We start from the raw sequence: 110,521 nt of genomic DNA on the forward strand, positions 1-110,521 counted from the left end.
GGGTTGAGCCGAAGGCGATACCCATCGCGTGCAGGGACCGACAACAGCGAGTTGTGACGGCGACAGAAGCAGCGCAACGCAAACTTCAATCTCTGCCATGCTGTCGTATCGATGGGTATCGCCTTCGGCTCAACCCATCCTACGGTTGCCGCTCATCTGTTCTTCAGGCCGGCAACGACTTCCCGCACGCTCAGTCCCAGTTCGAGCTGCAGGCGCACGTATTCGCGCTCTTTGCGCGACAGGTTGCGCCCCATCTCGATGCGTACGTCCTCGGCCTCCAGGATGCGCAGGATCCTCGGCATCGCCGAGCCGATGGCGTCCTGCCCGTAACCCGCCTCGCGCAGAGCGGCACTCAGAAGGGCTTCGATATCCATGATGCGTCCAGATCAAATAAAGGTGCCGCATTGTGCACCAGCAGCCCGCGACAGGTCGGGGTGAACGAAGTGAAGCCCGACACCGCTGGCTTTCCGATATTCCGATGTCGGCGTTCGCGAGCTCACCCACAATCGACACACTCCCTCAACATCCCATCGGCGGCAAGAACGCCACCGTCGTCACCTCGACCCATTTCCCCTTCCGCAGCACTTCCACCCTCACGCGCACCGCACTGATCGCCACGAACGGCACCACCGTGCCCAGCGCGTCTCCTTCCCCGATGCGGGGAATCCAGTCATCGGCCATCGCCGGATCGCCCTGCGCCACCGCGTACGCACGCACCGCCTGCTCAAGTTCCCCACGCGTGTACTTCGGGAAGCACGCGTGCTGTTCCGCTGACGGCGTCGGCAACACGAACGACACCGCATCGAGCGCGTCCGCCGCCTCCCAGTCCGATACACAGTGCTTCCAGTCCGTGAGATCCAGGTGCGGGCCTTCCGCACTCAGGCCCAGGCTGGTTTCGTACTGCACTCGCACCCGGTACGTTTCGCCCGCCTTCGCCGGCTGCACCTGCAATGTCGCGCCGTACACCTCGTCGCCCAGGTCCAGCGGCACCGTCAACGCCGCCGGCACCGCACCTTCGCTCTGCCACCCGGAGAACGAAGAGTCCGGACCTTCATGCGGCAATACCCGCAGGCCCGACAACGTCTGCGCCTGCGCCAGCAATGGCACGCACACCACCAACATCAACAACAGCACAGTCCATGAGCGCGACGGCTGGCTTGCGCGTGATTCCTTCATTCCCTGCTCCCTGCGGGACTCCGACAGCCCCGGGGCGGATGGTAGCGCGGCGTGAAGACGTTGCGGTGGGGGGCTGCGCTCGCCCCTCATCCGGCCTTCGGCCACCTTCTCCCCGCCGCACGGGGAAAAGGAAAGCGTGGTCCATCTGCAGTCATCGTGTAGCGGGCATGAGACCTGCCATGGCCCTGTCGCGAGAAGGACGTGCTGAACGCCACTCCACCGATACCCGGATGAACTTCACGAAGGCGTGACCGGAGCCGCCCTATGGTCGGGGGAACCACGAATGCGCATGGCGCAGAGGAACCCCATGACCATGATCAGACTGCGGGCCACCGGTCCGCGCACCGGCTTCGATGCGCTGGTGACGGCGTTGCACGGACTGGACGGCGTGGAACGCGCGGAGGAACTGGCGGACCTGATGCCGCACATGGACGACGACGACTCCAGTTCCGCCGGCCTCACCGACGACATCGGCGGCAGCGACGTGCATGCGCTGGAGGTCGAAGCAGGTTCTTCGCACGCCGATGCCGTGCGCGACGCTGCCGACGATGTCGCCGCGCAGTACGGCCTGGTGCTCGAGTACGTCGACGACTTCTGAGGCGCGATGGGCGGCCTGCACTACACCACGGATGCGATGCCCGGCCTGCGCAGGCGCCGCCGCGGACGTGGCTTCACGTACCTGGATGCGCGCGGCCGCGCGGTTCGCGATCCCGCCACGCTTGCGCGTATCCACCAGTTGGCCATTCCCCCCGCCTATACCGATGTATGGATCTGCGCCGATGCACGCGGCCACCTGCAGGCCACCGGGCGCGACGCGCGCGGGCGCAAGCAGTACCGCTACCACCGCGCGTGGCAGGCCGAGCGCGGGGCACGCAAGTACGACCGCTTGATCGCATTCGCCGAAGCCCTCCCACGCCTGCGCCGGCAGGTGCGCGCCGATCTCGCCCTGCCGGGCTTCCCGCGCGAAAAAGTGGTGGCGCTGGTCGTCGCCCTGCTCGGCCATACCCTGCTGCGGGTGGGCAACGCGAGCTACGCGAAGGAGAACGGTTCGTACGGCCTTACCACCCTGCGCAACGTGCACGCGCACTTCATCGCCGGGGGCGAAGTGCGCTTCGCCTTCCGCGGCAAGGGCGGCAAGGCGCTGGCATCCCGCGTCAGCGATGCGCGCCTGGTGCGGCTGGTGCGCCAGTGCCGGCAACTGCCGGGACAGGCGCTGTTCCAGTATCGCGAGCATGGCCGCGTGCAGCGCATCACCTCGGGCGACGTCAACGACTATCTGCAGACGCACCTGCATGGCCCGTACACCGCGAAGGATTTCCGCACGCTGGGCGCCACGTTGTTCGCCTTCCGCGCCCTGGCGGCACTGCCAGCGCCGGCGAAGGAGGATGCATCGGCCCGCGCGCAGGTGCGGCTGGCCGTGCTGCGTGGGGCCGCCGACCTGCTGGGCAATACGCCGCGCATCTGCGAGAAGAACTACGTGGACCCGCGTGTATTCAGCGGGTGGGAAGACGGCCGCCTGCAGCGCGCCGCCGTGGGTGCGAGTGGTGCGCGGCAGTGGGAGACCGCCACGATCCGCTATCTCCGCCGCGTGCAGCGCGGCGCTTCCTGAGGGGATCGGGGCATGGCGCCCTGCACCCGGGGAACCCCTGGGGGTGTTCGAGCTGCCACTGCGATCCGGCTTACATCGTGTGGGTCGGCTTCTCGCCGCCGAGGCTGCCCGCCAGCATCGTTTCGATGCGGTTCTTGATGGCTTCGCCTTCACTGTTCTCGGCGAACTGCACGCCGATGCCGGCAGCACGGTTGCCCTGCGCGCCGATGGGCGTCACCCATACCACCTTGCCGGCCACCGGCAGGCGGTCGCTGGATTCGGGCAGGGTAAGCAGCAGGAAGACCTCGTCGCCGAGGAAGTAGCGTTTCGGCGTGGGCACGAAGATGCCGCCGCCTTTCACGAACGGCATGTAGGCGTTGTACAGCGCGGCCTTGTCTTTCACTGCCAGCGACAGGATGCCCTGCCGTCCACCTGCTGCATTCATTCCCCGTCTCCGTGCGTGTCGGTCATCCGCGCCGCGCACCGACAGCGCGACCGCGGTCGCTGCCGGCCCAGGCCAGCAGCAGTTCCACCATGGCCAGATCGCCACGTACCGTGGTCCGCAACAGATCGCGGGTGCGGTTGGCGGCATCGAACCAGGTGGCCAGCTTGTTCAATCGGGCCGGATCGGTCAAGCCGACAGTGCCGGCCTGTTCCAGCGCGAGGTCGGCCGCGTGCCGCAGCCGCGCATCGGCCAGTTCGTCGTTGGCCCAGCGCTGCGCGGTTTCCACCACGCCGATCTCGCCTTTCTCCAGCCGCTGCAGGTCGCGGGCCACCGCCTCGCGCAAGGCCAGCCCGTCGTGGCGCAACCAGTCGTCCGCCAGACCGGGGTGGCCACGCGCGGCATCCAGCGCACGCGCGGCCTCGGCCGCCGCGTGGCCCTGCGCCTGCAGCCAGACCAGGGCTTCTTCACGCGGTGGCAGGCGGAACTCGATGCGCTGGCAACGGCTGCGGATGGTCGCCGGCAAACGCGCGGGCTGCGCACTGACCAGCCACAGGTAGCGTCCCGGCGCGGGCTCTTCCAGCGTCTTCAACAAGGCGTTGCAGGCTGAACGGTTGATCGCGTCGGCCGGGTCGATCAGGGCCACCTGCGCGCCGCCGTACTGCGGCGTCAGCGCCAGCTTCTGCGACACCTCGCGGATCTGGTCGATCACGATCTCGGTGCGCAGCTTGCTGCCATCCTTGGTGGCGACGAACGAGATGACCTGCAGGTCGGGGTGCGTGCCTGCGTCGATCAGGCGCGTGCTGCGGTCGCCGGGGGCGGGTTCGCCGTGCGCGTCGCGCTGCTGCGCCAGCACGCGGCGGGCCAGCCGATCCAGCACCGCCCGCTTGCCCAGCCCGGCGGGGCCGCAGACCAGCAGCCCGTGGCCGAGACGACCGGCGTCCAGCGCCGCGACGGCGTGGTCATAGGCGCGCTGCTGCCAAGGCGAGAACACGGTGCTCATGCTCATGCCAGGTCGCTGTCCGTCAGGGTGCGCAGGTAGGCGCCGATGGCGTCATCGACGGCGGCACCCACGCCGGCCGGCGGCTGCGCGGCATCGATCACCCGGAAGCGTTGCGGCTCGGCAGCCGCACGCGCGCGGAAGCCTGCACGTACACGCTCGAAGAAATCGTCCTGCTCGCTCTCGATGCGGTCCGGCCACAGGTCGCGCCCCGCCGTGCGTGCGCGGCCTTCGCGCACGTCCAGGTCCAGCAGCAGCGTCAGGCCGGGCTTCAGGCCCACCGCACGACGCTCCAGCGCGGCGATCCACTCGGGGTCCAATCCGCGTCCCGCGCCCTGGTAGGCATAACTGGAATCGGTGAAGCGATCGCTGACGACGAATGCGCCACGCCGCAACGCCGGACGCACGACGTCGCGCACATGCTGCGCGCGCGCGGCGAACATCAGGAGCAATTCGGTTTCCGCCGCCAGTGCTTCGTCCTGCGGATTGAGCAGCAACTCGCGGATGCGCTCGGCCAGCGGTGTACCGCCGGGTTCGCGCGTCTGCACGACGTCGTGGCCGGCGGCCTGCAGACGGTCGCGGATGGCCGCGATCGCACTGGTCTTGCCGGCACCCTCGCCGCCCTCGAGCGTGATCAGGCGTGGCTGCGACAGCACGGCTTCGCTCACGGGGCTTCCGCCTTGCGCAGCGTCTCGCGGCGCGTCACCAGGTAGCGCGCCACGGCGGCGTTGTGTTCGGCCAGGGTGGCGGAGAAGATGTGCCGTCCGCTGCCGTCGCCGACTGCGACGAAGTACAGCGCGTCGCCATCGGCGGGATTTACCGCCGCCTTCAACGCGTCCATGCCCGGCATGGCGATCGGGGTGGGCGTCAGGCCCTTGCGGGTATACGTGTTGTACGGCGTGTCGGTGGTCAGGTCGCGGCGCCGGATGTTGCCGTCGTAACTGCTGCCGATGCCGTAGATGACGGTGGGATCGGTCTGCAGCGGCATGCCGATCTTCAGGCGGCGCGCGAACACGCCGGCGATGGCCGGGCGTTCTTCGGCGATGCCGGTTTCCTTCTCGATGATGGAGGCGAGGATCAACGCTTCCTCGGCCGACTGCAGCGGGATGCCGTTGGCACGGCCTTCCCACGCGGCAACCACGGCTTTCTCCATCGCGGCATGGGCACGCTTGAGCACGTCGAGGTCGGATTCGCTGCGCGTGTAGACGTAGGTTTCGGGCAGGAAGCGGCCTTCGGGGTGCTGCCCGGGATGGCCCAGCGCGGCCATCAGTTCGGCATCGCTCATCTGCGCGGTCTTCTGCTGCAGGGGCGTGGCGTTGCGCAGCGCGGCGCGCACCTGGCGGATGTTCCAGCCCTCGACGAGGGTGAAGCGGTACTGCAGCGTGCGGCCCTCGCGCATGCGCTGCAGCAGCTCGCGCGGGGTGAGTTCCGGGGACAGCGCGTACTCGCCGACCTTCAGCTGGCTGGCGGTATTGGTCTCGCGGGCCAGCAGCCGCCATTGCAGGTCGCTGCCATGCGACACACCCTGCGCGCGCAGCTTGCGCAGCACGGTGGGAAAGGCATCGCCACTGGCGACCTCCACGGTGGCCTCCGCGCTGACGCCACCGATGGCGGTATCGGCGAACCCGCGGTGGCCCTGCCACAGCCAGAACGCCGCGCCGGCCGCCAGGGCCAGCAACAGGAGGAAGGTGATGACGATGAAGCGGCAACCGCGCTTGAGAGCTGACGCCACGTAGTCCTCGGTGCTTGAAGCAGGCCGTGCAGGATACCCGGTCGCCGTCTCAGGCTGTAGGCGCGGCCTGATCAGCCGCAGCGGCGCCCCCCTCCTCCCCATATATGGGGAGAAGGCAACAGCAATCAGCCTTCCAGCGCCTTCAGTACGCCTCGGGCCTTGGCGCGGGTTTCATCCAGTTCCCTGTCCGGAATCGAGTCGGCGACGATGCCGGCCCCGGTACGGAAGCGGGCCACGCTGCCCTGTCCGTCGGCCACGATCTCGGCGCTGCGGATCAGGATGTTCAGGTCGAGATCGCCATCGCGGTTCAGCCAGCCGAACGCGCCGGTGTAGGCGCCACGCGGCGTCTGCTCGAGTTCGGCGATGATCTGCATGCAGCGCACCTTGGGGCAGCCGGTGATGGTGCCGCCGGGAAAGGTGGCGCGGATGACATCACCGGGCGTGGCATCGTCACGCAGGTGACCGCGCACGTTGCTGACGATGTGGTGCACGTGGGCATAGCTTTCCACCGTCATCAGCTCGTCCACCTGCACGCTGCCGGGCGTGCACACGCGGCCCAGGTCGTTGCGTTCCAGGTCGATGAGCATGACGTGCTCGGCGCGCTCCTTCGGGTGGCCCACCAGTTCGCGGATGCGCGCGGCATCGTCATCGCCTTCGAAGCGCGGACGCGTGCCGGCGATGGGCCGGGTTTCGACCACGTCGCCACGCACCGACACCAAGCGTTCGGGGGATGAGCTCACCACGGTCCATTCCGACGTGCTGAACAGGCCGGCGAACGGCGCGGGATTGGCGGTGCGCAGCCGCGCGTACAGCGTGGCGGGATCGAGCGGTGTATCGAAATGCGCGCGCCAGGCCCGCGACAGGTTGACCTGGAAGATGTCGCCCGCACGCAGGTAGTCGAGGATGCGGTCCACGCCGTCGGTGAAGCGGCGCGGCGCATCTTCGTCGATGCGTGCGGGAGGTACCCAAGCAGGTAGCGCGGGCTGTCGCGCCGCAATGGCGGCATCGTCCACCGTGCGGGCGATCAGTCCGCCCTGTCCTGCTTCGGCCACCACCACGCAATCACCGGTACTGCGGTCGCGCAGCACGGCGGCAGGACAGCGCAGGGCGAGCGCGACCGGCTGCGTCGCCGGCGCGTGGGGCAGATGCAGGACAGGCTCCACCTGCTGGGCCAGCTCGTACGCCAGCAGCAGCGCCCAGCCACCACGGAACGGCCAGCGTGGTTCTTCACGGGGAACGCGCTGCGCCTGCCAGTGGCGATCGAGCACGGCGAGGAAATCGCCGGCTTCCGCGTTGCCTCGAAGGTCGCGGGTCACGCCATCGGCCCCCAGGCGAAGCCCCGTGCCATCGGCCACCAGCAGGAAATCCCAGCGTCCCTGCGCGGTGCCGGACGCGACGGATTCCAGCAGCACGGGATAGCGCTGCGGATCCTGGCGATGCAGGGCCAGCAGGTCGGTGTCTGAAGGAAGCGCGCGGGTCTCGATCATGTCGTTCCTGGCCCCTCTCCCGCCGGGAGAAGGGTTGGGGAGAGGGTGCGGAGAAGATGCAATGATTCAGGGGTCGATGATTCCGCCGCACCCTCATCCGGCGCTGCGCGCCACCTTCTCCCGGAGGGAGAAGGACGGAACAGGATCAGATCCGCTTGAACACCAGCGTGCCGTTGGTGCCGCCGAAGCCGAAGCCATTCGACACCGCCACATCGATCTTCTTCTCGCGCGCCGTGTGCGGCACGTAGTCGAGATCGCAGCCTTCGCCCGGCTCGTCCAGGTTGATGGTCGGCGGGATGATGCCGTGGTGGATGGCCAGCACGGAGAAGATGGCTTCCGCGCCGCCGGCCGCGCCCAGCAGGTGGCCGGTCATCGACTTGGTGGAACTGACCATGATCTTGTACGCGTGGTCGCCCAGCGCGCGCTTCATCGCCAGCGTTTCGGCCAGGTCGCCCAGCGGCGTGGAGGTGCCGTGCGCGTTGAGGTATTCCACCTGCTCCGGATTCAGGCCGGCGTCCTTCAGTGCGGACCGCATGCAGCGTGATGGGCCCTCGCCGTTCTCGCTGGGCGCGGTCATGTGGTAGGCGTCCTGCGAGGCGCCGAAACCGGCCAGCTCGCAGTAGATGCGTGCGCCACGCGCCTTCGCGTGTTCGTACTCCTCCAACACGAGGATGCCGGCACCGTCGCCCAGCACGAAGCCATCGCGATCCTTGTCCCACGGACGCGAGGCGCGGGCAGGATCGTCGTTGCGGGTGGACATGGCCTTCATCGCGCAGAACCCGCCCACCGACGTCGGCGACGAGCCGCGTTCGGCGCCGCCGGCGATCATCACGTCGGCGTCGCCGTACTGGATGCTGCGCATGGCGATGCCGATCGAGTGGTTCGAGGTGGCGCAGGCGGATACCGCCGAATAGCCGGGCCCTTTCAGCCCCTTCATGATGCTCAGGTGGCCCGGCAGCATGTTGATGATGGTGCTTGGGATGTAGAACGGGGAAATCTTGCGCGGGCCGCCTTCGTGCAGCTTCACCGCGGTCTCCTCGATGCCGAGGATGCCGCCGATGCCTGCACCGATGATGGCGCCGATGCGCTCGGCATTGGCTTCGGTCACTTCCAGTCCGGAGTCGTCCATCGCCATCAGCGACGCGGCCAGTCCGTAGTGGATGAACGAGTCCATCTTCTTCACGTCCTTCGGCGGCACGAAGGCGGTGGGGTCGAAACCGCGGATCTCGCCCGCGATCTTGGTGCTGTAGCCCTCGGTGTCGAAGGTGGTGATCGGACCCAGGCCCGACCGCCCGTTGACGATGCCGTCCCAGCTGCTGGCCATGTCATTGCCCAGGGGGGACACCAGGCCCATGCCGGTGATGACGACGCGACGACGCTGGCTCATATCGGATTCCTCATGGATCTTGGCGGCCGCGCCCTACGCGGGCGCATGGGGGCCGGATACGCGCGGGGCCGCATGCGCGGCCCCGACACGGTTTGCTGCAGGTGCGGGACTTACGCCTTGACGTGCGCCTTGACGTAATCGATGGCCTGCTGCACCGAAGTGATCTTCTCGGCTTCCTCGTCCGGAATTTCGCATTCGAACTCTTCTTCCAGCGCCATCACCAGTTCAACGGTGTCCAGCGAGTCGGCGCCCAGGTCATCGACGAACGATGCACTGGTGGTGACTTCCTCTTCCTTCACGCCGAGTTGTTCGACGACGATTTTCTTGACGCGTTCTTCGATGCTGCTCATGGATTCGCTCCAGACGGAGATGGGTGACGTGTTGGATTCTGCCGACGCGGGGCGAGGGCAAACCGGGGATAGTGTAGTGGAAACCGGCGACGGCGGGCAGGTATCGCCAATCGCCACCGAATCAACCACTTACAGCTAATTCTTTACGGCATGTACATGCCGCCGTTGACGTGCAGGGTCTCGCCGGTGATGTAGCCGGCCGCTGGACCCGCGAGGAAGGCGACCGCATTCGCGATGTCGGCCGGCTCGCCCAGGCGACCGAGTGCGATCTGCTCACCGAGCGCCTTCTTGGTCTCTTCGGGCAGGTCCTTGGTCATGTCGGTGGCGATGAAACCGGGAGCGACCACGTTGACGGTGACACCGCGGCTGCCGATTTCCTTCGCCAGCGACTTGGAGAACGCGATGATGCCGGCCTTGGCGGCGGCATAGTTCGCCTGCCCTGCATTGCCGGTGACGCCGATCACCGAGGCGATGTTGATGATGCGGCCCTTGCGTGCCTTCATCATGCCGCGCATGACTGCCTTGGACGTGCGATAGACACTGGTGAGGTTGGTGTCGAGGATGGCCTGCCAGTCCTCGTCTTTCATCCGCATCAGCAGGTTGTCTCGGGTGATGCCGGCGTTGTTGACCAGGATGGACACCGGACCGAACTCCTTGGCGACGGCATCGATCAGGGCTTCGACTGCCGCGCCATCGGTGACGTTGAGTTCGCGGCCGTGACCACCGGATGCGGCCATCCGCTCGCCGATGGCCTGCGCCCCGGCGGCGGTGGTCGCGGTGCCGATGACGGTGGCGCCCTGGGCAGCCAAAGCGTCGGCGATCGCGGCGCCGATGCCGCGGCTGGCGCCGGTGACCAGCGCGATTTCACCCTGCAGGGGCTTGCTCATGATGATGATGTCCTCGGAACGGTTCCGCGCGAGCGCGGGAGGTCAGGATAAGGGAAGGGAGCCGCGCGGGCGTCACGCCTGCCAATCGGCAAGCGCACCCTGGAAGTCGCCCACACCACCGATGGCGCGCGCGTCCAGGCCCTTGTCGATGCGCTTCACCAGCCCCGCGAGCACCTTGCCGGGACCACACTCCGCAATGCGCGTGGCGCCATTCGACGCCAGCGCCTGGACGCACTCGGTCCAGCGCACGGGCAGGTACAACTGGCGAACCAGTGCATCGCGGATGGCGTCCGCCCCGGCGTGCACGTGTGCATCCACGTTCTGCACCACCGGCAACGACGGCGTGTGCCAGTCGAGCCCTGCCATCACCTCCGCGAGGCGATTGGCCGCTTCGCGCATCAGTGGCGTGTGCGAAGGCACGCTGACCGCGAGCTTCACCACCTTGCGGATGCCACGCTCGGTGAGCAACGCGATTGCACGATCGACCGCCTCGGCGTCGCCGCCGATCACGATCTGGCCGGGCGAGTTGTAATTGGCGGGCACGACGACCTTGCTGTCGGACGCCTGCGTGCAGACCTCGGCCACCAGGGCATCCTCGGCGCCCAGCACGGCGGCCATCGCGCCGACGCCCTGCGGAGCCGCTTCCTGCATCAGTTGGCCGCGCAGGCGCACGAGGTGGGCGCCATCCTTCAACGACAACGCGCCTGCCGCGACGAGCGCGGTGTATTCGCCCAGACTGTGCCCGGCGAGCTGGGACGGCTGCACGCCACCCTGTTGCTGCCAGGCACGCCATACCGCGATGCCCGCTGCAAGCAATGCCGGCTGCGTGTACTCGGTGCGGTTGAGCATCTCTTCAGGGCCGCCTTGCGACAGCGCCCACAGGTCGACACCCGCACCATCGGACGCTTCGGCGAACGTCTCGCGCACTACCGGATGCAATTCGGACAACTCGGCCAGCATGCCGACCGACTGCGAGCCCTGGCCCGGGAAGACGAAAGCGAGTTGCGTGGAAGTCACCAGGACACCCTGAGTGAAAACAGGCGGCGATGATACGGGTGAAGACGCCGGATTGTCTGTACCGGGGCGTATGCGTGGCACGCACACCCTTCGCGCATGCACGCCGGAAATGGAAAAGGCGACGCTTAACGGCGTCGCCTTTTCGTGCGTCCTGTTGCCGCAGGCGTCAGTAGCGCAGCAGCACGGAACCCCAGGTGAAGCCTCCACCGAACGCTTCCAGCAGCAGCAGCTGCCCGCGTTCCACGCGACCCGAACGCACGGCAGTATCCAGCGCCAGCGGCACAGAGCCCGACGACGTGTTGCCATGCTTGTCGACGGTCACGATGACCTGATCCATCGACATGTCCAGCCGCTTGGCGGTGGCTTCGATGATGCGCAGGTTCGCCTGGTGCGGGATCAGCCAGTCCAGGTCGTGCTTGTCCAGTCCGTTGGCTTCAAGCGTTTCATCCACCACGCCATCCAGCGCCTTGACGGCGTACTTGAAGACGTCATTGCCCTTCATGTGGATGCGGATGCCGTTGTTCGGCTCATCCGGCTTGAAACCGGCCGACACGCCGACCGGATTCCAGAGCAGTTCCTTCTTGCTGCCATCGGCATGCAGATGGGTGCTGAGGATGCCGGTCTCGCCATCGGCCTTCAGCACCGCCGCGCCGGCACCGTCGCCGAACAGCACGCAGGTGGTGCGCTCGGTCCAGTCGACGATGCGACTGAGGGTCTCGGTACCGATGACCAGTGCCGTCTTGGCATCACCGCAGCGGATGAACTTGTCGGCCACGCTGAGCGCGTAGATGAACCCCGAGCAGGCCGCATTGACGTCCAGCGCCGCGCAGCCTGCGATACCCAGCCGGGCCTGGATCAGGCAGGCGGTCGAGGGAAAGATCAGGTCGGGCGTGGTGGTGCCCACCACGATCAGGTCGATCTCGGAGACATCGACGCCGGCCGCCTCGAGGGCGCGGAGCGCCGCCTGGTAGCCCAGGTCGCCCGCGGTCTCGCCTTCGGCGGCGATATGGCGCTCACGGATGCCGGTGCGGGACTGGATCCATTCGTCGCTGGTATCCACCAGCTTCGACAGGTCTTCGTTGGTCAGCACCTTCTCGGGCAGATAGCTGCCCGTACCGGCGATGCGCGCATAAATGCGCCCCTTGTTACCCGGCTCGCTCATGCACACTCCCGTTGCCAGCCCCACGAAGGGCCCTGATTGTCATTGATCATGCGGAAAGCGCGCCCCGCGAAGGGCGCGCCACGCGGATCAATCTTCCTCGACCATCGTGGTCTTGGTGGCGATGACCTTCTTGCCACGGTAGTAACCGTCGGCGGTCACGTGGTGACGCAGGTGGATCTCGCCCGTGGTCGGGTCGGTGGACAGCTGCTTGGCGGTCAGCGCGTCGTGCGAACGACGCTGGCCACGGCGGGACGGGGTAACGCGGGATTTCTGCACAGCCATGGGATTGCTCCAGCTCTTGTATCTGTTGGTGAACCTTGCGGTTCGTGTTGCCAGACCGCGGTAGCGGCTAGTTCTTCTTCAGCGAGGCCAGCGCCGCGAACGGACTGGTCTTCGCCACCTCTTCTTCATCTGCGGCCCACTCGCGCTCCACGGCCTCGGACGTTGGATCCACCGGCACCACCGGCACGGCGAGGACCAGTTCGTCCTCGACCAGTTCGCTGGGGCGCAGCATGCCGTCTTCCGGCACCAGCAGGGCCTCGTAGCCGGGCGGAAGCGCGGATTCCTCATCCTCGCTCCGGACCAGCCCGAGCCGCTGCTCGACCGTCACCGACAACACGAAACGCCGCAGGCTGCGCTGGCACACCAGCGGCAACCCCACTTCGATCCGCAAGCCTATGTAAGGCACCTGCAGCGCGTCACGGTCGAACTCGATCGTGTAGCGCACATCGCCTTCGGTATCGACCAGAAGACCCTGCAGACGCGTCATCGCGGACAACGGCAGGCGGCCTTCAAAGCTGCGCCGGGCCGCGACCATGCGCCAAGCATCCAACATCTCGGGCGTATTCACGGACATAAGCCGCTGAATGTTAAGGATGAAGGACCGAACTGTCAAACCACCCCGCCCGAGGAGGATGGCTTGCCGGGCGCCCCGCCGCCCGTCAGACTCCCCCGCCCGCCCCTGCCGGTCACCCGACGCCATGCCGCTGATGCTTGCCTCGACTTCCCGCTACCGCCGAGAGCTGCTCGAGCGGCTGCGCGTGCCGTTCCACATCGCGCGCCCGGAAGTGGACGAGGTGCTGCTGGACGGCGAATCCGTGCCGGCCATGGCCAGCCGCCTGGCGCGGGCCAAGGCCGATGCCATCGCCCACCAGCACCCGGGCAGCTGGATCATCGGCGCGGACCAGGCTGCCGAGCTCGACGGGCAGCCCCTGGGGAAGCCCGGCCAGCGCGAGGCCGCCATCGCCCAGCTGAACGCCATGTCGGGCCGGGAGGTCCGCTTCCACACGGCCGTGTGCCTGGTACGTGATGAGCAGGTCCTGCAGGCGCAGGACGTCACCACGGTACGCTTCCGCCGCCTGGATTCCGCCGAGATCGAGCGGTACGTGGACGCGGAGCAGCCCTTCGATTGCGCCGGAAGCTTCAAATCGGAAGGGTTCGGCATCGCCTTGTTCGATGCCATCGAATCGTCGGACCCCACTGCCCTGGTCGGCCTGCCCCTGATCGCGGTGGCGCGGATGCTGCGCGAGGCCGGCTTCGAACTTCCCTGAAGCGTCACCGCACCACGACAGGCTGTTCCGCCCAGGTCTCCACACTGCCGTCGCCACCGGTCAGACGCAGCCCCAGCCAATGCCGGCCAGCCGGCAACGCGCCGGCGTCCACCTCGACATTGAACTGCACGCGGGGCATGCGCGGATCGCGCGAAGCGCCCTTCAGGAAAACGGTCAACCATTCATTGGCGCTGGCGTCCGTGGCTTCGGCGACGACTCGGCCATCCATCAGCACTTCCACCTTCGTCACGCCCACCACGTCCTTCACCGCCCAGCCACCCACGCTGAAGCGGCGGCCGACAGTGGCGCCGGCCGCCGGCACGTCGATGTTAGCCACGACAGGCGTCATGCATTCACCTCCGGCGGGTTCCTTCGGCAGAGCGAACAGCAGGAAACGCCGCGCGCCATGATCGATGTTCACCACCTCCGCTGGCGGCAAGGGCCCCACCACGGCACACAACTGCTGGTAGTGCGCGAGCAATGCGCTGAACTTCACGTCGGTGGCGGCGACCACCAGCAAGGTGGGTGCGCTGCGCTTGCCATCGTGCTCGAGGCCCCATAGCCGGAGCTGGGGAGCCCGCCCGTGCTTGCGATTCAACGGGTGATCCAGGGTCGGGATTTCCGCATCCCCCAGCGCGAAGCCGAGTTCCGCGCCGGTCTTGAAGCTGTCCGCGAGCAGCACCGTCCCCTCGGGCAACCCGGCCTGGGCCTTGCGCACTTCCGCCGCCAGCGTGTCCCAGCCCGCGAAGTTCTCGGGGTAGTACTTGCTGCCAGCCATCTGCGTGCGCAGCCCCGGCAACGACACCACCACGTAGTAGCCCAGCATCAGCGCCGCGCCGATGCCGGCGATGCCCCAGGTCGCCTTGCGCCGCGCGGGAGACCACGTGCGCAACAGCAACGGCACCACCATCAGAAGGGCGAGGTAGCCCGGCAACGGCCAATGGAAGCTGACGCGTTCGTTGTCGGCGAAGAAGCCGATGAGGAAGAAACCGAGTGTGGAGATTGCGCCAAGCAACGCGAAGTAACGCCATGCGGTGCCGGCATCCTCGCTGCCACGCAAGCCGCGCAGGCACACCACGAGCATGGCCCAGAACAGCAACGGCGTGACCAGGGCCGCCTGCACCAGCAGGAAGCGCGCACCGTCTCCGTGGAAGGCCCAGGGATGGCGATCGAGCAACTGGAAACGCAGGCCGGCGTCGGCGTACTCGAGGTTCCACGCGAGCAGTGGCGCCCAGGCGAGCAGGCCCACCGCAAGCGCGACCCAGACCCGCGCATCACGGAGTACTTTCCGGCCCTCGGGCAACCACAGCAGGGCGATGAGGCCCACGCCGATCACACCCACGAAGCGGTAATGGCTCAGCGCGCCCAGCATCAGCCCGAGGGCCAGTTCGGTCGCCGACATCGCATCGACGTCACGCAACAGGCGCGCACCGGCATCAGCGCAGAGCACCGTCGCGACCGCCATCGGCACATCCGGCAACGCCAGCAGGCCGAGCGTGCCCGACAGCGGCATCAGCACGGTCAGCAAGGCCGCCTGCCATCCCGCTGCAGCACCAAACCAGTGTGTGGCGCTCCGGGCCACCAGCCACGGCAGCACCGCCGCGAGCAACAGGAAGGGCGCGCGCACCGCCAACACATGATGTCCGCCCAGTTCGGTTCCGAGGCGCGTCAACCAGGCGGTCAATCCCGGCAGGTCGGAATACGCCGCCGCCAGATGCTGGCCTTCCTGCCAGTAGAACGCTTCGTCCACGAACAACGGCAAGCGTGCGGCGATCGCGATCTTGACGACCGTCACGATTGTCCACACTGCAAGGAACCACTGGCGCGCGCGTTGTTCTTCTTCCATCTCGCTACACTTCCCTGAACCCACGATCGGAAACCGAGAGCGCGATGTCCGCCATTCCCAGCACCCGCCCTATGCTATCCGAAGGCTTGGCCGACGCCCTCAAGCGCGCCCAGGCGCAGGTCAACTCCCTGGTGCTGGGCAAGGCCCATGAAGTACGCCTCGCCTTCGTGGCGCTGCTCTCCGATGGCCATCTGCTGATCGAGGACCTGCCGGGGCTCGGCAAGACCACGCTCGCGCACGCACTGGCGGCCACGCTGGGCCTGACGTTCCAGCGCGTGCAGTTCACCTCGGACCTGTTGCCGGCCGATGTCCTGGGCGTGTCGGTCTACGATGCCCAGGCGCGCGCCTTCAGCTTCCATCCGGGACCGGTCTTCACCAACGTGCTGCTGGCGGACGAGATCAACCGCGCGCCTCCGCGCACGCAAAGCGCATTGCTGGAAGCCATGGCCGAGCACCAGGTCACGCTGGATGGCGTGACCCACGCGTTGCCGGAGCCCTTCTTCGTGATCGCCACACAGAACCCCGTGGATCTCTCCGGCACGTATCCGTTGCCGGACTCGCAACTGGATCGCTTCCTGCTGCGGTTGGCGCTCGGCTATCCGAATGCGGAATCCGAGCGCGCACTGCTGGCCGGCACGGACCGGCGGATGATGATCGCGCAGGCGATGCCATTGCTGTCGTCCGAAGAAGTGGTGGCGCTGCGGCAAGCCGTTGGCGAAGTGCATGCCAGCGATGCCCTGATCGACTACGTGCAGGCACTGCTGGCCCGCAGCCGGCAACACCCCGGCGTGCGTGTCGGCCTGTCCCCGCGCGCGGGCATCGCGTTGCTGCGCGCCGCACGCGCCTATGCATTGCTGGTGGGCCGCAACCATGTGCTGCCCGAGGACGTGCAGACACTGTTCCTCGCCGTGGCCTCCCATCGCATCGTCGCCGAGGCCGAGACCGATCAGGCGATCGCGTTGACCAAGGCCATCCTGCACGCGGTGCCCGTGGACTGAGCATGGCAAGCACGCCGCGCGCCCGCCTCGCCCGCCGTTTCGCCAGGCTGGCCAGACCCCGCCAACCCGAATCCCTGCCCGTGCAGCTGGACCGCCGGCGCATCTATGTGCTGCCCACGCGATTCGGTCTTTTCTTCGCGGCGCTGGTGTTCACGATGGCGCTGGGCGCGTTGAACTACAACAACAATCCGGGTTTGCTGCTGGCGCTGTTGCTGGGTGCCACGGCGATGGCCAGCCTGATCTTCGCGCACCTGCAACTGGCGGACCTGCGGATCGATGCAATCGCCGCCGACCCCGTCCCGGCAGGCACCCCGTTGCGCCTGCAGGTGGCATTGTCTTCACGCGATGCGCGCGCGCGCCATGGCCTGCGCGTGGATGCCTGCGACAGGCACGTCTTCGCCACGCTGGCGCCATCTGACGGCGTCGTGGCGGAATTGTCACTTCCGACTCAGCAGCGCGGATGGTACGACCTCGACCGTATCCGCCTGTCCACCACGCAACCGCTGGGACTCGCGCGCGCCTGGGCCTGGGTATGGCCCTCCTCCCATCTTCTGGTCTACCCGGCTCCCGAGCCGCAAGGTCCACCGCTGCCCGACATCTCGGGGGCCGGAAGCCGCACGCGATTGCACGCCGGTGGCGAGGACGTGCATCAGTTGCGCAACTACCGCGCGGGCGATGCACGGCGCTCCATCGCATGGAAACCCTCGGCTCGGCACGATCAGCTGCTGGTACGCGAATACGAGCAGCCGCTGGGGCAGGAGGTGGAACTCGCATGGACAGCGCTGCCCGCGCTGCTCCACGAGCACCGCATCCAGCGCCTGGCGCACTGGATCGACCTGGCCGAACGCGAGGGCCGTCGTTATCGCCTGCTGCTGCCTGGCCAACCTCCGCTCGGTCCCGGCGCAGGCACCGCCCATCGACACCTCTGCCTGCGCGCGCTGGCGCTGATGCCGCATGCCCTCGCCTAAGCCCACGACGCTGGATCCGGGCAGCCGCCGATGGACGCTGGCGACGGCGGGCGTTTGCCTGCTCGCCCTGCTGGTCCACCTGCCCCCCACCTTGGCGATGGGGTTGGGCGCAACGGGCGTCGCGCTCGCCTTCGCATCATGGAAGCGTCCGCTGCCCGCGCTTCTGCGTGTACTGCTGGCCATCACGATGGTGGTCGCTGTCATGGCCTTCACCGGCATGCAGTTCGGGCGCGATACGGGCTGTGCTCTGCTGGCCGCGATGCTGGCCATCAAGCCCACCGAAACCCGCAGCCTGCGTGACAACCGCAGCCTGCTGGGCTTCGCACTGTTCGCACCCTTCGCTGCTTTCCTTCTCGACCAGGGACCACTGAGCATGGCCCTGGGGCTGGTCGGCGTATTGAGCAGCCTGGTCGCGCTGCATCGCCTTGCCGACGCCGAGGTCACCTTGTCCGCTGTCCCGGCCCGGCCGCTGCAGCAACTCCGCCAGGTCGGGAAGCTCGTGCTGATCGGTGTCCCGTTGGTGATGGCGGCGTTCTGGCTTTTCCCGCGCTTTCCCACGCCACTGTGGGGAGTGCCCGAACGCGCCCTCTCCAAGCCGGGCTTGAGCGACGAAATGTCCCCCGGCGGCTGGCTGGACCTGATCGCCGATGACACGCCCGCCCTGCGTGTGCAGTTTTTCGGCGCAACGCCACCGACCTCCCAGATGTACTGGCGTGGCCCGGTGCTGGCGGACTTCGACGGCCGGACCTGGACCCGCGGCAATCCGCTGTCCGATATGCCGCCGGCGGAGAGCATGCGCGCGCCCACGGTATGGGACTACCAGATGGACGTGGAGCCGACCGACAATCGCGACCTGGTGATGCTGGACCTTCCCGTCGCCGCACCGGAAGGCACCAGCCTGACGCGCGACTACAGCACGCGTACGCGCCTTCCATTGAATGCACTCAGCCGCTGGCGCGTGCAATCGTCGGCTCCGACCCGCTTCGATGTCCAGCTGCCCGACGCCGTGCGCCGGCAGGCGTTGCAGCTGCCCGTCGGCTTCAATCCACGGACACGCGCACTGGGTGCCCAATGGCGGCGCGAAGCCGGCGGCAATGACGCCGTGCAGGTCGCGCGCGCACTCGACTGGATCCGCTCCAGCTTCGCCTACACGTTGAACACGCCCTTCCCCGGGCGCAACACCGTCGACGAATTCCTCTTCGACCAGCAGGCGGGATACTGCGAGCACTTCAGTTCGGCCTTCGTCTTCCTGATGCGCTCCGGTGGCGTCCCGGCGCGCGTGGTCACCGGTTACACCGGCGGCACCTACAACCGGTTGGGCGATTACTGGATCGTCCGCAACATGGACGCGCATGCGTGGGCCGAGGTCTGGCTGCCGCAGCGGGGCTGGGTTCGCGTGGACCCCACCGCTGCAGTCGCACCGGAGCGCATCTACGACACTCTCGAGGACAGGCTTGGCGGTGCCCGCGCCGGCGGCGCCGGATTGATCAGCATCGATGGCCTGGGCCAGGTGAGCGATTGGCTGCGCCGCGGATGGAACGACATGGTGCTGGGTTTCGATGCCAAGCGCCAGACGCGCATCCTGCAGCAGCTGGGTGCGCAGCAGCTTGGGCCATCCGGACTGGCCGCATTGTTCGGCGTGTTCGCAATGATCGCGGTGGGCTGGATGGCCTGGCTGCTGGCCCGGGGCGAGCGCGAGCGCGACCCACTGCTGCGCGCCTGGCACCGCCTGGGGGCACGCTACGCCCGGCTGGGCCTGGGGCGGGAGCCACACGAGACTGCCGGCGCCTGGGCGTACAGAGTGGTCGCCCAGCGACCTGAGGACGCAAAACCGTTGGTTTCGCTCAGCCGGCGTTTCGCTGCAGCGCGCTACGCTGCGGATGAGGGGGACAACCGCGCACTGATCGAAGACCTGCGCCGGCACCGCCCATAACCCGCTGGAGACTGGCCATGAAACTTCGCTTCGCCGTTGTCGTCGCAGCCGCCGCGCTGCTCTCCGCCTGCGCTACGGCACCCGCGCCGCTGCAGGGCACGTTCACCCCGGTCAACCCGCGGGATTCCGTCGGTACACCACAGGTAGGCGCGCCGGTGCGATGGGGCGGCCGCATCATCAGTACCACCCCGGCCCAGAACGGCACCTGCTTCCAGCTTGTATCGCGTCCGCTCGCCGCCACCGGCCGGCCGCTGTCCTCGGCACCGGATGCGACCGATGGCCGCTTCATTGCGTGCCGCGCGGGTTTCTACGATCCGGCCGTGTTCTCCGAGGGCCGCGAGGTGACATTCGTTGGCAAGATCGAGGGTTACGAAAGCACGCGCATCGGCGACTACGACTACCAGCTTCCCCGTGTCGCGGCGGACGTGGTGTATCTGTGGCCGGAAGTGCGCGAAGTGGAGGTCCGCCCCTACCCGTACTACGACCCCTTCTGGGGACCGCGCTGGGGCCGTTGGGGCTGGTGGTAATACCTCGCGCCGGGAAGGAAAAAAGCCGCTCTACGAGCGGCTTTTTCTTGCGTGGTCGAAATGGCGGTCTTTCAGGCCTGCGTACCGAAACGGCCCAGTGCCGCACCGGCAAGCAGATGCAGGTGGATGTGGAACACCGTCTGCCCTGCATCCTCGCGACAGTTCATGACCACCCGGTAGCCGTTCCCGGCAAAGCCTTCCCGGCGCGCGTACTCCGCCGCGGCCAACGCCAGCCTGCCTATCAGGTGCGCCTGTTGCGGCTGCACATCATCCAGCGTGGGGATGGGGTCGTTCTTCGGGATGAATAGCACGTGCACGGGCGCCTGCGGCGCGATGTCCTTGAAGCCCAGCACCTCATCGTCCTCGTAGACGATGGTGGCGGGAATCTCGCGGCGGATGATCCTGGCGAAGATGGTGTCGGTCATGGTGTTCACGCGTCCCCGTGTGAGTGCGGTCAGGTCATTTCACTGCGGCCGCCGAACGCGTGCGCCAGCGTGCCGCGGTCGACGTATTCCAGTTCGCCGCCCAGCGGTACGCCATGGGCAAGCCTGCTCGGGCGCACGCCCTGCTGCCGCGCCAGCTGCGCCAGGTAGTGGGCCGTGGCTTCACCTTCGACGGTGGGATTGGTGGCGATGATCAGCTCGGTGACCTCGCCCTGCGCCAGCCGCGCCGACAGCGCATCCAGTCCCAGCTCGCGCGGGCCGATGCCGTCCAGGGGAGACAGCCGGCCGTGCAGGACGAAATAGAGGCCGCGGTATCCCGTCGCCTGTTCGATCGCCAGGCGATCCGAGGGTGACTCCACCACACACAGCTGGTGACGGTCGCGACTGCCGCTCGCGCAGAGCGTGCAGATCTCGCCTTCGGTGAAATCGCGGCAATGCGCGCAATGACCGATATGGTCCAGCGCTTCGGCCAACACGCCGGCCAAGCGCTTGCCCCCGTCCCGTTCGCGGTCGAGCAGGTGGTAGGCCATGCGCTGCGCTGTCTTCTGCCCCACTCCGGGCAGGACGCGCAGCGACTCGATGAGCTGTTCGAGCAGCGGACTGGACATGATCGTCATCCGGACCGGCGATGGCGGGTGCCACGCACAGGCCGGCCATTGGCGAATATCAGAACGGCAGCTTCATGCCCGGCGGCAGCGGCATGCCGGACGTCGCTGCGCCCATGCGCGTCTTGGATTCGGCATCGACCTTGTTGGATGCATCATTGAACGCAGCCGCAATCAGGTCTTCCAGCATCTCCGCATCGGAGAGCAACGAGGGATCGATGCGTACTTTCCGGCATTCCTTGGCGCCGGTCAGGGTCACGCCGACCATGCCGCCGCCGGCATTGCCGGTCACCTCGAGCTTGGCGAGCTCTTCCTGGGCGCGCTGCAGGTTCTCCTGCATCTTCTGCGCCTGTTGCATCAGTTGGGCGATGTTTCCACGCATGTCGTGATCACTCTTCGTAAGGTCGGATGGAGTCCGGGACGAGCCTGGCGCCATGCTGCTGCATCAGCTGCCGCACGTCCGGATGATTCATGAAGGTTTCTTCGGCCTCGCTCTGGCGTTCGTCGCGCTGCCGATGGCTGCGCTCCTTCAGCGTTTCGGCATCGCTCGCCGCCGCGGCGAATGCGAGACGGGGAGCCACGCCGTAACGAGTAGCGATGGCATCGGCAAGCTCGCCGAGCGTGCGCTCGGAGCGCAGGTAATCGAAGCCGCTGTCCAGCGCCAGCGTCAGCGTGCCATTCGCGTAGCCCGCGAACGCGACATTGTCGACCAGTTGCTTGCCGACGCCCTTCAGCCCGCAACTGCCGGCGAAATGCAGCCACGTCTCGGCATCGGTGATGCCGATATCCGCCGGCATGGACGAGGCGGCCGGCGTGGCGGGTGACGGGTTCGCCTGCGCGGGAAGCCACGGCGGCGCGTCCTCGACGACAGGTGCCGCCATGCGCGGCGGAGCCGGGGCTTCTTCGCGCGCCATCTGTTGCGGCTGCGCCAGCGACTCCGGCGCAGGTGTCGTGCGGGCAGGGCTTGCAGTGGATGCGGCTGCGGGGGCCGTGGTCTGGACAGGCGCGGCCGTTGCCGCAGCGCGAGCGTCGCCGCGCATTTCGCCCGCCTGCGCTGGCCTGAAGGCCAGCATGCGCAGGATGCTCATCTCGAAGCCGGCGCGTCCGCTGGGCGCAAGATGCAGGTCGCGCCGGCCATTGATCGCCATCTGGTACCAGAGCTGCACCACTTCGGGGCGCAGCTGCCCGGCGAAGGCTTCGATGTCGACCCCCTCCGCTTCCACGCTGGCCGACGGCACCAGCTGCCGCACCTGGATGCGGTGCAGCGCTTCGGCGACGGCATCCAGCACGCCGGCCCAGTCCGGGGAAAACTCCGCCAGCCGCGCGACCACCTGCAGCAACGCCTCGCCATCGCCTTGCGCCAGGGCGGCCAGCATCGCATTGACCTGGGTGCGGTCCACCGTGCCCAGCATGGTACGCACGCCATCCTCGCGGAGGGCACCGCCGGCGTACGCGATGGACTGGTCCAGCAGCGAAAGACCGTCGCGCAGCGACCCATCGGCGGCACGCGCGAGCTGGGCGATCGCACCCGTGTCGGCCTCGATGCCTTCGGCGCCGAGGATCTTCGTCATCTGGCCGCGGATCTGTTCTTCATCGAGCCGCTTGAGGTTGAATTGCAGGCAGCGCGACAGCACGGTGACGGGCAGTTTCTGGGGATCGGTGGTGGCGAGCAGGAACTTCACGTGTTCCGGCGGTTCCTCCAGCGTCTTCAGCAGCGCGTTGAACGCCGCCTTCGACAGCATGTGCACTTCGTCGATCAGGTACACCTTGAACTTGCCGCGCGAAGGCATGTACTGCGCGTTCTCGATGACCTCGCGCACATCGTCCACGCCGGTGTTCGACGCGGCGTCGATCTCCAGCAGGTCGATGTAGCGGCCGGCATCGATGTCCAGGCAGGCAGCGCATTGGCCGCACGGATCGGCGCTGGTGCCCTTCTCGCAGTTCAGCGATTTGGCGAAGATGCGCGCGATCGTGGTCTTGCCGACCCCGCGCGTACCGGTGAACAGGAAGGCGTGGTGCACACGGCCGCTGTCCAGCGCATTGGTGAGTGCCCGGACCACGTGTTCCTGGCCTACCAGTTCGGCGAAACGCTTGGGGCGCCACTTGCGGGCGAGGACGAGATAGGACATGCCGACATTGTGCCACGCCCCGCCCGCCGTCCCCTCCGCTCGCGGACACCGCGAGGCTTCGCTTGTGGCCGGCCCCGGCGAAGGCTAGAATTCACGGCCCTGAAAGCGGCCCATGGTTGCGTTCAGGTCCCGGAGAGGTGTCCGAGTGGTTGAAGGAGCACGCCTGGAAAGTGTGTAAGCGTCTAAACCGCGCTTCGGGGGTTCGAATCCCCCTCTCTCCGCCAGTTTCATCCATCCCGAGCCATCGGGATGAACGACGCAGCCGCGCCCGAGCGCGGTTTCGTTTTCTATGGTGGCCCCGTCGGCCCCTCGCGACGCTAGGTTGAAAACTCCGCCAGGGCCGGAAGGCAGCAACGGTATCGACTGATGCGGGCGCCGAGGTCAGCCGGCGGGGCCACCGCCTTTTCGGGTACGCGACATCAGCGGTCACATCCCTAGTCCGCGACGATGCCCAACGCATCCGGTTCGCGGCCGGTGACCCAGTAGTCGATCACCTGCCAGCGCTGCGTGTCGATCACGGCGATCCTGTCGCCGCCACTGATCGCGACGTAGGCACGTGGACGGTCCGCTGCGACCGCAACGCCGATCGGCAACGCCGCATTGCCCAGCATCGTGGGCTGGTAGGTCATGTCTTCGCGCGACAGCGACAGGGAGGCCACCGGCACCCTGGTGCGCGTGTTGAACACCGCCAGTGTCGCCGCCCGTGCATTGGTGACGAACGCCAGCGTGCCGTCGGGCGAGAACACCACCCGGATGGGGAATCCCTTGCTGCTCATGCGTCGCTTGACGACCAGCGTCCGCGGGTCATGCACGGTGATCGTGCCGTCCTCGCGGTTGGTCACCCAGACCTCGGCGCCATCGGGGCGGACCGCGACGCCCTCCGCGCCTTTCCCGGCAGGCCGCTCCACCGTCTTCACGCCCGCCTGCAGGTCGATGCGGCTCAGTGTGCCGGCCTGGATCTTGGTGAGGTAGGCGACACGTCCGTCCGGCGACACCGCCATCATGTGTCCGGTGCCACCTCCCACCTCGATCACGCGCTCGATCTCGCCCTTCGGCACGTCGACCACCAGTACGCTGGCCGAGCCTTCGGTGGTGACCAGTACCCGGCGGCCGTCCGGCAGGAAGCGGAGCCCGTGCGGGGCACTGTGTTGTCCCAGATCGATGGATCGGGTTGGCTTGCCGCTCCGCAAGTCCAGCACCGACAGCGTGTTGCCGGATTTCGCAGCACCGTAATTCGTCACCACGGCAAGACGGCCATCCGGGGCCACCGCGATCTCGTGCGGCGCTTCGCCCGTGCGGAATTCGCCGATCCTGCGTCCATCACGCAACGACAGCCGCCAGACGGTGTCCGCGGACTTGTTACCGACGAGAAGCTCCGCCGCGTTGCCGACCTGCATGGCAAGAGACGTGACGGTTGCCAGGCATGCAGAAAGAAGAAGGGTGCGCCGTGGCTTCAAGGCCCATCCCCCATCGGATGCAGCCAATCCGCATCGCCTTCGCGATAGTGCTCCCGCTTCCAGATCGGCACGCGCTGCTTCACTTCATCGATGATGTAGCGACAGGCATCGAACGCGGCACCGCGGTGCGCAGCGCTCACGCCCACCCATACCGCCAGGTCCCCGATGGCGAGCGTGCCCACGCGATGCACACAGCTCGCCGCCACCACATCGAACCGCGTCATCGCCTCGGCGAGGATGCGTCCGCCCTCGATCTCGGCAAGGGCGGCATAGGCCTGGTAGTCGAGGCCGTCGACGGCCCGACCCGCGTGATGATCGCGCACCCATCCCTCGAAGCTGGCATATCCGCCGGCGCGCGCATCAAGGAGGGATCCGCGCAGCGTGGGCACGTCGAGTGGAACCTCGGAGAGTCGGAAACCGTGCATGCTCAGCCTCCACTCACCGGGGGAATGAAGGCGATCTCGCTGCCCTCGACGGGAGCATCGTGCCAGCGGGCGAATTCGCCGTTCATCGCGACCCGCAGATGTTCGCGCGGCCAGGCGATGCCATGCCGCGCCTGGACCTCGGCATAGAGCCCGGCGAGATCGTTGGCGCGGGTACTGACCGACTCACTGGCCACACCGGTGCGCTCGCGCAGGCTGGCGAAATAGAGCAATGTCACGGTGACCATCAGACCCGGCCCACGTCGTGCTTGCCGCCACGCTTTCCCACCAGCTTGGCGGGACCCAGCACAATGGCATGCGACAGCGCCTTGCACATGTCGTAGACCGTCAACGCGGCAACCGTGGCGCCGGTGAGCGCCTCCATCTCCACGCCGGTCCGATGGACGGTGCGGACGTGGCAATCGATGCGCAGCGTGGACTCGCCGTCCCAGTCCACGGTCAGCCGGCAGCCGTCGATCGGCAGCGGATGGCAAAACGGGATCAGCTCGTGGGTGCGCTTGACCGCCATCGTGCCGGCGATGATGGCGGTGTCGACGATGCCGCCCTTCGCGCTGCGCAGGCGATTCCGTCTGAGTTCGCGCGCGACATCTGCCGGGAAGCGTACGCGGCAGGTGGCGCGGGCTTCGCGTGCAGTGGCCTCCTTGCCGGATACATCCACCATCGCGGGACGGCCATCGGCATCCAGATGGGTCAGGGCTTTGCGGGGCATGCGGGTCCTGGGGCTTCAACCGCCGATAAGATACATCTCGACGCGTCGCCGGTCCCGCACTTCCGGACTGCCGCGAAGTTCGCTGTAGCGGTCGCCGCGCGCGTTCCACAGGCTGGCGACGTGCGCGGCCAGCGCCTCCTCGCCCTGCCCCACCACCGCGCGCAGGTCGGCGCCTTCCGAGGCGAACAGGCAGGTGAAGAGCCGGCCATCGGCCGACACGCGTGCCCGGTGGCAGTCGCCGCAGAACGGCGTGCTGACGGAGCTGACAAAGCCGACTTCGCCGCCGCCGTCATCGAAGGCATAGCGCTCGGCCACTTCGCCGCGATAGTCCGCCTGCAGCGCATGCAGCGGCCAGCGCGATCCGATGCGGTCGCGCAGCACGGAGGACGGAACCATCCGGTCACGTCGCCAATCGTTGCTGTCGCCGACATCCATGAATTCGATGAAGCGCACCACGTGTCCCGTTCCGCGGAAGCGTTCGACCAGCGGCAGCACCTGCGCTTCGTTGACGCCGCGCTGGACGACGGCGTTGATCTTCAGGCGGGTGAATCCGGCCGCCATGGCCGCATCGATACCGGCCAGCACGTCGCGCACCTGTCCGCGGCGCCCCGACATGTCGGCAAACACTTCGGGGTCGAGCGCATCCAGGCTGACCGTGATGCGGCGCAGACCCGCGTCGTGCAGCGCACGCGCCTGCGCCGCCAGCAACATGCCGTTGGTGGTCAGCGCGATGTCTTCAAGCCCGGCAATACCCGCCAGTCGTCGCACCAGTTCCGGGAGCCGCTTGCGCAACAGCGGCTCGCCACCCGTCAACCGGAGCTTGCGCACGCCCAACCGTGCGAAGGCGCGAACCAGCGTCTCGATTTCGTCGAAGGAAAGCCGCTGCGAGGCGTCGGTGCCGTAATCCTCGGGCACGCGATCGGCCGGCATGCAGTAGCCGCACCGGAAATTGCAGGCATCGATCACCGACAGGCGCAGGTCGTGCAGCGGCCGCCCCAGCAGGTCACGCGGCAGCGTGGAACTGTTCACGGCAGCACCGTCGGGAGGGGCTGCGCCAGCGGGATCACCTCACCGGGCATCGCCACGCGATGGCCGCGCGCGCGCAGTGCCGCGCCTTCCTCCGCGCTGGCGTAGTGGTACAGCACGCAGCGGGCCAGCAACGGCGACGGATACTCGCGCTCCAGGTCATCGATGCCACTGTGCGAGGGGTTGCCGTGCAGCGCGCAGTCGTGGGCAATCAGTTCGTCGGCATCGGCGTGGCGTGCCAGCATCTCCGGGATCGGGCGCGTGTCGCCGGTCCAGACCACGCTGCCACGCAGGCGCAGCCCGAACGCCGTCTCGGGCCAGTGATGGCGCACGGGAAACACCTCCAGCCGCTGGCCGTCGTGCCAGAACGCATCGCCCACGGGCACCAGCTGGAACGCATCCCAGAAATTCGCGCCGCCCTCGGCCAGCACGTTCGGATAACTGGCGACGCGCTGGTGCAGCAGCGGAACCAGCGGCGCGGGGACGTACAGGCGTACCCTGCCCCGCCGTGCGGAATCGAAATAGCTGCCCACGAACAGGCGTTCGAAGCCGGCGACATGGTCCAGGTGCAGGTGGGTGAGGAAGATGGCATCGGGCATCCCGCCATAACGGGTCTGGTACGCCGTCAGTCCCTCGCCACCGCAGTCGATCACCAGCCAAGGCTGCCCGCCCCGTTCCAGCGTGGCCATCGCCGAACCCAGCTCGACGGCACTGGCATTGCCGACGCCGAGGAAGCGTAGCGCCCAGTCCATCTCAGTAGCCTCGCGACCAGGCATGGTCGTAGGCACGACGCAGGTGCGCGAAGTCGTAGCCCACTTCGTCCGCGCTGCGTTCGCCGCGCAGCTTGAGCAGGGAACGCCTGAGCCGCGCGAGATTCTGCTCGCGCCATGCGGTGGCCGGGATGCGCAGCCGGCTGCGGTCGAAATCGATCAGCCAGCCATGTCCGCCGCCATCGAAAAGGATGTTCTGCGCGTTGAGGTCGGCGTGGTCCAGGCCCGCGCGATGGAAGCGCGCCACCAGCCTGCCGGTGCTCTCCCATGGCGCATTGCCGGCGGCCTGGCCTGCGATATCGGCCAGCGTACGCACCTCCATCAACCGTTCCAGCAGGATGGAGGCGCGGTAGAACATGCCGTCGCGTACATAGCTGGCGGCCACCGGGCGCGGCACCGGCAGGCCGCGCGCCAGCAGCGCGCGCGTGAGCCGGAATTCGGCGAAACTGCGTGTGCGGTCCGGGCCGTGCCAGAGATAGCGGTCCTGGCTGAAACGCGCGGCCAGGCCGCCGCGCCGGTAGTGGCGCAACACGCACTGGCTGGAAGGGGCATCGATGAACCAGGCCCCGCCCCGTCCGCCACTGTCGACCGGGCGGGCACGGTCTCCCCACTTCTCCGGTGCGAACCAGTCGGGATCCGCTTGCCGCAGGTGTTTGCGGTCGAACAGAATCGCACCGTATCCGCTGCCTTCGCGGAACGGCGTCAGGGATTCCGAGGCGTCAAATCCGACCATCCAGCGAGTCTAACAACACTTGTCCACGATTCCCCAATCACTCTGCCTGCTCCGCCTGTCCGCACTCGGCGACGTGACCCATGTCGTGCCGCTGGTGCGCACCCTGCAACGGCACTGGCCCCGGGCGCACCTGCATTGGGTGATCGACAAGGGCGGATTCAAGCTGCTCGAAGGACTGGACGGCGTGACCTTCCACACCTACGACAAGAAGACCGGGCTGGCCGGCATGCGCGCCTTGCGCCGCGCGTTGCCTGCAGGAGGATTCGACGCCTTGCTGCAGATGCAGGTGGCCCTGCGCGCCAATCTGTTGTCGGCCTTCATTCCTGCCCGGCGCCGGATCGGCTACGACCGCAGCCGCTCGAAGGACCTGCATGGCCTGGTCGTCAACGAACGCATCCCCGACCGGCCCGGCATCCACGTGCTCGACGCGATCGGCAGCTTCTGCGAACCCCTCGGCCTGCGGCAGACCGATGTGGTGTGGGACCTGCCGGTCCCCGCCGACGCGCACGCCTGGGCGGCTGCGCAGTGGAGCGCCGATCACCAGCGCACGCTGGTGATTTCGCCGTGCTCGAGCCACGAACGGCGCAACTGGTACGCCGACCGCTACGCCGCGGTGGCCGACCACGCTGCCGCGCAGGGTTGGCGCATCGTGGTGTGCGGAGGCCGCAGCGATCTGGAGCGACGCACCGCCGACGCGATCATCTCGGCCATGCGCTCGCCGGTGCTGGACCTGGTGGGCAAGGACACCCTCAAGCAACTGCCGGCCCTGCTGGCGCGCGCGGACCTGGTGATGACGCCGGATTCCGGCCCCATGCACATCGCCAACGCAATGGGTGCGGCCGTGCTGGGACTGCATGCGGCCAGCAACCCGCTTCGCAGCGGCCCTTACTCCAGCGTCCGCTACTGCGTGGATCGCTACGATGATGCCGCGCGCCGCTACAAGGGCCGGCCGGCCGCAGCGCTGAAGTGGGGAACCAAGATCGAACACGATGGCGTGATGGAACTGATCACCGTGGAAGACGCCATCGCCGCCTTCGAGCGTCGCCGCAACGATCTTGACGGGTAGCCCGGGGTCCCGTCAGGACGTGCCGCCGGAGCGGTAGTCCTGGTACGACTTCTCTTCCACGTAGCTGGAACCCAGCGCGAGGTTGATCGCCTTCTTGATCCGGGCCCGCTCATCGTTCTCGATGTAGACGCTGCGGGCCAGGCGGATGAAATCCTCGTCGAATGCCTGCGCCTTCTCCTTCAGGCGCACGTCATCCTCGATCACCCACAGGCGCTCGTTGACGGCCTTCAGCTGCGCACGCAGCTCTGCGATGTTGTGGCCTGCGACCGGGTGGGCCATCCAACTGTGCTCCAGCGCCGCCAGCTCATCGCGCACATGGGCGAGCTTGGCGGGATCGCTCATGCGCTCGGACTTGATCTGGAGGATGGCGATCTTGTCCAGCAGCTCACCGAAGGAAACGGGGACGAGGATTTCGGACATGACGGCTCCCGGGCAAAGAACGCCATTCTAGGCGCAGCCGCCCGCGAGATAGTCGCGGCAGCGCTGGGTCAGCCCTCCCACAACGCAAAAGCCCCCTTGCGGGGGCTTTCTTGAAACTGGCGGAGAGGGAGGGATTCGAACCCTCGATACGCTATTAACGTATGCCTGATTTCGAGTCAGGTACATTCAACCACTCTGCCACCTCTCCGGTGGCCCCGGGCTTGCCGGGGGCGTGAATGATACGTGGCGGACCGCATCCGGACAAGCCGGAAGGCACAATCCGCGTGGCCGCATCACTCCGTCTGCACGTGAATGAACCCCGGTTGCCGTCCGGAACCACGCCAACCTTGCCCGATGTCCTGTCCGACCGGATCATTGCGTATGACCGGATAGGCGAAATCCGTCCGAACAGACAGGGCACCATGATCGAATTCGGCCACATCTCCCACGTCGGGCTCCGGCGCGAGCTCAACGAGGACACCTACTACGGCGACAGCGAGCTCGGGCTCTGGCTGGTGGCCGATGGCATGGGCGGCCACGCCTGCGGCGAGGTGGCCAGCGCGCTTGCGCGGGAGACCATCGTGCGCGAGATCCGCGACGGCACACCGCTGGCGCAGGCCATCCGGATCGCCGACGAGGAGATCATCCGCACGTCGCGCCGACGCAACGACACCCTGCCGATGGGCACCACCGTGGTGGCCGCCCGCATCCAGGGCAACCGGTTCGAAGTGGCCTGGGTCGGCGACAGCCGCGCCTACCTGTGGCGCGAAGGCCAACTGGCGCAACTGAGCCAGGACCACAGTTACGTGCAGGAACTGATCGCACAGGGCGCGCTCACCAGTGAACAGGCCCGCACCCACCCGCACCGCAACGTCGTTACCCAGGCCCTGGGCGTCACGGACCCCAACCATCTCAACGTGGAAACCATGACCGGTGAACTCCGGCCCGGCATGCAACTCCTGCTGTGCAGCGATGGCCTGACCGAAGAGGTGGACGACGGCAGCATCGCCGCCACGCTGAAATACGACGACTGCAGCGCCCAGGAATGCGTGGATACCCTGATCGCTGCCGCGCTGGATGGCGGTGGCTCGGACAACGTCACCGCCGTCCTGGTGCGCTGCCACTGACGCATCAGGGGCCGCTCAAACGGCCTCGAACGCGGGCGGGTCCCACAGGCACCGCCCACCCGCTTTCTTCCGCAGGGTCGCCAGGCGTGCCTCATGTGCGGCCAGTTCGTCCACGGTGGGCGAAACGCGCGGGCGGGCGCCGGTATTGGCGGAATCGAACCGATGCACCACGGTCGCGGCTGACCCGGGCGCCGCGTCTTCCGCGCCTCCGAACCCGATTTCCCGCTGGCCGGCGGTGAGGTTCAGGTACACGTCGCACAACAGCTGGGCGTCCAGCAGGGCGCCGTGCAATTGCCGGTGGGTGTTGTCCACGCCCAGCCGCTTGCACAGCGCGTCCAGCGAGTTGCGCTGGCCGGGATAGCGTTGTCGCGCCAGCAGCAGCGAATCTTCGACGGTGACCCGGTCCGCCAGGCGGCCGTAGTGCTCACCCAGCCGCGATAGCTCATAGTCCAGGAAGCCCACGTCGAAAGCGGCGTTGTGGATCACCAGCTCCGCACCGTCGATGAAGGCCAGGAATTCATCCGCGATGGCGGCGAAGAGTGGCTTGTCGGACAGGAATTCCAGGCTGAGCCCGGTGACTTCCGCCGCTCCCTGCTCGAATTCGCGCTGCGGGTTGATGTACTGATGGTACGTGCGCCCGGTGGGTCTGCGTTCAAGCAGTTCGACACAGCCGATTTCGACCACCCGGTTGCCTTTCCTCCACTCTAGGCCGGTGGTTTCGGTATCGAGGATGATCTGGCGCATCAGGCGTTGGCTTCCGTAGGTACATTCAGGTGGAACAGATCGAGCGCATGCTCGACGTGCGGCAGGACGACCATTCTGTCGAATTCGAATCCCAGCTTCTGCAACAGGCCGATGGAGGCCGCATTGTCCGGATTGACGATGGCCTGCAGCCGGGTGATGCCGAGCCGGGTCCTCGCATCGGCGATCACCGCAAGCGCGGCCTCGCATGCGTAGCCCCGGCCGCAATGGTCGGGCAGCAATGCATAACCCAGGTCCGGGCCATCGAGGCCCTCGCGTCGCACCAGCCCGCAGTTCCCGATCAACGCACCGGTGTCCTTCAGCTGGACGGCGTACATCCCGAACCCGTGTTCCGCATAGCTGCGCAGCGCGCCATTGCGCAGGTAGTCGCGTGCCTGCTCCAGGCTGCGGACGCCGCGGTCTGCGATGTTGCGGATGAAGGCGGCGTCGTTGAGCAGTACCAGCATCAGGGCCGCGTCGGCGTGCGCGTCATCGGACATCGCGTACAGGCGCAATCGGGCGGTCTGGGCGACAACCTGTCCCGGCAGGAGCGGCACGGTCACGCCACGGCACCGCTGCGAAAGCGCACCGCCGCGTTGCGCGCGAGCACGTCCACGCGCTCGTTGTCGGGGTCGCCGTTATGGCCCTTGACCCACTTCCAGTCGATCTTGTGGCGAGCCGTGGCCGCGTGCAGGCGCTCCCACAGATCGCGATTCTTCACCGGATCGCCGCCCGCGGTCTTCCAGCCGCGCCGCACCCAGCCGGGCATCCATTCGGTGATGCCTTGGCGAACGTATTGCGAATCGATATGCAGCGTGACCTCGCAGCCTTCCGTCAGCACTTCCAGCGCAGCGATGGCGGCCATCAGCTCCATCCGGTTGTTGGTGGTCTGCGCCTCGCCGCCGACCACTTCCCGCTCCTTTTCGCCGTAGCGCAGGAGCGCTGCCCAGCCGCCGGGGCCCGGGTTGCCCAGGCAGGAACCATCGGTATGGATGCTGACGTGCTTCATGTGTCCTCTTGGTCGGGTATCAGGCTGCGGGCGCGGTGCGCCACGCGCGCGCCACGGGCGCGGGGGGAATCAGGCCGGCCACGCGCTTCTCCGCTTCCAGCAGGCGGGCGGCGCGCAACGGTGCAGGGCCGTTGCCGGGAGCGTCCGGCATGCCGCGCCAGACCGGGCCGTAGTGCAGGACATGCTGCGACATCGTCAGCCCCGCCGCCGCCAACTGGAGGCGCCACTGGTCCAGCGCACGCGACTTCAACCCGGTGCCGCGCCAGCGCAGGCGATAAGGGCTCCACGGATTGAGGACGAACAGCCACAGGCGTCCTCCGGGCTCCAGCACCCGGGCGCACTCCTGCAGCAGCGGCTGCGGATCGCCGGCGTCCAGGGCGTGCTGCAGCACGATCACGCCCACGGCCTCGGTGGGCAGCGGCAAGGGCAACCCGCAGTGGACAGGCCCTGACAGACGATGCGAGCCCGCGGTCGCCCTCAGGCGCAGCCCGCGCGTCGCGGGAGCGGTGGCGGAGGGATCCGTGCCCTCCGGCAAGACCCAAAGCCAGGGCTGCGGAGTGCGACTGGTGAGCGCCTGGCTTACCCGGGCATGCTCCGACGCGAGTATCGGCCCGCCTCGGCCCGTCCCGAACCACGCCAGGGCATCGGGTTGACGGGTAAATGCGAAGGCAGGCATGTTCGGATTGTAGAGGACGCCGCGCCCGGCCGTCCGTTCTTGCCCGGAGCCCGTCCCCCGATGCGCCTGCTCGCCCTGCCCGCCTTCGAAGACAACTACATCTGGGCACTGGTGGACGACGACGGTGACGCGCTCGTGGTGGACCCCGGCGACGCGGCGCCTGTCCTTGCGGCCACCGGCAACGGCTTGTGGCCTGCCGCGGTCCTGATTACCCACCATCACCCCGACCATGCCGGCGGCATCGCCGCCCTGCGGGACCGCTGGCCGACGCTGCCGGTGTTCGCTCCTGAAGACGAACGCATTCCCGATGCCACGGAGCGCGTGGGCGACGGCAGCGTCGTCCAGGTGAAGCGCTGGCGACTGTCGGTGCTGTCGGTCCCCGGACATACCCGCAGCCATATCGCGTTCCACGGGGGAGGCAGCGAGGGTCCGCCCCACCTGTTCTGCGGGGATACGCTGTTCAGCCTGGGCTGCGGTCGACTGTTCGAAGGTACGCCGCCGCAGATGCTCGCTTCGCTGGAACGCCTGGCCGCCTTGCCGGACTCGTCGCTGGTCTGCTGCGGCCATGAGTACACCCTGGCCAACGCCGCTTTCGCCGAAACTGTGGATCCGCACAACCCCGCCCTGCGCCTGCGCATCCAGGAAGCCCGCGCCATGCGCCGTGCCGGTCGCCCCACCCTGCCCACCTCGCTGGCGGCCGAGGTGGCCACCAATCCCTTCCTGCGCGTGGACGATGAAGCCGTGCGCGAAGCGGTCACGCATCGGCTGGGAAGGGCGCCTGCCGACCGGGTGGAAACGTTCGCGACACTGAGGCAATGGAAGAACGATTTTCGCGCATGAGCAGACGCAACCGAATGCATCGGACGATCCTCGCCGCCGGCCTGGCCATCATCGCCCACCCCGTGATGGCTGCCGATCCTGCGCCCTCCATCGAAACGCAGGCGCAGCTGCCAGAAGCGCCAGCGGTCGATCCGCTTGCTCCCGCGAGCCTGTCCGCCACGCACCAGCGCAGCGGCCTGGAGATCTACCAGCGCTTCCGTGACGGGCTCGCCGATCCGGAGTGCGACAGCCAGGCAACGAATGGCCGCTGGAAAAAGCACTTCAGCCATGCGCCAGGCCAGCTCGCCAGCGCACAGGAAGACCTGCTGCCGCTGTTCGGCTACGTGGTCGACGCCCTGCGCGATGCCCACCTGCCCACCGAGTTCGCGCTCATCCCGTTCGTCGAAAGTGGATACAAGCCCGGTGCGCGCAACCCCAGCGGCCCGGCAGGGCTGTGGCAATTCATCGGCATCACGGCCCGCAACCACGGCGTCCCCATGCGCGAGGGCTACGACGGACGGCTATCGCCGGTGGACTCCACGCAGGCGGCCATCCGCTACCTCAAGACATTGCACGGCATGTTCGGCGGCGACTGGAGGCTGGCGGTGATGGCCTACAACGCGGGGGAATACCGCGTGCTGCAATCCATGCGCCGCGCAGGCATGAACGCACGCAATGCAAGACCGGCGGAATTGCCCGGGCTCTCCGGCATCACGTACGCCTACGTGGAGAAGCTGCACGCGCTGGCCTGCGTCTTCCAGCAGGCCGACGACCGCGATGCCTGGCTGCGGCAGATGGACCGCCCCGTGCCCCGGTTGGAGGCACACACGCTGCCAGGGGACGCCACGCTGGAATCCTGGGCGCGCAGCCAGCAACAACCCGCCACGCTTCTCAAACGCCTCAATCCTGCGCTTGCAGGCCGCTTCAGCCGCGGAACGAAGCCCCTGCGATTGCTCGCGCCCGCCATCGCCGGCGACGACAGCGCAACCGGCACGAGTGACACCCCTGCCGCCCCACCCGCCGTCGCCAGCGCGGACATGCCTGGCACCGAACCCGCCCCTTCACGCACGCACGTTGTGAAAAGCGGCGAGTCGGCCTGGACCATCGCGCGCCGGTACGGCATTTCCACCACGCACCTGCTGCGCGTGAATGGCCTGAAAGCGGACGCCGTCCTTCGCCCCGGCATGGTGCTGAAGCTGGACGACGATCCGGCCTGATGCGCGGTCCGGGCTGAAAAAAAATCCCGCCGTTCGGCGGGATTCTTCATGTCGCGAGGGGTGCCCGGCTCAGAGCCGGTCTTCGAACACTTCGACCTTGAAACGCTTGCGCAGTGCATCGACGTACGCCTGTGTCGCAACGCCGCCGTTCAACTGCGTCATCTGCTGCTGCATCGTCGCGCGCTCTTCGGCTGGCATGTCGGCGATCGCACCCTCCGTCACCTTGTTGACGGTGAAGATGGCGTAAGCGCCATCACCCAGCGCCACCTTGCCCGCCGTCGCCTTGCCTTCCGCCGGGCGCGCCGCCGCGAAGATCGCTTCGTTCGCCTCGGCCGTCGGCATCGGCATGCCACGACGCAGGCCGGGCAACTCGTTGTAGCGCAGGCCATCGGCCGCAGCGATGGTCGCAAGCGACTCACCCTTCTGCACGCGTGCGACCAGCGCGTCCGCAGCCGCCTGGGCGGCCTTCTCGCGACGGTCGGCACGGATGGCGAGCACGACGGCGTCGCGCGCCTTGTCCATGGGCAACGCCTGTTCCGGCGTGTGCTGGGCGACCCGGATGACCACGCTGTGGTTGGGCGCGATTTCGATCGGATCGCTGATGGTGCCGTCCTGGACCAGCGTGTCCGAGAAGGCGGCACGCAACACGGCCGGTACGGTCGCGATGCCCTGGGGATTGGTGCGGGAGAACGGGCCGACCTTCTGCAGCGGCAGCCCTGTCGCCTGCGCGGCCGGGGCGAGCGCGGTCGGATTCTTCAGGGTTTCATTGACCACGCGGCCCGCCAGATCGTTGAACGCGCGATCACGCTCGCTGCTGGCTTCTTCCGCCGCCAGTTCCTCGCGCACCTCCTCGAAGCTGCGGCCGGTACCGCCGGTGACCTGCTTCAACTGCAGCACGTGGTAACCGAAGTCGCTCTTCACCGGTCCACGGATCTCACCGGCCTGCATGGCGAACGCGGCGTCCTCGAAGGGTTTCACCATCGAACCGTCCTTCGCGAACGGCGGCAGCTCGCCCCCCATGTCCTTCGAACCCGGGTCTTCCGAATTGGCGCGCGCCAGTGCCGCGAAGTCGGCGCCCTCACGCGCCTGCTTGGCCAGCGCAGCGGCTCTTTCTTCCGCCTTCTTCTGCGTGGCGGCATCGGCGTTCGCGTCAGCCGCGATCAGGATGTGGGCGACCACACGCTGTTCGGGAGAGACGAAACGCGACTTCTCGGCGTCGTAGCGCTTGCGCAACGTAGCCTCGTCGGCGGTGGCGGTGACCGGCAGCGCGGCACCATTGATTTCCAGATACTCCAGCGAGACCTGCTCCGGCTGCTTGAAGTCGTCCTTGTGTCCGTCGTACCAGGCCTTGATATCCGCATCGCTGACGGGCGTGGCGCCCTCCGCGGCCGGCGGCAACAGGGCAATGCCGATGTCGCGCGTTTCGCCCAGCAGCTTCCACATGCGCTCCTGCTCGCCCTCGGTGACGAAGTCGGAATCGCTGATCGCCTGGGGCACCAGCATCATGCGCAGCCGTTCGCGCTGGTCTTCTTGGAACTTCAGCGGGGAGATCGCAGGTACCTGCGACGACAGCAGCATCTGGTACTGCTCCTGGCTGAACTTGCCGTCGATCTGGAACGCGGGCTCGCTCAGGATCATCTTCTGCACGGCTGCATCGCCCACGACGATACCGGCGCGCTTGGACGCCAGCGCCAGCACCTTCTGGTCGATCAGTTGCTCGAGCACCTTGCGCTTGTTGTCGACACTCTCGAACTCGCGCGGATCGAACGCTTCACCCTGCGCCTGTCGCTGCTGCTGGCGCGCCTGCTCGAATGCGGCGCGGAATTCATCCTGGGTGACTTCCTCGCGCTGCCACAGCATCGAAGCCGGCCACCATTGGGGTGCCGACTCCCACCACGTCGGCGGCGCTTCGACCAGGGCAACGTCGCTGGCGGTGCCACCGGTCATGTACTCGTTCACGCCGACGAAGGCGAACGGAATGATCAGCAGACCCAGGATCAGGCTGGCGACCCAGCCGGAGGTTTTGTCGCGGAGTTTCTGCAGCATGTGTGCACGGGGCTCGGATTCTTTCAGCCGCGAAGTTTAGCGTGCCGGGACAACGGCGTCTCGCCACCTGGCGGATCCCGCCGCCGGGGAGCATCTTCCCGGCCACAATGCGGCGTGATGCGTACAGAAAGCAGAAAGCCCGCTTTCGCGGGCTTTCCGGGTGTAATGGCGGAGTGGACGGGACTCGAACCCGCGACCTCCGGCGTGACAGGCCAGCATTCTAACCGACTGAACTACCACTCCGCGCTGAGACAGACATTGTAAGACGATTTACGCGGTTTCCGCTAGACCGTCCTGCAAATTTTTTAACCTTGCATCGCCCCGAGGTGGTGGGTGCTGAGGGTTTCGAACCCCCGACCCTCTCCGTGTAAGGGAGACGCTCTACCGCTGAGCTAAGCACCCCAGGTGCATCACGCACCCTGCCATCGGCAGCGAGTCGATTAGTTTACGGCATCCTTCAGGGCTTTGCCAGCCTTGAAGGCCGGGTTCTTGGAAGCCTTGATCTTGATGGTATCGCCGGTCTTCGGGTTGCGGCCCGTGCGCGCTGCGCGCTTGCGGACTTGGAAGGTGCCGAAGCCGACCAGCGTCACGGTGTCGCCCTTCTTGAGGGCCTTGGTGATGCTGGAGATGACGGCGTCGACGGCACGGCCAGCTTCGGCCTTGGACACTTCGGCTTCGTCGGCGACGGCATCAATCAATTCGGTTTTGTTCATTGAGTAACTCCCTTTGCGGCACAACCGCGGAATGAGTAACCGGGACCTCGGGGCTCGCTCGCCTCGCGGGAACCGGTCGTTATATCCACGCACAGCGAGGCATCGCCCCATGTGCGCGGGTGACGCCGTTATACCAGTGCAAAAAATGCCACGCAAGCCGAAAACCCAGCAATGACGCGGGTTTCGGGGCGATTCCAGCCGCCATCCGTCACATCGTTCAATGCTTCACGCCCGGTTGTTGCGATCCCTTGTCGCTTTCCTTCTCCGCCGTCGGCACCGTGCGCTCGCCTCCGCCATCGGCGGGTACCGGGGCCAGCGGACGTTCCAGCGCCAGGTCCAGCACTTCGTCGATCCACTTCACCGGCACGATCTTCATGCCCTCTGTGACGTTGGCGGGGATATCCGCGAGGTCCTTCTTGTTCTCGTCAGGAATGATCACGGTGTTGATGCCGCCACGCAGCGCTGCGAGCAACTTTTCCTTCAGCCCACCGATCGCGGTGACCCGTCCCCGCAGCGTGATCTCGCCGGTCATGGCGACGTTGGCGCGAACCGGATTCTTCGTCAGCGCGGACACCAGCGCGGTCGCCATCGCGATGCCGGCGCTGGGTCCGTCCTTCGGCGTGGCGCCATCCGGTACATGCAGGTGCACGTCGTGCTTCTGCAGGAATTCCGCATCCACACCCAGGCTGGCCGCGCGACTGCGCACCACCGACAAGGCGGCGGAGCCCGACTCCTTCATCACGTCGCCCAGCTGTCCGGTCAGCATCATGCCGCCCTTGCCGGGTACCAGCGCCACCTCGATCTGCAGCAGATCGCCACCGACTTCGGTCCATGCCAGACCGGTCACCAGACCCACCTCGTTCTGCTCCTCCGCGCGCCCGAAGTCGTAGCGACGCACGCCGGAGTACTTCTCCAGATTCTTCGAGCCGACCTGCACGGTGGCCGCCTTCGCCGTCTTCTTCTTTGCCAACGCCTTGGCGCCGCCCAGCGCGATCTCCTTCACCACCTTGCGGCAGATCTTGGCGACTTCGCGCTCCAGGTTGCGCACGCCCGACTCGCGGGTGTAGTAGCGGACCAAGTCGCGGATCGCGCTTTCGGCGATCTTCAGCTCGTCCGCCTTCAGGCCGTTGGCCTTCAACTGCTTCGGGACAAGGTAGCGCTGCGCGATGTTGACCTTCTCATCCTCGGTGTATCCCGGGATGCGGATCACTTCCATGCGGTCCAGCAAGGGACCCGGAATGTTCAACGAATTGGAGGTGGCGACGAACATCACCTCGGACAGATCCAGGTCCACTTCCAGGTAGTGATCGTTGAATGCGTTGTTCTGCTCGGGATCGAGCACCTCCAGCAGGGCTGACGAGGGATCGCCGCGGAAGTCCATGGACATCTTGTCGATCTCGTCCAGCACGAACAGCGGATTCTTGCTGCCGGTCTTGTTGAGGTTCTGCACGATGCGGCCCGGCATCGAACCCACGTAGGTGCGGCGATGCCCACGGATCTCGGCCTCGTCGCGCACGCCACCCAGCGACATGCGGACGAACTTGCGGTTCGTCGCCTTCGCGATGCTCTGCCCGAGCGAGGTCTTGCCCACGCCCGGCGGTCCCACGAGGCACAGGATCGGTCCGCGCAGCTTCTTCACCCGCGACTGCACCGCGAGGTACTCGAGGATGCGTTCCTTGACCTTCTCCAGACCGTAGTGGTCGGCGTCCAAGGTGTCCTGTGCGACCTTCAGGTCCTTGCGGACCTTGGTGCGCTTGTTCCACGGCACGCCCAACACCCAGTCCAGGTAGTTGCGCACGACGGCGGCTTCCGCCGACATCGGCGACATCTGCTTGAGCTTGTTGAGCTCGTTGCGCGCCTTGGTCTCCACCGGCTTGGGCATGCCCGCCTCGGCGATCCGTCGCGCCAGGTCCTCCAGTTCGTTGGGCGCTTCGTCGAGCTCGCCCAGCTCCTTCTGGATGGCCTTCATCTGTTCGTTGAGGTAGTACTCGCGCTGGCTCTTCTCCATCTGCGACTTCACGCGGCCGCGGATGCGCTTCTCCAGTTGCTGCACGTCGATCTCGCCGTCGACGAAACCGACCAGCAGCTCGAGCCGTTCACCGACTTCGATCGTCTCCAGCAAACGCTGCTTGTCGCTGAGGCGGACGCCCAGGTGCGCGGCAATGGTATCGGCCAGCCGACTGGGTTCGTCGATGCCTGCCAGCGTCTGCAGCAGCTCGGGCGGCAGCTTGCGGTTGGTCTTCACGTACTGCTCGAACAGGCCCATCAGCGAACGCGCAACCGCCTCGATCTCGCGCGGCTCGCGTCCGTCGGTGGAGTCGATCTCCTCGCCTTGCCCGTACAGCGCGCCATCGCGTTCGTCCACGTTGGAGACGCTGATGCGCGACGTGCCTTCGACCAGCACCTTGATCGTGCCGTCAGGCAGCTTCAGCAGTTGCAGCACCTGTGCCAGGGTGCCGACCGTGTACAGGTCGGCGGCAGCGGGATCGTCGGTTTCCGCGGACTTCTGCGCGAGCAGGATGATGCGTTTGTCGGCCTCCATCGCCTGTTCCAGCGCACGCATGGATTTGTCGCGCCCGACGAACAGCGGGATGACCATGTGCGGAAACACCACCACGTCGCGTAGCGGCAGGACCGGCAGGTCGAGGGTTTCAGTCTGGGGATGGCGGGGCATGGGGGCTCCAGCGAAGTGCGGAATGCGGAATGCGGGGGTGTCGAAACACCAATGGGGCCGTTATGGGGCCATCGGCATCGGGATGCAATAGCGGGCCTGAAACCGCAACAAAAGCAGTGGGTTGGAATCGGCGCGCGAAAAATGAACAGGCGCCACGAGGGCGCCTGTCGTCGACCGCATCACGGGGCCGATCACTCGGCGGCCGCGACCTTCGGTGCGGGCGGATTCTGATAGATCAGATACGGCTCGGACTTGTGCTCGATGACGGACTCGTCCACGACCACCTTGCTGACGTTTTCGAGCGAAGGCAGTTCGTACATCGTATCCAGCAGCACCGATTCGACGATGGTACGCAAGCCACGGGCACCGGTCTTGCGCTTGAGCGCCTTGCGGGCGATGGCGGACAGGGCGTCCGCACGGAACTCCAGTTCCACTCCCTCCATCTCGAACAGCTTCTTGAACTGCTTGGTGATGGCGTTCTTCGGCTCGGTCAGGATCTTGACCAGCGCGGTCTCGTCCAGCTCCTCCAGCGTCGCGACCACCGGCAGGCGGCCCACGAATTCGGGAATCAGACCGAACTTGATCAGGTCTTCCGGCTCGACCTCCGACAACACCTTGCCGATTTCCGACTTCTTCTCGGAACTCTTCACCTTGGCGCCGAACCCGATGCCGCCGGCCTCGGTGCTGCGCTGCTGGATGATCTTGTCCAGGCCGGCGAACGCGCCCCCGCAAATGAACAGGATGTTCTTGGTATCGACCTGCAGGAATTCCTGCTGCGGGTGCTTGCGGCCGCCCTGCGGCGGCACGCTGGCCACAGTGCCTTCGATCAGCTTCAGCAGCGCCTGCTGCACGCCTTCACCGGACACGTCTCGGGTGATCGACGGGTTCTCGCTCTTGCGTGAGATCTTGTCGATCTCGTCGATGTACACGATGCCCTGCTGAGCCTTGTCGACGTCGTAGTCGCACTTCTGCAGCAGCTTCTGGATGATGTTCTCCACATCCTCGCCCACGTAACCGGCCTCGGTCAGCGTGGTGGCGTCGGCGATGGTGAACGGCACGTTGAGCAGGCGCGCCAGCGTCTCGGCCAGCAGGGTCTTGCCCGAACCGGTCGGGCCGGCCAGCAGGATGTTCGACTTGGCCAGTTCGACCTCATCGTTCTTGCTGCGGCTCTCGATGCGCTTGTAGTGGTTGTAGACCGCCACCGCCAGCGTGCGCTTGGCGCGGTTCTGACCGATCACGTACTGGTCCAGGACTTCCAGGATCTCGCGCGGCTTGGGCAGGTGGCTACGGGCGGACTGCGCCTTCTCTTCCAGCTCCTCGCGGATGATGTCGTTGCACAGCTCCACGCATTCATCGCAGATGAACACGCTGGGACCCGCGATCAGCTTGCGCACCTCGTGCTGGCTCTTGCCGCAGAACGAGCAGTACAGGATTTTGGTGCTGTCGCCGGAACGGCCCTGACGATCTTCGCTCATGCTGGTAATACTCGGTCGCTCAACCTGCCCTCGGGGGCTTGCGGTCGGAGAATAGCACACGGCCCCGGCGTGTCAGCCGGGTCCGTGAACAGGGGGATTCGTGCCGTAAAAGCGGGCAATCCGGGGTATCAGGCCGACTGGATGGAGTCGTCGGGGCGACGTTCCAGCACCTGGTCGACCAGTCCATAGGCCTGGGCATCGGCCGCGCTCTTGAAGTTGTCGCGCTCCGTGTCGCGCTCGATCGTCTCCAGCGACTGCCCGGTGTGCTTGGCCAGGATTTCATTCAACCGGGCACGCAGGGTCAGGATCTCGCGGGCATGGATGTCGATGTCCGTGGCCTGACCCTGGAAGCCGCCCAGCGGCTGGTGGATCATCACGCGCGAGTTCGGCAGCGCATACCGCTTGCCTTTCGCGCCGGATGCCAGCAGCAGCGCACCCATGCTGGCCGCCTGGCCCACGCAGATGGTGCTGACGTCGGGCTTGATGTACTGCATGGTGTCGTAGATCGCCATGCCCGCCGTCACCACGCCGCCCGGCGAGTTGATGTACAGGCTGATGTCCTTCTCGGGATTTTCCGCTTCGAGGAAGAGCATCTGGGCCACGATGACGTTCGCCACGTGGTCGTCCACGCCGCCGACCAGGAAGATGACGCGTTCCTTCAGCAGGCGGGAATAGATGTCGTAGGCGCGCTCGCCGCGGCTGGTCTGCTCGACCACCATCGGCACCAGGTTAAGGGCTTGGGTTTGGATGCTCATTCGGTTCTCGCGCCTGTCGTTCGTGGGAAGGTCCGGCCTAGGATAGCCGGACCTTCTGTCCGGACGGGTGCCCGGCTCAGTTGCGGATGGCTTCCTGGAAGGAAAGCGTCTGCTCGGTGTGCTGGGCGCGCTCGGCGATCCAGTCGATCACCTGCTCTTCCATCACACGACCCTGCAGACTGTTCATCAGTTGGGGATCGTTGCGGTACAACTCAATGACCTGCTCCGGCTCCTCGTAGGTCGAGGCGATCAGACGCAACGTCTCGTTCAGGCGCTTGGAGTCCAGGCGCAGCTGGTTGCGGCGGGCCACCTCGCCCACCAGCAGGCCAACCAGCACGCGCTTGCGCGCCGCATCCAGGAAGCCCTCGTAGGCGTTGTCAGGGACCTGCACCTGCTGGCCCTGGCGGCGGGCCTGCTCGGCCGCCTGCTGGACCATCACGCGCGCCTCGTTCTCGACCAGGCGCGGCGGCATTTCGACGTGCGAATAGACGGCGATCAGCTGCTCCCCGACCTCGCGGCGCAGGCGGGTCATCAGGGCACCCTTGAGCTCGCGCTCCAGGTTGCTGCGGATATCCGCCCGGAACTGCTCGGCGTCGCCACTCTTCACGCCGAAGCTGCGGATGAACTCGCGGTCCACCTCAGGCAGCACCGACTCGGCCACCTCGGTGACCTTGACGTGCACGTCGACCTGCTTGCCCGCCAGCGGCGGAACGCGCCAGTCGGCGGGGAAAGTGACCGACACCGTCTTTTCGTCGCCCTTGGCCAGACCCACGAGCGCCTGTTCGATCTCACCGAACATCACGCCCGACCCGATCAGCGTGGCACCCTTCTCGATGCCCTCCGCCGGCATGCGCTCGTCACCGGCCTGCGACCAGGTCTCCAGCGCCACGCGATCGCCTTCCTTTGCGCCGCGTTCGACGACCTGGAACGTACGCCGCTGCATGCGCAGGTTGTCGACCATCTGGTCGATGTCGGCATCGGTCACTTCGGCGGCGTGGCGGATCACGGTCAGCTTGGCGACGTCGACGTCGCCGAAGTCCGGCACCACTTCGAACGTGGCCACGAAATCCAGCTCGCCCTCGCCCTGCTTCTCGATGCGCGGATTGCCGGCCAGCTGCAGTTCCTGCTCACGCACGGCATTGTTGAACGTCTCGCGCAGCAGGCCGTCGAGCGCCTCGGCGCGGACCTGCTCGCCATAACGCTGTTCGATGACCTTCGCCGGCACCTTGCCGGGACGGAACCCCTTGATGCGCGCGGTGCGCGACAGTTCGCGCAGGCGACCGCCGATGTGGGTGTCCAGGCGCTCAGCCGGCAGGCTGAAGCTCATGCGGCGCTCGAGGTTGCCGACCGATTCGACCGAAACTTGCATACTCACTGACTCCTGCGGCCACGGCACAGCCGGGGCGATGTTGATAATCCGGGACGCCTGGGGCAAGCGCGCAAGGCCCGCCCGGCGGAACTTGATAGTTTCGCTGATTCCGGGGCGGGCTGCCAGCGGGGCGGGCGTTTCGGGTGGAGGCATGGGCCGGTCCGGGCACAGGGGCTTCTGGCGCCATGCCCGGCCCCGGGCCTCGACGAGATCGATGGGGCCCATCGCTGGAGCTTCATCAACGAGTTTCCGACGGCAGGGATGGCCGGCGGTTCATCATCGGCGTACGCCAGGACGCATGGCGCCATGCCCTCTTCGGCGCCCGGTACCGGGATCACCCGTTCACGAAGCCGGCCGCTCCCCGCCCTGGCGGGTTCACGACCGTACTTTCCGGTCTACAGCGCGGCGTGGGTGGTGCGAAAGGAGGGACTCGAACCCTCACGGGGGTTACCCGCTGGAACCTAAATCCAGTGCGTCTACCAATTCCGCCACTTTCGCAAGGCTTGGCGATTGTACGCGCGAGCCGGCCGGGGCCGGAAGACGACAAGCGACTGTCGACCCCATCGGACGGCACCCACCGACCCACGCCAAGGTGCATCGTCACGCAAAGAAAAACGCCCGGCGTGAGCCGGGCGTTTTCGGGTTTGGTGGGCCGTCAAGGATTCGAACCTTGGACCTATTGATTAAGAGTCAACTGCTCTACCAACTGAGCTAACGGCCCCGAAAAACTGGCTGCGTAGTGTAACCGCATCTTCTTTTTCTGTGAACCCCCGCAGTGCGGAGATCCTCGATCAGTGGGGTGGCTGAGGGGACTCGAACCCCCGACATCTGGAATCACAATCCAGTACTCTAACCAGCTGAGCTACAGCCACCACTGAAACCTGCATCCTTCCGGATCGCACCGGAAGTGGCGCGCCCGACAGGACTCGAACCTGTAACCGCCGGCTTAGAAGGCCGGTGCTCTATCCGGTTGAGCTACGGGCGCCCGGTCCGGATTGTCGCATCCCCGTCATGCCGGAACACACTGGCACTGCATCAGACTGGTCGGGGTAGAGGGATTCGAACCCCCGACCCTCTGCTCCCAAAGCAGATGCGCTACCAGACTGCGCTATACCCCGACGAGGGTCCCGGCATGGCGTCTGGACGCCAACGAGGTCGCGTATTGTCGGAACCTGCGGCCCTGCTGTCAAACGAAACCTGATGTTCCTTCGCTTGCGATATGCTCAGGCGCTGGGGACAGACGTCCGGCAACCACATGAGGGAACGATGATGCGCAGCGGCAATCCGGCATTGAAGGAATCCACCTTCCTCGACCTTGGCAGCGGGACAGTCGTCTCGCGCGACGGCGAGGCGATGACGCTCAACGGCACCATCAACAAGACCGGCATCCTGTTGCTGCTGACCGTGCTGACGGCGGCGTTCTCGTGGAATCAGGCCCTCGGCCCGGACGGCCTGCCCGCTCCCGGCTTCGCGGTGTACATGTGGGGTGGCGCCATCGGCGGCCTGGTGCTGGCGCTGATCACCGTCTTCAAGAAGACCTGGTCGCCCGTCACCGCACCGCTGTATGCGCTGGTCGAAGGGTTCTTCCTGGGCGCGATCTCTGCGGTGTACAACGCGCAGTTCGGCGGGATCGTGATGCAGGCGGTGATGCTGACCTTCGGCATCCTGTTCGCGCTGCTGTTCGCCTACCGCAGTGGTCTGATCAAGGCCACCGAGAACTTCAAGCTGGGCGTGGTGGCGGCCACCGGCGGCATCGCACTGGTCTACCTGGCGAGCATCGCGCTGGGCTTCTTCGGCATCAAGATCCCGCTGATCCACGAATCCGGCCTGGTCGGCATCGGCTTCAGCCTGTTCGTCGTCGTCATCGCCTCACTGAACCTGGTGCTGGATTTCGACTTCATCGAAACCGGCGTCGAACAGGGCGCACCGAAGTACATGGAGTGGTATGGCGCCTTCGGCCTGATGGTCACGCTGGTGTGGCTGTACCTGGAGCTGCTGCGCCTGCTGTCGAAACTGCAATCGCGCGACTGATTCCATTCCTCGCGAAAGAAAAGGGGCGCCTCGGCGCCCCTTTTTTCATGAGCCGACCGTCTCGTCCGGTGGCGCTGGGCCCGCGACCTCGGCGGCGCGCCGCGTCGACCAGGCGATGAACACCAGCGCCGACCCCGCCAGCCACCAGCAGTAGTGCACGCTGCCGGCCAGCGCCAGCGGCGACACGGCAGCCAGCGAGGCCGCCAGCAGGATCTGTGCGCCGTAGGGCAGCACGCCCTGCACCACGCAGGCGAAGATGTCGAGCATGCTCGCCGCGCGCCGGGGACTGATGCCATGGCGCTGGGCGATGTCCCTGGCCAGGCTGCCGGTGACCAGGATCGCGACGGTGTTGTTCGCCGTCAGTGCGTCGGTGCCAGCCGCGAGCGCCGCGATGCTGATTTCACCGGACCGGCGCCCCGTATGCCCCCGCGCGAACTTCGCGATGACCTGCGCCAGCCAGTCCAGTCCTCCCGTGGCCTTGATCAGGGCGGCCAGTCCGCCGATGAGGATGGACAGGAGCGTGATCTCGACCATCCCCTCGAAGCCCACGTAGATGTCGCCCACGTAGGACACCACGTCGTAGTCGTCCGCCAGCACGAAACCGAAGATGCCCGCCGCGACCAGCCCGATGGCCAATACCAGCACCACGTCCAGCCCGGCCAGGGCCAGCCCGAGTACCAGCACGTAGGGCAACACCAGCCACGGTGAAGCCGCATCGGGCGCGGCCACCGGCGCCGCGTCGCCGAGCGTTGCCAGTACCGCGAGCGTTGCGATGGCGGCCGGCAACGCGATCTTGAAGTTCTCGCGGAACTTGTCGCGCATCTCCGCACCCTGGCTGCGCGTGGCGGCGATGGTGGTGTCCGAGATGATCGACAGGTTGTCGCCGAACATGGCGCCGCCAAGCACCGCGCCGACCACCAGCACCCGGTCCAGCCCTGCGGCATCGGCAACGCCCAATGCGATGGGCACCACGGCCGCCACCGTCCCCATCGAGGTGCCGATCGACAGCGAAACGAACGCCGCCGCCAGGAACAATCCCGGCAGGATCAGGCTCGCCGGCAAGGCGCCCAGGCCCAGCGCCACCACCGCATCCACCGCACCGATCGCCTTGGATACCGTGGCGAACGCGCCTGCCAGCAGGAAGATCAGACACATCAGCATGACGTTGCTGTCGCCCATGCCGGCCAGCAGCGTCTGCTGCGCAGGCACGCCACGACGACGCGCCAGCCATACGCCGAGCGCCAGCGCCGGCAGGATCGCCACCGGCGCGCGCAACTGATAGAACCCCATCGCCTCGCCCTGCGCGGTGAAGTACAACCCGGCACCGAAGAACAGCGCGAGGAACAGCAGCAGCGGAGTCAGCGCCAGCGCGCTGGGACGGACGGACATGACGGGGCCTTCTGCGTGGGGCCCGGATTGTGCGTGCCCTCGGTCTCCCATCCAACCTCATGGATGGGACACATGCAAACAAAAACGGGACGCTGTGCGTCCCGTCAGTGCGTTGCCTGGCTATGTGGGCTCAGACGCGGCTGGCGATCGCCTTCGCGAACGACATCGTGGTGCCCTCCCCGCCCAGGTCCGGGGTCAGCGAATCCTTGGCTTCCAGCGTGGCGATGATCGCCGCACGCAGGCGCTCGGCCTTTTCCGGCTGGCCCAGGTGGTCCAGCATCTGGGCCGCGCCCAGCAGCAGCGCGCAGGGATTGGCCACGCCCTTGCCGGCGATGTCCGGCGCGGAGCCGTGGACGGCCTCGAAGATCGCCGCGTCGACGCCGATGTTCGCACCCGGTGCCAGGCCCAGGCCGCCGACCAGACCGGCGCACAGGTCGGAAATGATGTCGCCGAACAGGTTGGTGGTGACGATGATGTCGAACTGCTCCGGACGCATCACCAGCTGCATGCAGGTGTTGTCCACGATCATCTCGTTGGTCTGGATCTCGGGGTACAGCGCGGCCACTTCGCGCGCGACCTTCAGGAACAGGCCCGAGGTGGTCTTCAGGATGTTGGCCTTGTGGACGATGGTGACCTTCTTGCGGCCGGTCTTGCGGGCCAGGTCGTAGGCGTAACGCACGATGCGCTCGGAACCCTTGCGGGTGATCTTCTGCGTCAGCAGGGCGGTTTCGCCGTCTTCCGAGATCGACTGGCCTTCACCGATGTACGCACCCTCGGTGTTCTCGCGCACCGTGATCAGGTCAACGCCGGTCGGGAAGCGCGACTTGGTGTTCGGGAACGACTTGGCCGGGCGCACGTTGGCGTACAGGTCGAAGTGGCGGCGCAGCGCGACGTTGATCGAGCTGAAGCCCTCGCCCACCGGCGTGGTCAGCGGGCTCTTCAACGCCACGCCGTTCTTGCGGATCGAATCCAGGGTGGCCTGCGGCAGCAGGTCGCCGTGCTTTTCCAGCGCGACCAGGCCGGCATCGGCTTCTTCGTAGGTCAGGCCGACCTTCATCACGTCAAGCACGTGCAGGGTGGCGTCCATGATCTCCGGGCCGATACCGTCGCCGCGGATGACCGTAATCGTCTGGGTCATTTGAGTGGTGTTTCCGAACAGGGGCGCGCGCTGGCCGGGGGCCGGCGCGGACGCAAAGGGGAAGGTCTGTGCGCGCCATTATGCCCGAGGCCCCCTCGGGGGCCCAAATCGACGATGGTCGGAGGCATTGCCAAGATCCAGTCGGATCCCGGCGTGCGCCGGGATGACGGGAGTGGGATGAACGGACTGCACGAAGGCAGCCGAGGTGCTCGGGGATGCCTGCGCCCTGTCCCTGCCCCAGCCTCAGTGGTCGTGCGCCGACGGCGCGTCAGCCTGCCCGCCTTCCAGCTGGTCGAGGAAATCCACCGCCCGGCGCAGGTGCGGGATGACGATGGAGCCGCCCACCACCAGGCCCACCGAGAACGTCTCGAAGAATTCCTCGCGCGTGACGCCGGCCTCCTTGCACTGGGCGACGTGGTAGCTGATGCAGTCGTCGCAACGCAGCACCATCGAAGCCACCAAGCCCAGCAGTTCCTTCGTCTTCACGTCCAGCGCGCCTGCCTGGTAGGTCTGCGTGTCCAGGGCGAAGAAGCGGCGGACGACCTGGTTGGGTTCATCCAGGATGCGCTTGTTCATCCGCTGCCGGAACTCGGTGAATGCCTTCACGCGGTCCTGGCCATCGTCGGCCGCGCTCATGCCGCCTCCCCTGCGAGCAGGGCTTCCAGCTTGCCTGCACGGTGCAGCGCGATCATGTCGTCGTAGCCGCCCACATGGGTTTCGCCGATGAATATCTGAGGCACGCTGGTACGCCTGGCCTTTGCGATCATCTTCTCGCGCGCGTCCGCGTCAAGGTCGATGCGTACTTCCGTCCAGGTCTGGCCCTTGCTCTTGAGGAAGTTCTTCGCCGCCACGCAGTAAGGGCAGATGGCGGTACTGTAGAGAGTGATCTCGGGGGCGGGGGCGCCTTGCGGGGTGTCGCTCAAGGGAGTTCTCCGGAACGAAAGGGACATGCTGTGGTCCCAACCAATATCGGGTCGACGGGGTCGGGTTACAGCCGGCGACATGGAACAGTGCGGACCGGTACTGGTCCGGTTAACCACGTATTCACTCGCCCGGATCAGCGACCCGTCATCCTGATCGAGACCCCCATTATCCGCCACGGAGCCCCCGTTTGCGTCCCATCCTGCTTGCCACTGCCCTGACCCTGGCCCTCGCGGCACCGCTGGCAGCCTCCCAGGACAGCCGCCTGCCGGATATCGGCTCATCCGCAGGCGAGCTGCTCACCCCGGCGCGCCAGGCCGAGTACGGCGGCATGATGCTGCGCGAACTCCGCAACTACGGGTACCTGCTGGAAGACCCGCTGATCACGGACTGGCTGCAGACCGTGGGCAGCCGGCTGGGCGCCGACAGCGACAACCCGCAGCAGGCGTACACGTTCTTCATGATGCGCGACCGGCAGATCAATGCCTTCGCCACGCTGGGCGGCTACATCGGCATGAATGCCGGCCTGGTGCTGACGGCGGATCGCGAAGACGAGATGGCGGCGGTGCTCTCCCACGAAATCGCCCATGTGACCCAGCAACACGTGCTGCGCGGCGTGGAGCGGGCGCAACGCGACCAGGTTCCTATCCTGCTGGGCATGCTGGGCGCCATCGTGCTGGCCCAGGCGGCGGGCGGAAGTTCCAGCGGCGATGCCTCCCAGGCGGCGATCGCTTCGGCCATGGGCCTGATGCAGCAGCGCCAGATCGACTACACCCGCTCCAACGAATCCGAGGCCGACCGCGTCGGCATCCGCACCCTGTCCCGCGCCGGCTACGACATCGACGCCATGGCCGGCTTCTTCGCCAAACTCCAGCAGGCCACCCGCGCCAGCCGCGGCAGCGGGCGCGAACAGGTGCCGGACTACCTGCAGACCCACCCGGTCACCACCACGCGCATCAGCGAAGCCCGCCAACGCGCCGACCAGTTGCGTGGCGACCAGATCACCGCGACCACCCGCGTTCCCGGTGGCGAGCACGTTGAACGCTTCGACCGGCGAGGCGTGACGCTACCGGAGTCGCGTAGCGACAACCCGTTGCTGCCCATCCCTGTGACCCTGCCCTCCCAGGTCTTCCAGCGTGGCGATACCGGCCAGTTCGACTGGGCGCGCGAACGCCTGCGGGCACTCAGCGCCAGCACGCCTTCTGCCGCCGTACGGGAGTACGAAACGCTGCGCCGGCAGGCCGGCAAGCCGTTGACGGCACCCCAGCGCTACGGACTGGCCATCGCCCATCTGCAGGGCGGCGACAGCAGGACCGCGTTGACGGAATTGCGCCGCCTGGACGACGAACATCCCGACAACCTCTGGATAACGCTGGCACTGGGCGAGGCGGAATCGCGCACCGGCGATCCGGCGGCGGCGAACCGTCGCTTCGACGCCTTGCTGCAACGACTTCCGCAGAACCGCCCGGCGGTCCTGACCTATGCGAAGGTGCTGAACGAACAGGGCGGACGCGAGGCCGGGCAGCGCTCGCAAGCCATCCTGCGCCCGTTGATGGCGCGCGCGGGCGACGATCCGGTGTTCCAGCAGCACTTCGCCAGGGCCAACGAACTGGCGGGCGACACCGCCCGTGCCGGCGAAGCCTACGCAGAGGCCGCCTACCTGAATGGCCGGCCGGAGCAGGCATTGATCCAGCTGCAGAATCTCAAGAACCAGGGCGACCTGGATTTCTACGCCCGCGCCAGGATCGATGCCCGCATCGCCACCATCACCCCGGAAGTGCTCGAACTGCGCCGCCAGGGCATCCGCGACCCCGACGTCGAGCGCCGTTGACCCTCATTCGGCGCGCCTTGTGACAGTCCGACGGCGCGTCATGTAAACGTCATAAAATTGTCGTCTACTGGCACGGTCCCCCTCGCCCCCGGATTTTGCGTGCAGAAGCACATCCTGATCGTTGACGACGAGCCCGCCATCCGCGACATGGTGGCGTTCGCCCTCCGCAAGGGCGAATACGAGCCCATCCATGCCGGCGACGCCCGCGAGGCGCAGAACGCCATCGCCGACCGCGTACCGGACCTGATCCTGCTGGACTGGATGCTGCCCGGCACCAGCGGGCTGGAGCTGGCCCGCCGCTGGCGCAAGGACGCGATGACTCGCGACGTGCCCATCATCATGCTCACCGCCCGTGGCGAAGAAAACGATCGCGTGGGCGGCCTGGAAGCCGGCGTCGACGACTACGTGGTCAAGCCGTTCTCCGCGCGCGAACTTCTGGCCCGCATCCGCGCGGTGATGCGCCGCTCGCGCGACGATGACGAAGACGGCAGCGTCGCCGTGGGCAACCTGCGTATCGACGGCGCCGCCCACCGTGTGTTCGCCGGTGACACGCCGGTCGCCATCGGCCCCACCGAGTACCGCCTGCTGCACTTCTTCATGACCCACCCCGAGCGCGTCTACTCGCGCACGCAGCTGCTGGACCACGTCTGGGGCGGCAGCGTGTACGTCGAGGAACGCACGGTCGACGTGCATATCCGGCGCCTCCGCAAGACGCTTGAACCGCACGGCCTGGAGAACATGGTGCAGACCGTGCGCGGTTCCGGTTACCGCTTCTCGGCCTCGATGTGACGATTCCGGAAGGTCCGGACAGTCGGTGTGAACGCGCCTTTTTCCACCGCTCTGGGGATGTGAGGAACAAACTGCCGCCCCCTTTCGTCATCCCAGCGAAGGCTGGGATCCATTTTGCGTTCGCCGTTGTTCCTGCTCTGGAGTGACGCAAGTTGCGCCAAGAGCGACATGGATCCCAGCGTTAGCCGGGATGACGACGGACCACTGCCCGCACGGCACATCGCGCCCCGGCTGACCATCTTCCGATCCCTTTACCCATCACACCCCCTGCAGTCCCATCCCTCCTGTCATACACATCTGCCTACAATCGCCCCATGCCCCATGACATCCGTTCCGCCTGGTTCAAGACGCTCGGCCAGTTGGCGCTGATCCTGGCGCTGGCCGTGGTGGTGGGCCTGCTGGTCGGCCAGGTGTGGCCGATCGTGACCATCGCCGCGCTGGGCGTGGTCGTGTGGCACTACTGGCGCCTGCGCAAGGTGCTGCTGCGCCTGACCGCACGCCAGCGACTCGAGCCGGCGCAAGGCAGGGGGGTGTGGAACGAGCTGGATCGCCTGCTGTTCCGTGGCCAGGCCGAAATGCGCACCCGCAAGCGCCGCCTGCTCGACATGCTGCGCGCGTATCGCGCCGCCGCCGCCGCGCTCCCGGATGCCGTCGTGGTGGTGGAACGCAACAGCCAGCGCGTGCAGTGGTTCAACAAGGCCGCCACCAGCCTGCTCGGCCTGCAGTACCCGACGGACATCGGCGCCCCGGTCGGTGATCGCCTGCAGCCGCTGCCGATGTCGCACTGGCTGGCCGCCGGCCGCAATGCCGAACCGATGCTGGATGCAGCCTCGCCGGTCGATCCCAACCTGCGCCTCAACCTGCGCCTGATCCCGTATTCCGACGAGTACTGGCTGCTGGTCGCGCGCGATGTCAGCAAGATGCTGCGGCTCGAGCAGATGCGCCGCGACTTCGTGGCCAATGTCTCGCACGAGCTGCGCACGCCGCTGACCGTGGTGCATGGCTACCTAGACATGCTGGAACCCACCGAGTATCCGGACTGGGCGCCGATGCTGAGCGAAATGCAGAAGCAATCGCAGCGGATGACCCAGCTAGTCGAAGACCTGCTCACGCTCTCGCGCCTCGAAGCGCAGGACAGTCTGCCCGACGAGAATGTCGCGATGGCGCCCATGCTGGCCACCCTGCGCCGTGAAGCCGAAGCGCTCAGCCAGCGCCGCCACACGATCGTCATCCAGGACGAAGCTCCCTTGGACCTGTCCGGCTCCAACAAGGAACTGCACAGCGCGTTCTCCAACCTGGTCAGCAATGCGGTGCGCTACACGCCTGCGGGCGGCACCATCACCGTGCGTTTCGCGCGCGAAGGCGACGGCGCCATGCTCAGCGTGCGCGACACCGGCTACGGCATTCCCTCCTCGCACCTGCCGCGCATCACCGAACGCTTCTACCGCGTCTCCACCAGCCGCTCGCGTGAAAGCGGCGGCACCGGCCTGGGCCTGTCCATCGTCAAGCACGTGCTCAACCTGCACCAGGCGCGCCTGGAGATCGAGAGCGAGGTCGGCCACGGCAGCACGTTCTCCGTGCATTTCGGCGCCGAGCGCGTGGAGCCACGCCTCGACGCCCCCCACCCCATCATCACGGACAGCCAGACTGCATGAACGCCGCCCTGGATACGACGCCCACCCCCGCGACCGGCGAAGACGCGCTGCGCGACCCCTCGCTCTACCTCAACCGCGAACTGTCGCAGCTGGACTTCAACTTCCGCGTCCTGGCGCAGGCGCAGGATCCGTCGGTGCCGCTGCTGGAGCGCCTGCGCTTCCTGTGCATCTCATGCACCAACCTGGACGAGTTCTTCGAGATCCGCGCGGCCACCGTGCGGCATGCGCTGGACTTCGGCCTGCCCCCCGGTGCCGACGGCATGAGTCCGGCCACGGTGCTCAACAGGATCCATGATCGCGCCGCCGAGCTGGTCGATGCGCAGTACAAGTGCTGGAACGACGTGCTCCGCCCCAGCCTGGCCGAGGCCGGCGTGCGCGTGTTCGGTCGCGACAGCTGGAACGCGCGCCAGAAGCGCTGGCTGCGCGCCTACTTCCGTAACGAGATCATGCCGGTGCTGTCGCCGCTGGGCCTGGATCCGGCGCACCCCTTCCCGAAGATCCTCAACAAGTCGCTCAACATCGTGGTGGTGCTGAAGGGCAAGGATGCGTTCGGCCGCGCCGGCCACCTGGCGATCGTGCGCGCGCCGCGCTCGCTGCCGCGCATCATCCACCTGCCACAGCGCGTGTCCGGTGGCGAGAACGATTTCGTGCTGCTTTCGTCGGTGCTGTCGGTGTTCGTGGACGAACTGTTCCCGGGCATGGAGGTCAAGGGCTCCTACCAGTTCCGCGTGACCCGCAACTCCGAAGTCGTGGTCGACGAGGAGGAAGTGGAGAACCTGGCGCTGGCGCTGCGCGATGAACTGGTCGGTCGCGGCTACCGGCCGGCCGTGCGGCTGGAGATCGCGCACGACTGCCCCAAGCCCATCGTGCGGCAGCTGCTGCAGAACTTCGCCCTGCCCGACAACGCGGTGTACCCGATCAACGGGCCGGTCAACCTCAATCGCGTGATCCAGGTCTACGACCTGGTGCAGCGTCCGGAACTGAAGTACCCCGCGTTCACCCCGCGTACGCTGCGCGACAGCGATGCGATCTTCGAGAAGGTGGCCGACGGCGACGTGCTGCTGCACCACCCGTTCGATTCGTTCGCGGCCGTGCTCGAGGTGGTCAAGCAGGCCGCTGTCGATCCGGACGTACTGGCCATCAAGCAGACGCTGTACCGCACCGGCAAGGACTCGGCGCTCGTCGAGGCATTGGTGCAGGCCGCGCGCAACGGCAAGGACGTCACCGTCGTGGTCGAACTGCGTGCGCGCTTCGACGAGGATGCGAACCTCGGCGTCGCGGACAAGCTGCAGGAAGCCGGCGCGCAGGTCGTGTACGGCGTGGTGGGCTACAAGACCCACGCCAAGATGCTGCTGATCGTGCGTCGCGAAGGCCGCAAGCTGCGCCGGTACGTGCACCTGGGCACAGGCAACTACCACAGCGGCACGGCGCGCGCGTATACCGACATCGGCCTGCTGACCAGCGACCCGGATATCGGCACCGACGTGCACCTGCTGTTCCAGCAGCTGTCGGGCCTCGCCCCCACCACCAAGCTCAAGCGCCTGCTGCAGTCGCCGTTCACTCTGCACCCGGGGCTGATCAGGAAGATCGAACGCGAGGCGAAGCTGGCCCGGGCCGGCAAGCCCGCCCGCATCATCGCCAAGATCAATGCGATCAACGAACCCCGCATCATCCGCGCCCTGTATGCCGCATCGCAGGCGGGCGTGCGGATCGATCTGATCGTGCGCGGCGCGTGTGCCCTGCGTCCTGGCGTGCCCGGCATTTCGGACAACATCCGCGTGCGCTCCATCGTCGGGCGATTCCTCGAGCACAGCCGCATCTACTGGTTCGGCAACGACGGCTCGCCCGAACTGTATTGCGCCAGCGCCGATTGGCTGGAGCGCAACCTGCTGCACCGGGTGGAGACCTGCTTCCCGATCCTCGACAAGGAGCTCGCCGCGCGCGTGTTCAAGGATGGCCTGCAGAACTACCTGGACGACAACTGCAATGCGTGGGAACTGCAGGCGGACGGGAGTTACCTCAAGCTGTCGCCGGGCGAGGAAGCGCCGCACTCCGCGCAGGGCACCCTGCTGGCGAAGGTGTGATGCGACGCTGCGACCTCGCGTCGCATCGTCGCGCTGACACATTGCGTGCCCGCACCCGTTAAACTGATCGCATGGCGCCCCTGACCTCTTCCACCTCCCCGCCGCTCCAGGACGGGGACCTGCTGGCCGCGATCGACCTGGGTTCCAACAGCTTCCACATGGTGGTCGCGCGATCACTGCTGGGACAGCTGCGCGTGGTGGACCGGCTGCGCGAGACCGTGCGGATGGCCGATGGCCTGGATGGCAAGGGCGGACTGTCAGCTGCGGCCCGCCAGCGCGCCCTCGACTGCCTGTCGCGTTTCGGCCAGCGCATCCGCGACATCCCCGGCACGCGCGTGCGCGCACTGGCCACCAATACCGTGCGGCAACTGCGTGACCCGCAGGATTTCCTGGTCGCCGCGGAAGCCGCGCTCGGCAAACCCATCGAAGTGGTCTCGGGCCGCGAGGAAGCGCGCCTCATCTACCTTGGCGTCGCGCACGCCCAGCCGCCGAAGTCCAATCAGCGCCGGCTGGTGATCGACATCGGCGGCGGCTCGACGGAATTCATCATCGGCCGCGGCTTCGAGACGCTGGAACGCGAAAGCCTGCAGGCGGGCTGCATCGCCAGCACGCGACGCTTCTTTCCCGGCGGCAAGCTGTCGCGCAAGCGCTGGAAGGAAGCCCTGACCGAAATCGGCGCCGAGTTCCAGCAGTTCGCCGGCCTGTACCGCAACCTGGGCTGGCAGGAAGCCATCGGCTCGTCCGGCACCAACAAGGCCATCGGCGACATCTGCGCGGCGATGAAGCTGACCAAGGGCGCGGTGACCGCCGAGGCCCTGCCACAGGTGCGCGACCGCCTGTTGCAGGCCGACCGCATCGAAGACATCGACCTGCCTGGCCTGTCCAGTGACCGCCGGCCGATCATCGCCGGCGGCGTGCTGGTGCTGGAGGCGGCCTTCGAGGCGTTGGGACTGCAGCGCCTGATGGTCAGCAAGGCCGCCATGCGCGAAGGCATCCTGTTCGACATGCTGGGCCGCGGCAGCGACAACGATCCGCGCGATCTTTCCACGGCGGCGCTGATGCAGCGCTACGGCATCGACGAATTCCAGGCCGCGCGCGTGGAAGCCACCGCGATGCGCCTGTTCGAGCAGGTGGAACAGCGCTGGAGCCTGGACGACGACGATGCGCGGATGCTCGGCTGGGCCGCGCGCCTGCACGAGATCGGCCTGGCCATCGCACACAGCCAGTACCACGTGCACGGCGCCTACCTGCTGGAGCATTCCGACATCGAGGGCTTCTCGCGCCAGGAGCAGCAGGTGTTGTCCGCGCTGGTCCGCACCCACCGCCGCGGCGTACCCAAGACGGCCTTCGATGCCCTGCCCGACCGCCTGCTGCTGAGCGCCAAGCGCAAGGCCGCGCTGCTGCGGCTGGCGGTGCTGCTGCACCGCTCGCATGATGCGGAGGCCATCCCGCGGCTGGACCTGACCGCAAACGGCGATCGTCTCGACCTGGTGGTCAGCAAGAAGTGGATCGACTCGCGCCCCCTGCTCCGCTCCGACCTGGTCGGCGAACCCGAAGACATGCAGGGCCTGGGCGTGGCGTTCAAGCCCTTCGTGGCGTGAACGGCCCACGTCCCCTCTAGTGTGACTTGAGGTTACACTCGGACCCGCCCCGGATTTGCGGCGTGGCCCATCCCTTTTCCCCCACGCCATCCTCCCCGTCCGCTCCTGTGGCGGGAGCCGGTCCGACGGCCATGATTCGTCGCGTACGTGCATTCAGGAGGAAGCCGTGATCGATCGAAGCAATCCCGAGGCGCCCTTGTCCGACGCCTGGCTGGAAGGCGGCCCGGGAGCCGTGTCCATCAGCCGCAACGTGGACCGCCTGCTGGATGCCGTCCGCCGCCATCTCGACATGGACGTGGCCTTCGTCAGCGAATTCCATGGCCGTCATCGCGTCTTCCGTCATGTCGCCACACGGCTCGACCGCGCGCCCATCCTGCCCGGCGACTCCAGCCCACTCGACGAGGGCTACTGCATGCGGGTGGTCGAAGGCAGCATCCCGCAGCTGATTCCCGACACCGCCGCCATCCCGCTGCTCGAGCACCTGCCCGAAACGCGCACCGTGCCGATCGGCGCGCACATCAGTGTCCCCATCCAGCTGCGCGACGGACGCGTGTACGGCACCTTCTGCTGCTTCAGCCTGTCGTCCAACCTCTCGCTGGGCCAGCGCGATCTGCACATGATGCGTGCCTTCGCCGACCTGCTGGCCTACCAGATCGACGGCGACCTGGATGCCGTGCAGGAACACGAGGCGAAGGTGGAGCGCATCACCGCGGTGCTGGAACTGGGCCAGCCGCACATGGTGTACCAGCCCATCTACCGCAGCAGCACGCGCCGCATCATCGGCGTGGAATGCCTCTCGCGCTTCGACCTGGAACCCCGCCGCACGCCGGACGTGTGGTTCGCCGAAGCCAGTGAGATCGGCCTGGGCGTGCGCCTGGAGCTCAACGCCATCCTGTCGGCACTGGATGGCCTCCGCCATGTCCATGGCGACTTCTACGTGGCATTGAACGTTTCGCCGCAGACGATCATCAGTGGCGGCATCGACGGCTACATCGACGACCTGGATCCGCATCGCGTGGTGCTGGAAATCACCGAGCATTCGCTGGTCGAAGACTACAAGCTGCTCAACGAGCGCCTGGTGCCGCTCCGCGAGGCCGGCGTGCGCGTGGCGGTGGACGATGCCGGCGCCGGCTACGCCAGCATGCGGCACGTGCTGGCCATCCATCCGGACATCATCAAGCTCGACCTCAGCCTGACCCGCGACATCGACACCGATTCACCACGGCGTGCGCTGGCTGCTGCGCTGATCGAGTTCGCCCGCCAGACGCAGTCCCGCGTGGTCGCCGAAGGCGTGGAGACCGCGTCGGAACTGGCCGCCCTGCAGGCGCTCGGCGTGGATGACGTGCAGGGCTATTACCTGGCACGACCGCTGGAGGTCGAGGCGCTGGCGCAGAAGCTCATGGCCGAACGCCAGCGCAACTGAACCACCGGAGCGCTCTGGCATGATGCCGCTTCCTCCCTCCGCACGCACATGATGAAGACCTTCCTCCTCGCCGACGACACCCCGGTTTCGCGCATCGCCTATGGCTGCATGCAGCTGAGCCGCGCGTGGGATAGCACGCCGGTGACCGCCGACGAACGCCGCCAGGCACAGCGCCTGGTCGAAACCGCGCTGGCCCATGGCATCACCCTGTTCGACCATGCCGACATCTATGCGCGTGGCAAGTCCGAGCAGGTGTTCGGCGACGTGCTGCGCGCCTCGCCCGGTCTGCGCCAGCGCATGGTGCTGCAGTCGAAGTGTGGTATCCGCTTTGCCGATGATCCGGCAGGCTCACCGGGACGTTACGACTTCAGCCAGGCCCACATCGTGGCCTCCGTCGAGCGCAGCCTGTCGCGACTGGGTGTGGAGCATCTCGACATGCTGCTGCTGCACCGCCCGGATGCGCTGGTGGAGCCGGAGGAGGTCGCGCGTGCATTCGACGCGCTGCATGCCACCGGCAAGGTGCGCCATTTCGGCGTGAGCAACCACACGGCCGGACAGATCGCACTGCTGCGCAGGCATGTGCGGCAGCCGCTGGTTGCCAACCAGGTGGAGGTGAGCCTGCTGCACCATCACCTGATCGACGACGGCGTGGTGGCCAACACCACCGGCCATGCCTACGCGGCAGCGGCCGGCACGCTGGACTACTGTCGCCTGCACGATATCCGCGTGCAGGCGTGGTCGCCGCTGGCGGGCGGCAGGTTCGCGACTGCCTCGGAGTTCGCCGATCCGGTGGTCCGCAACACTTCGACCCTGCTCCGCCAACTGGCGGAAGAAAAAGGGGTCACCCCGGAGGCCATCCAGCTTGCCTGGCTGCTGCGCCACCCCGCCGGCATCCAACCCATCGTCGGCACCACCGACCCGGTTCACCTGGCAACGTGCTGCGCAGCCGACAGCGTCGAGCTGAGCCGGGAGGACTGGTACGCATTGTTCACTGCGGCGCGCGGCGAACGCGTGCCCTGAGGCAGTCCCTGGCCCCACCTGTCTACCCGCGGCAGTCCGCGCTTATGATGCCGCATCACGGCGGCCCCGCCGGCCAGCCGACAAAGAGAGCGCAGCGGTGATCACTCAGCAGACCGTCAAGGGAACCTGCCATTGCAAGGCCGTCGAGTTCGAGGTCGACCTGATCAACGGCCACGAGAACATACGCCGTTGCAACTGCTCCATGTGCAGTCGCCGGGGCGCCATCATGGCGGGCGTCACCGTGGACCGGTTGCGCGTCACGCGTGGCGAGGACAAGCTCAGCCTGTACCAGTGGAACACGAAGATCGCCAGGCACTATTTCTGCAGCATCTGCGGCATCTACACGCATCACCAGCGCCGCAGCGTCCCGACGGAATACGGCTACAACCTGGCGTGCATCGAGGGGATCGATCTCGCGAGCATCGGCGAGATAAGCGCCAGCAATGGTGCGGCGCAATCGCTGGTTTCACCCTGACATTGCTTCCAGATCCTCGCCGGAAGGCAGTCCATGACGTGACCGAGGTGTTCGGCATCCGTGGCAGATCGATACGCATGCATCATTTGATGGGTCGACGGGGATCGGATGCTGGAAGGACCTGGACACGCGAGACGAAGAACCACGATCCTCTTGCCGACGTACGCCGTCTGGCATCCGACACCACCACAGGCAGACCGCATGGCTGACCCCTACAACTCCCCGGCAGCGCGCCCGACGGCTTCACCTCTGAATGACACGATGGTCACCACGGCACTGGAACTGCCGGGCTACCGCATCATCCGCAACCTGGGCCTGGTGCGGGGCATTACGGTACGGTCGCGCTCGATCGTCGGCAATTTCCTCGGCGGACTGCAGACGCTGTTCGGCGGCAACATCACCATCTACACCGAGCTGTGCGAACAGGCGCGCCACGAGACCTACCGCGACATGATGCAGCACGCCCGGCAACTGGGGGCCAACGCGATCATCGCCGTCCGCTACGACGCCACCGACGTGATGGCAGGCCTCACCGAAGTGTTGTGCTACGGCACGGCGGTGGTGGTCGAGCCGCGCGACTACTGACCCCGATGAAGCCGTCGAAGCGCAAGCGTCCGTGGCTGCGCAGGCTCATGCTGGCCGCACTCATCGTGGCGGCATATCCCGCGTCCGTCCTGACCTACACCTGGTCCCACGTCCTGCAGAGCCCACTCCCGGGTGGCCGGCATGGGCCGCTGGACGCGTACCGGCACACCCTGGCCAGCGCGATCGTGGCCTACACCCTGGACGCGCGTGCCGTCCACCTCGTCAATGGCGTCATGGAGCGGCGCGGAAAGCGCGCCAACACCATGGACATCCACAACAACCTGATCGGTGCAGGGATCGGATCGCGCGCGACCCGGTTCGCGGACATCGAGCCGATGGTGGCGCATCGCGTGGCATCAGGCTGCATCGACGCTGCTTCACCGGACCAGACGACGTGGTTGCCGCAGAGCGCGTGGAAGGAAGGGTTCGCGTGGTGACCCTGTGGCGCGTTCCGGGTGGCATCAACCCCCATGTCCGACAGCGTGTCTCTCGGCCGGCGCGGGCTCGGCTATAGTCGCCCCCAGTCGCGGCCGGCCCCACGCCGACGGGCAGTCCCTCGCATCCTTGCCGGAGGTTGTCATGAAGCGCGTGTTCCGTCTGATCCTTGCCGTCATTGCCGGCCTGCTCGTCGGCAGCATCGCCAACATGGCGCTGGTCATGCTCAGTGGCCATGTCATCCCGCCACCGGCCGGCGTGGACACCACCACGGCGGAAGGCCTCAAGGCGGCGATGCCGCTGTTCGAACCGAAGCATTTCCTGTTCCCCTTCCTGGCCCACGCCATCGGCACGCTGGTGGGCGCCTTCGTCGCCACGCTGGCGACGCCCGGCCAGACCCGCGGCCCCGCGTGGACGGTCGGCGCCTGCTTCCTGATCGGCGGCATCGCCGCCATCACCATGCTGCCCTCGCCGCTCTGGTTCACCGTGGTGGATCTGGTGTTCGCTTACCTGCCGATGGCGTGGCTGGGGCACCGGATGGCGGCGCGGGGGCAACGCGCGGCCTGAAGGCGGCCGCCTTCACCCGCGATGGAATCAGGCTGTCAGCTTCGCGACGATCCGACGGACCCCGGGCGCCACCAGCGTGACGGCGATGAAGGCCACCGGCCACGTCGTGGCGCAGCTGCGCGCCCAGGTTGCCAGGAAGTCCGCATGCAGTCCCTGGTTGATCAGCAGCACGAACGCGGACACCAACGACACCATGATGGCGGAGAGCAGCGCGCCGAATAGCAGCGGCGCGAAACGGGCGGGAATACGCATGGGGAGACTCCTGTTGGAAGAACGGGATCAGAAGGAAAACAGCAGACGTACGAGCAGGGCCGACAGATAGAGCCCTGCACCGAACATCAGGTGGTTCAACACGCTGTGCATGCGCGCATTGGCCGGACGCGGCGTCCTGGACGCCGCGACGCCGGCGCCCATGCCAGGCTGCATCAGCAGGAACGGAACGGCGACGGTGACCAGGCCCACCAGGAGTGCCGGCCCCGGCGTAGGGTCACGCAGCCACGCAACGCCCCAGACAATGGGGAGCACACCGGCAAAGGCGATGCCGGTCAGGTAGTGCGCGCACCAGCCCAGCGTCCGTTCGCCGCGGACGGAGGCGCTCCGGGCGATGGCGGCATGGCGGAATCGCCCCGTCGGCATATGGCCGAGCCAGCGACCCACCAGGGCATAGTCGGCGGTCGGCACGCCGAAGAGGCCGCACCGCAGCAGGCCCCAGGCATCCATCGCGAGTGTGGCGCCGATGCCGATGAGCAGCGTGCGGATCACAGAATCCATGTCGATCTCCAAGAAAGGTCCGGCGCTGGCTTGTGCCGCACGACCGTTGCGCGCACGATGCCACTTCAAGTCGACTTGAAGTCAAGCGGGGTTCCGGTGGACATCGGCGAGGTTGCGAAACGATCCGGCTTGCCGGCGTCGACACTGCGCTACTACGAACAGAAAGGGCTGATCGCGTCGATCGGACGCCATGGCCTGCGCCGCACCTTCCATCCGGACGTACTGGAACGCCTGGCGCTGATCGCCTTGGGGCAGACGGCTGGGTTTTCGCTCGACGAAATCGCGGCGATGTTCGGCGCCGATGGCCGACCCGACATCGACCGCCGCAGCCTGCGCGCGAAGGCGCGCGAACTGGACGTGATGATCCTGCGCCTGACCGCGATGCGCGACGGACTGCGCCACGCCGCGGCCTGCTCCGCCCCCAGCCACCTGGAATGCCCACGGTTCCGGCATCTGCTGAGCCAGGCGGCCACGGGCGGCCGCCGCTCAGACAAGCCGAAGAAGCGCTGAGTCGCCTTCTTCGGCAGCGTCATGTACCGGTAACCGCACCGCAATACTCGCTACATCTCCCGCCCCCAGCATGCGCAAAACGTGGAGTTGCGCATGCGCTTTGCCATCGTCACCGAGACGTATCCGCCGGAAGTCAACGGCGTGGCCCTGACCGTGCAGGGGCTGGAAACCGGCCTGCGCCAGCGCGGGCATGCCGTCTCCCTGATCCGGCCGCGCCAGCCCGCCGACGCCGCCGACAGCGGAGACACCCTGCTGGTGCGTGGCGCCAGCCTGCCGCGCTACCCCGGACTGAAGTTCGGCCTGCCTGCGACGCGCCGCCTGGTGGCGCAGTGGAAGGCTTCCCCTCCCGATGCCATCTACGTGGCGACGGAAGGCCCGCTGGGGTGGTCGGCGCTGCGTGCCGCGCGGCGGCTCGGCATCCCGGTGGCGACAGGATTCCACACCCGCTTCGACGAATACATGCGCGACTACGGCGTGCGCTTCCTGCAGCACACCGCACTGCGCTGGATGCGCCGCTTCCATAACGGCGCGGACGCCACGCTGGTGCCGACGCGCGAACTGGCCGACTTCCTGCAGTCGCAGGGCTTCCATCGCGTGGTGCGGCTGGCGCGCGCCGTGGACGCGCGCCACTTCAGCCCATCGCGACGCGACGCGACGCTGCGTGCGGCATGGGGCCTGGGGCCGGACGACCTCGCCGTGATCTACGTGGGTCGCATTGCTGCGGAGAAGAACCTCGAGTTGTCGATCCGGGCATTCCGCCGCATCCAGCAGTTGCAGCCGACGGCGAAATTCGTCTGGGTCGGCGACGGACCGGTGCGCGAGCGGCTCGCGCAGGAGAATCCGGACTTCATCTTCTGCGGCGTGCAGCGTGGCGACGCGCTGGCGCGGCACTTCGCCAGCGGCGACCTGTTCCTGTTCTCCAGCCATAGCGAAACCTTCGGCAACGTGACGCTGGAAGCGATGGCCAGCGGTGTGCCGACGGTGGCATTCAACTATGGTGCCGCGCGCGAGCACCTGATCGACGGCGTGCACGGCGCCGCCGTCGACAACGACGACGACTTCATCGGGGCGGCATTGCGGTTGGCGGGCGATGCCCCTGCGCGCCGCGCCATGGCCGATGCCGCCAGCGACGCGATGCGCGCGCTTCACCCGGACCAGGTGTCCGCCGACTTCGATGCCCTGCTGACCGATCTCGCCCTGACACGGAGAAGCCACCATGCGTCCGTTGCTGCCGCGTAATCCCCTCATCGGCCGGGACACCGGCTGGTGCCTGCTCGCCAATCGCTGGGGCGAATGGAACGGCGTGCGTCGTTTCTTCGCCCTTGTCAGCCGGCTGGGCGACGGCGTGTTCTGGTACGTGCTGATGGCGGCGCTGGTGGTCGCCGATGGCCTGGACGGGCTGGCGGCTTCGGCGCACCTGGCGGCGACCGGTGTGATCGCGCTGACGCTGTACAAGGCGTTGAAGCGCTGGACGAAGCGGCCACGCCCGTTCGCGTCGGATGTACGCATCCGCGCATGGATCGCGCCGCTGGACGAGTTCAGCTTCCCGTCCGGCCACACGCTGCACGCGGTGGCCTTCACCATCGTGGCGCTGGCGCACTACCCGGTGCTGGCCCCCTTGCTGATCCCGTTCGCCGCCTGCGTGGCGGTCTCGCGTGTGGTACTGGGCCTGCACTACCCCAGCGACGTGCTGGCAGCGACGGTCATCGGCACCGCACTGGCGACGCTTTCGATCTGGCTGGTGCCGGGCGTAAGCCTGCTGGGCTGAGCCGGGCAACGCCCACAGCGACAAGAAGAGCGAACTCAGAGTTATCTTTTGTCATCTCAATGTTAGATTTTATTGACATTGAGTAAATCAAACATTACCTTACTCCCCGTCCATCCACCAACGGGGAGCACCACCATGCTGTCGAAGGAACGTTTCGCCTGGGTCTGGCTGACGGCGCTGGCCGTCGTGTTCGCGCTGTACTTCACCTACCTCGCGGTCTATGCCGATGCCGTCGCGGCAATGCACATGGGGCAGCGCATCGGCCTGCTGGCGCTCGCGCTGGGATCGCTGGGGATCATCGCGGGGCTTACCTACCTGCTGGGCCGGCAGCGCGAGGAAGACGGCTCGCCCACGCCCACCGACGAGCGCGATCGCCGGATCGAGTCGCGCGCGTCGGTTTACGCCTATTACGTGCTGATGGCCGGCATCATCATCGTGGGCTGCGTGATGCCGTTCCTTGCCGGTGGCTGGACGCTGGTGCATGCAACGCTGCTGGCGATCGCCGCCGCCGAGTTCGTCCACTCCGGCCTGATCATCCACGGCTATCGTCGAGGCGTACGTGTCTGAGGCCCGGGTCACCAACCAGATCCGCACGCTGCGCTTCCTGGCCGGCGAAATGACCCAGGCCGACCTCGGCAAGCGCGTGGGCGTGACCCGGCAGACCATTGCCGCGATCGAGGCCGGCAAGTATTCGCCGACGCTGGAATGCGCGTTCCGCATCGCCGAGGTGTTCGGCAAGCCGCTGGTCGAAGTGTTCGGCTGGGAGCGTTGAGCACGACGGGCCTGCAGGAGCGCCCGACGGGCGCTCCTACGGCATTTCGAATGCGGCGGCTCGCGCGCGAAGGAGAGCGGGCTGGAGTTGGCCCGGCCAGTCGCGATCGTTGGCCACCTGGGCACTGGCGCGACTGCGGTCCAGGGCGTCGACATCCAGGTCCGCGATGGCCCAGGCGGCCTGGTCGGCGGTCTGCGCCACGATGCCATCGTCGGGCAGCCCGCGATCCATCGGCGCGAAGATCGCGGCCTCACCGGTATTGATGTCCAGCGCAGGGCTCCACGCCGCCTCGCCGGCAGTGACCGACTGCGCCACGAACATCCGGTTCTCCAGCGCGCGTGCCAGGCATCCCACGCGCACGCGGGTGGCACCGGCCGCCGTATCCGTGCAGCTGGGCACCAGCAGCAGCCGTGCGCCGGCCTCGGCCTGCGCACGTACCGGCAGCGGGAATTCGCTGTCGTAGCAGACGGCCACGGCGGCACGCACACCGTCCATGTCGAACACCTTCACCGCGTCGCCGCCCTCCACGACGCCCAGGGTCTTCTCGAACCCGGTGAGCTGCAGCTTGTCCTGCCACGCATACGCGCCCTGGGGGGTGAACACGTCGCAGCGGTTGCGGTAGCGGCCGCCAGCGTGGGCGAGCAGGAACGTACCGGCCACGATGTACAGATCGAACGTCCGTGCAAGCCGTGCATACAGCGCGAGCCAGTCGTCGCGATAACGCTGTATCGCAGCCAGCGAAGCGTGCAGGTCGCCGCGCACGCCGGCGTCGAACGTGGCGGCCAGTTCCAGCGACAGATACTCCGGCAGGACGACGATGCGTGCGCCCCGCGCGGCCACCTCGCCCAATGCCGTCGCCTGTCGGTCGGCAAAGGCGGTGAAATCCGCAGGTGCCTGGACGACATGCTTGGCCACGGCGACTTTCATCGCGCGCCCTCCAGCCCGCGCAGCCAGAACGTCAGCGCGTGCTCGGTTTCGGCGCGCCCGATCTCGTTCCATGCCAGCCGCATGGTCATGCCGGGCTGCCGCGTGTAGCCACGCTTGTCCCAGAACGCCTCGTGGGTGCGATGCCCGACGGGCCTGCGCGGGTCGTCCGCTTCACGGTCCACCGCGCAGAACGCCGTCCACCCGAACCGTCCCAGCGCCCGCGCATGCGCTTCGCGGTGGTCGAAGAACGCGTGGCCGATGCCATGGCCGCGGTAGGCCGGCAGCAACACGGATTCGCCGAAGTAGAAGACGTCCTCGGGATCCATCCCGCTGTCCAGGAACGGCTGGCGGAAGGCTTCGGTGTCGTCCGCCAACGGCAGGCCGGTGGATGCACCCACCACCTCCCCACCCTGCATCGCCAGCACGAACACGCTTTCTGCCGAGCGCGCATACGCGGCCAGGTAATCGCGCTCGAAGTCCAGATCGCCTTCGTAAAGGTAGGGCCAGTCGCGGAACACGGTCACGCGCAGGCGCGCGACATCGTCAAGCCAGGGCGTGATTTCCGGCCCACGGAAGAGGCCGATGGTGTGCGCAGAGTTCATCCCTGAACTCTAGCGCACGCCACCGGCCGGGGCGAGGCAACCCGGATCCGTCCGTTGTGCGTTACTCCGACGCGCCCGCTCTTCCGGCTTCGAGCCGATACCCGTGCTCCATCCCCCGGCGTACCGCGATACTCGCGCAGATCGCGACGAGAAGGGCCAGCCACACCGGCAGGACCATCGCAGGCGCAAACATCTCTTCCACAGCGAGCCCGTTGCAGAACCACCCGACGCTCCACGCCATCGCCATCAGGATAAGCGGCTGCAGTGGCCTGAAGAAAAAGCCGGCGACTGCCGCGACGAGAGCGATGACACCCAAGGGAAGTGCGAATGCCATCGTGGCTGCCAGCAAGAGCATCATCAGCGATCCCGCCAGCCGTAGACGACAAGACGTGCCGTCGGCAGCACCGCGAGCCAGGCATCCCGGCCCACCTCTCGGGTGAGGTATGCGCCGTCACGCAAAGACGCCTCCAGGCTGCGCCACCGTCCCGGCGCGATGCCGTCGTGCGCCGTGCCCATCCATTCGCCGCAGACCACCGCGTGTCCTCCATGTCCCTCTGGTGACAGGTGCCGCCAGGCTTCGTAGTACGACAGTGCGCCACCCGACAGTGCGCCGCGCGAGCATGTCGCTCCATTGAAATAGGCCAGGCCCTCGTGCTGGATGGCGTCGACCGCGTGACGTGCCAGTTCCAGCGCGACCGCACCACGCGACTCGCGCCCCAATAGCAGACCGAAGAGCAGGTATCGCAGCTGTCCAGAGGACATCGCCACTCCGTGCAGGCCTGCAGTCTGGATCACGGCGGGGAGCAACTGTTGCGCCCGATGATAGATACGCACCCGATTCATGGCCGCCTCAGCGCAGTTCCGTACCCAGCGCATACCAGTCCACCTTGCGGGTGACCCACATGATCACGGCCAGGATGCCGAACAACAGCAGCGAGCCCATCAGCAGCGCGTTGTTCTCGGATTTCAGCAGGATGTACAGCACGCCGTACAGCGCGGTCAGCATGGTGGCGAAACCCGCCGCGCGCAGCCAGCTCTGAAGCACGCCCGACAGGTAGAAGAACTGCAGTCCTATGCAGGCGGCCGCGGAGACGAGATAGGCCTGCCAGAACGCGATGTGCTCGGACAGGCTGAGCAGCAACAGGAAGAAGATCGCCAGCGCCAGGCCCACCAGCAGGTACTGCAGCGGATGGATCGGCAGGCGCTTGATCAGTTCGAACAGCGCGAAACCGACGAAGGTCAACACCACGAACAGGATGCCGTACTTGCTGGCGCGGTCGACCTGCGTGTACACGTCAACGGTGTCCGCGAGGCTGACCACCGCGCTGTCGATGGCGGTGTCGCTGCTATCGTCGGCAGCGTAGCCGGATGGCGTGGCGCTCAACGACGGCGGCTGGGTCAGCTTGCCCGATGCGGATTCCAGCTGGCTCTGCGCCGCGCTCGCCAGCGAAGAGACCTGCCAGCGCGCGGTGAAGCCCGCATCGCCCAGCGTCTTGCTGTTGGGCAGGAAGCGGCCACCGAACAGCGGCTGCCGCCAGGGGGAGCTCATCGCGATGTCGTTGCTGTCTGCGATCGGCGCGATGCCGAGCGTCTGGGTGCCGGCCAATGCCATGTCCAGGTGCACCTCGCTCGCGGGCAGGGCGCCGCCCTGTACCTCCAGCAGCGCGTGGATGCCTTCCATCCGCGACGACATCGCGCCGGTGCCGGCGGCCAGCGTCCGCGGCACGCCATCGACCTTCAGCGACGGCGTGCCGACCAGGCCGCGCACATCGGCCATCCCGACCACCACGTAGGGCTGCCCGTAGACGCGCCCGTCGGCACCCGGCACCTGCAGGGGTGCGAAGCTCGCCTTCATCGCCGCCTTCCATTCGTACACATTGACCGTGTACAGCCCGATGCGCCGCTCGCCCGGCTGCAGGCGACCGTCCACGGCCAGGGTGGCAGGGGTCTGCAGCAGGTAGCCCTCCTTCACATCCCGGCGCACCTCGGGCTTGCCGTCTTCGTTCAACGCGTTGACGAGGCGCTCTTCGCGCCACGGGATGACACGCAGCGGGCCGACCACCTGCTGTGGCCCGGCCATGCTCTGCGAGACGCGCGTTTCGGCCAGCGCACGGTAACGCTCGCGGTCCTGGATGACCCCGCGGATCATCACCAGTGGAATGAGCAGCAGCAGGACCAGCCCGCCGACGGTGAGGAAACGCAACAGCAACTTCAATGACTTCATGTCGATGCCCCGGTTGGATACGGGATGCATCGTCCGGTGCCGGTGTGCGACCGGCAGGAAGCGTGTTTGAAGGCTGTGTGAAGTGCGGACTAGAGCCTGGGCAGCGACAGCACCGCTTCGGCACCACCGTCGTGGCGGTTGTCCAGCGTGGCTTCGCCACCATGCAGGCGCATCACTTCGCGCACGAACGGCAGGCCCAGGCCGGAACTGCGCTGGCCGCCATCGGGCCGAGGCAGCGAATAGAAGCGCTCGAACACGCGCTCGCGTGCGTAGTCAGGCACGCCCGGCCCGCGGTCGCGGACGATGAAGCGCACCAGTCCGTCCGTGGCCTCGACCGCGAGCTCCACCGTGCCGCCCGGCGGCGAAAAGGCGATGGCGTTGTCCAGCAGGTTGCCCAGTGCGCGCCGCAGCAGGAAGGCGTCGCCTTCCACCGCCCAGGCCCCCGTCTGCGGCACACGCACCACGTCCACGCCGTGCGGGGTGAGCTTGGCGTCCAGGCCCTGCACCACCTCGTCCGCCAGCGCCGAGGTATCCACGCGTTCGCGGCGCTGCAGCCAGCCGTGCTGTTCCACTTCGGCCAGGGCCAGCAGCTTGTCGATGGTCTCGGTGAGGCGGTGTTCCTGGGTCTGGATGTTGCGGACGAAACGCTGGTGGTCCGCTTCGGGCAGGGGCTCCTGCAGCAGCTCGGCGGCACCGCGGATCGCGGCGAGCGGGCTCTTCATCTCATGCGTGAGCGACTGCACGTACTGCTCGACGTACGCCTTGCCCTGCAGCTTGCGGCGCATGGTCTCCAGTGCGCGGCCGAGGTCGCCGATCTCGTCGGCGCGCGGGCGTGGCGGCGGCACCGGCTCACCCGCGCTGACCGCCTGCGCGTAGCGGTTCAACCCGCCGATGCCGCGCACCAGCCACCACGTCATCAGCACGCCGATCAGGGCGGAGATGCCGATCAGCCAGGCGCCGCGCAACAGGATGCTGCGCTGGCTGGCGACGATGAAGGGCTCGATGCTGCGGTTGGGCTGCGACAGCGTCAGCACGCCCAGCAGCGTGGCGCGATCGGCCGGATCGTAGATCGGCGCGGCCACGTGCATCACCGTATTGGTCTCGTCGCCGGGCGCTTCGGGACTGGAACGGGCCCCGTATTCGCCGCGCAAGGTGCGGTAGACATCGTTCCAGCGCGAGTTGTCGCGGCCTACATCGCGTCCCTGCGAGTCGAAGACCACCGTGCCGCGCGCGTCGGTCACGGTGACGCGATAGTCCACGGAGCGCTTCTGGAAACGCCATACCCAGGCCTTCGGATCACGCTGCTGCGCCTGGGCCACGTTGCCGGCGAAGGTTCCCCCGGCGATGCGGCCCGCCTTCAGGTCGTCGGCGGCCATCTCGGCCAGCATGTTGGCCGCATCGACCAGCGTGGACTCCATCGCCTGCCGCACGCCCGGCTTCACTTCGTTGACGAACACCCGCATCACGAAGAACGCGGCGATGCCGACGATCAGGAAGAAGCCGAGGACGAGCTTCAGCCCCAGCCGCATCTCAGGCCTCGATCGCGTAACCCAGGCCGCGATGGGTGCGGATCGGGTCGGGGTCGGCGCCAGCCGCGCGCAGCTTGGCGCGCAGTGTCTTGACGTGGGTGTCGACGGTGCGGTCGGCGCTGTCGGCGTCGCTGTCCCATCCGCGGTCCATCAACTGCGCACGGCTGAGGATCGCGCCCGGCCGCTGCAGCAGCGCATCCAGCAGCGCGTACTCGTAGCGGGTCAGGTCCAGCAACTGCTGCCGGAAGCGGATGCGGTGGCCGTCGCGGTCGATGGCGAAGTCACCGCGCGCGGTCCATTCGCCCTCCACGGCCTTGACCGTACCGCCGGCACGCCGCAGGCGGGCGCGCACGCGCGCCACCAGTTCGCGTGGCGAGAAAGGCTTGGTGACGTAGTCGTCCGCGCCCAGTTCCAGCCCCAGCACGCGGTCGATCTCGTCGTTGCGTGCGGTCAGGAAGATCACCGGCACGTCGCTGAAACCGCGCAGTTCGCGGCAGACATCGAAGCCGCTGGCGTCGGGCAGGCCAACGTCGAGCACCACCACGTCTACGCCGCCGGCGCGCACGCGCGGCGCGACCTCGCGCGCCAGCAGGCAGTGGTCGGCTTCGATGCCTTCGCTGCGCAGGGCATACAGCACGGCATCGGCGATGGCGGCTTCGTCTTCGGCAATCAATACACGGGGCATGGCGCAAGCATATATGCTGCGCGCCATGAATTACCGCCATGCCTTCCACGCCGGCAACCACGCCGATGTCCTCAAGCACATCGTGCTGCTGGCCATGATCGATGCGCTGAAACGCAAGGACGCGCCGTTCTTCGTGCTGGACACGCATGCCGGTCGCGGCCGTTACCTGCTCGGCGGCTCGGAAAGCCGCAAGACCTCCGAAGCCGACGAAGGGGTGTTCAAGCTGCTCGACGCGCCACGCATGCCGGAACTCGTGGAGGCCTATCTCCGCGCGGTGCAGGCGAGCAACCCGGTCGGCGCGCTGGTCGCCTACCCCGGGTCGCCGCTGCTGACCGCGCAGGCCCTGCGCGCCCAGGACCGGCTGGCGGCCTGCGAACTGCAACCGGACGAGGCGCAGGCGCTGAAGGACCTGTTCGCCGGCGACGACCGTGTTGCCGTCCATGCGCGCGACGGTTACGCGGCGATGAAGGCGCTGCTGCCGCCCCGTGCAGGCGCGCAGCGCATCGCTCGCGGCCTGGTGCTGATCGATCCGCCCTACGAAGCCCAGGATGCCGAGTACCCGCAGATCATCGCCTCGCTGCGCGATGCCCTGGAGCGTTGGCCGGCCGCGACCTACGCGGTCTGGTATCCCATCAAGCAGCGGCGCACGTTGTCGCCGTTCTTCCGCAAGGCGACTTCGCTGCCCTCCAAGGGGGCGTTCGTCGCCGAGTTGCAGGTCCGGCCGGACGACTCGCCGCTGCGCCTCACCGGTAGCGGCATGCTGGTGCTCAATCCGCCCTGGCAACTGGACAAGGCGCTGGCGCCGGTGCTGCCGGCGCTCGCTGCCGCCCTGGGCGAGGCCGGCGCCAGCCACCGGCTGGAGTGGCTGCGCGCACCGGACTGACCCCGGCGGCGGGATCACGCGGCCCGGTCAGGGCGCTGTGCGAGAATCGCGCCCTTCCCCTTCACGACGACCCTCATCCATGGCCGGATCCAGCCTCTTCGCCCTGATCGACGACATCGCCACGCTGCTGGACGATGTGTCCGTGATGACCAAGGTCGCTGCGAAGAAGACGGCAGGCGTACTGGGCGACGACCTGGCACTGAATGCCCAGCAGGTCACCGGCGTGAAGGCGGACCGCGAACTGCCCGTGGTATGGGCGGTGGCGAAGGGATCGGTGGTCAACAAGGCCATCCTGGTGCCGGCCGCGCTGGCGATCAGCGCACTGGAAACCTGGCTGCACGGCAAGGGCTACAACATCCCGCTGGTGACGCCGCTGATGATGCTGGGTGGCGCCTTCCTGTGCTTCGAGGGCGTGGAGAAACTGGCGCACAAGTTCCTGCATGGCAAGGACACGGACAGCCAGCACCACGCCGAACTGGTCAAGGCGGTGCAGGACACGAACGTGGACATGGTCGCGTTCGAGAAGGACAAGATCCGCGGCGCCATCCGCACCGACTTCATCCTGTCGGCGGAGATCATCGTCATCTCGCTGGGCACGCTGACGGGACGCACCTTCATGGAGCAGGTGCTCACGCTGGTGGCGATCTCCGCAATCATGACCGTGGGCGTCTACGGCCTGGTGGGCGGCATCGTGAAGCTGGACGATGCCGGCCTGGCATTGACCTCCGATGTCCGCGAGAGCGGCTGGGCGCGGTTCAAGCGCGCCTTCGGCCGCGGCATCCTCTACAGCGCGCCCTATCTGATGAAATTCCTTTCCATCGCCGGCACCGCCGCGATGTTCCTCGTCGGTGGCGGCATTCTCGTCCACAGCATCCCGGCACTGCATCACTTCATCCAGCCTTACGCGGAAGGCAGCGTGGGCTGGTTGTGGGAAGGCCTGTTCAATGCAGGCGTCGGTGTGGTGGCCGGTGCGATCATCGTGGCCGTGGTCACCGCCATCTCGCGCCTGCGCGGCAAACGCCACGGCGCCTGAACCAGCGACGCCACGGCCCTCGCCCCGTCTCCGGATTTCATGCGAGCATCACACCATGACCGCGCCGAAACGCCTCCCGCCCTGGCATGAACACTTCCGCCTGCCCAGTGGGCGCGAATTGCTGATCCGGCCGATCCGGCCCGAAGACGCCGGCCCCATCCAGGGCGCGTTCGGACTGCTGGGTCCCGAGGAAATACGCCACCGCTTCCTTTACGCACTGAAGGAACTCACGCCGGAGATGGCGCAGCGGCTGGCGCATCCCGACCCCAATACCGAATTCGCGCTGGTCGCCGCCGAAACGCTGCCGCCGGGCGAAGCGCTGGTGGGCGCCGTCGCCCGCGCGGCCATGGTGCCGCGTACGCGCGATGCCGAGTTCGCCATCCTGGTCAGCCACTTCATCGCCGGGCAGGGGCTGGGCCGCCACCTGATGCGCAAGCTCGCCAAATGGGCGCGCTCGAAGAAGCTCGACCGCCTGTATGGCGACGTGCTGGATTCCAACCAGCCGATGCTCGCGCTGGCGCAGTCGCTGGGGTTCAAGCGCGTGCGCGAGAACGACGGCTCCGGTCTGGTCCGCGTGGTACTGGATCTCAACGAAGAAGCCTGAGGCGCGCAGCGCTGGCGTTCCGATCAACGGCCGCCCCGGCATCGGCGCGCAGGCGTAGGCTGCCGTGCAGGGGGCTGGCGGCAAGCCCTGCCGTGTTCGCCCAGGTCACGGCCCATGGCTATCGACAATGATCGCCTGAACACCTTCCTCGGCCGCGCTGTCGGCGATCTCGGCGCGGCGATCAGCGCTACGCTGATGCTGGTCGGCGACCGCCTGGGCTTGTACCGCGCGCTGGCGGCATTCCCTGCCACGCCTGCCGACCTTGCGCAGCGCACGCACACGCACGAGCGCTACATCCGCGAATGGCTGGCCAACCAGGCGGCCGGCGGCTACGTCACCTACGACGCCGACAGCGGACGTTACTCGCTCGATGACGCGCAGACGCTCTGCCTGGCCAGCCCCGACAGTCCCGTCGACCTGGCCGGCGCCTACTACATCGTCGAAGCGGCCTTCCATGCGCTGGAACGCACGACCGAGAACTTCCGCACCGGCCAGGGCATGGAATGGGGCGAACACCATGCCTGCCTGTTCCACGGTACGGAACGCTTCTTCCGTGCCGGTTACCACGCCCACCTGCTGACCGAATGGCTGCCCGCGCTGGATGGCGCGGTCGAGAAGCTCGGGCACGGCGCGCACGTGGCCGACGTGGGCTGCGGTCATGGCGCCAGCACGCTGCTGATGGCAAGAGCCTTCCCGCATTCGCAGTTCGTCGGCTACGACTACCATGCCGATTCCGTCCGTACCGCCAACGAGCGTGCAAGCGCCGCCGGCATCCGCAACGCGCGTTTCGAGGTGGCCGATGCGGTGGGCTATGACGAAGAAGACCTCGACCTGGTGACATTCTTCGATTGCCTGCACGACATGGGCGATCCGATCGGCGCGGCCCGGCATGCGTACCAGGCCCTAAAGCCGGATGGCCACTGCCTGCTGGTGGAGCCGTTCGCCGGCGACCACGTACAGGACAACCTCAACCCGGTGGGGCGCGTCTATTACGGCGCTTCTTCGCAGATCTGCGTACCGGTATCCCTCGCCCGCCACGGCCCCGCGCTGGGTGCCCAGGCCGGACAGGCCCGGTTGCAACAGGTGATGGCCGAAGGCGGATTCCGGCGTTTCCGGCGCGCGGCGGAAACGCCGTTCAACCTGGTACTGGAAGCCCGTCCCTGAACCATGCCGAGGAATCCGCCATGCCCCGCTACCTGATCGAACGCGATATCGAAGGCGCCGGCCTGATGACGCCGGCCGAGCTCAGGACGGTCGCGCAGAAGTCGTGCAGCGTGCTGGACGAACTCGGCCCGCAGGTGCAGTGGGAACACAGCTACGTCACCGACGACAAGATCTACTGCGTCTACCGCGCGCCCAGCGAAGCACTGGTCCGCGAACACGCACGCCTCGGCGGGTTTCCGGCCAACCGCATTTCCGCGGTGACGCAGGTGATCGACCCCCTGACCGCCGAGTGACCCCAGCCGGGCGTGACGGCCGGCCGGCGCGCGCTTGGTAAACTCCACCTCCCTTCGCGCTGGGCACCCCACGGTGTCCGGCGCTGCCGCTGTTTTGTGTACCCATGACCGATACCAAGAAACCTTCCCTGCCCGCTCCGCCCCTGCCTCGTGGCGGCCAATCCCGCGCCTGGTGGCGCGCGCCCGCGTCGCCCACCGCGCTGGCCTGGTCCATCGCCGCAGCCGCGCGTGCGCATGCCGGCCCGGTGCTGGTGGTCGCGCGCGACAACCACGAGGCGCACCAGCTGGAAGCGGACCTGCACACGCTGCTGGGCATCGCGGCCGACGTGCCGGTGGTGCCGTTCCCGGACTGGGAGACGCTGCCGTACGACCAGTTCAGCCCGCACCCCGACATCGTGTCGCAGCGCCTGTCCGCGCTGCACCGCCTGCCGACGCTGTCGCGCGCGATCGTGGTCGTTCCTGTGCAGACGCTGATGCAGCGCCTGTCGCCGCTGCGCCACATCGTCGGCGGCAGCTTCGACTATCGGGTCGGCCAGCGCCTGGACTTCGACGCCGAAAAGCGCCGGCTCGAAGCGGCCAGCTACCGGCACGTGCCACAGGTACTGGACCCGGGCGACTTCGCCGTGCGTGGCGGCCTGCTGGATGTCTATCCGATGGGCGCGGAGGCGCCGCTGCGGATCGAACTGCTGGACGACAGCATCGACTCGATCCGCCATTTCGATCCGGAAAGCCAGCGCTCGCTCGACAGGACCGATGCCGTGCAATTGCTGCCCGGGCGCGAAGTACCCCTGGACGAGCGTTCGGTGGAGCGCGCGATGACGCTGCTGCGCGACCGCTTCGACGTGGACACGCGCCGCAGTGCCCTGTACCAGGATCTGAAGTCCGGGCTGGCACCGGCGGGCGTGGAGTACTACCTGCCGCTGTTCTTCGACCAGACCTCCACGCTGTTCGACTACCTGCAGGAAAACACGCTGCCCGTGCTCACCGACGGCTTCGGTGAAGCCGCCGAGGCCTTCTGGGCACAGACCCGCAACCGCTACGAGCAGCGCCGCCACGACATCGAGCGCCCGCTGCTGCCGCCGGACGAGCTGTACCTGTCACCGGACGGCCTGCGCGAGCAGCTCAACCGGCGTGCGCGCATCGAGGTCTGCGGCGCGCAGCACAGCCGGTACGCCGATGCGCTGCCGCTGGGCGACCAGCCGTTGCCGCCGCTGCCGGTCGCGGCGAAGGACGCGCCTGCGGGCGACGCGCTGAAATCGTTCCTCGGCCACTACCCGGGCCGCGTGCTGATCGCCGCCGACTCGCCCGGCCGTCGCGAAGCGCTGCTTGAGGTCCTGCAGGCGGCGGAGTTGAAACCTGACGTGGTGGCAGACTTCAGCGCCTTTCTCCCTTCTCCCGCCGGGAGAAGGTGGCGCGAAGCGCCGGATGAGGGTGCGGCGAAGGCGCCGGCAACTGAATCATCGCGCACGTCGCGCACCCTCACCCCAACCCCTCTCCCGCAGGGAGAGGGGCTTCCTCGCTTCGCCATCGCGGTAGCGCCGCTCGCCGATGGCTTCGCGCTGGACGATCCGCGCATCGCGGTACTCACCGAACGCCAGCTGTTCCCCGAGCGCGCCACCCAGGCGCACCGGCGCAAGCGCACCGGCCGCGAACCGGAAGCGATCATCCGCGACCTCGGCGAGCTGACCGAGGGCGCGCCCATCGTCCACGAGGATCATGGCGTGGGCCGTTATCGCGGCCTGATCGCGATGGACGTGGGCGGCATGCCGGGCGAGTTCCTCGAGATCGAATACGCCAAGGGCGATCGCCTGTACGTGCCGGTCGCGCAGTTGCACCTGATCAGCCGTTACTCGGGCGCGTCGGTGGAAACGGCACCGCTGCATTCGCTCGGGGGCGAAGCCTGGGCCAGGGCGAAGAAGAAGGCGGCGGAGAAGGTGCGCGACGTGGCCGCCGAGCTGCTCGAGATCCAGGCGCGCCGGCAGGCCCGCGCCGGCCTGGCGCTGCACCTGGATCGCGCGATGTACGAGCCGTTCGCGGCGGGCTTTCCGTTCGAGGAGACGCCCGACCAGCACCATGCCATCGAAGCGGTCATCCGCGACCTGGCCAGCAGCCAGCCGATGGACCGCGTGGTCTGCGGCGACGTCGGCTTCGGCAAGACCGAGGTGGCCGTGCGCGCCGCCTTCGCTGCGGCCAGCGCCGGCAAGCAGGTGGCGGTGCTGGTGCCGACCACGCTGCTGGCCGAGCAGCACTACCGCAACTTCCGCGACCGCTTCGCCGACTGGCCGCTGAAAGTGGAGGTCCTGTCGCGCTTCAAGACCACCAAGGAGATCAAGGCCGAACTCGACCGCCTGGCGGAAGGCAAGCTGGACGTCATCGTCGGCACGCATCGCCTGCTGCAGTCGGACGTGAAGTTCAAGGACCTCGGGCTGGTGATCGTGGACGAGGAGCAGCGGTTCGGCGTGCGCCAGAAGGAAGCGCTGAAGGCGTTGCGCGCGAACGTGCACCTGCTGACGCTGACCGCCACGCCTATCCCGCGCACGCTCAACATGGCGATGGCCGGCCTGCGCGACCTGTCCATCATCGCCACCCCACCGGCCAACCGCATGGCGGTGCAGACCTTCGTCACGCCGTGGGACGCGGCCATGCTGAAGGAGGCGTTCCAGCGCGAACTCGCGCGCGGTGGCCAGGTGTACTTCCTGCACAATGACGTGGAGAGCATCGGCCGCATGCAGCGCGAGCTGCAGGAGCTGGTGCCGGAAGCACGCATCGGCGTCGCGCACGGGCAGATGCCCGAACGCGAGCTGGAACAGGTGATGCTGGATTTCCAGAAGCAGCGCTTCAACGTGCTGCTGTGCACGACCATCATCGAGTCCGGCATCGACATTCCCAACGCCAACACCATCATCATGAACCGCGCCGACAAGTTCGGCCTGGCGCAGCTGCACCAGTTGCGCGGGCGCGTCGGCCGTTCGCACCACCGCAGCTACGCGTACCTCGTGGTGCCGGACAAGCGCAGCATCACGGCCGATGCGCAACGCCGGCTGGAAGCCATCGCCTCGATGGACGAACTGGGCGCCGGCTTCACGCTGGCCACGCACGATCTTGAAATCCGCGGCGCCGGTGAACTGCTGGGCGAGGACCAGAGCGGCCAGATGGCCGAGGTGGGCTTCAGCCTGTACACCGAACTGCTCGAGCGCGCGGTGCGTTCGATCAAGGCCGGCCACCTGCCCGACGTGGACCTGGGCCAGGAGCGCCGCGGCGCCGAGGTCGAGTTGAACGTGCCGTCGTTGATCCCGGACGACTACCTGCCCGACGTGCACTCGCGCCTGACGCTGTACAAGCGCATCAGCAGCGCGCGCGACAAGGACGAACTGCGCGACCTGCAGGTGGAGATGATCGACCGCTTCGGCCTGCTGCCGGATCCGGCCAAGTACCTGTTCGCCACGGCGGAACTGAAACTCGCCGCGAACGAGATGGGCATACGCAAGCTGGAACTCGGCGAGCATGGCGGCCGCATCGTGTTCGAGGCCAAGCCGAAGATCGACCCGATGGCCGTGATCCAGCTGATCCAGAAGCAACCCAAGCTCTACACGATGGAGGGTCCGGACAAGCTGCGCATCAAGGTGCCGCTGCCGGACGCGCCCGACCGCTTCAATGCGGCCAAGGCATTGCTGACCACCCTGGCGGTGTGATGCGAATTGGCCTTTGCAGGAGGGGCTCCAGCCCCGATTTTTTCCGGTCAGGTGAGGGACGACGACGCAGGAAGAAGCATCGGGGCTGAAGCCCCTGCTGCGGGGGTGAGGCGATGCAATCCGTCGCGGCCGCGTGCGACCCTGGCGCTACAGCTGCGATTCGATCGGCAGCCAGCCGACGGCGCGCGCCACCCATCGGCGCCACGCGCTGGCTTCCGGTTCACGCTCCCACACCTTCGGCGGCTGCGTGGACGCGTCCTCCCAGCGCAGCGCGCCATCTTTCAGGGACACGCGATAACTCCGGTCGGGTGCGATCTTGGCCTGGTAGCTGCGCAGCAGCGCGGCCGCGGCACCGCGATCGCGGAACAGCACGCCCATCTCGGTATTGAGGTTGACCGAGCGCGGGTCGAGGTTGAAGGAACCGATGAAGCCGGCGTCATCGTCCACGACGAACGCCTTCGTATGCAGGCTGGCACCGCTGGAACCGAACAGGCTGCTGTCCTGTTCGCCATGCGGCATCAGCTCGAACAACGTCACCCCGCCTTCCAGCAACGCTACGCGATAGGGTGCGTAACCCCCATGCACGGCCATGACGTCGTTGGCGGCAAGCGAGTTCGTCAGCACGCCGACGTCCACGCCCTGCGCGCGCCTGGCCACCAGCCAGCGCGCACCTTCGTCGCCCGGCACGAAGTACGGCGAGATCACCCGCAGCTGGCGCTTGGCCTCGCCCATCGCCCTGCCCAGCCGATGGACCAGCCACTGGCCCTGTCCTTCCCCCTGGCCCTTGGAGGCGGGATCGGAATACACACCCACGTCATCCAGCCAGTGCAGCGTGGTGCCTCCCACCAGCGCGCGGACGCCGGGGGAACGCCGCAACCTCGCCACGTAGTCGCCCGCCTGTGCGGACGCATACCCGGCATCGCCGTTCTCGCGCAGCCGCTCCAGCGCGCCCTTCTCCGCGGTCGTCAGCGCTGCGAGTGGAATGACCGAGGCGCTGTTCCAGAAGTCGTCGAAGATCGCCGATGCCTGCGCGACCGCAGGTCCGATGAGGACCGCATCCAGATCGAGAAAATTGGTCTGCGCGGCGGCGTCGAAATACTCGTCGCCCACGTTGCGGCCACCCACGACCGCCACGCGTCCATCGGCAATCCAGGCCTTGTTGTGCATGCGGCGGTTCATGCTGACCGGGCGCAACAGCATCTCGCTGGCACGGCCCAGCACGCCGGCACGGCTGCGCGAGGGATTGAACAGGCGCACCTCGATGTTGGCATGTGCATCCAGTGCGGCGAGCTGGGAATCCTTGCCATGCGCGGTCATGTCGTCCAGCAGCAGGCGCACGCGCACGCCGCGATCGGCCGCGCGCAGGGCCTCGTAGCTCAGCAGGTTGCCGGTGAAGTCCTGGTTCCAGATGTAGTACTGCAGGTCCAGGCTGCGGCCTGCCGCGCGCGCCGTGGCGGCACGCACGGTGAAGGCGTCCAGGTTGTCCTGCAACAGGGCCATCCCGCTCCGCCCCGGATGCTCGCGCAGCAAGGGCGCGATGGCGCGGTCCAGCGGCGTGGCATCGGCGGCGATCGGCAGCGACATCGAGGCAGGCCCGCGCGCGGCCTCCGCGAACCTTCCGTAGCTGTACAGCGCCGTGCACGACGCCACCACCAGGATCAGCAGCAGGATACCCAGCCGACGCAACCACCTGCGCATGGTGCCCCCTTCTTCACGCATGGAGCCCTATCGTAGCCGCAGCCGTGTGAGGACACCGCTTGCGCGGTCCTGCCCACCGTTGCACGCTCGATGCTTCCGTCATGTCCGGGATTGCCATGCGCCTGCCGTACCTGCTCCGCTTTTTCGCCCTGCTGCTCATGCTCCCGTTGCTCGCTGCCTGCGCTTCCGGACCGGCGCGGGAGGCCGCCTCGGCCCCCCTGACCTTCATCGTGGTGCGGCACGCCGAAAAGGCCACCGACGACCCGGAGAATCCGAGTCTCTCCGCCGCCGGCCTGGCCCGCGCCGATGCACTGGCCCAACGCCTGCACGATGTCCCGCTCGTCGCGGTGTATGCCACCGAGTTCCGCCGCACCCGCCAGACCGCGCATCCGGCCGCCACCGCCCACGGATTGCCGGTAGAGGCGTACTACGCGCGTGGCCCGGCCGGTGAAGTCGCCGCGCAGTGGAAACAGCGGCATCGCGCCGGCACCGTGCTGGTGGTGGGCCACAGCAATACCGTGCCCGACCTGGTCGCGGCCTTGTGCGGATGCGCCACAGCGCCGATGGACGAGACGGAGTACGACCGCGTCTCCATCGTCCGTGTGCATGCCGATCGGCCGGCAACCCTCGAGGTGCAGCGCTACGGCGCACCGACCGCGCGATGAAGGCCCTGTTCGGCGACTGGGATGGCAGCATCGCGCACGCACGCCGGCTGCAGGAGCTGCTGGCGGCGGAAGTCGTGCTGCGCGACGACAGGCCCGAGGTACCACGCTGGCTGGCGGGATTCGATGTCGGTTTCGAAGACGAAGGCGCCATCACGCGCGCCGCTGCCGTGCTGCTCGCCGCCGACACGCTGCAACCCGTCGCATCGGAGGTGGTGCGCGTCCCCACCTCCATGCCCTACGTCCCCGGCCTGCTGAGCTTCCGCGAACTGCCCGCGCTGGTGGCGGCGCTGGAACGCCTGCCGCACGCGCCGGATCTCGCCTTCATCGATGGCCAGGGCATCGCGCATCCGCGCCGGCTGGGCATCGCCGCGCATTTCGGCGTGGTGACCGGACTGCCCAGCATCGGCGTGGCGAAGAACGTGCTGTGCGGCAAGCACGATGCACTCGGCGCGGCGCCCGGTGAGCGCACGCCGCTCATCCATCGTGGCGAGCAGATCGGCTGGGCACTGCGCAGCAAGCTGCGTTGCAATCCGCTGATCGTTTCGCCCGGCCACCGGGTGTCGATGCAGGGCGCGCTCGACGGCGTTCTGCGGACCTTGCGGGGCTATCGCCTGCCCGAACCCACGCGGCTGGCCGACCGGCTGGCATCGCGACGGGACTGACGGCGACCGGCGTCGGCTCATGCCCTTGATGGGGGATGCGCTGCAACGGATCGTTTCCGTATCGTCTGCCGGCGCCACGGCCCCGCGTGCGATGCTTCCGCCCACCCCGATCAGGACGCCCCCATGACCACGATCATCGCTCCCCGCGTGCACGACCTCGGCGGCGGCTTCAATGTGCGCCGCGCGGTACCCAGCCTGCAGGCCCGCAGTGTGGGGCCGTTCGTATTCGTCGACCACATGGGGCCGGCGGTGTTCGAGCCCGGGCGCGGCATCGATGTCCGCCCGCATCCGCACATCGGCCTGGCCACGGTGACGTTCCTCTGGTCCGGCGCGATCAACCACAAGGACACGCTGGGTTCGGAACAGGTGATCACGCCCGGCGACGTCAACTGGATGACCGCCGGCCGCGGCATCGCCCACTCCGAACGCACGCCGGTGGATATCCGCACCGGCCAGCACACGGTGCACGGCATGCAGACCTGGGTGGCACTGCCGACGTCGTACGAAGAGGTCGCGCCCGAGTTCCACCACCACACGGCGGCCACGCTGCCGGTGCTGGAACGCCCGGGCGTCCGGTTGCGCGTCATCGCCGGCCATGCGTATGGGGAAGAGTCACCGGTGAAGGTATTCAGCGGTACGTTCAATGTCGCCGTAGACCTGCAGCCGGACGCGGAACTGGAGATCGACAACGGCCACGCCGAACGCGCGCTCTACATCCTGGAAGGCGACGCCCAGGTGGACGGCGCCGACATCCCGGAGAAGCACCTGGTGGTGTTCGACCGTGGCACCCGACCGGTGCTGCGCGCGAAGACACCGCTCAAGGGCCTGCTGATGGGCGGCGAACCGCTCGACGCGCCCCGCCATATCTGGTGGAACTTCGTCTCCAGTTCGAAGGAGCGCATCGAACAGGCCAAGCAGGACTGGCTGGACGGTCGCTTCGGCCATGTCCCTGGCGAAACCGAGTTCATTCCCCTGCCCGAACGCTGATGGACCCCGCACGCGCGGCGAATGTGACACTTCCTTCATTGCCGTTTGAATGCGCCCGGCATAACGCAAAGCAAACACTTGCAGCGAGCGGCTTCCGCTATCGTGCGCGCACCGTCATGTGACGGGACGCACACCGATGGGGGTTGGCATGAGTCTGGCAAAGAAGCTCGCAGCGGAGTTCCTGGGGACATTCTGGTTGGTGCTGGGCGGCTGCGGCAGCGCGGTACTGGCAGCCCATTTCGGCGGTGACGGCAACCCGCTCGGCATCGGCTTTCTCGGCGTGGCACTGGCGTTCGGCCTGACCGTGCTGACAGGCGCGTACGCGTTCGGCCATATCTCGGGCGGTCACTTCAATCCTGCGGTGAGTTTCGGGCTGTGGGCGGGTGGCCGGTTCCCGGTCAAGGACCTGGTGCCGTACATCGTGGCGCAGGTGCTCGGCGGCCTCGCGGCCGGCTTCATCCTGTGGCAGATCGCCAGCGGCAATCCGGCCTTCGCGGTCGATCCGAACGCGGCGGGCGCATTCGCCAGCAACGGCTATGGCGCGATGTCGCCCGGCGGTTACTCGGTGGCGGCGGCATTCCTGACCGAAGTGGTGCTCACGGCGTTCTTCCTGATCGTCATCATGGGTTCGACCCATGGACGCGCGCCCGCCGGCTTCGCACCGATCGCGATCGGTTTGGCGCTGACCCTGATCCACCTGATCAGCATCCCGGTCACCAATACGTCGGTGAACCCGGCACGCTCCACCGCAGTGGCGTTGTTCGCCGGTCCGGCGGCCATCGGGCAGCTGTGGCTGTTCTGGCTGGCCCCGATCCTGGGCGGCCTGATCGGCGGCATGCTCTACGGCTGGATGGGACGGGATCGCGACTGAGCCCTGCCGCCTGTGCCCGGAACCACCGGGCACAGGCCCGACCCGCGGCGTGACGGGTGTCGCCGTTCGGCCATCGCTTGCGTTGTTTTGCGACGCAGCATGGGCTATGGTCGGGTCAACTGCCGGGGGAAAACGGCAGCCGACGTCGTGGAATGCCAGGGGATTACGCAGCGGCCGCACGCGGCCTGCCACGACGCGCGGACGAGTTGGCTCCGCCTACCGGGGCGCTCCACCCAGGGGATATCCATGAAGACCGTGATTGCTGTTTGCCTTGGCCTCTTTTCCGCCTCCGCGTGGGCGCAGGCTGCACCCTCGTGCCCCACCCTGCCCGCCAGCGCCGGCCTGCAGTGGGAGCAGCGCGCCGATGCCAGCTTCATTGCCTGCAAGGCGATCACCGCCGATGGACGCCAGGTACTGAACGTGATGCTGACCTCGCGCGATCCGAAGATCCGCCTGGAACGGCGCCTGCGCGAAGAAGAGAGCACGTTCTCCGGCGAGGAGATCTACTGGTACAAGCTGGACCTGGGCGGACAGGAAACCACACCGGCCATGGCATCCCGCCGCATCACCGTGGTCGAACTCGGCGACGACCAGTACGCGCAGGTCTGGATCAACGCGGACTCCGCGCAGGAACTCAGCTCGATGATTTCGCTGGCCCAGCAACTCGACGTGCGTGCGGCCAGCGCGCAGCTGTCCGCCGGCAACTGACGCCGCCGGCGGCATCCTCGACGGGAAGGCATGCCGCCCTTCGCGTCAGAACCGGCCTTCCTGGAAGTCGACGAAAGCCTGCATCAGTTCCTGCCGCGTGTTCATCACGAAGGGACCATGCCGCATGACCGGTTCGCGCAGCGGCCGGCCCGCCACCAGGATCAGCCGTGCCGGCTGGCTGCCGGCACGCACCTGCAGCGTGTCGCCACCGCCCAGCACCCCCATCTCGTGCGTGTCCAGCGGGCGGGCTTCGTCGCCCTCGCCCACCGTCACCGCACCCTCGAACACATAGGCGAACGCGTTGTGACCGACGGGCAGCGTGTACTCCCACGCATGTCCCGGCTGCAGCGCGATGTCGAGGTACACCGGATCGGTGGCCGGTTGCGAGATCGGTCCCTGCGTATCGCCGACAGCACCGGCGATCACCTTCACGTCGATGCCCTTGGCCGGGTGCGCAACCGGGATCTTCTCGGGTGCGAACTCCTGGTACTTCGGCGCCGTCATCTTGTCACGTGCCGGCAGGTTCACCCACAACTGGAACCCGCGCATCCGCCCGGACTCCTGCTCGGGCATCTCCGAATGCACCAGGCCCCGGCCCGCCGTCATCCACTGCACCGCGCCCGGCGTCAGCAGGCCCTCGTTGCCGTGGTTGTCGCGATGGCGCATGCGGCCGTCCAGCATGTAGGTGACGGTCTCGAAGCCACGGTGCGGATGCTCGGGGAAACCGGCGAGGTAGTCCTCGGCCTTGTCCGTGCCGAACTCATCCAGCAGCAGGAACGGATCGAGGTCCGGCAGGTCGGGGCCGCCGATCACGCGCGTCAACTTGACGCCCGCGCCATCGGACGTGGGTCGGCCGCGGATCGTGCGGATCACCCGGGCGGGCGTGGTGTCGGTCAGAGTGTTCATGGTGCCTCCAGTTCAACTGCCGACAAGATGGCACCGGCATGGCGGCTTAGGAACGGCAACCCACGTAACCATCCGTTCCACCGATGGCATGCCCGCTGCAGGAGGGGCTTTCTCGACCAAGACGGAGCCGGGCAAGCCCGGCTCCACCACGCAGGTCAGGCCACGTAGACCGACTTGATGTTCATGAACTCGTGGATGCCATGCCCGGCCAGCTCGCGACCGAATCCCGAGCGCTTGGTGCCGCCGAACGGCAGGCGCACATCGCTGCGCACGATCGCGTTGACGAAGGCCGCGCCCACCTGCAGCTGACGTGCGATGCGGTCGCCGCGCTCCACGTCCTTCGTCCACACGCTGGCGCCCAGGCCGAACGTGGTGTCGTTGGCCACGCGCACGGCTTCGGCATCGTCCCTGACGCGCAGGATGCTGGCGACCGGGCCGAACAGTTCCTCTTCGTAGGCGGGCATGCCCGGCACCACGGCATCGAGGATCGACGCCGGATAGCCCGCATGCGACGCATCGGGCTCGCCGCCCAGCAGCACCTTCGCGCCCTTCGACACGCTGGCCTGCACCTGCTTGTGCAGTTCATCGCGCAAGTCCTGGCGCGCCATCGGTGCCAGCGTGGTGGCCTCGTCCTGGGGATCGCCGAGCTGCAGCTTCGATGACGCCTCGACGAAGCGCTTCACGAATTCGTCCGCGATCGCGTCCTGCACGATGAAGCGCTTGGCCGCGATGCAGGTCTGGCCCGCGTTGCCGAAGCGCGACGCGACAGCGCCGGCCACTGTTTTCTCCAGGTCGGCATCGTCCAGCACGATGAAGGCGTCGCTGCCACCGAGCTCCATCACGCTCTTCTTCAACTGGCTGCCGGCGTTGGATGCCACGGAGCGTCCGGCGCGTTCGCTGCCGGTCAACGTCACGGCGGCCACGCGCGCATCGCGGATCACCTCGGCTGCCTGGTCGTTGTCGATGTGCAGCACACCGAACACGCCCGCAGGCAAGCCGGCGGTCGCCAGCACCTCGCCGATGATGTCGGCGCAGCGCGGCACGTTGCTCGCGTGCTTGAGCACGGCCACGTTGCCGGCCATCAAGGCAGGCGCGAGGAAGCGGAAGACCTGCCAGATGGGAAAATTCCACGGCATCACCGCCAGCACGCAGCCGATGGGTTCGTAGCGCACGTAACTGCGCTGGCCATCGGTGGCGACAGGCTGGTCCTGCAGGTAGTCGGCCGCGTGGTCGGCATAGTAATCGCAAGCGCCGGCACACTTGTCGACTTCGGCCAGGGCTTCCTTGCGCAGCTTGCCCATCTCGGCCGTCATGGTGCGCTGGATGTCATCGCGGCGACGGCGCAGTTCGGCCCCGATCGCACGCAGCACCTTGCCCCGCTCGGCGAGCGACAGCGCTGCCCAGGCCGGGAACGCCTGCTGCGACGCCGCCAGCACGGCATCGATCTGCGCGGAAGTCATCAGTTCGTGGCGGTACTCGACCTGTCCTGTCGCGGGATTGACGGTTTCGATGGTCATGGCGTTCGTTCGATGTCGTGATGCGTGGAAAAAGCCGAGTGTATTCTGCGAGCCGCGGCGTTACGCCGCCGTGGCGGGTCCCGCTTGCCACGCCCTCGCACTCCCACCCCGTCATCCCAGCGCAAGCTGGGATCCATTCTGACTTTCGCGCAGTCCCGCAGGATCCCAGACAGAAGCAAGTTGGATCCCAGCGTACGCTGGGATGACGGGCAAGCGCTGGTCATGCCATCCGCGACCTGCCACCCGCTTCCAACTTGCCACCCGTTCTCCTGCAACGCCCGTTGACGTTCCAGGACTCCTCCACCGTCATCCCGGCGCAAGCCGGGATCCATTTTGACTTTCGCGTAATCCCACAGGATCCAGGACAGAAGCAAGTTGGATCCCGGCCTACGCTGGGATGACGGGCAAGCGCTGCGACGTGCCATCGGCGACCCGCCCCTCCTCCTCCCGATTGCTATCCGTTCTCCTGCAACGCCAGTTGCACGTCGCGCTGGCGACGCTTCTCCTCGCGATACATGAACCACCAGCCCAGGAATGCCGCCACGCTGACCACCAGGATCATCAAGGTGGCGAGCGCATTGATCTTCGGGCTCAGGCCCCGCCGCACCGACGAGAACACCTCGATCGGCAATGTGGTCGAACTCGGACCGGCGACGAAGCTGGCGATCACCACATCGTCCAGCGACAGCGTGAAGGCGAGCAGCCAGCCGGACACCAGGGCGGGCGCGATGATGGGCAACGTGATCAGGAAGAACACCTTGATGCGGTTGGCACCCAGGTCCATCGCGGCTTCCTCCAGCGACTTGTCCAGTTCCGACAGGCGCGAGGACACGACGACGGTGACGAAGGCCAGGGTGAACGTGACGTGCGCGATCCAGATCGACAGGATGCCGCCCGGCTTGAAGCCTATGAATTGCCCTAGCGACACGAACATCAGCAGGATCGACAGGCCGATGATCACCTCCGGCATCACCAGCGGCGCGGTGATCAGCGCACCGAACAGCGTCTTGCCGGGGAAACGGCGCATGCGGGTCATCACCAGCGCCGCCATCGTGCCCAGTACCACCGCGGCACTGGCGGTCCAGAACGCCACCTTGATGCTGATCCAGGCGGCACGCAGCATCTTCTCGTCGCGGAACAGCTCGCCGTACCACTTGAACGAGAAGCCCGACCACACCGTGGCCAGGCGCGACTCGTTGAAGGAGTACACCATCAGGATGAAGACCGGCACGTACAGGAAAGCGAAACCCAGCCCGAGCACCACCCAGTTGACGGTACGTTGTCCGACGCGGCTCATGTCAGCCTCCCTTCCAGCTCGCGTTGCTGTACGCGGTTGAAGATCAGGATGGGGACCAGCAGCAGGATCAGCATGACGATGGCCACCGCCGACGCCGCGGGCCAGTCGCGGTTGTTGAAGAACTCGCCCCACAGCACGCGGCCGATCATCAGCGTGTCCGGGCCACCGAGCAGTTCGGGAATCACGAATTCCCCCACCGCCGGGATCATCACCAGCATGCACCCCGCGATGATGCCGGCCTTGGACAGGGGCAGCGTGATGGTGAAGAACGCCTTCCAGGGTTTCGCACCCAGGTCGTAGGCGGCCTCCAGCAGGCGGTTGTCGTGCTTCACCAGGTTGGTGTACAGCGGCAACACCATGAACGGCAGGTAGCAGTAGACGATGCCGATGTACGCCGCGAGCGGGGTGTACAGGATCTGCAGGGGCTCGTCGATGATGCCGATCTTCATCAGCAGGTTGTTGAGCAGGCCGTTGTTCTTGAGGATGCCGATCCATGCGTAGACGCGGATCAGGAACGACGTCCACGACGGCAGCACCACCAGCATCATCGCGATGTTGCGCGACGACGGTGGCAGGCGTGCGATGACGTAGGCGATCGGATACGCCACCAGCAGCGCGAGGAAGGTGGAGATGGCGGCGATCTTGATCGAGCTCAGATACGCCTGGATGTACTGCGAGTCGGTGAACAGCGCGGTGTAGTTGCCCAGGTTGAGCTTGAGCGTCAACGCCTCGTCGATGTACTCGAGGATGGGCGTATACGGCGGCATCGCGATCGCCAGCTTGGCGAAGGAGATCTTCAGCACGATCAGGAACGGGATGGCGAAGAACAGCAGCAGCCACACGTAGGGCACCGAGATGACGCCCCAGCGCGGCCCCGGCAGGCGCTTGCCCAGGGAACGGAGGATGTTCATGAGGTCAGCACCACGCCGTCGTTGTCGCCCCACCACACCCAGACTTCGTCGTTCCAGGTCAGGCCTTCGCTGGCCCAGCGCTGCACGTTGGCGAAGTTGGCCATGAACTTGTACCCGCTCGGCAGGCGCACGTGGTATACCGAGTGGCTGCCGAAATAGGCGATGTCCTCGATCACGCCCTTCGCCTTGTTGTGCGGCTGTTCGGGTTCCTGCTTGCCGATGCCCAGCTTTTCCGGCCGTACCGCGAAGCCGACCTCCTGTCCTTCGAAGCCCGAGATGCCATGGCCGATGTAGATCGGATCCGGCAGCTGCGGCGAACGGATGGTGACGTAGTCGGCTTCGTCTTCCTCCACCACGCCTTCGATCAGGTTGACCGAGCCGATGAACTCGGCAGCGAAGCGGCTGGTGGGTTGCTCGTAGATTTCGTCCGGCGTGCCGACCTGGCGGATCCAGCCCTGGTCCATCAGCGCGATGCGGGTGGCCATGGTCATGGCCTCTTCCTGGTCGTGGGTGACCATCACGCAGGTCACGCCCGACTTCTCGATGATGCTCACCAGTTCCAGTTGCATCTGCGAGCGCAGCTTCTTGTCCAGCGCGCCCATCGGTTCGTCCAGCAGCAACAGCTTCGGGCCCTTCGCCAGCGAGCGCGCCAGCGCGACGCGCTGTTGCTGGCCACCGGACAACTGGTGCGGTTTGCGTTTGGCCAGTTTGCCCAGCTGTACCAGCGCCAGCATCTCCTCCACGCGCTTCCTGATCGCGTCCTTCGACAGGCCGTCCTGCTTCAGGCCGAAGGCGATGTTCTGCTCGACCGTCATGTGCGGGAACAGCGCGTAGGACTGGAACATCATGTTGAGCGGCCGCTCGTACGGCGGCAGGTCGTTGAGCAGTTGCCCGTCCAGGTAGATCTTGCCGGACGAGGGCTTCTCGAAACCGGCGAGGCATCGCAGCAGCGTCGACTTGCCGCTGCCCGATCCACCCAGCAACGCGAAGATCTCGCCCTTGCGGATCGTCAGGTTGGTGTCGTCCACGGCGACGAAGCCGTCGAACTCCTTGCGCACATCGACGATGCGCAGGTACTCCTGCGGGTTCGCCTTGCCGCCCTGCCCCGCGTCCTTGCCGCCGTTGCCCTGTTCTGCCGCCATGGAATTCCCCTGGTCGCCGGACCGCGTGGGCGCCGGCCATCTATATATCGCGTGGGTCCGCCGGACACCGGCACGGGCATCGCCCGTACCGGCCGCGGCGCTTACTTGCCGGTCTTCAGTTCCGTCCAGATGCGGGTGTACTGGCGGTCCACTTCCGGCGGGATGATGGCGAAGGTGAACAGCTTGGCTTCCACCTCGGGCGTGGGATAGATCGTCGGATCTTCCGTGATCGTCTTCTCCATCAGGTCCTTCGCCTTGGGGATCGCGTTCGGATAGCTGATGAAGTTCGAATTGTTCGCCATCACCTGCGGGTCGAGCAGGTAGTTGATGAAGGCATAGGCCTCATCGATGTGCTTGGCGCCCTTCGGGATGGCCAGCATGTCGAACCATTGCGGCGCGCCTTCCTTCGGGATGGCATAGGCGATGTTGACGCCGTTGCCCGCTTCAGCGGCGCGGTCGCGCGCCTGGATGATGTCACCCGACCAGCCCACGACCAGGCAGGTATCGCCATTGGCCATCGCGTCGATGTACTGCGAGGAATGGAAATTGGTGATGTACGGGCGGATCGTCTTCAGCAGCGCGGCGGCCTTGTCGATCACCGCCGCGTCCTGGCTGTTGGGATCCTCGCCCAGGTAGTTGAGCGCGATCGGGATGATCTCCGAAGGCGTATCCAGGAAGGTCACGCCGCAGTCCTTCAGCTTGGAAATGTTCTCGGGCTTGAACACGATGTCCAGGCTGTTGGCGATGTCGGTGTTGCCGAAGGCCGCCTTCACCTTGTCGACGTTGTAGCCGATGCCGGTGGTCCCCCACATGTAGGGGATCGCATGCTGGTTGCCGGGGTCCTGGTTCTCCAGCCGCTTCATGATGGCCGGGTCGAGGTTGGCGTAGTTGGGGATCTTGCTCTTGTCCAGCGGCAGGAACACGCCGGCCTGGATCTGCCGGCCGAGGAAATTCATCGTCGGCACCACCACGTCGTAACCGCTGCTGCCCGCCAGCAGCTTGGTTTCCAGCACCTCGTTGCTGTCGAACACGTCGTAGGTCACCTTGATGCCGGTGCTCTTCTCGAAGTTCGGGATGGTGTCTTCGGCGATGTAGTCGGACCAGTTGTAGACGTTGACCTGCTTGGCGCCGCCGGTGTCGGTGCCGCCTTCCCCGGCGGATTTTCCGCCGCATGCGGCGAGGGTGCACAGGGCCAGGGTGGTTGCCAGTACGCGCAGTTTCATCAATCTCTCTCCGTTCGGCCCGCAAGGGCGGCTTGATGTGGTCCCGTACCGGCCTGGGGCCGCCGCGGGCATGCTGTCATTGCAATGGCCTGTTCCGTGCCGGCGTTGCTCCCCTTCTCCCCTCCCCTGTGTCGCCACCCGCTCCCGTGGGTGACGCCACGATGACGAAGGGCGCGTCCGTCATGGCCCGCGCCCTCGTGTGTGTCAGCGTCCGGTCTTCAGCTCCGTCCAGATGCGCGTGTACTGGCGATCCACTTCCGGCGGCAGCACCGCGAAGGTGAACAGTTTTGCGTCCACGTCCGCCGGCGGATAGATCGTCGGATCATCCGCGATGCTTTTCTCGACCAGCGGCCGGGACGCCGGCACCGGGTTCGGATAGGTCACGTAGTTGGTGTTCGCCGCCGCCACCTTCGGGTCGAGCAGGTAGTTGATGAAGGCGTAGGCGTTGTCGACATTCTTCGCATCCTTCGGGATGGCCAGCATGTCGAACCACTGCGGCGCGCCTTCCTTCGGGATCGAGTACGCCACGTTGACGCCGTTGCCCGCTTCGGCGGCGCGGTCGCGCGCCTGGATGATGTCGCCCGACCAGCCCACCACCAGGCAGACATCGCCGTTGGCCAGATCGTTGATGTACGAGGAAGAGTGGAAGTTGCGGATATACGGGCGAATCGACTTCAGCAGCGCCGCCGCCTTGTCGATGGTGGCCGGATCGAAACTGTGCGGATCTTCGCCCAGGTAGTTCAGCGCAATCGGGATCAGCTCCGACGGCGTGTCCAGCACGGTGATACCGCAATCCTTCAGCTTGGCCGCGTTCTCCGGCTTGAATACCACGTCCCAGCTGCCGGTCACGGCGGTGTCGCCGAAGATGGCCTTGATCTTGTCGACGTTGTAGCCGATGCCGCTGGTACCCCAGAGGTAGGGCACGGCGTACTGGTTGCCCGGGTCCTGCAGCGCGATGCGCTCGAGCATCTTCGGGTCGAGGTTCTTCAGGTTCGGGAGCTTGCTCTTGTCCAGCGGCAGGAACACACCGGCCTGGATCTGCCGTCCCAGGAAGCTCAGCGATGGCACCACCACGTCGTAACCACTGCTGCCGGCCAGCAGCTTGGTCTCGACCATCTCGTCGCTGTCGAACACGTCGTAGGTGACCTTGACGCCCGACTGCTGCTCGAAGTTCGGGATCGTGTCCTCGGCGATGTAGTCGGACCAGTTGTAGACATTGAGGGTCTTCGAGGGCGCGTCGGCGGTGGCCTGCCCGTCCTTGCCGCCACAGGCTGCCAGCACGGCGGCGGCCAGCATGACGGTGAGGGTCTTGAGCTTCATCGGGGTCTCCATGGAATCAGGATCGGGGGATGGAAACATCATACGCCCGGGCCGCGACGCCGTGACGCAGCGCACGCATCGCGGCGAGGCCTCACAGCCCCAGATCGTCGGCGGTGTCGTTGAGCGCCTTCCATGTCTTGTCGAACAGCTCGTCCACCTGCGTACGGGTGATCACCAGCGGGGGCGACAGCAGCATCGCGTCCCAGGTGGCGCGCAGGATCAGCCCGTGCCTGAGCGCGTGGTCGCGACAGCGAGGACCGACGGTGCCGCGCTCGGGGAAGAACGCGCGCTTGCGCTTGTCCGGCACCAGTTCCAGCGCGCCGACCATGCCGGCGATGCGCGCCTGCCCGACCAGCCGGTGTTCGCCCAGCTCGGCCCAGCGCTGCGCCAGGTAGGGCGCGACCTCGGTCTTCGCGCGCTCGACGATCTTTTCGTCCTGGAGAATGCGGATGTTCTCCAGTGCCACCGCCGCGCACACCGGGTGGCCCGAGTACGTGGCCCCGTGCGCCAGTTCGCCGCCCTGCTCCTTCAGCACCTTGGCCACGCGGTCGTTGAACATCGCCGCGCCCAGCGGGATGTAGCCGGAGGTGATGCCCTTGGCCACCGGCATGATGTCCGGCTGGAAGCCGAAGTACTGGGAACCGAACCACTCGCCGGTGCGGCCGAAACCGCAGATCACTTCGTCGGCCACCAGCAGCACGTCGTACTTGCGGCAGATGCGCTCGATCTCGGGCCAGTAGGTCTTCGGCGGAATGTAGACACCGATGGCACCCATGATGGGCTCGCCGATGAAGGCGGCCACGCGGTCCGGGCCGAGTTCGAGGATCTTGTCCTCCAGTCGGCGTGCGGCAACCAGCCCGTACTCGTCCTCGTCCATGTCGCCGCCGTCGGCGAACCAGAACGGAGGATCGATGTGGTGGATGTCGGGGATCGGCAACCCGCCCTGCTTGTGCATGCCCTTCATGCCACCGAGGCTGGCGCCAGCCATGGTGGTGCCGTGGTAGCCATCGTGGCGGCCGATGAAGATGTTCTTCTGCGGCTTGTCCTGCACGGCCCAGAAATGGCGGACCAGGCGCAGGATGGTGTCGTTGGCCTCCGACCCGGAATTGACGAAGAAGGAGTGATTGAGATCGCCCGGCGCCAGCTCGGCCAGCTTCGCCGCCAGTGCGATCGTCGGCTCGGTGGTGCACTGGAAGAAGCTGTTGTAGTAGGCCAGCTGCGTCATCTGCTTCGATGCGGCCTCGCCCAGCTCCGTGCGCCCATACCCGATGTTGACGCACCACAGGCCGGCGAAGGCGTCGAGCAGCTGGTTGCCTTCCGCATCCCACACGTAGCAGCCCTCGCCCTTGGTGAGGATGCGCGTGCCTTTCTTCGCCAGCGCGGCGTTGTCGTTGAACGGATGCAGGTGGTGCTCGGCATCGAGCTTCTGCAGGGTGCGGGTGTCGAGTTGGTTCATACACGCTCCAATGATTGAGCCCCTCTCCCATTGGGAGAGGGGTTGGGGTGAGGGTCCGGCAGAACCATCGGCGGTGAACCATCCCGATGCCGCCGTACCCTCATCCGGCGCTTCGCGCCACCTTCTCCCGGCGGGAGAAGGGAACAGCATTCAGACGTTCAACAACAGGAACTCCCGCTCCCACGAACTGATCACGCGGAAGAAGGTCTCGTATTCCTTGCGCTTCACCGACACGTAGGCACGCACGAAACGCGCGCCCATCAGGTCCTGCAGCGGCTTGCAGCCTTCCAGTTCGTCCAGCGCCTCGCCCAGCGAGCGCGGCAGCTCGAAGCCGATGTCCTGCGCACTGCTGGACAGCGGTTCGGTCGGCTTGAGCTGTTCGCGGATGCCCAGCAGGCCGCAGGCCAGCGTGCCGGCCATGGCGAGATACGGATTGGCATCGGAACCGGCGAAGCGGCTTTCCACCCGCATGTTTTCCGGCGTGTCCATCGGTACGCGCAGGCCGCAGGTACGGTTGTCGTAACCCCACTGCACGTTGATCGGCGCCACCTGACCCAGCGCCAGCCGCCGGTAGGAGTTGACGTTGGGACCGAAGAACGCCATCGCCATCGGCACGTACTTCTGCAGGCCGCCCAGGTAATGGCCGAACAGCTTGCTGCCCTTGCCCTCGGTCTTGCCGGTGAACACGTTGCGGCCGGTCTTCACGTCCAGCAGGCTCTGGTGGATATGCATGGCGCTGCCGGGTTCGTTCTCCATCGGCTTTGCCAGGAAGGTGGCATACACGCCATGGCGCATCGCCGCTTCGCGCATCGTGCGCTTGAACAGGAACACTTGGTCGGCGCGCGACAGGGCATCGTCGTGGGTGAAGTTGACTTCCAGCTGCGCGGCGCCGGATTCGTGGATCAGCGTATCCACGTCCAGTTCCATCGCATCGCAGTAGTCGTACATCAGGTCAAGGATGGGGTCGAATTCGTTGACCGCATCGATGGAGTACGACTGCCGCGCGGTTTCGGGACGGCCCGAGCGGCCGGCGGGTGGCAGCAGCGGGAAATCAGGATCGGTGTTCTTCTGCACCAGGAAGAACTCCAGCTCCGGTGCCACTACCGGCCGCAGCCCTTCCTTTTCATAGGCGGCCAGCACGCGCCGCAGCACGTTGCGCGGGGCCAGGTCGTGCGGCTTGCCATCCTTGGTGTGGCAGTCATGGATCACCTGCGCGGTAGGGTCGGTGGCCCATGGGACCATGCGGACGGTGTCGGGGTCGGGCCGCAGGAACATGTCCGAGTCCGACGGCGAGGTCAGCTCGTAATAGTCGTCGGGGTAATCGCCGGTGACGGTGGTGGCGAAGATGCCCTCGGGCAGGCGCGTACCGTAGTCATGGCTGAACTTGTCGGCGGGGATGATCTTGCCGCGCGCGATGCCGGTGATGTCGGGTACCAGGCACTCGACCTCGGTGATGCTGCGCTCTTTCAGCCAGCGGCGCAGTGAACTCTCGGAAGGCTCGGCGGCGGCGGCTTTCTTTCGCTGTGTCTGTTTCTGGCTCATGGGGAACACGGTCCTGGGAAGGGAGGCACCGGCGCGGGACGGCCGGCGACATTGGACACGGGCGCTTCAGCGCCCGCCCTCCCATGGCGGTGGATGCCGCCGCTTCATGCCACGCCTCCGCGCCCTGCCGCACGGGCGCGACAGGCGTCGCCGAATGCGCGGAAAAGCGCAAGGTAGAACGGGTTTTCGGCGACCTTCCATTCGGGGTGCCACTGCACGGCCAGCATGAAGGCGGCGCCGTCGTGGCGGAACGCCTCGATCAGTCCATCCGGCGCCTGCGCTTCTACTACCAGCCCTTCGCCCAGGCGGCGAACGCCCTGGCCATGCAGCGAATTGACGGTGGCACGCGTGTCACCGACCAGCGTGGCCAGCACGCCACCCGGCACCAGCGCGATGTCGTGCGCAGGACCGTACTGCACGTCCAGCGGATCGTCCCTGTTCTCGCGATGATCCATGAAGCCGGGCTGCTCGTGTACTTTCTGGTACAGGCTGCCCCCGAAGGCGACGTTGACCTCCTGGAAGCCGCGGCAGATCGCCAGCACCGGCACACCCATCTCGATCGCCAGCGGGATCAGCGGCAGGTTGGTGGCATCGCGGCGGGGATCCAGCAGGTTGCCTTCGTAGCTGGATTCGTCGCTGTAATGATGCGGTTCGATATTGCTGACCGCGCCGGTCAGCAGCAGGCCATCGAGGCCCTCCAGCACCTGGCGCAGTGGCAGCACCGGGTCCAGCGTGGGCACCAGCAGCGGCAGGCAGCCGGCCCCGTCGACCACCGCGCGCACATATTTCTCGCCGACAGCGAGGAAGGGATGTGCACCGATTTGCTTGTGGTCGGTCGGCAGACCGACCCGCGGCAGCGGGGTCATGCAGGAAGCCCGAAGTGGCTTGCAGGCAAGTTAACCCGGCCGTTTTATTTTTACAACACGACACGCCAGGATGGCGTTTTCGGCGCCGATATGGTGCGCTGCGGCACCAATTTCGGGCATTTCATTGACCTGGAGGAATTCAGGCGTTGAGTATTCTTGACGCACCGGCAGCTCTGCTAAGCTGCCCGCAGCCTCCAGGAACACCATCATGCGCCCCGATTCCGCCGCGCCTTCCCTGCCTGTCGACGACGCCGCCACGCTGGCCTCGATCCCCGATTGCGAGCAGATCGACCTGCTGCTGCCGGACATGAACGGCCTGCTGCGCGGCAAACGCGTTACCCGTGATGCACTGGAGAAGGTGTACCGCGACGGCGTGTGCCTGCCGATGTCGCTGATCGCCACCGACATCACCGGCAATACCGTGGAGGAAACCGGCCTGGGCTACGACATCGGCGACGAGGACCGCGTGTGCCGGCCCGTGCCGGGTTCGCTGCGGCCGGTGCCGTGGTCGCCACGCCCGGCTGCGCAACTGTTGTTGAGCATGGAGGATGCGCAGGGCGGCATGTTCGAGGCCAATCCACGCGAAGTGCTCAGGCGCGTGCTGGCGCGTTACGCCGCGCGCGGGCTGAAGCCGGTGGTGGCGGTGGAACTGGAGTTCTACCTGTTCGACCAGCGCATGGATGACGCCGGCCGCCCACGCACCTCGATCAATCCGGCGACCGGCCAGCGCAACACCAGCACGCAGGTCTACTACATGGAAGACCTCAACGACTACCGGGGCTTCACCGATGCGGTGGCCGCCATCTGCCGGGCGCAGCGCATTCCCGCCGACACGGCGGTGGCCGAGTACGCGCCGGGACAGTTCGAGATCAACCTCAAGCACCGCGACGACGCCCTGCTCGCCTGCGACGATGCCATCTACCTGAAGCGCGCGATCAAGGCCGCCGCGCAGCAGCAGGGGCTGATGGCCAGCTTCATGGCCAAGCCGTTCGCCGAGCAGGCCGGCAGCGGCATGCACATCCACGCCAGCGTGCTGGATGCCGAGGGCCGCAACATCTTCGCCTCGCCGCCTTCAGCACCGGCAGAGGCCCTGAAGCACGCCATCGGCGGCCTGCAACGCAGCGACCAGGACTGCCTGCTGCTGTTCGCACCGCATGCCAACAGCTACCGCCGCTTCGTGCTGAATGCGTTCGTGCCGCTCAACGACGTGTGGGGCTACAACAACCGCACCGTCGCCATGCGCATCCCGCACAGCGACGAAGCCAACACGCGCATCGAGCACCGCATCGCCGGTGCCGATGCCAACATCTACCTGGTCACCGCCGCAGTGCTCGCCGGCATGCTGCACGGCATGGAGGAGGGTTTCGACCCCGGTCCGCCGGTGACCGGCAACGCCTACGACCAGACCGAGATCCGCACCCCGTTCTGGCGCGAGGCCATCGGATCGTTCATGGGCAGCGAGTTCATCCGCGCGCAGTTCGGCACGTCGTTCCAGCACATCTACGGCCAGCAGAAGCTCAAGGAGATGCACAGCTTCTATACCGAGGTGACGGATCTGGAGTACGCGTGGTACCTGCGGTCGGTGTGAGACGAATGTCGCGCGCTCTTCCAGCCGTCATTCCGGCGGACGCCGGGCTCTCGACCGCCGAACGGCGGGTCATCCATCTTGCTCTCGCTGCTGCCGGACACCGAAACAGCAACGTGGATTCCGGCGTCCGCCGGAATGACGGCAGGGGAACGTCATGACCGTCTCCCCCGGCATGTCCTATCCCGACAGCTGGTACGCCGCCAGCGCCACGCCATTACCTGCGCAACCGGTGCTGCAGGGGCGCGTGGACGCCGATGTCTGCATCCTCGGCGCCGGCTACACCGGCCTGTCGGCAGCTCTGGAACTGGCGGAAGCCGGCTACAGGGTCGTCGTGCTGGAAGCCGAGCGCATCGGCTGGGGCGCGTCGGGGCGCAACGGCGGGCAGGCGATCGCCGGTTTCAGCTGCGGCGAAGCGAAGCTGGAAGCGCTGGTCGGTTTCGACGACGCGAAGAAGATGTTCGACCTGTCGCTGGACGGCCTGCGCTGGCTGCGGGGTCGCATCGACCGGCACGGGATCGACTGCGATTGGCGCGATGGCCACGCCACCGTGCCGATCAAGCCGCGCCAACAGCGCGAGGTCGAGCACGCGATCGAGGACTTCAACACACGCTACGGCCATCCCGTGCAGTGGTGGAACCGCGAGCGCCTGCGTGCCGAGTTGGCCAGTGACCGCTACCTGGGCGCGATGTACGACCCGCTGAGCGGCCACCTGCATCCGCTCGCCTATGCGCTTGGCCTGGGCCGTGCGGCGCTGGCCGCCGGCGCGCGGATCTTCGAAGGCTCGCGCGTCATCCAACTGGTCCGTGGTGCGCGACCCGTGCTGAAGACCGCCCGCGGCGAAGTCGTCTGCGACACGGTCATCCTCGCCGGCAACGCGCTGCTGCGCGGCATCACACCCGAACTGGAATCGCGGATGATGCCGGTCGGCACCTACATCGCCGCCACGCCGCCGCTGGGCGAGGCGCGTGCGCGCGGGCTGATCCGCAACGACATGGCCGTGGCCGACACCAACTGGGCGCTGGACTACTTCCGTCTTGGCCGCGACCATCGCCTGCTGTTCGGTGGGCGCGCGAGCTACTCGACGATGACGCCACCCAACCTGCGCGGCGTGATGACGCGGCGCATGCATCGCGTCTTCCCGCAGTTGCGCGACGTGGGCATCGAGTATCTGTGGGGCGGAATGATCGACATATCCCTCAACCGTGCCCCGCACTGGGGCCGGCTGGCGCCGAACCTGTACTTCGCGCAGGGCTTCTCGGGCCATGGCGTGATCGCCGCCGGGCTGGCCGGTACCGTGATCGCCGAAGCTATCCGCGGACAGACCGAACGGCTGGACCTGTTCGCCAGGATCCGCCATCACCCCTTCCCCGGCGGACGCGCCCTGCGCACCCCGCTCCTGGTCGCCGCGATGGCCTGGTACAAGCTTCGCGACGCCCTCTGGTGACGCCGCTGCACGCGCCGGTTTTCGTGACGGCGCTCTCAAGTCCGTCACGGAGCGGCCGATAACGGGTACATGGATACCCCGTGGCGCCGATGACGATGCCGACACCCCTGCGTGTTCCAACCGCCCCTGCAAGCAATTCGCCCCTGCCACAACGCATCCTGGTGGTGGAGAACTCGCGCACGCATGCGCGGCTGATCGGCGAGGCCATCGAGCAGAAACTCAGTCTCCCGGTGGTCTATGCCTCGACCCTCGGCGAGGCGCGCGCGACGCTGGAGAAGCATCCGGACTGGTTCATGGTGGTCACCAGCCTGGTGCTGGCCGACGGCAGCCACGACGAGGTGGTGGAGTTCTTCCTCTCGCGCCACTTGCCCACGGTGGTGGTGAGCGGCGTTTACGACGACGGCCTGCGCGAACAGGTGCTGCGACGGCAGGTCGTGGACTACGTACTCAAGAACACGCCGGGCAGCATCGATTACCTGGTCTGGCTGGTGCAGCGGCTGGAACGCAATCGCCGCATCGCCGCGCTGATCGTCGACGACTCGCGCTCGGCCCGTCAGCATGCGGCGGCGCTGCTGTCGATGTACGGTTTCCGCGTGGTGGAAGCGGCGGATGGAGAGGCCGGCCTGGCGATGCTGGATGCCAACCCGGACATCCGTCTGGCCATCGTCGACCAGGAAATGCCCGGCATGAAGGGGCATGAGTTCACCCGTCGCCTGCGTGCACGGCATGCGCGCGACCACCTGGCGATCATCGGCATTTCGGGCACCAGCGATGGCAGCCTGGTGCCGCGCTTCCTCAAGAGCGGCGCCAACGACTTCCTGCACAAGCCCTTCTCGCGCGAAGAATTCTTCTGCCGCGTCTCGCAGAACATCGACCAGCTGGAACTGATTGGCACGCTGCAGGACCTGGCCACGCGCGACTTCCTCACCGGCCTGCCCAACCGCCGCCACTTCCTGGCCGAATGCCACGCACTGCTGCCCAATACGTTGGGACGGCAGCAGTCGGTGACGTCGGCGATCGTCGATATCGACCACTTCAAGCACATCAACGACACCTACGGCCACGAAGCCGGCGACGTGGCGCTCAAGGCGGTGGCCCAGACCATCGCCCGTCACGCCGGCACGCAGGATCTGGTCGCCCGTTTCGGCGGCGAGGAGTTCTGTGCACTGGTGCCCTACCTGGGTGAAAGCGAAGCGGTGGAGTATTTCGAATCGCTGCGCACCGCGATAGAAGCGCTGGAAGTCGACATCGGCAGCCACAAGCTGCGCATGACGGTCAGCATCGGCGTCTTCCGGACGCGTTTCCCGGGCCAGACGCTCAATCACCTGCTCAGCGAAGCCGATCGACGCCTCTACCTGGCAAAGGCGGGTGGGCGGAACCGGGTGGTGTCCAGCGGCTGAGGGGCGTCGCTCTTGTGTAGGAGCGAGGTGAGTCGCGACCGCAAGGTCGATACAACCGCGTCGGGTCGACGCTGAAAAAGTGGGCACAACGCGGGGAATGACGTCGGCAGAACCCGAGTCTGCCGAATCCGTTGGGTCTATGGTCGCGACTCACGTCGCTCCTACAACGGCCAACCTCTTCTGCGACCACCTGTCGCGGCATTGATCCCGATCAATGCCGCGACACAGGCGCACACCTAGATTGCCCCTGCATTCCGGCATCCGCCGGCAGGGGACACGCTCATGACACTGCTGATCTGGCAGGACGACATGGATACGGGCATCGACATCATCGATGGCCAGCACCGCCGCATCGTGGAGATGATCAACCACCTGCACATCACCCAGAAGTCGATGGAACGCTTCGCCGTGGCCGAGGTGATCGATGAACTGGTCGACTACACGCTGTCGCACTTCGCATTCGAGGAGGAACTGATGGAGGAAGCGGGCTATCCCTTCAGTGCTGCGCACAAGCGCGTGCATGAAGTGTTCACCAAGCGCGTTTCCGAATACCGCCTGCGCTTCGAGGCCGGCGAGGACATCGTGGACGAATTGCGCAGCATGCTGTCGCGCTGGCTGTTCAACCACATCCGCAACGACGACAAGGCCTACGCGGATTCCGTGAAGCGCCATCTCAACCAGTTCGTGAAGGACCACCAGCAGGGCGGTTGGCTGAGCCGCACCGTGAAGCGACTGTTCGGCTAGCGTGCACCGCGCGCGCTCACCCGCATCGCACGGCCCCGCACATGGCGCACGCTACCTGCGGCGCGGCATCACCAGCAGCGCCAGCAATGTCAGTACCGCCATCGCGGCCAGATACCCGCCCACCGATGCCAGGCCATAGCGTTCGCCGAGGCGCGTAGCGATGTAGGGCGCGGGCGACGCGCCCAGGATGCCCGCAAGGTTGAATGCCAGCGACGCGCCGGTATAGCGCACCGCCGTGGGAAACATCTCCGCGAGGATCGTACCGCAGGGACCGTAGGTCAGCCCCATCGCGCCCAGCCCCAGCGCCAGGAACGCGAGCACGCCGAGGTCGCTGCCGGATTCCAGCAGCGGGGCGAAAACGAACCCGAAACCGATGATCAGCAGCGTGGCCACGATCATCGCGTTGCGACGCCCGAAGCGGTCGGCATACAGTGCGGACAGCGGAATCGTCAGCGCGAAGAACAGCACGCCGACCATCTGCAGCAGCAGGAAATGCTCGCGCGAGTAGCCCAGCTTCGACGTGCCCCAGCTCAGCGCGAACACGGTCATCAGATAGAACAGCACGAACGTCGCCACCAGCGCGAACGTTCCGGTCAGCAGCGCAAAGGGATGTTCGCGCACCGTGGTGAGCATCGGCACCTTGACGCGCTCGTCGCGATCCAGCGCCTTCTGGAAATCGGGTGTCTCGGTGATCCGCAGCCGCACCCACAGACCGACGAAGACCAGCGCCGCACTGGCGACGAACGGGATGCGCCAACCCCATGCCAGGAATTGCGCGTCCGTCATCACCTGGGTCAGCAGCAGGAAGATGCCGGTGGAGCAGAGGAAGCCGATCGGCGCACCGAGTTGCGGGAACATGCCGTACCACGCACGCTTTCCGGGCGGCGCGTTCTCCGTCGCCAGCAACACGGCGCCACCCCACTCGCCGCCCAGGCCGATGCCTTGTCCCAGCCGGCACAACGCCAACAGCATCGGCGCCATGATGCCGACCTGTGCGTAGGTCGGCAGCAGGCCGATTACCACCGTCGAGATGCCCATCGTCAGCAGCGCCGCCACCAGCGTCGCCTTGCGCCCCACGCGGTCGCCGAAGTGCCCGAACAACGCCGAGCCCACCGGCCGCGCGATGAACGCCAGTGCGAAGGTCGCGAACGACTGCAGCGTGGCCGTCGTCGGATCGCTCTGCGGGAAGAACAGGTGCGGAAACACCAGTACCGCCGCCGTGGCGTAGATGTAGAAATCGAAGAATTCGATGGTGGTGCCGATCAGACTGGCGAACAGCACGCGGCCGGGGGAGTTGGTGGGCGTGGAAGCGGCGGCGCTGGCGGTCATGGAGTAGCCGATCGGTGGGTCGGGGCGATTCTGGCAGAACCACAAGCCGAGGTGCTTGCTGGGACTTCCCTCTCCCCGCCTGCGGGGAGAGGGTGCCGAAGGCGGGTGAGGGGCGAACGGAGATGCGAGAGCTGCGCGCCCGGCTCATTGCCGCGCCCGCCCCTCATCCGCCCTCCGGGCACCTTCTCCCCGCTTGCGGGGAGAAGGAACAGCATGTCTTCCGCCTCGCGGGGAGAAAGAACAGCGTGGCCCCCGCTTGCCGGGAGAAAGAGTACCTCGTCAGCTCCCCAGATTGATCCACGTCGCCTTGATCTCCGTGTACTTGTCGAAGGCATGCAACGACTTGTCGCGGCCGTTGCCGGACTGCTTGTAGCCCCCGAACGGCGCGGTCATGTCGCCGCCGTCCCAGTAGTTCACCCACACGCTGCCCGCACGCAACTTGCGTGCCACGCGGTGCGCGCGGCTGATGTCGCGCGTCCACACGCCCGCCGCCAGCCCGTACTCGCTGTCGTTGGCCATGCGCAGCGCTTCTTCCTCGCTGTCGAACGCGATCACCGACAGGACCGGCCCGAAGATCTCCTCGCGGCTGATCGTGTGCTCGTGCGCCACGTCGTCGAACACGGTCGGCTCCAGATAGCAGCCGCCGGCTTCCACGTCGGCTCGGCGGCCGCCCAGCGCCAGCCGCGCGCCCTCGGCCTTGCCTTTCTCGATGTAGTCCAGCACGCGCTGCGTCTGGCCTTCGTCGACCATCGCGCCCATCGGCGCGCCGGGATCGAGCGGGTGGCGCGGCCGCATGGCCTTGCCCGCCTCGACCACGCGGGCGACGAACTCATCCTTGATCGATCGCTCCACCAGCAGGCGCGAGGCTGCGGTGCAGACTTCGCCCTGGTTGTAGAAGATGCCGCCCGCCGCGGCCTTCGCCGCCACGTCCAGGTCGTGCGCGTCGGCGAACACGATGTTGGGGCTCTTGCCGCCGCATTCCATGTACGCGCGCTTCATGTTCGACAGGCCCGCACACTGCAACAGGCGCTTGCCGACTGCCGTGGAGCCGGTGAACACCAGTCCGTCCACGTCCATGTGCAGCGCCAGCGGCTCGCCGGCGGTCTTGCCGAAGCCCGGTACCACGTTGAGCACCCCCGCCGGGATGCCGGCTTCGATCGCGAGCTCGGCCAGGCGGATCGCGGTCAGCGGCGATTTCTCCGACGGCTTCAGCACGATGGAGTTGCCCATCGCCAGCGCCGGGGCGAGCTTCCACGACGCCATCAGCAGCGGGAAGTTCCACGGCACGATTGCGCCGATGACACCCAACGGTTCGCGCGTCACCAGGCCCAACTCGTCCTGGCCGGTGGCGGCGACTTCGCCATATACCTTGTCCAGTGCTTCGGCGGTCCATCCCATGCAACGGATGGTGGCGGCGATATCGACGCTGCGCGCGTCGCTGACCGGCTTGCCCATGTCGAGCGATTCCAGCAGCGCCAGCTCGTCCGCATGCTGTTCGATCAACTGGGTGAGCTTGAGCAGCACTTTCTTGCGATGCGTCGGCCGCGCGTTGGACCACGCGCCTGCATCGAAGCTGCGTCGCGCGGCGGCGACGGCGCGGTTGATGTCCTCTTCCTGCCCATCGGCGACCCGGCCCAGCACGCGCCCGTCGATCGGGCTGACGCAGTCGAAGGTCTTGCCCGAGGCGGCATCGACGTACTTGCCGTCGATGAAGGCCTGCGTGCGGATCGACAGCGTGCCGGCCATCGCTTGCCAGTCCTGTTGCGTGCGGGGGTTGCTCATGGAAGCTCCTGGCTGTGTTCCCTTCTCCCACCGGGAGAAGGTGGCGCGAAGCGCCGGACGAGGGTGCGGTGGGGTCCGTGATGCCGGCACTGCGCTGGCTTCGCCGCACCCTCACCCCGACCCCTCTCCCGGTGGGAGAGGGGATCAAACGATCAAAACGTCGCCGGCGTATTCGCGCTGACGATCACCGCATCTTCTTCACCGACATTGCGGAAACGGTGCGGCGTGCGGCTTTCGAAGTAATAGCCCTCTCCGGCCTTCAGCACGCGCACCTGGTCGCCGACGGTGACCTCGACTTCGCCTGCGATCACCACCCCGCCCTCCTCGCCGTCGTGCGCCAGCATGCTGTCGCCGGTATCGCTGCCCGGCGGCATCACTTCGCGCAGGATGCACATCTGGCGCTGCGGGCGGTGCTGGCCGATGAGGAAGTAGTGGATGCCGTTGCTGCCCACGTCCGGCAATTCGTCGGCCACATAGAACGGGCTGTCGGGCAGCCCCTTTTCCAGGTCGAGCGTGAAGAAGTCGGCCAGCGAAATGGGGATGCCGTCCAGCACCTTCTTCAACGAGCTCACCGACGGGCTGACCTTGTTCTGCTCGATCAGCGAAATGGTGCTGTTGGTGACGCCCACGCGCTTGGCCAGCTCGCGCTGGCTGAGGCTTTTGGATTTGCGGACCAGTTGCAGGCGTGCGCCGATGTCCATCACCACCCTTGCAGGAAAGCGGAAAGTGTTGCGGGATACTTTACACCCCTGGGCAACCTTGCTGGAAAGCCCCGCACCGGCGTTTTGCAGGAGGGGCTTTAGCCCCGAGGCTTCTGGCGTGAAAGCGTCGGGGCTAAAGCCCCTCCTACAACAGCGATGCGCTCAGGGGGACCCACGGCACATCAGTTGTAAAGTTTTTTCAACGCGCTAAGCTGCCCGCATCCGTCCCGTCCCCTGGAGCCGCGATGAGCGCCGACGACACCTCCTCCGCCCTGGCCGACCACTACGCCCGCCAGAATCTGGAGGCACCCGCCTCGCTCGACCACTTCTGGATGCCGTTCACGGCCAACAGGCAGTTCAAGGCGAAGCCCCGGCTGCTCGCCAGCGCGTCCGGCATGTACTACCGCGATGTCGACGGCAACGAGGTGCTGGATGCCACCGCCGGCCTGTGGTGCTGCAACGCCGGCCATGCGCGGCCCCGCATCGTCGAAGCGGTAAGGCAGCAGATCGGCACGCTCGACTTCGCGCCCAATTTTTCGATGAGTTCGCCGCTGCCGTTCAGGCTGGCGGAACGACTGGCCGCGCTTGCGCCGGGCGACCTCAACAAGGTGTTCTTCAGCAACTCCGGCTCGGAAGCCGTGGACAGCGCGCTGAAGATCGCCCTGGCCTACCACCGGGTACGCGGCGAAGGCCAACGCACGCGTTTCATCGGTCGCGAGAAGGGCTACCACGGTGTCGGCTTCGGCGGCATGTCCGTGGGTGGCCTGCCGAACAACCGCAAGTGGTTCGGCCCAGGACTTCCCGCCGTTTCGCACATACGCCACACGCTTGACGTGTCGCGCAATGCGTTCTCGAAAGGCCTGCCGCCGCATGGCATCGAACTGGCCGAAGACCTTGAGCGGCAGATCGCGCTGTACGACGCCTCCACCATCGCCGCCGTCATCGTCGAGCCGATCTCCGGTTCCGCCGGCGTGGTGATCCCGCCGCAGGGCTACCTGCAGCGGCTGCGCGAGATCTGCGACAGGCACGGCATCCTGCTGATCTTCGACGAAGTGATCACCGGCTTCGGCCGCGTGGGGCATGCCTTCGGCGCGCAGCGCTTCGGCGTCACGCCGGACATGATTACCGCCGCCAAGGGCATCACCAACGGCTGCGTGCCGATGGGCGCCACCTTCGTGTCGGACCGCATGTTCGACGCGTTCATGAGCGGGCCGGACAGCGCCATCGACATGTTCCATGGCTACACCTACTCCGGCCATCCGCTGGCCTGCGCCGCTGCGCTGGCCACGCTCGATACGTACGAGGAAGAAAACCTCTTCGACAAGGCGCTGGAACTCGGCGACTACTGGCAGGATGCGCTGCATTCGCTCAAGGGCTTGCCCAACGTCGTGGACATCCGCAACTACGGTCTTGTCGGCGCGATCGAGCTGGCGCCACGCACCGGTGCACCAGGCACGCGAGCCTACGATGTGTTCAGTCGTGCCTTCCACGAGGGCCACCTGCTGATCCGGGTGACCGGCGACGTCATCGCCCTGTCGCCGCCCCTGATCGTGGAAAAGCACCACATCGACCGGATCGTGAATGTCCTGGCGGACACCATACGGGCAACCGCGTAAAATTACGGACCAATGGCACCAGCGCTCCCCACGCGCGAAGCCCCTTCCCGCTACTGGAGAGCAACATGCTGATTGGCGTCCCCAAGGAAATAAAGAACCACGAATACCGCATCGGCCTTACCCCGGCCGGCGCGCGCGAACTCGTCTCCAATGGCCACCAGGTCCTCGTGCAGCGCGACGGCGGCAAGGCCATCGGCCTGACCGATGAGCAGTACGTCAAGGCCGGCGCGCAGATCGTCGATACCGCCGAAGAGATCTTTGCCCGCGCCGACATGATCATCAAGGTCAAGGAGCCGCAGCCGAACGAGTGCGCCATGCTGCGCCCGGGCCAGGTGCTGTACACCTACCTGCACCTCGCACCCGATCCGGAGCAGACCAAGGCGCTGGTCGCCTCCGGCGCCACCTGCATCGCCTATGAAACCGTCACCGACCGCAAGGGTGGCCTGCCGCTACTCGCGCCGATGTCGGAAGTCGCCGGCCGCATGTCGATCCAGGCCGGCGCGCACGCGCTGGAGAAGGCGCAGGGCGGTTCCGGCGTGCTGCTCGGCGGCGTGCCGGGCGTGAAGCCGGCCGAAGTGCTGGTGATCGGCGGTGGCGTGGTCGGCATCAACGCCGCGCGCATGGCGATGGGCATGAACGCGCACGTCACCATCCTCGACCGCTCGCTCGACCGGCTGAAGTATCTGGACGAGCTGTACGGCCACCAGCTGACCACGATCTATTCCACCCGCGACGCCATCGAGGAACGCCTGCCCGACACCGACCTGGTGATCGGCGCCGTGCTGATCCCCGGCGCGGCCGCGCCCAAGCTCGTCTCGCGCGACCAGCTGAAGCTGATGCGTCCGGGCTCGGTGCTGGTGGACGTGGCGATCGACCAGGGCGGCTGCTTCGAAACCTCGAAGGCCACCACCCACCAGAACCCGACCTACGAAGTGGACGGCATCATCCACTACTGCGTGGCCAACATGCCGGGCGGCGTCGCCCGCACGTCCACGTTCGCACTGACCAACGCCACCCTGCCCTTCGCCGTGCAGCTGGCCAACAAGGGCGCGAAGCAGGCCATGCTGGACGACGAGCACCTGCTCAACGGCCTGAACGTGCACGCTGGCAAGATCACCTACAAGGCGGTCGCCGACGACCTGGGTTACGCCTACGTGCCGGCGCGCGAGGCGCTGGCCTGATCCTGCTGTTCCCTTCTCCCCGCCTGCGGGGAGAAGGTGCCGAAGGCGGATGAGGGGTACGCCGGAGCCATCACCGCCTCGGCGATGACGACCCTATCGAGCGACTGGAAAAAGCAACACTCGAAACACCGCGCCACGATTGAAGACAAGGGCTCCGTCGCCCCTCACCCGCCCTCCGGGCACCCTCTCCCCGCATGCGGGGAGAGGGACTCCACCAGGTAGTCGGCCATGACCGAAGCGTTGCATCACTTCTTCAAGGGACAGCGGATGGAGGGCACCAGCGGCCGCTTCGGCAACGTATTCGACCCCGCGACCGGCGCCGTCACCGCCCACGTGCCCTTGGCCTCGGCCGATGACGTGGAGCAGGCCGTGGACGCCGCATCCGCCGCCTTCCCCGCATGGGCCGCCACCACGCCGCTGAATCGCGCACGCGTGATGTTCCGCTTCAAGGAACTGATGGAAACGCACGCCGGCGACCTGGCGAAGATCATCACCTCGGAACACGGCAAGGTGCTGTCCGACGCGCGCGGCGAAGTGACCCGCGGGCTGGAAGTGGTGGAGTTCGCCTGCGGCATCCCGCACCTGCTCAAGGGCGAGCATTCGATGAACGTCGGCCGCGATGTCGATTCGTGGAGCGAATACGCACCGCTGGGCGTCGTGGCCGGCATCACGCCGTTCAACTTCCCCGCGATGGTGCCGCTGTGGATGTTCCCGGTGGCGCTGGCCTGCGGCAATACCTTCGTGCTGAAGCCGTCCGAACGCGATCCATCCGCCGCGCTGTTCATGGCCGACCTGCTGAAGCGCGCCGGGCTGCCCGATGGCGTGTTCAATGTCGTGCACGGCGACAAGGTGGCGGTGGACACGCTGCTCGACGAACCGCGCGTGCAGGCGTTGAGCTTCGTGGGCTCCACGCCGATCGCCGAGTACATCTATGCGCGCGGCAGCGCCAACGGCAAGCGCGTGCAGGCGCTGGGCGGGGCGAAGAACCACATGGTGGTGCTGCCCGATGCCGACCTCGACGGCGCGGTATCCGCGCTGCTCGGCGCCGGCTACGGCTCGGCCGGCGAGCGCTGCATGGCGATCTCCGTCGCC

General features: G+C 67.0%; 111 protein-coding genes, 9 tRNA genes and 1 other RNA gene (1 of these 121 running past the window's edge). 48 read left to right on the forward strand and 73 right to left on the reverse strand.

What is annotated here, in order from left to right; translation table 11 throughout:
* Positions 1 to 152: 152 nt before the first annotated feature.
* Complete coding sequence (locus WBN46_RS02090) at positions 153 to 374, reverse strand: polyprenyl synthetase (protein ID WP_277729408.1); 222 nt, start codon at positions 372 to 374, stop codon at positions 153 to 155.
* Positions 375 to 519: 145 nt separating this feature from the next.
* The gene (locus WBN46_RS02095) at positions 520 to 1,176 is read right to left on the reverse strand and encodes a hypothetical protein (protein WP_337730117.1); all 657 of its coding nucleotides are present in this window, start codon (positions 1,174 to 1,176) and stop codon (positions 520 to 522) included.
* A 307-nt stretch (positions 1,177 to 1,483) separates the two neighbouring features.
* On the opposite strand from WBN46_RS02095, the gene WBN46_RS02100 reads away from it, so the two are divergent.
* Complete coding sequence (locus WBN46_RS02100) at positions 1,484 to 1,774, forward strand: hypothetical protein (RefSeq protein ID WP_337730118.1); 291 nt, start codon at positions 1,484 to 1,486, stop codon at positions 1,772 to 1,774.
* 6 nt (positions 1,775 to 1,780) lie between these two features.
* A complete protein-coding gene (locus WBN46_RS02105; protein WP_337730119.1) occupies positions 1,781 to 2,785 on the forward strand; it encodes a DNA topoisomerase IB in 1,005 nt (334 codons plus the stop codon).
* Positions 2,786 to 2,855: 70 nt separating this feature from the next.
* Here WBN46_RS02105 and WBN46_RS02110 read toward each other — a convergent pair whose 3' ends face one another.
* The 12 genes from WBN46_RS02110 to WBN46_RS02165 all read right to left on the reverse strand — a co-directional run bounded on the left by WBN46_RS02110 (position 2,856) and on the right by WBN46_RS02165 (position 13,084).
* Complete coding sequence (locus WBN46_RS02110) at positions 2,856 to 3,209, reverse strand: PilZ domain-containing protein (RefSeq protein WP_277729389.1); 354 nt, start codon at positions 3,207 to 3,209, stop codon at positions 2,856 to 2,858.
* Positions 3,210 to 3,231: 22 nt separating this feature from the next.
* The gene (locus WBN46_RS02115) at positions 3,232 to 4,209 is read right to left on the reverse strand and encodes a DNA polymerase III subunit delta' (protein ID WP_337730862.1); all 978 of its coding nucleotides are present in this window, start codon (positions 4,207 to 4,209) and stop codon (positions 3,232 to 3,234) included.
* Between the two features lie 2 nt (positions 4,210 to 4,211).
* On the reverse strand, positions 4,212 to 4,874 hold the full coding sequence (gene tmk / locus WBN46_RS02120) for a dTMP kinase (RefSeq protein WP_192200774.1): 663 nt from the start codon (positions 4,872 to 4,874) through the stop codon (positions 4,212 to 4,214).
* Entirely contained in the window at positions 4,871 to 5,938 is a 1,068-nt protein-coding gene (gene mltG, locus WBN46_RS02125; protein ID WP_337730120.1) for an endolytic transglycosylase MltG, read from the reverse strand. The genes tmk and mltG overlap by 4 nt, the downstream gene beginning before the upstream one ends.
* Positions 5,939 to 6,063: 125 nt before the next feature.
* Complete coding sequence (locus tag WBN46_RS02130; protein WP_337730121.1) at positions 6,064 to 7,425, reverse strand: aminodeoxychorismate synthase component I; 1,362 nt, start codon at positions 7,423 to 7,425, stop codon at positions 6,064 to 6,066.
* Positions 7,426 to 7,570: 145 nt separating this feature from the next.
* Positions 7,571 to 8,812: a beta-ketoacyl-ACP synthase II gene (fabF, locus tag WBN46_RS02135; protein ID WP_337730122.1), complete on the reverse strand. Its 1,242-nt coding sequence runs from the start codon at positions 8,810 to 8,812 to the stop codon at positions 7,571 to 7,573.
* 110 nt (positions 8,813 to 8,922) lie between these two features.
* Positions 8,923 to 9,162 (reverse strand): acyl carrier protein, encoded by a 240-nt coding sequence (acpP, locus tag WBN46_RS02140; protein WP_014161144.1) that lies wholly within the window; start codon positions 9,160 to 9,162, stop codon positions 8,923 to 8,925.
* Positions 9,163 to 9,305: 143 nt separating this feature from the next.
* Complete coding sequence (gene fabG, locus WBN46_RS02145) at positions 9,306 to 10,049, reverse strand: 3-oxoacyl-ACP reductase FabG (protein WP_337730123.1); 744 nt, start codon at positions 10,047 to 10,049, stop codon at positions 9,306 to 9,308.
* 72 nt (positions 10,050 to 10,121) lie between these two features.
* Positions 10,122 to 11,066 carry an ACP S-malonyltransferase gene (fabD, locus tag WBN46_RS02150; RefSeq protein ID WP_337730124.1) on the reverse strand — a complete coding sequence of 315 codons (945 nt, stop codon included), beginning with the start codon at positions 11,064 to 11,066 and terminating at the stop codon, positions 10,122 to 10,124.
* 166 nt (positions 11,067 to 11,232) lie between these two features.
* Complete coding sequence (locus WBN46_RS02155; RefSeq protein ID WP_337730125.1) at positions 11,233 to 12,228, reverse strand: beta-ketoacyl-ACP synthase III; 996 nt, start codon at positions 12,226 to 12,228, stop codon at positions 11,233 to 11,235.
* Between the two features lie 87 nt (positions 12,229 to 12,315).
* On the reverse strand, positions 12,316 to 12,510 hold the full coding sequence (gene rpmF / locus WBN46_RS02160; protein WP_192200767.1) for a 50S ribosomal protein L32: 195 nt from the start codon (positions 12,508 to 12,510) through the stop codon (positions 12,316 to 12,318).
* A 67-nt stretch (positions 12,511 to 12,577) separates the two neighbouring features.
* Positions 12,578 to 13,084: a YceD family protein gene (locus tag WBN46_RS02165; RefSeq protein ID WP_337730126.1), complete on the reverse strand. Its 507-nt coding sequence runs from the start codon at positions 13,082 to 13,084 to the stop codon at positions 12,578 to 12,580.
* Between the two features lie 124 nt (positions 13,085 to 13,208).
* Between WBN46_RS02165 and WBN46_RS02170 the strand changes: the two genes are divergently transcribed.
* Positions 13,209 to 13,778 carry a Maf family nucleotide pyrophosphatase gene (locus tag WBN46_RS02170; protein ID WP_192200765.1) on the forward strand — a complete coding sequence of 190 codons (570 nt, stop codon included), beginning with the start codon at positions 13,209 to 13,211 and terminating at the stop codon, positions 13,776 to 13,778.
* Positions 13,779 to 13,782: 4 nt separating this feature from the next.
* Here the strand turns inward: WBN46_RS02170 and WBN46_RS02175 are convergent, their stop codons facing one another.
* Positions 13,783 to 15,624 carry a glycosyltransferase family 39 protein gene (locus tag WBN46_RS02175; protein ID WP_337730127.1) on the reverse strand — a complete coding sequence of 614 codons (1,842 nt, stop codon included), beginning with the start codon at positions 15,622 to 15,624 and terminating at the stop codon, positions 13,783 to 13,785.
* A 71-nt stretch (positions 15,625 to 15,695) separates the two neighbouring features.
* Between WBN46_RS02175 and WBN46_RS02180 the strand changes: the two genes are divergently transcribed.
* The 4 genes from WBN46_RS02180 to WBN46_RS02195 are packed head-to-tail and all read left to right on the forward strand — an operon-like array spanning position 15,696 to position 20,050.
* On the forward strand, positions 15,696 to 16,622 hold the full coding sequence (locus WBN46_RS02180; RefSeq protein WP_337730128.1) for an AAA family ATPase: 927 nt from the start codon (positions 15,696 to 15,698) through the stop codon (positions 16,620 to 16,622).
* Positions 16,623 to 16,624: 2 nt separating this feature from the next.
* Entirely contained in the window at positions 16,625 to 17,590 is a 966-nt protein-coding gene (locus WBN46_RS02185) for a DUF58 domain-containing protein (RefSeq protein WP_337730129.1), read from the forward strand.
* Positions 17,577 to 19,523, forward strand: a complete 1,947-nt coding sequence (locus tag WBN46_RS02190; RefSeq protein ID WP_337730130.1) for a DUF3488 and transglutaminase-like domain-containing protein — start codon at positions 17,577 to 17,579, stop codon at positions 19,521 to 19,523. Before WBN46_RS02185 ends, WBN46_RS02190 begins: the two co-directional genes overlap by 14 nt.
* A gap of 17 nt (positions 19,524 to 19,540) precedes the next feature.
* Positions 19,541 to 20,050, forward strand: a complete 510-nt coding sequence (locus WBN46_RS02195) for a Slp family lipoprotein (protein WP_142124002.1) — start codon at positions 19,541 to 19,543, stop codon at positions 20,048 to 20,050.
* Positions 20,051 to 20,121: 71 nt separating this feature from the next.
* On the opposite strand, the gene WBN46_RS02200 is transcribed toward WBN46_RS02195, so the two are convergent.
* Genes WBN46_RS02200 through dnaX form a run of 4 tightly spaced genes read right to left on the reverse strand, consistent with a single transcriptional unit; the run spans position 20,122 to position 23,227 of the window.
* The gene (locus WBN46_RS02200; RefSeq protein ID WP_337730131.1) at positions 20,122 to 20,475 is read right to left on the reverse strand and encodes a histidine triad nucleotide-binding protein; all 354 of its coding nucleotides are present in this window, start codon (positions 20,473 to 20,475) and stop codon (positions 20,122 to 20,124) included.
* Between the two features lie 29 nt (positions 20,476 to 20,504).
* On the reverse strand, positions 20,505 to 21,101 hold the full coding sequence (recR, locus tag WBN46_RS02205) for a recombination mediator RecR (RefSeq protein ID WP_337730132.1): 597 nt from the start codon (positions 21,099 to 21,101) through the stop codon (positions 20,505 to 20,507).
* A gap of 58 nt (positions 21,102 to 21,159) precedes the next feature.
* A complete protein-coding gene (locus WBN46_RS02210) occupies positions 21,160 to 21,480 on the reverse strand; it encodes a YbaB/EbfC family nucleoid-associated protein (RefSeq protein ID WP_337730133.1) in 321 nt (106 codons plus the stop codon).
* A gap of 7 nt (positions 21,481 to 21,487) precedes the next feature.
* Positions 21,488 to 23,227, reverse strand: a complete 1,740-nt coding sequence (gene dnaX, locus WBN46_RS02215) for a DNA polymerase III subunit gamma/tau (protein WP_337730134.1) — start codon at positions 23,225 to 23,227, stop codon at positions 21,488 to 21,490.
* A gap of 131 nt (positions 23,228 to 23,358) precedes the next feature.
* Between dnaX and WBN46_RS02220 the strand changes: the two genes are divergently transcribed.
* Together WBN46_RS02220 and ffs are read left to right on the forward strand one after the other, a co-directional pair.
* A tRNA-Ser gene (locus WBN46_RS02220) sits at positions 23,359 to 23,451 on the forward strand.
* A 74-nt stretch (positions 23,452 to 23,525) separates the two neighbouring features.
* An RNA gene (gene ffs / locus WBN46_RS02225) (signal recognition particle sRNA small type) lies at positions 23,526 to 23,622 on the forward strand.
* A gap of 39 nt (positions 23,623 to 23,661) precedes the next feature.
* Here the strand turns inward: ffs and WBN46_RS02230 are convergent.
* Genes WBN46_RS02230 through WBN46_RS02260 form a run of 7 tightly spaced genes read right to left on the reverse strand, consistent with a single transcriptional unit; the run spans position 23,662 to position 28,365 of the window.
* Complete coding sequence (locus WBN46_RS02230; RefSeq protein WP_337730135.1) at positions 23,662 to 24,624, reverse strand: beta-propeller fold lactonase family protein; 963 nt, start codon at positions 24,622 to 24,624, stop codon at positions 23,662 to 23,664.
* Between the two features lie 56 nt (positions 24,625 to 24,680).
* On the reverse strand, positions 24,681 to 25,109 hold the full coding sequence (locus WBN46_RS02235) for a molybdenum cofactor biosynthesis protein MoaE (protein WP_337730136.1): 429 nt from the start codon (positions 25,107 to 25,109) through the stop codon (positions 24,681 to 24,683).
* A gap of 2 nt (positions 25,110 to 25,111) precedes the next feature.
* On the reverse strand, positions 25,112 to 25,357 hold the full coding sequence (gene moaD, locus WBN46_RS02240) for a molybdopterin converting factor subunit 1 (RefSeq protein WP_337730863.1): 246 nt from the start codon (positions 25,355 to 25,357) through the stop codon (positions 25,112 to 25,114).
* Positions 25,354 to 25,836 (reverse strand): cyclic pyranopterin monophosphate synthase MoaC, encoded by a 483-nt coding sequence (gene moaC / locus WBN46_RS02245; protein WP_337730137.1) that lies wholly within the window; start codon positions 25,834 to 25,836, stop codon positions 25,354 to 25,356. Before moaC ends, moaD begins: the two co-directional genes overlap by 4 nt.
* 15 nt (positions 25,837 to 25,851) lie before the next feature.
* Positions 25,852 to 26,865 carry a GTP 3',8-cyclase MoaA gene (moaA, locus tag WBN46_RS02250; protein ID WP_337730138.1) on the reverse strand — a complete coding sequence of 338 codons (1,014 nt, stop codon included), beginning with the start codon at positions 26,863 to 26,865 and terminating at the stop codon, positions 25,852 to 25,854.
* Positions 26,862 to 27,614 carry an MBL fold metallo-hydrolase gene (locus WBN46_RS02255; protein WP_337730139.1) on the reverse strand — a complete coding sequence of 251 codons (753 nt, stop codon included), beginning with the start codon at positions 27,612 to 27,614 and terminating at the stop codon, positions 26,862 to 26,864. Before WBN46_RS02255 ends, moaA begins: the two co-directional genes overlap by 4 nt.
* 1 nt (position 27,615) lies before the next feature.
* A complete protein-coding gene (locus WBN46_RS02260; protein WP_337730140.1) occupies positions 27,616 to 28,365 on the reverse strand; it encodes a 3-deoxy-D-manno-octulosonic acid kinase in 750 nt (249 codons plus the stop codon).
* Between the two features lie 19 nt (positions 28,366 to 28,384).
* Between WBN46_RS02260 and WBN46_RS02265 the strand changes: the two genes are divergently transcribed.
* Positions 28,385 to 29,431, forward strand: a complete 1,047-nt coding sequence (locus tag WBN46_RS02265; RefSeq protein ID WP_337730141.1) for a glycosyltransferase family 9 protein — start codon at positions 28,385 to 28,387, stop codon at positions 29,429 to 29,431.
* Positions 29,432 to 29,443: 12 nt separating this feature from the next.
* Here WBN46_RS02265 and WBN46_RS02270 read toward each other — a convergent pair whose 3' ends face one another.
* Both WBN46_RS02270 and WBN46_RS02275 read right to left on the reverse strand, forming a co-directional pair.
* Entirely contained in the window at positions 29,444 to 29,851 is a 408-nt protein-coding gene (locus tag WBN46_RS02270) for a DUF6165 family protein (protein WP_337730142.1), read from the reverse strand.
* A 117-nt stretch (positions 29,852 to 29,968) separates the two neighbouring features.
* Positions 29,969 to 30,059 (reverse strand) — tRNA-Ser (locus tag WBN46_RS02275).
* Positions 30,060 to 30,273: 214 nt separating this feature from the next.
* On the opposite strand from WBN46_RS02275, the gene WBN46_RS02280 reads away from it, so the two are divergent.
* Positions 30,274 to 30,978 carry a PP2C family serine/threonine-protein phosphatase gene (locus WBN46_RS02280; RefSeq protein ID WP_192201270.1) on the forward strand — a complete coding sequence of 235 codons (705 nt, stop codon included), beginning with the start codon at positions 30,274 to 30,276 and terminating at the stop codon, positions 30,976 to 30,978.
* Between the two features lie 15 nt (positions 30,979 to 30,993).
* Here the strand turns inward: WBN46_RS02280 and dnaQ are convergent, their stop codons facing one another.
* Genes dnaQ through WBN46_RS02300 form a run of 4 tightly spaced genes read right to left on the reverse strand, consistent with a single transcriptional unit; the run spans position 30,994 to position 33,152 of the window.
* On the reverse strand, positions 30,994 to 31,722 hold the full coding sequence (gene dnaQ / locus WBN46_RS02285) for a DNA polymerase III subunit epsilon (protein ID WP_337730143.1): 729 nt from the start codon (positions 31,720 to 31,722) through the stop codon (positions 30,994 to 30,996).
* Complete coding sequence (locus tag WBN46_RS02290) at positions 31,722 to 32,282, reverse strand: GNAT family N-acetyltransferase (protein ID WP_337730144.1); 561 nt, start codon at positions 32,280 to 32,282, stop codon at positions 31,722 to 31,724. The genes dnaQ and WBN46_RS02290 overlap by 1 nt, the downstream gene beginning before the upstream one ends.
* Positions 32,279 to 32,728 (reverse strand): ribonuclease HI, encoded by a 450-nt coding sequence (gene rnhA / locus WBN46_RS02295; RefSeq protein ID WP_142123987.1) that lies wholly within the window; start codon positions 32,726 to 32,728, stop codon positions 32,279 to 32,281. The genes WBN46_RS02290 and rnhA overlap by 4 nt, the downstream gene beginning before the upstream one ends.
* A 19-nt stretch (positions 32,729 to 32,747) precedes the next feature.
* Positions 32,748 to 33,152, reverse strand: a complete 405-nt coding sequence (locus tag WBN46_RS02300; RefSeq protein WP_192200748.1) for a methyltransferase domain-containing protein — start codon at positions 33,150 to 33,152, stop codon at positions 32,748 to 32,750.
* A 312-nt stretch (positions 33,153 to 33,464) separates the two neighbouring features.
* Here WBN46_RS02300 and gloB point away from each other — a divergent pair, with 312 nt between their 5' ends.
* Both gloB and WBN46_RS02310 read left to right on the forward strand, forming a co-directional pair.
* On the forward strand, positions 33,465 to 34,244 hold the full coding sequence (gene gloB / locus WBN46_RS02305; RefSeq protein ID WP_337730145.1) for a hydroxyacylglutathione hydrolase: 780 nt from the start codon (positions 33,465 to 33,467) through the stop codon (positions 34,242 to 34,244).
* Positions 34,241 to 35,440 carry a transglycosylase SLT domain-containing protein gene (locus WBN46_RS02310; protein WP_337730146.1) on the forward strand — a complete coding sequence of 400 codons (1,200 nt, stop codon included), beginning with the start codon at positions 34,241 to 34,243 and terminating at the stop codon, positions 35,438 to 35,440. The genes gloB and WBN46_RS02310 overlap by 4 nt, the downstream gene beginning before the upstream one ends.
* Before the next feature lie 69 nt (positions 35,441 to 35,509).
* On the opposite strand, the gene WBN46_RS02315 is transcribed toward WBN46_RS02310, so the two are convergent.
* The 13 genes from WBN46_RS02315 to WBN46_RS02375 form a co-directional block, all read right to left on the reverse strand.
* Positions 35,510 to 37,486 carry a peptidyl-prolyl cis-trans isomerase gene (locus tag WBN46_RS02315; protein ID WP_337730147.1) on the reverse strand — a complete coding sequence of 659 codons (1,977 nt, stop codon included), beginning with the start codon at positions 37,484 to 37,486 and terminating at the stop codon, positions 35,510 to 35,512.
* Positions 37,487 to 37,652: 166 nt separating this feature from the next.
* A tRNA-Asp gene (locus tag WBN46_RS02320) sits at positions 37,653 to 37,729 on the reverse strand.
* Between the two features lie 84 nt (positions 37,730 to 37,813).
* Positions 37,814 to 37,888 (reverse strand) — tRNA-Val (locus WBN46_RS02325).
* Positions 37,889 to 37,926: 38 nt separating this feature from the next.
* Positions 37,927 to 38,310 carry an HU family DNA-binding protein gene (locus WBN46_RS02330; RefSeq protein ID WP_337730148.1) on the reverse strand — a complete coding sequence of 128 codons (384 nt, stop codon included), beginning with the start codon at positions 38,308 to 38,310 and terminating at the stop codon, positions 37,927 to 37,929.
* Between the two features lie 106 nt (positions 38,311 to 38,416).
* Positions 38,417 to 40,873 (reverse strand): endopeptidase La, encoded by a 2,457-nt coding sequence (lon, locus tag WBN46_RS02335; RefSeq protein WP_337730149.1) that lies wholly within the window; start codon positions 40,871 to 40,873, stop codon positions 38,417 to 38,419.
* A gap of 191 nt (positions 40,874 to 41,064) precedes the next feature.
* Positions 41,065 to 42,348: an ATP-dependent Clp protease ATP-binding subunit ClpX gene (gene clpX, locus WBN46_RS02340; protein WP_142123981.1), complete on the reverse strand. Its 1,284-nt coding sequence runs from the start codon at positions 42,346 to 42,348 to the stop codon at positions 41,065 to 41,067.
* A gap of 128 nt (positions 42,349 to 42,476) precedes the next feature.
* Complete coding sequence (gene clpP / locus WBN46_RS02345; protein WP_142123980.1) at positions 42,477 to 43,103, reverse strand: ATP-dependent Clp endopeptidase proteolytic subunit ClpP; 627 nt, start codon at positions 43,101 to 43,103, stop codon at positions 42,477 to 42,479.
* A gap of 76 nt (positions 43,104 to 43,179) precedes the next feature.
* A complete protein-coding gene (gene tig, locus WBN46_RS02350; RefSeq protein ID WP_337730150.1) occupies positions 43,180 to 44,472 on the reverse strand; it encodes a trigger factor in 1,293 nt (430 codons plus the stop codon).
* Between the two features lie 412 nt (positions 44,473 to 44,884).
* Positions 44,885 to 44,970: transfer RNA gene (locus tag WBN46_RS02355), tRNA-Leu, on the reverse strand.
* Positions 44,971 to 45,117: 147 nt separating this feature from the next.
* A tRNA-Lys gene (locus WBN46_RS02360) sits at positions 45,118 to 45,193 on the reverse strand.
* Positions 45,194 to 45,267: 74 nt separating this feature from the next.
* Positions 45,268 to 45,344 (reverse strand) — tRNA-His (locus tag WBN46_RS02365).
* Between the two features lie 36 nt (positions 45,345 to 45,380).
* Positions 45,381 to 45,457 (reverse strand) — tRNA-Arg (locus tag WBN46_RS02370).
* Positions 45,458 to 45,513: 56 nt separating this feature from the next.
* Positions 45,514 to 45,590, reverse strand: a tRNA-Pro gene (locus tag WBN46_RS02375).
* A gap of 148 nt (positions 45,591 to 45,738) precedes the next feature.
* Here WBN46_RS02375 and WBN46_RS02380 point away from each other — a divergent pair.
* Positions 45,739 to 46,503 carry a Bax inhibitor-1/YccA family protein gene (locus WBN46_RS02380; RefSeq protein WP_337730151.1) on the forward strand — a complete coding sequence of 255 codons (765 nt, stop codon included), beginning with the start codon at positions 45,739 to 45,741 and terminating at the stop codon, positions 46,501 to 46,503.
* Between the two features lie 45 nt (positions 46,504 to 46,548).
* On the opposite strand, the gene WBN46_RS02385 is transcribed toward WBN46_RS02380, so the two are convergent.
* From WBN46_RS02385 to grxC, 4 genes are all read right to left on the reverse strand, one after another.
* Positions 46,549 to 47,892, reverse strand: a complete 1,344-nt coding sequence (locus WBN46_RS02385) for a Na+/H+ antiporter NhaC family protein (protein WP_337730152.1) — start codon at positions 47,890 to 47,892, stop codon at positions 46,549 to 46,551.
* A 130-nt stretch (positions 47,893 to 48,022) separates the two neighbouring features.
* Positions 48,023 to 49,030: an isocitrate dehydrogenase gene (locus tag WBN46_RS02390; protein ID WP_055941972.1), complete on the reverse strand. Its 1,008-nt coding sequence runs from the start codon at positions 49,028 to 49,030 to the stop codon at positions 48,023 to 48,025.
* Positions 49,031 to 49,273: 243 nt separating this feature from the next.
* Entirely contained in the window at positions 49,274 to 49,666 is a 393-nt protein-coding gene (locus WBN46_RS02395; RefSeq protein WP_337730153.1) for a carboxymuconolactone decarboxylase family protein, read from the reverse strand.
* A complete protein-coding gene (gene grxC / locus WBN46_RS02400) occupies positions 49,663 to 49,953 on the reverse strand; it encodes a glutaredoxin 3 (protein ID WP_225590822.1) in 291 nt (96 codons plus the stop codon). The genes WBN46_RS02395 and grxC overlap by 4 nt, the downstream gene beginning before the upstream one ends.
* Positions 49,954 to 50,141: 188 nt before the next feature.
* On the opposite strand from grxC, the gene WBN46_RS02405 reads away from it, so the two are divergent.
* From WBN46_RS02405 to WBN46_RS02455, 11 genes are all read left to right on the forward strand, one after another.
* Positions 50,142 to 51,782 carry a M48 family metalloprotease gene (locus tag WBN46_RS02405; protein WP_337730154.1) on the forward strand — a complete coding sequence of 547 codons (1,641 nt, stop codon included), beginning with the start codon at positions 50,142 to 50,144 and terminating at the stop codon, positions 51,780 to 51,782.
* A gap of 99 nt (positions 51,783 to 51,881) precedes the next feature.
* Complete coding sequence (gene phoB / locus WBN46_RS02410; RefSeq protein ID WP_142123972.1) at positions 51,882 to 52,571, forward strand: phosphate regulon transcriptional regulator PhoB; 690 nt, start codon at positions 51,882 to 51,884, stop codon at positions 52,569 to 52,571.
* Between the two features lie 314 nt (positions 52,572 to 52,885).
* Positions 52,886 to 54,226, forward strand: a complete 1,341-nt coding sequence (phoR, locus tag WBN46_RS02415) for a phosphate regulon sensor histidine kinase PhoR (protein ID WP_337730155.1) — start codon at positions 52,886 to 52,888, stop codon at positions 54,224 to 54,226.
* Entirely contained in the window at positions 54,223 to 56,310 is a 2,088-nt protein-coding gene (ppk1, locus tag WBN46_RS02420) for a polyphosphate kinase 1 (RefSeq protein WP_337730156.1), read from the forward strand. Before phoR ends, ppk1 begins: the two co-directional genes overlap by 4 nt.
* A gap of 71 nt (positions 56,311 to 56,381) precedes the next feature.
* Positions 56,382 to 57,911, forward strand: a complete 1,530-nt coding sequence (gene ppx / locus WBN46_RS02425; RefSeq protein WP_337730157.1) for an exopolyphosphatase — start codon at positions 56,382 to 56,384, stop codon at positions 57,909 to 57,911.
* A gap of 166 nt (positions 57,912 to 58,077) precedes the next feature.
* On the forward strand, positions 58,078 to 59,334 hold the full coding sequence (locus WBN46_RS02430) for an EAL domain-containing protein (protein WP_337730158.1): 1,257 nt from the start codon (positions 58,078 to 58,080) through the stop codon (positions 59,332 to 59,334).
* 51 nt (positions 59,335 to 59,385) lie between these two features.
* The gene (locus tag WBN46_RS02435) at positions 59,386 to 60,354 is read left to right on the forward strand and encodes an aldo/keto reductase (protein ID WP_337730159.1); all 969 of its coding nucleotides are present in this window, start codon (positions 59,386 to 59,388) and stop codon (positions 60,352 to 60,354) included.
* Between the two features lie 97 nt (positions 60,355 to 60,451).
* The gene (locus WBN46_RS02440; protein ID WP_337730160.1) at positions 60,452 to 60,829 is read left to right on the forward strand and encodes a GFA family protein; all 378 of its coding nucleotides are present in this window, start codon (positions 60,452 to 60,454) and stop codon (positions 60,827 to 60,829) included.
* Positions 60,830 to 61,030: 201 nt separating this feature from the next.
* Positions 61,031 to 61,414: a YbjQ family protein gene (locus WBN46_RS02445; RefSeq protein WP_337730161.1), complete on the forward strand. Its 384-nt coding sequence runs from the start codon at positions 61,031 to 61,033 to the stop codon at positions 61,412 to 61,414.
* 5 nt (positions 61,415 to 61,419) lie between these two features.
* On the forward strand, positions 61,420 to 61,851 hold the full coding sequence (locus WBN46_RS02450) for a hypothetical protein (protein ID WP_337730162.1): 432 nt from the start codon (positions 61,420 to 61,422) through the stop codon (positions 61,849 to 61,851).
* Between the two features lie 142 nt (positions 61,852 to 61,993).
* Positions 61,994 to 62,416, forward strand: a complete 423-nt coding sequence (locus WBN46_RS02455; protein ID WP_337730163.1) for a hypothetical protein — start codon at positions 61,994 to 61,996, stop codon at positions 62,414 to 62,416.
* Positions 62,417 to 62,443: 27 nt separating this feature from the next.
* Here WBN46_RS02455 and WBN46_RS02460 read toward each other — a convergent pair whose 3' ends face one another.
* Positions 62,444 to 62,668: a DUF2798 domain-containing protein gene (locus tag WBN46_RS02460; RefSeq protein ID WP_337730164.1), complete on the reverse strand. Its 225-nt coding sequence runs from the start codon at positions 62,666 to 62,668 to the stop codon at positions 62,444 to 62,446.
* 27 nt (positions 62,669 to 62,695) lie between these two features.
* Positions 62,696 to 63,187, reverse strand: a complete 492-nt coding sequence (locus WBN46_RS02465; protein ID WP_337730165.1) for a DUF2938 domain-containing protein — start codon at positions 63,185 to 63,187, stop codon at positions 62,696 to 62,698.
* A 57-nt stretch (positions 63,188 to 63,244) separates the two neighbouring features.
* Between WBN46_RS02465 and WBN46_RS02470 the strand changes: the two genes are divergently transcribed.
* From WBN46_RS02470 to WBN46_RS02490, 5 genes are all read left to right on the forward strand, one after another.
* Positions 63,245 to 63,697, forward strand: a complete 453-nt coding sequence (locus WBN46_RS02470) for a helix-turn-helix domain-containing protein (protein WP_345786518.1) — start codon at positions 63,245 to 63,247, stop codon at positions 63,695 to 63,697.
* A gap of 93 nt (positions 63,698 to 63,790) precedes the next feature.
* On the forward strand, positions 63,791 to 64,936 hold the full coding sequence (locus WBN46_RS02475) for a glycosyltransferase family 1 protein (RefSeq protein ID WP_337730166.1): 1,146 nt from the start codon (positions 63,791 to 63,793) through the stop codon (positions 64,934 to 64,936).
* The gene (locus WBN46_RS02480) at positions 64,914 to 65,465 is read left to right on the forward strand and encodes a phosphatase PAP2 family protein (protein WP_192200729.1); all 552 of its coding nucleotides are present in this window, start codon (positions 64,914 to 64,916) and stop codon (positions 65,463 to 65,465) included. Before WBN46_RS02475 ends, WBN46_RS02480 begins: the two co-directional genes overlap by 23 nt.
* A gap of 135 nt (positions 65,466 to 65,600) precedes the next feature.
* Entirely contained in the window at positions 65,601 to 66,032 is a 432-nt protein-coding gene (locus WBN46_RS02485) for a DUF2178 domain-containing protein (RefSeq protein ID WP_337730167.1), read from the forward strand.
* Positions 66,025 to 66,237: a helix-turn-helix transcriptional regulator gene (locus WBN46_RS02490; RefSeq protein ID WP_298124145.1), complete on the forward strand. Its 213-nt coding sequence runs from the start codon at positions 66,025 to 66,027 to the stop codon at positions 66,235 to 66,237. Before WBN46_RS02485 ends, WBN46_RS02490 begins: the two co-directional genes overlap by 8 nt.
* Positions 66,238 to 66,273: 36 nt before the next feature.
* Here WBN46_RS02490 and WBN46_RS02495 read toward each other — a convergent pair whose 3' ends face one another.
* The 7 genes from WBN46_RS02495 to creB form a co-directional block, all read right to left on the reverse strand.
* Positions 66,274 to 67,164, reverse strand: a complete 891-nt coding sequence (locus WBN46_RS02495; protein ID WP_337730168.1) for a carbon-nitrogen hydrolase family protein — start codon at positions 67,162 to 67,164, stop codon at positions 66,274 to 66,276.
* On the reverse strand, positions 67,161 to 67,766 hold the full coding sequence (locus WBN46_RS02500; protein ID WP_337730169.1) for a GNAT family N-acetyltransferase: 606 nt from the start codon (positions 67,764 to 67,766) through the stop codon (positions 67,161 to 67,163). Before WBN46_RS02500 ends, WBN46_RS02495 begins: the two co-directional genes overlap by 4 nt.
* Positions 67,767 to 67,827: 61 nt before the next feature.
* Positions 67,828 to 68,124, reverse strand: coding sequence for a hypothetical protein (locus tag WBN46_RS02505; protein ID WP_337730170.1), 297 nt, complete (start codon positions 68,122 to 68,124; stop codon positions 67,828 to 67,830).
* Entirely contained in the window at positions 68,124 to 68,528 is a 405-nt protein-coding gene (locus WBN46_RS02510) for a hypothetical protein (RefSeq protein WP_337730171.1), read from the reverse strand. The genes WBN46_RS02505 and WBN46_RS02510 overlap by 1 nt, the downstream gene beginning before the upstream one ends.
* An 88-nt stretch (positions 68,529 to 68,616) precedes the next feature.
* Positions 68,617 to 69,990: a cell envelope integrity protein CreD gene (gene creD / locus WBN46_RS02515; RefSeq protein WP_337730172.1), complete on the reverse strand. Its 1,374-nt coding sequence runs from the start codon at positions 69,988 to 69,990 to the stop codon at positions 68,617 to 68,619.
* 89 nt (positions 69,991 to 70,079) lie between these two features.
* Positions 70,080 to 71,519, reverse strand: coding sequence for a two-component system sensor histidine kinase CreC (creC, locus tag WBN46_RS02520; RefSeq protein ID WP_337730173.1), 1,440 nt, complete (start codon positions 71,517 to 71,519; stop codon positions 70,080 to 70,082).
* A gap of 1 nt (position 71,520) precedes the next feature.
* Positions 71,521 to 72,231, reverse strand: a complete 711-nt coding sequence (gene creB, locus WBN46_RS02525) for a two-component system response regulator CreB (protein WP_337730174.1) — start codon at positions 72,229 to 72,231, stop codon at positions 71,521 to 71,523.
* On the opposite strand from creB, the gene rlmJ reads away from it, so the two are divergent.
* The 6 genes from rlmJ to mfd all read left to right on the forward strand — a co-directional run bounded on the left by rlmJ (position 72,230) and on the right by mfd (position 79,873).
* Positions 72,230 to 73,087 (forward strand): 23S rRNA (adenine(2030)-N(6))-methyltransferase RlmJ, encoded by an 858-nt coding sequence (gene rlmJ, locus WBN46_RS02530; RefSeq protein ID WP_337730175.1) that lies wholly within the window; start codon positions 72,230 to 72,232, stop codon positions 73,085 to 73,087. The two genes, creB and rlmJ, sit on opposite strands and share 2 nt — an antisense overlap.
* 79 nt (positions 73,088 to 73,166) lie before the next feature.
* Positions 73,167 to 74,120, forward strand: coding sequence for a DUF808 domain-containing protein (locus WBN46_RS02535; RefSeq protein ID WP_337730176.1), 954 nt, complete (start codon positions 73,167 to 73,169; stop codon positions 74,118 to 74,120).
* Positions 74,121 to 74,175: 55 nt separating this feature from the next.
* Entirely contained in the window at positions 74,176 to 74,724 is a 549-nt protein-coding gene (locus WBN46_RS02540; RefSeq protein ID WP_192200719.1) for a GNAT family N-acetyltransferase, read from the forward strand.
* 114 nt (positions 74,725 to 74,838) lie between these two features.
* Entirely contained in the window at positions 74,839 to 75,888 is a 1,050-nt protein-coding gene (locus WBN46_RS02545) for a class I SAM-dependent methyltransferase (protein ID WP_337730177.1), read from the forward strand.
* Positions 75,889 to 75,908: 20 nt separating this feature from the next.
* Positions 75,909 to 76,181 (forward strand): DUF4242 domain-containing protein, encoded by a 273-nt coding sequence (locus WBN46_RS02550; RefSeq protein ID WP_337730178.1) that lies wholly within the window; start codon positions 75,909 to 75,911, stop codon positions 76,179 to 76,181.
* Positions 76,182 to 76,285: 104 nt separating this feature from the next.
* Positions 76,286 to 79,873: a transcription-repair coupling factor gene (gene mfd, locus WBN46_RS02555; protein WP_337730179.1), complete on the forward strand. Its 3,588-nt coding sequence runs from the start codon at positions 76,286 to 76,288 to the stop codon at positions 79,871 to 79,873.
* Between the two features lie 147 nt (positions 79,874 to 80,020).
* Here the strand turns inward: mfd and WBN46_RS02560 are convergent, their stop codons facing one another.
* A complete protein-coding gene (locus tag WBN46_RS02560; protein ID WP_337730180.1) occupies positions 80,021 to 81,592 on the reverse strand; it encodes a phospholipase D family protein in 1,572 nt (523 codons plus the stop codon).
* A gap of 80 nt (positions 81,593 to 81,672) precedes the next feature.
* Between WBN46_RS02560 and WBN46_RS02565 the strand changes: the two genes are divergently transcribed.
* From WBN46_RS02565 to WBN46_RS02585, 5 genes are all read left to right on the forward strand, one after another.
* A complete protein-coding gene (locus WBN46_RS02565; RefSeq protein ID WP_337730181.1) occupies positions 81,673 to 82,236 on the forward strand; it encodes a histidine phosphatase family protein in 564 nt (187 codons plus the stop codon).
* The gene (gene nfi, locus WBN46_RS02570) at positions 82,233 to 82,898 is read left to right on the forward strand and encodes a deoxyribonuclease V (RefSeq protein WP_337730182.1); all 666 of its coding nucleotides are present in this window, start codon (positions 82,233 to 82,235) and stop codon (positions 82,896 to 82,898) included. The genes WBN46_RS02565 and nfi overlap by 4 nt, the downstream gene beginning before the upstream one ends.
* Before the next feature lie 123 nt (positions 82,899 to 83,021).
* On the forward strand, positions 83,022 to 83,885 hold the full coding sequence (locus WBN46_RS02575; protein ID WP_337730183.1) for a pirin family protein: 864 nt from the start codon (positions 83,022 to 83,024) through the stop codon (positions 83,883 to 83,885).
* A 148-nt stretch (positions 83,886 to 84,033) separates the two neighbouring features.
* Positions 84,034 to 84,756, forward strand: coding sequence for an aquaporin Z (aqpZ, locus tag WBN46_RS02580; RefSeq protein WP_142123942.1), 723 nt, complete (start codon positions 84,034 to 84,036; stop codon positions 84,754 to 84,756).
* A 246-nt stretch (positions 84,757 to 85,002) separates the two neighbouring features.
* Complete coding sequence (locus WBN46_RS02585; protein WP_337730184.1) at positions 85,003 to 85,464, forward strand: hypothetical protein; 462 nt, start codon at positions 85,003 to 85,005, stop codon at positions 85,462 to 85,464.
* A gap of 45 nt (positions 85,465 to 85,509) precedes the next feature.
* Here the strand turns inward: WBN46_RS02585 and WBN46_RS02590 are convergent, their stop codons facing one another.
* The 11 genes from WBN46_RS02590 to WBN46_RS02640 form a co-directional block, all read right to left on the reverse strand.
* Entirely contained in the window at positions 85,510 to 86,370 is an 861-nt protein-coding gene (locus tag WBN46_RS02590; RefSeq protein ID WP_337730185.1) for a pirin family protein, read from the reverse strand.
* Positions 86,371 to 86,525: 155 nt separating this feature from the next.
* Positions 86,526 to 87,887 carry an NAD-dependent succinate-semialdehyde dehydrogenase gene (locus WBN46_RS02595; protein ID WP_337730186.1) on the reverse strand — a complete coding sequence of 454 codons (1,362 nt, stop codon included), beginning with the start codon at positions 87,885 to 87,887 and terminating at the stop codon, positions 86,526 to 86,528.
* Positions 87,888 to 88,341: 454 nt separating this feature from the next.
* Positions 88,342 to 89,184: an ABC transporter permease subunit gene (locus tag WBN46_RS02600; protein WP_277729202.1), complete on the reverse strand. Its 843-nt coding sequence runs from the start codon at positions 89,182 to 89,184 to the stop codon at positions 88,342 to 88,344.
* Positions 89,181 to 90,095, reverse strand: a complete 915-nt coding sequence (locus WBN46_RS02605) for an ABC transporter permease subunit (RefSeq protein ID WP_192200706.1) — start codon at positions 90,093 to 90,095, stop codon at positions 89,181 to 89,183. Before WBN46_RS02605 ends, WBN46_RS02600 begins: the two co-directional genes overlap by 4 nt.
* A complete protein-coding gene (potA, locus tag WBN46_RS02610) occupies positions 90,092 to 91,237 on the reverse strand; it encodes a polyamine ABC transporter ATP-binding protein (protein WP_298124188.1) in 1,146 nt (381 codons plus the stop codon). The genes WBN46_RS02605 and potA overlap by 4 nt, the downstream gene beginning before the upstream one ends.
* A 101-nt stretch (positions 91,238 to 91,338) precedes the next feature.
* Positions 91,339 to 92,460, reverse strand: coding sequence for a polyamine ABC transporter substrate-binding protein (locus WBN46_RS02615; protein ID WP_337730187.1), 1,122 nt, complete (start codon positions 92,458 to 92,460; stop codon positions 91,339 to 91,341).
* A gap of 204 nt (positions 92,461 to 92,664) precedes the next feature.
* Entirely contained in the window at positions 92,665 to 93,780 is a 1,116-nt protein-coding gene (locus tag WBN46_RS02620; protein WP_337730188.1) for a polyamine ABC transporter substrate-binding protein, read from the reverse strand.
* A gap of 91 nt (positions 93,781 to 93,871) precedes the next feature.
* On the reverse strand, positions 93,872 to 95,236 hold the full coding sequence (locus WBN46_RS02625) for an aspartate aminotransferase family protein (protein ID WP_337730189.1): 1,365 nt from the start codon (positions 95,234 to 95,236) through the stop codon (positions 93,872 to 93,874).
* Between the two features lie 150 nt (positions 95,237 to 95,386).
* Positions 95,387 to 96,778 (reverse strand): glutamine synthetase family protein, encoded by a 1,392-nt coding sequence (locus WBN46_RS02630; protein WP_337730190.1) that lies wholly within the window; start codon positions 96,776 to 96,778, stop codon positions 95,387 to 95,389.
* 104 nt (positions 96,779 to 96,882) lie between these two features.
* Complete coding sequence (locus WBN46_RS02635; protein WP_337730191.1) at positions 96,883 to 97,644, reverse strand: gamma-glutamyl-gamma-aminobutyrate hydrolase family protein; 762 nt, start codon at positions 97,642 to 97,644, stop codon at positions 96,883 to 96,885.
* Positions 97,645 to 97,674: 30 nt separating this feature from the next.
* On the reverse strand, positions 97,675 to 97,854 hold the full coding sequence (locus WBN46_RS02640; RefSeq protein WP_192200699.1) for a hypothetical protein: 180 nt from the start codon (positions 97,852 to 97,854) through the stop codon (positions 97,675 to 97,677).
* Here WBN46_RS02640 and WBN46_RS02645 point away from each other — a divergent pair.
* From WBN46_RS02645 to WBN46_RS02660, 4 genes are all read left to right on the forward strand, one after another.
* Entirely contained in the window at positions 97,853 to 99,232 is a 1,380-nt protein-coding gene (locus WBN46_RS02645) for a glutamine synthetase family protein (protein ID WP_337730192.1), read from the forward strand. The two genes, WBN46_RS02640 and WBN46_RS02645, sit on opposite strands and share 2 nt — an antisense overlap.
* A 154-nt stretch (positions 99,233 to 99,386) precedes the next feature.
* A complete protein-coding gene (locus tag WBN46_RS02650) occupies positions 99,387 to 100,676 on the forward strand; it encodes an FAD-binding oxidoreductase (RefSeq protein ID WP_337730193.1) in 1,290 nt (429 codons plus the stop codon).
* A 95-nt stretch (positions 100,677 to 100,771) separates the two neighbouring features.
* On the forward strand, positions 100,772 to 102,076 hold the full coding sequence (locus WBN46_RS02655; RefSeq protein WP_337730194.1) for a diguanylate cyclase: 1,305 nt from the start codon (positions 100,772 to 100,774) through the stop codon (positions 102,074 to 102,076).
* Between the two features lie 282 nt (positions 102,077 to 102,358).
* A complete protein-coding gene (locus WBN46_RS02660; protein WP_337730195.1) occupies positions 102,359 to 102,820 on the forward strand; it encodes a bacteriohemerythrin in 462 nt (153 codons plus the stop codon).
* Between the two features lie 51 nt (positions 102,821 to 102,871).
* Here WBN46_RS02660 and WBN46_RS02665 read toward each other — a convergent pair whose 3' ends face one another.
* The 3 genes from WBN46_RS02665 to WBN46_RS02675 form a co-directional block, all read right to left on the reverse strand.
* Positions 102,872 to 104,149: an MFS transporter gene (locus WBN46_RS02665; protein ID WP_337730196.1), complete on the reverse strand. Its 1,278-nt coding sequence runs from the start codon at positions 104,147 to 104,149 to the stop codon at positions 102,872 to 102,874.
* Positions 104,150 to 104,428: 279 nt separating this feature from the next.
* The gene (locus tag WBN46_RS02670; protein ID WP_337730197.1) at positions 104,429 to 105,931 is read right to left on the reverse strand and encodes an aldehyde dehydrogenase; all 1,503 of its coding nucleotides are present in this window, start codon (positions 105,929 to 105,931) and stop codon (positions 104,429 to 104,431) included.
* A 152-nt stretch (positions 105,932 to 106,083) separates the two neighbouring features.
* On the reverse strand, positions 106,084 to 106,632 hold the full coding sequence (locus tag WBN46_RS02675; RefSeq protein WP_337730198.1) for a cupin domain-containing protein: 549 nt from the start codon (positions 106,630 to 106,632) through the stop codon (positions 106,084 to 106,086).
* 245 nt (positions 106,633 to 106,877) lie between these two features.
* Here WBN46_RS02675 and WBN46_RS02680 point away from each other — a divergent pair, with 245 nt between their 5' ends.
* The 3 genes from WBN46_RS02680 to WBN46_RS02690 all read left to right on the forward strand — a co-directional run.
* Entirely contained in the window at positions 106,878 to 108,248 is a 1,371-nt protein-coding gene (locus WBN46_RS02680; RefSeq protein ID WP_337730199.1) for an aspartate aminotransferase family protein, read from the forward strand.
* Positions 108,249 to 108,313: 65 nt separating this feature from the next.
* Positions 108,314 to 109,429, forward strand: coding sequence for an alanine dehydrogenase (gene ald, locus WBN46_RS02685; protein ID WP_192200692.1), 1,116 nt, complete (start codon positions 108,314 to 108,316; stop codon positions 109,427 to 109,429).
* 228 nt (positions 109,430 to 109,657) lie between these two features.
* Positions 109,658 to 110,521: the 5' portion of a CoA-acylating methylmalonate-semialdehyde dehydrogenase gene (locus WBN46_RS02690; RefSeq protein ID WP_337730200.1), read on the forward strand. 627 nt of this gene lie beyond the right edge of the window; the window shows 864 of its 1,491 coding nt (coding positions 1-864); the start codon lies at positions 109,658 to 109,660; its stop codon lies off the right edge, out of view.

It is taken from the genome of Pseudoxanthomonas sp. CCNWLW251 (genome assembly GCF_037402255.1).
Classification (GTDB): domain Bacteria; phylum Pseudomonadota; class Gammaproteobacteria; order Xanthomonadales; family Xanthomonadaceae; genus Pseudoxanthomonas_A.

What these genes read in the sequence shown, in the direction of transcription:
- WBN46_RS02090 (WP_277729408.1), bottom strand. Translation starts at nt 374, where the DNA reads ATGGATATCGAAGCCCTTCTGAGTGCCGCTCTGCGCGAGGCGGGTTAC.
- WBN46_RS02095 (WP_337730117.1), bottom strand. Translation starts at nt 1,176, where the DNA reads ATGAAGGAATCACGCGCAAGCCAGCCGTCGCGCTCATGGACTGTGCTG.
- WBN46_RS02100 (WP_337730118.1), top strand. Translation starts at nt 1,484, where the DNA reads ATGACCATGATCAGACTGCGGGCCACCGGTCCGCGCACCGGCTTCGAT.
- WBN46_RS02105 (WP_337730119.1), top strand. Translation starts at nt 1,781, where the DNA reads ATGGGCGGCCTGCACTACACCACGGATGCGATGCCCGGCCTGCGCAGG.
- WBN46_RS02110 (WP_277729389.1), bottom strand. Translation starts at nt 3,209, where the DNA reads ATGAATGCAGCAGGTGGACGGCAGGGCATCCTGTCGCTGGCAGTGAAA.
- WBN46_RS02115 (WP_337730862.1), bottom strand. Translation starts at nt 4,209, where the DNA reads ATGAGCACCGTGTTCTCGCCTTGGCAGCAGCGCGCCTATGACCACGCC.
- WBN46_RS02130 (WP_337730121.1), bottom strand. Translation starts at nt 7,425, where the DNA reads ATGATCGAGACCCGCGCGCTTCCTTCAGACACCGACCTGCTGGCCCTG.
- fabF (WP_337730122.1), bottom strand. Translation starts at nt 8,812, where the DNA reads ATGAGCCAGCGTCGTCGCGTCGTCATCACCGGCATGGGCCTGGTGTCC.
- acpP (WP_014161144.1), bottom strand. Translation starts at nt 9,162, where the DNA reads ATGAGCAGCATCGAAGAACGCGTCAAGAAAATCGTCGTCGAACAACTC.
- fabG (WP_337730123.1), bottom strand. Translation starts at nt 10,049, where the DNA reads ATGAGCAAGCCCCTGCAGGGTGAAATCGCGCTGGTCACCGGCGCCAGC.
- WBN46_RS02155 (WP_337730125.1), bottom strand. Translation starts at nt 12,228, where the DNA reads ATGAGCGAGCCGGGTAACAAGGGGCGCATTTATGCGCGCATCGCCGGT.
- rpmF (WP_192200767.1), bottom strand. Translation starts at nt 12,510, where the DNA reads ATGGCTGTGCAGAAATCCCGCGTTACCCCGTCCCGCCGTGGCCAGCGT.
- WBN46_RS02165 (WP_337730126.1), bottom strand. Translation starts at nt 13,084, where the DNA reads ATGTCCGTGAATACGCCCGAGATGTTGGATGCTTGGCGCATGGTCGCG.
- WBN46_RS02170 (WP_192200765.1), top strand. Translation starts at nt 13,209, where the DNA reads ATGCCGCTGATGCTTGCCTCGACTTCCCGCTACCGCCGAGAGCTGCTC.
- WBN46_RS02175 (WP_337730127.1), bottom strand. Translation starts at nt 15,624, where the DNA reads ATGGAAGAAGAACAACGCGCGCGCCAGTGGTTCCTTGCAGTGTGGACA.
- WBN46_RS02180 (WP_337730128.1), top strand. Translation starts at nt 15,696, where the DNA reads ATGCTATCCGAAGGCTTGGCCGACGCCCTCAAGCGCGCCCAGGCGCAG.
- WBN46_RS02185 (WP_337730129.1), top strand. Translation starts at nt 16,625, where the DNA reads ATGGCAAGCACGCCGCGCGCCCGCCTCGCCCGCCGTTTCGCCAGGCTG.
- WBN46_RS02190 (WP_337730130.1), top strand. Translation starts at nt 17,577, where the DNA reads ATGCCCTCGCCTAAGCCCACGACGCTGGATCCGGGCAGCCGCCGATGG.
- WBN46_RS02195 (WP_142124002.1), top strand. Translation starts at nt 19,541, where the DNA reads ATGAAACTTCGCTTCGCCGTTGTCGTCGCAGCCGCCGCGCTGCTCTCC.
- WBN46_RS02200 (WP_337730131.1), bottom strand. Translation starts at nt 20,475, where the DNA reads ATGACCGACACCATCTTCGCCAGGATCATCCGCCGCGAGATTCCCGCC.
- recR (WP_337730132.1), bottom strand. Translation starts at nt 21,101, where the DNA reads ATGTCCAGTCCGCTGCTCGAACAGCTCATCGAGTCGCTGCGCGTCCTG.
- WBN46_RS02210 (WP_337730133.1), bottom strand. Translation starts at nt 21,480, where the DNA reads ATGCGTGGAAACATCGCCCAACTGATGCAACAGGCGCAGAAGATGCAG.
- dnaX (WP_337730134.1), bottom strand. Translation starts at nt 23,227, where the DNA reads ATGTCCTATCTCGTCCTCGCCCGCAAGTGGCGCCCCAAGCGTTTCGCC.
- WBN46_RS02230 (WP_337730135.1), bottom strand. Translation starts at nt 24,624, where the DNA reads ATGCAGGTCGGCAACGCGGCGGAGCTTCTCGTCGGTAACAAGTCCGCG.
- WBN46_RS02235 (WP_337730136.1), bottom strand. Translation starts at nt 25,109, where the DNA reads ATGCACGGTTTCCGACTCTCCGAGGTTCCACTCGACGTGCCCACGCTG.
- moaC (WP_337730137.1), bottom strand. Translation starts at nt 25,836, where the DNA reads ATGCCCCGCAAAGCCCTGACCCATCTGGATGCCGATGGCCGTCCCGCG.
- WBN46_RS02255 (WP_337730139.1), bottom strand. Translation starts at nt 27,614, where the DNA reads ATGGACTGGGCGCTACGCTTCCTCGGCGTCGGCAATGCCAGTGCCGTC.
- WBN46_RS02260 (WP_337730140.1), bottom strand. Translation starts at nt 28,365, where the DNA reads ATGGTCGGATTTGACGCCTCGGAATCCCTGACGCCGTTCCGCGAAGGC.
- WBN46_RS02270 (WP_337730142.1), bottom strand. Translation starts at nt 29,851, where the DNA reads ATGTCCGAAATCCTCGTCCCCGTTTCCTTCGGTGAGCTGCTGGACAAG.
- WBN46_RS02280 (WP_192201270.1), top strand. Translation starts at nt 30,274, where the DNA reads ATGATCGAATTCGGCCACATCTCCCACGTCGGGCTCCGGCGCGAGCTC.
- dnaQ (WP_337730143.1), bottom strand. Translation starts at nt 31,722, where the DNA reads ATGCGCCAGATCATCCTCGATACCGAAACCACCGGCCTAGAGTGGAGG.
- rnhA (WP_142123987.1), bottom strand. Translation starts at nt 32,728, where the DNA reads ATGAAGCACGTCAGCATCCATACCGATGGTTCCTGCCTGGGCAACCCG.
- gloB (WP_337730145.1), top strand. Translation starts at nt 33,465, where the DNA reads ATGCGCCTGCTCGCCCTGCCCGCCTTCGAAGACAACTACATCTGGGCA.
- WBN46_RS02310 (WP_337730146.1), top strand. Translation starts at nt 34,241, where the DNA reads ATGAGCAGACGCAACCGAATGCATCGGACGATCCTCGCCGCCGGCCTG.
- WBN46_RS02315 (WP_337730147.1), bottom strand. Translation starts at nt 37,486, where the DNA reads ATGCTGCAGAAACTCCGCGACAAAACCTCCGGCTGGGTCGCCAGCCTG.
- WBN46_RS02330 (WP_337730148.1), bottom strand. Translation starts at nt 38,310, where the DNA reads ATGGGGCGATGCCTCGCTGTGCGTGGATATAACGACCGGTTCCCGCGA.
- lon (WP_337730149.1), bottom strand. Translation starts at nt 40,873, where the DNA reads ATGCCCCGCCATCCCCAGACTGAAACCCTCGACCTGCCGGTCCTGCCG.
- clpX (WP_142123981.1), bottom strand. Translation starts at nt 42,348, where the DNA reads ATGAGCGAAGATCGTCAGGGCCGTTCCGGCGACAGCACCAAAATCCTG.
- clpP (WP_142123980.1), bottom strand. Translation starts at nt 43,103, where the DNA reads ATGAGCATCCAAACCCAAGCCCTTAACCTGGTGCCGATGGTGGTCGAG.
- tig (WP_337730150.1), bottom strand. Translation starts at nt 44,472, where the DNA reads ATGCAAGTTTCGGTCGAATCGGTCGGCAACCTCGAGCGCCGCATGAGC.
- WBN46_RS02380 (WP_337730151.1), top strand. Translation starts at nt 45,739, where the DNA reads ATGATGCGCAGCGGCAATCCGGCATTGAAGGAATCCACCTTCCTCGAC.
- WBN46_RS02385 (WP_337730152.1), bottom strand. Translation starts at nt 47,892, where the DNA reads ATGTCCGTCCGTCCCAGCGCGCTGGCGCTGACTCCGCTGCTGCTGTTC.
- WBN46_RS02390 (WP_055941972.1), bottom strand. Translation starts at nt 49,030, where the DNA reads ATGACCCAGACGATTACGGTCATCCGCGGCGACGGTATCGGCCCGGAG.
- WBN46_RS02395 (WP_337730153.1), bottom strand. Translation starts at nt 49,666, where the DNA reads ATGAGCGCGGCCGACGATGGCCAGGACCGCGTGAAGGCATTCACCGAG.
- phoR (WP_337730155.1), top strand. Translation starts at nt 52,886, where the DNA reads ATGCCCCATGACATCCGTTCCGCCTGGTTCAAGACGCTCGGCCAGTTG.
- ppk1 (WP_337730156.1), top strand. Translation starts at nt 54,223, where the DNA reads ATGAACGCCGCCCTGGATACGACGCCCACCCCCGCGACCGGCGAAGAC.
- ppx (WP_337730157.1), top strand. Translation starts at nt 56,382, where the DNA reads ATGGCGCCCCTGACCTCTTCCACCTCCCCGCCGCTCCAGGACGGGGAC.
- WBN46_RS02435 (WP_337730159.1), top strand. Translation starts at nt 59,386, where the DNA reads ATGAAGACCTTCCTCCTCGCCGACGACACCCCGGTTTCGCGCATCGCC.
- WBN46_RS02445 (WP_337730161.1), top strand. Translation starts at nt 61,031, where the DNA reads ATGGCTGACCCCTACAACTCCCCGGCAGCGCGCCCGACGGCTTCACCT.
- WBN46_RS02450 (WP_337730162.1), top strand. Translation starts at nt 61,420, where the DNA reads ATGAAGCCGTCGAAGCGCAAGCGTCCGTGGCTGCGCAGGCTCATGCTG.
- WBN46_RS02455 (WP_337730163.1), top strand. Translation starts at nt 61,994, where the DNA reads ATGAAGCGCGTGTTCCGTCTGATCCTTGCCGTCATTGCCGGCCTGCTC.
- WBN46_RS02460 (WP_337730164.1), bottom strand. Translation starts at nt 62,668, where the DNA reads ATGCGTATTCCCGCCCGTTTCGCGCCGCTGCTATTCGGCGCGCTGCTC.
- WBN46_RS02465 (WP_337730165.1), bottom strand. Translation starts at nt 63,187, where the DNA reads ATGGATTCTGTGATCCGCACGCTGCTCATCGGCATCGGCGCCACACTC.
- WBN46_RS02470 (WP_345786518.1), top strand. Translation starts at nt 63,245, where the DNA reads ATGCCACTTCAAGTCGACTTGAAGTCAAGCGGGGTTCCGGTGGACATC.
- WBN46_RS02475 (WP_337730166.1), top strand. Translation starts at nt 63,791, where the DNA reads ATGCGCTTTGCCATCGTCACCGAGACGTATCCGCCGGAAGTCAACGGC.
- WBN46_RS02480 (WP_192200729.1), top strand. Translation starts at nt 64,914, where the DNA reads ATGCGTCCGTTGCTGCCGCGTAATCCCCTCATCGGCCGGGACACCGGC.
- WBN46_RS02485 (WP_337730167.1), top strand. Translation starts at nt 65,601, where the DNA reads ATGCTGTCGAAGGAACGTTTCGCCTGGGTCTGGCTGACGGCGCTGGCC.
- WBN46_RS02495 (WP_337730168.1), bottom strand. Translation starts at nt 67,164, where the DNA reads ATGAAAGTCGCCGTGGCCAAGCATGTCGTCCAGGCACCTGCGGATTTC.
- WBN46_RS02500 (WP_337730169.1), bottom strand. Translation starts at nt 67,766, where the DNA reads ATGAACTCTGCGCACACCATCGGCCTCTTCCGTGGGCCGGAAATCACG.
- WBN46_RS02505 (WP_337730170.1), bottom strand. Translation starts at nt 68,124, where the DNA reads ATGATGCTCTTGCTGGCAGCCACGATGGCATTCGCACTTCCCTTGGGT.
- WBN46_RS02510 (WP_337730171.1), bottom strand. Translation starts at nt 68,528, where the DNA reads ATGTCCTCTGGACAGCTGCGATACCTGCTCTTCGGTCTGCTATTGGGG.
- creD (WP_337730172.1), bottom strand. Translation starts at nt 69,990, where the DNA reads ATGAAGTCATTGAAGTTGCTGTTGCGTTTCCTCACCGTCGGCGGGCTG.
- creC (WP_337730173.1), bottom strand. Translation starts at nt 71,519, where the DNA reads ATGCGGCTGGGGCTGAAGCTCGTCCTCGGCTTCTTCCTGATCGTCGGC.
- rlmJ (WP_337730175.1), top strand. Translation starts at nt 72,230, where the DNA reads ATGAATTACCGCCATGCCTTCCACGCCGGCAACCACGCCGATGTCCTC.
- creB (WP_337730174.1), bottom strand. Translation starts at nt 72,231, where the DNA reads ATGGCGCGCAGCATATATGCTTGCGCCATGCCCCGTGTATTGATTGCC.
- WBN46_RS02535 (WP_337730176.1), top strand. Translation starts at nt 73,167, where the DNA reads ATGGCCGGATCCAGCCTCTTCGCCCTGATCGACGACATCGCCACGCTG.
- WBN46_RS02540 (WP_192200719.1), top strand. Translation starts at nt 74,176, where the DNA reads ATGACCGCGCCGAAACGCCTCCCGCCCTGGCATGAACACTTCCGCCTG.
- WBN46_RS02545 (WP_337730177.1), top strand. Translation starts at nt 74,839, where the DNA reads ATGGCTATCGACAATGATCGCCTGAACACCTTCCTCGGCCGCGCTGTC.
- WBN46_RS02550 (WP_337730178.1), top strand. Translation starts at nt 75,909, where the DNA reads ATGCCCCGCTACCTGATCGAACGCGATATCGAAGGCGCCGGCCTGATG.
- mfd (WP_337730179.1), top strand. Translation starts at nt 76,286, where the DNA reads ATGACCGATACCAAGAAACCTTCCCTGCCCGCTCCGCCCCTGCCTCGT.
- WBN46_RS02560 (WP_337730180.1), bottom strand. Translation starts at nt 81,592, where the DNA reads ATGCGTGAAGAAGGGGGCACCATGCGCAGGTGGTTGCGTCGGCTGGGT.
- WBN46_RS02565 (WP_337730181.1), top strand. Translation starts at nt 81,673, where the DNA reads ATGTCCGGGATTGCCATGCGCCTGCCGTACCTGCTCCGCTTTTTCGCC.
- nfi (WP_337730182.1), top strand. Translation starts at nt 82,233, where the DNA reads ATGAAGGCCCTGTTCGGCGACTGGGATGGCAGCATCGCGCACGCACGC.
- WBN46_RS02575 (WP_337730183.1), top strand. Translation starts at nt 83,022, where the DNA reads ATGACCACGATCATCGCTCCCCGCGTGCACGACCTCGGCGGCGGCTTC.
- aqpZ (WP_142123942.1), top strand. Translation starts at nt 84,034, where the DNA reads ATGAGTCTGGCAAAGAAGCTCGCAGCGGAGTTCCTGGGGACATTCTGG.
- WBN46_RS02585 (WP_337730184.1), top strand. Translation starts at nt 85,003, where the DNA reads ATGAAGACCGTGATTGCTGTTTGCCTTGGCCTCTTTTCCGCCTCCGCG.
- WBN46_RS02590 (WP_337730185.1), bottom strand. Translation starts at nt 86,370, where the DNA reads ATGAACACTCTGACCGACACCACGCCCGCCCGGGTGATCCGCACGATC.
- WBN46_RS02595 (WP_337730186.1), bottom strand. Translation starts at nt 87,887, where the DNA reads ATGACCATCGAAACCGTCAATCCCGCGACAGGACAGGTCGAGTACCGC.
- WBN46_RS02600 (WP_277729202.1), bottom strand. Translation starts at nt 89,184, where the DNA reads ATGAGCCGCGTCGGACAACGTACCGTCAACTGGGTGGTGCTCGGGCTG.
- WBN46_RS02605 (WP_192200706.1), bottom strand. Translation starts at nt 90,095, where the DNA reads ATGAACATCCTCCGTTCCCTGGGCAAGCGCCTGCCGGGGCCGCGCTGG.
- potA (WP_298124188.1), bottom strand. Translation starts at nt 91,237, where the DNA reads ATGGCGGCAGAACAGGGCAACGGCGGCAAGGACGCGGGGCAGGGCGGC.
- WBN46_RS02615 (WP_337730187.1), bottom strand. Translation starts at nt 92,460, where the DNA reads ATGAAACTGCGCGTACTGGCAACCACCCTGGCCCTGTGCACCCTCGCC.
- WBN46_RS02620 (WP_337730188.1), bottom strand. Translation starts at nt 93,780, where the DNA reads ATGAAGCTCAAGACCCTCACCGTCATGCTGGCCGCCGCCGTGCTGGCA.
- WBN46_RS02625 (WP_337730189.1), bottom strand. Translation starts at nt 95,236, where the DNA reads ATGAACCAACTCGACACCCGCACCCTGCAGAAGCTCGATGCCGAGCAC.
- WBN46_RS02630 (WP_337730190.1), bottom strand. Translation starts at nt 96,778, where the DNA reads ATGAGCCAGAAACAGACACAGCGAAAGAAAGCCGCCGCCGCCGAGCCT.
- WBN46_RS02635 (WP_337730191.1), bottom strand. Translation starts at nt 97,644, where the DNA reads ATGACCCCGCTGCCGCGGGTCGGTCTGCCGACCGACCACAAGCAAATC.
- WBN46_RS02645 (WP_337730192.1), top strand. Translation starts at nt 97,853, where the DNA reads ATGCGCCCCGATTCCGCCGCGCCTTCCCTGCCTGTCGACGACGCCGCC.
- WBN46_RS02640 (WP_192200699.1), bottom strand. Translation starts at nt 97,854, where the DNA reads ATGATGGTGTTCCTGGAGGCTGCGGGCAGCTTAGCAGAGCTGCCGGTG.
- WBN46_RS02650 (WP_337730193.1), top strand. Translation starts at nt 99,387, where the DNA reads ATGACCGTCTCCCCCGGCATGTCCTATCCCGACAGCTGGTACGCCGCC.
- WBN46_RS02655 (WP_337730194.1), top strand. Translation starts at nt 100,772, where the DNA reads ATGCCGACACCCCTGCGTGTTCCAACCGCCCCTGCAAGCAATTCGCCC.
- WBN46_RS02660 (WP_337730195.1), top strand. Translation starts at nt 102,359, where the DNA reads ATGACACTGCTGATCTGGCAGGACGACATGGATACGGGCATCGACATC.
- WBN46_RS02665 (WP_337730196.1), bottom strand. Translation starts at nt 104,149, where the DNA reads ATGACCGCCAGCGCCGCCGCTTCCACGCCCACCAACTCCCCCGGCCGC.
- WBN46_RS02670 (WP_337730197.1), bottom strand. Translation starts at nt 105,931, where the DNA reads ATGAGCAACCCCCGCACGCAACAGGACTGGCAAGCGATGGCCGGCACG.
- WBN46_RS02675 (WP_337730198.1), bottom strand. Translation starts at nt 106,632, where the DNA reads ATGGACATCGGCGCACGCCTGCAACTGGTCCGCAAATCCAAAAGCCTC.
- WBN46_RS02680 (WP_337730199.1), top strand. Translation starts at nt 106,878, where the DNA reads ATGAGCGCCGACGACACCTCCTCCGCCCTGGCCGACCACTACGCCCGC.
- ald (WP_192200692.1), top strand. Translation starts at nt 108,314, where the DNA reads ATGCTGATTGGCGTCCCCAAGGAAATAAAGAACCACGAATACCGCATC.